The following is a 113563-nucleotide window of genomic DNA, read 5'->3' on the forward strand; positions in this document are numbered from 1 at the left end:
AGCTCGGCAGGAAGGAGTGGTGGATGTTGATGATCCGGCCGCTCAGTTCCTTGCACAGGTCGTCCGAGAGGACCTGCATGTAGCGGGCGAGGACGACGAGTTCGACGTCGCTCTCCCGCACGATCTCCAGCACCCGCGCCTCCGCCTCCGCCTTGGTGTCCCTGGTGACGGGCACGTGGTGGAAGGGGATGCCGTACGTGCCGACGAGTTCGGCGAAGTCGGTGTGGTTGGAGACCACCGCCGCGATCTCCACCGGCAGCGCGCCGGTCCGGGCGCGGAACAGCAGGTCGTTGAGGCAGTGCCCGAACTTGCTGACCATGAGGACGACGCGCATCCGCTCCTCGGCGCGGTGGATCTGCCAGTCCATGTGGAAGGCGTCGCCGATCGCCGCGAAGCTCGCCCGCAGCTTGTCGACCGTCACCGGCTCCTCCGCCGCGAAGTGCACGCGCATGAAGAAGAGGCCGGTGTCACGGTCGCCGAACTGCTGGCTGTCCTCGATGTTGCAGCCGGTCATGAAGAGGTAGCTCGACACGGCGTGGACGATCCCCTGCTTGTCCGGGCAGGACAGCGTGAGGACGTAACTGTCGACGAGGGCCGTGCTGGTGCCGGCGGGCTGCTCACTCATGCAGGACAGGTTCGCACACCGGGGCGCCCGGCGGGCGGGCGTCCACCAGGCAGAACACCGCCCGCCCGGCGGCCGCGCCGGGTCAGGCCGAGCGGGTCACGATGTGGAGGACTTCGAGGGTCCGCGGCGGCACGTCCGGGTCCTCCCCGTCGCTCGTCGCCATCCGCACGTGCGCGTCCCGGGCCGCCCGCACCGCGTCGGGCCACCCCTCGTGGTCGACGTACGCGGTCACGGGGGCGTCCGGGCCGACCTGGTGCATGATCCGCAGGACCCGCAGCACGGCGCCGTCGACGAGGGCCGCCTCCTGCGAGTCGCGGAAGATCGTGCCCACGTACTTCTCGGCGGACCAGTTGTCGAGCCAGGTGTCCTCGACCAGGCGGTACACGGCGTCGGTGACGTCCCCGTAGCCGTCGACGCCCGCCAGCCAGACGTTCTGCTGGAAGACCGGGTCGGAAAGCATGTGCAGCGCGGAACGCACGTTGCTGCGCCAGCGCCACCAGGGCATGTCGTTCAGTGGCATGACGCCCATGGTGGAGGAGCGACGGCCGCGACGGGAAGAGTTCTCCGAACCTTGCACGGTCATCGATCGTACGTTCCGCGCCCCACCGGCCTCATCCACCCCTGTTGTTCACCCTAGCGTCACCACACATCGACCATGGGTCACTCGAAGGTTGGCCCAGTACCGGAATGGTGCGTGTCCATGACCGGCAGGCGACGCATCCGCAGCACCTTCCTCCCCTCCCGCTCCCGGCGCGTCACCCGCGGTGCCCTGTCCTCGGGGGCGGCACTGCTGTGCGCCTCGCTCGCGGCGGGCTGCGGCGTGATCCCCGGTTCGAGCGCCGCCGCGGACGACTCCGCGGTCACCGTGATGACCTGGGCCCCGCAGAGCACCGACGCCACCAACAAGCCGGGCATGCCCGCCATGGCGCGCGCCTACGCGCGCTGGGTCAACGACCGCGGCGGCATCGGCGGGCACCGGCTGCACGTCCTCACCTGCAACGAGCGCAACGACAGCGTGGGGGCCGCGAAGTGTGCCCGGCGCGCGGTCGACGAGGGCGCCGTCGCGGTCGTCGGCTCGTACAGCCAGTACGGGGACTCCTTCCTCGCGCCCCTCGAAGGCGCCGGCATCCCCTACATAGGCGGCTACGGCGTCACCTCCTCCGAGTTCACCAGCCCGCTCTCCTACCCGGTGAACGGCGGGCAGCCCACCCTCCTCGCCGGGCTCGGCAAGGCACTGGCGCCGGGCTGCGGCACGGTCGCGCTGATACGTCCCGACACCATCGCGGGCGACGAACTGCCCGACCTGCTGAACGCCGGGCTGAAGGCGGGGGGCCACGCCGCGGCCGTCGACCAGCGGGCCGCCGAGGACGCCACGGAGTACTCCGGGCAGTCCGGCACGGCGCTCAAGGAGGCGACGAGCGGCTCGGCGGAGGGCTGCGTGGTGCCCGCCCTCGGCGACCGCACCAGCACCTTCATGGACTCCTTCCGCCGGGTGCGCGACGGTTACGCGAAGGTCCGCACCGCCACCCCGCTCGGCAGCATCGACCAGACGGTGATCGACGCGTCCGGCGGCGGCTCGGGCCCGTACGAGGGCGCCTACGTGGCGGGCTGGTACCCGGTGGCGAGCGACCCGCGCTGGGACACCATGAAGAAGGTGATCAACAAGGAGGCGTTCGGCGACAACACCCTCGACCCGGCCGACTCCGGCGTGCAGACCACGTGGATCGCCTACACCGTGCTGTCGGCGGTGCTGACGAAGATCGGCGACGGGCCGGTGACCGCGGACAGCGTGCACCAGACCCTGGACGACGGCCTGTCCGTCGGGACCGGCGGTCTGACGCCGACGCTGAAGTGGCGCTTCGCGGAGACCCTTTCGTCGGTCGGCTTCCCGCGCCTGGCCAACCCCGACGTGACGCTCCAGGTGGTGCGCGGCGGCAGGCTGGTCGCGGCGGGCAAGGGCTTCGTCGACATGACCGGGACCCTGGAGAGTGCCGACCTGTCCTGAGCCGCCCCCGGGACCACGGACCGTACGGACACGGGGAGGGGCCGCCGGACGACCGGCGGCCCCTCCCCGTGCGCGCGGCGCTCAGAGCTGGGTCGGCTGGCGCTCGGTGAGCCCGTACGTCTTCGCGATGGCGTTCCACAGCTCGGCCGCCCTGGCCTTCTGGCTGCTGGCGGTGCCACTGGCCACGGCGCCCGCCTGGGACTGGCCGGTGTTGCGCGCCTGGCCCTTCTTGCAGCCGTTCTTCCCGGCGGTCTGGTCGGCCCACGCCGCGTAGTGGCTGTCGGCGGAGGCGGACGCCTGCCAGGCGTTGTTGAGGGCGGTGGTGAGCGCGGCGTGCTGGGGCAGCCGGTCCACGGAGAGCTGGGCCAGCTTGGTCACCAGGTCCTTGCGCTGCTGCGAGGCGTCCCGCAGGTCGCTCGCCGCGTCCCCGAGACTGCTGCACGCCTTCACGTTCGACACGGCCTTGATGACGGAGGCACGGCTGTCGCCGCTCTCGGAGAGCAGCTTGTCGAGGGCCACCGCCTGCGCCTTGGCCTGGTCGGTCGACGCGGAGGCCGAACCGTCCGACGCGGGCGCGGTCGCCGACGCCGTCGGACCGGCGGCCTTGTCGTCGCCGCCGCCCCCGCTGAGCAGGGCGCCCGCGCCGACACCGAGGACGACGATGCCGATGCCGATCGCGGCGATCAGGGGGACGCGCGAACCGGACCGGCGGCGCGGTGCCTGCCCGGGGCCGGGGGTGCCCCACTGGTCGCCGCCGTTGCCGTCCTGCGGACCGCCGGGACCGCCGGGACCGCCCGCGTACGGGGCACCGGCCGCCGGGTTCTGCTGGTAGCGGGGGAACTGCTGGGTGGAGCCCTGGGGTTCGGCACCGGAGTCGGTGCGGAAGAGGTTGTCGAACTCGGCGGGCGGGGTGCGGTCCTCGGGTCCGCCCTGCGGTCCGAGACCGTGGCCGCCCTGCGGGGCGTTGCCCTGCTGACCGCCGTACGCGTGGGGGTCGTGCGCCTCGACGGGGGCCATGAACCGGGTGGCCTCGGCGTCCGGATCCGCCGCCTGTCCGGGCGCGCCGCCGTACTGCTGTCCGGCCTGGCCCTGCGGCGCCCGGCCGAGGTACTGCGTCGACTCGTGGGACAGCTCGGGCGGCAGCGCGCCCGATCCCACGGGGGGTATGTACTGGGTCGCCGCCTCGTCGGGGCCGGCCGGGACCGGCGGGAGGTACTGGGTGGCGCCCTCGTCGGCACCGCCGTGCGCGGGCGGGGACTGCTGCGGGTCGTAGCCGCCGTAGCCGCCGTGCGCGCCCTGGTTGCCGTAGGCGTCGTACTGCTGCTGGTACCCGTCGTACGAGCCGCCGGGGGCGGGCGCGTTCTCGGGGGGCAGCGGGCCCGCGCCGCCCGAGGGGTGCGCGCCTCCCGAGGAGTGCGCGGCGCCGTTCCAGCCTCCGGCGTGGGAGGGCTGCGACGGCTCGGGGTCGTGCCACGCCTGGGCGGGTGCCTCGGGCCAGACCTGGCCGTCGGCCGGTATGCCCCGGGCGTCCTGGTCCCAGCCGCCGTCGCCCCAGGCCTGGCCGCCCGGCGGGTTCACGGCCGGGGCGTGCCGGCCGGCCTCCCGCTCCGAGGCGCTCGCGCCCGTCCTGCCCGGCAGCAGCGGCTCGCCGCCGTCGGAGGGCAGCACGATGCCTTCGCGCGCGGGCCGCGCCGAGGGCTCATCGCCCTGTCCACTCTGCGTCACCGGGACTCCTACTAATGGGGGACCTGCGGGATCGTCGGCTCACGCTACCGGGTCCCCCGAACCCGGTGCCACGCAGCACCTGGCTCCACGGCCACCGCTGTGACGTCAATAACACAACTGTGCGGGGGCCTGTGTTGACGCTGTGACCGGTGATGCCTTCTGGGCGTCAACTGCCGCTTCCCGTACGTTCACACGGCGGCACCGGGACCGTTCGCGGCGCGCGTGGCGCCCGGCCGGGCGGGCGCGGGCGGGAAGAGGCGCACCGCGCGCGGAGCGGGCACGCACGCGGTGCGCGGTCCGAGGGGAGGCGCACGGACCGTGCGCCCCCCGATGGCCGTCAACTCGACCGCACCACTGGGCGGTTCGGCGGCGTCCGGTCACGGACGCCGCGTCAGGCCGCTGCGGCCCGCACGTCGAGCCGCGCCCCGAACTCCCGGACCACCGGCTCGTCCCGGTACGGCTCCAGGCGGGCCTGGAAGTCCTCCAGGTACTCGGCGCCGCGGTTGGAGCGCAGGGTCGCGAGGAGTTCCACCGCCTTGGTGCCGGTGGCCACGGCCTGTTCCACCTCGCGCTGCTGGACCTGTGCGCTCGCCAGCAGGACGTAGCCGATGGCGCGCCTGCGGGTACGGGACTCCGGGTGCCCGGCGAGGGACCGCTCGGCGGCACGGGCCGCCGCGTCGGCCTGGCCCAGGTCGCGGTGGCAGTGCGCCAACTCGTCGGCCAGATAGGCCTCGTCGAAGTGGCGGATCCACACCGGGTCGTCGCCCGAGGCCGCGTCGGCGCCCTCCAGCGCGGTCTCCGCCCGCCCGGCCGCGTCCTCCGCCGCCCGCGCGTCGCCCAGCAGGGCGTGCCCGCGCGCCTCCGCCGCGTGGAACATCGCCTCCGCCCGCGGCGTCACGCAGCCGCGCGCCCCCTCCTGTGCCGCGCGCGCCAACTGGGCGATCTCGCGCGGGTTTCCGAGCTGCGCGGCGAGATGGCTCATGGACGCGGCGAGCACGTAGCCGCCGTAGCCGCGGTCGCCCGCCGCCTGCGCGAGGCGCAGCGCCTGGATGTAGTAGCGCTGGGCGAGCCCGGGTTGGCCGGTGTCGACCGCCATGTAGCCGGCCAGTTCCGTCAACCGGGCCACGGCGGCGAAGAGTTCACGGCCGACCGTCTCGCGGTAGGACCCGGCGAGGAGGCCGGAGACCACGCTGTTGAGGTAGTGCACGACGACCGGGCGCACGTGCCCGCTGCCGTACTGGTGGTCCAGGTCGACGAGGGCCTGCGTCATCGCGCGCACCGCGGCCACGTCGGAGCGGCCGACGCGCGGTCCCGCCGAGCGGGCCACCTGGGAGTCGGGCGCGGAGATCAGCCAGTCGCGGCTGGGCTCGACGAGCGCGGACGAGGCGACGGAGGAGCCGGACAGGAAGTCCCGGCGGCCCACGTCGCTGCGCCACAGCTCGCAGACCTGCTCGATCGCGCCGAGGACCGTCGGGGAGAACTGGAGGCCCACGCCGGACGCCAGGTTCTTGCCGTTGGCCATGCCGATCTCGTCGATGGTGACCGTCCGGCCGAGCTTGCGGCCGAGCGCCTCGGCGATGATGGCCGGCGCCCGCCCCCGCGGCTGCTGTCCCCGCAGCCAGCGTGCCACGGACGTCTTGTCGTACCGCAGGTCGAGCCCGTGCTCCGTGCCGCACATGTTGACGCGGCGGGCGAGCCCGGCGTTGGAACAGCCGGCCTCCTGGATGAGTGCCTGCAGCCGTTCGTTCGGCTGTCGCGCGACGAGAGGCCTTGCGGCCATGACACAACCCCCTGTGGCGGCGGTGCCCGACCGCGCACCGCGTTGACGTGGACTTCCCTTCCACGGCCGGAGCGCCCCGGGCGCCGCCCGCGCGCGGAGGAGATCCAACCCTGAAGATCAATGCCCAACGGGCATACCGACAATGCGGGACATGTGAGGTTTGCCGTGCCGGGCGGACGGGCATCGCGCACCCCTCGCCCGGTTCCCCGGCCCGCTGCTCCCCCGGTCCCGGTCCCCGCCGGCCCTCCCCCGGCGCTCCCCGTTCCGTCCCGCGCCGGTCCGGTCCGGGCCGCCGCGGTTCGCTTTCAGCCTCCCTACCCGGCTCGTGGCGGCGTTCCTCCCACGCGCCCCCGCACGTGCATCCGTGCGCCCCGCGCGGGGGTCCGGTGCTCCTCCCCCGCGCGCGGCCGTCGGGGGCGCGCGTGCGGCGCCGCGGAACAGGTGCCGCCGGGAGCACATGGCCCGGCCGTAACCCGAGGTGGACCGGGGAGTTGAGCTGGACGTGGAAGAGACGACCGCGGGCACCGACACCGCTCAGATTCCGAAGCAGCGCGGGGAATCACCGCTGGAGACCGCCGTTCGCTACACCGAGGAGCGCCACTGGGACGTGGTCCCGGGCACCTGGCTGGAAGTCGTCGACGGGGTGCAGCGCTGCTCCTGCGACGACGTCCGCTGCCCCGCGCCCGGCGCCCACCCGGCGCGCCCCGACTGGACGACGCAGGCGACGGGCAGCGCCACCGTCGCGCGCGGCCTGTGGCAGAAGCAGCCGAACGCCTCGATCCTGCTCCCGACGGGGCGCACGTTCGACGCCATCGACGTCCCCGAGTCCGCCGGGTTCCTGGCGCTGGCGCGGATGGAGCGGCTGGAGGTGACCCTCGGCCCGGTGACCGTCTCGCCGGACCGGCGCATGCGGTTCTTCGTGCTGCCCGGCGCCTCCGCGAAGGTGCCCGACCTGCTGCGCCGGCTCGGCTGGACGCCCTCCGCGCTGGACCTGGCCGCGCTGGGCGAGGGCGCGTACGTGGCCGCGCCGCCCACCCGGTTCGGGTCGAGCGGCGCCGTGCAGTGGGCCTGCCGGCCGACCGCCGCGAACCGCTGGCTGCCGGACGCCGAGGAGTTGATCCCGCCCCTGTCGTACGCCTGCGGCCGGGACCGCTGAACCACCGCCCCAACTCCCGCCCCGGTACCCGCCGTGCCCGTCTCTCCCCACCGCCCGCGCCGTCCGGCCCCGCCCCGCCGGACGCCGCGGACGTACGGTCACGCCTCCCCCCGGCCCGCGCACCGTACGGCCCGCCGCCTCCCCGCCGCGGCCGTCCGGGCGCGGGCCGGCTCCGTACGATCTCCCGCCGGTCCGCGCGGCACGCGCCGTAGGGTGCTGGTATGACGGAGGGAGCAACGGTGGACGCAGCGGCCGTAAGGGTGCGGGGACTGTGGAAACGGTTCGGGCAGCAGATCGCCGTCGCGGGGGTGGATCTGGAGCTGCCGGCGGGCCGGTTCATCGGGCTCGTCGGGCCGAACGGCGCCGGAAAGACCACCACGCTCTCGATGGTCACCGGACTGCTCCGGCCCGACCAGGGCACGGTCGAGGTGGTCGGCCACGACGTGTGGCGCGACCCGGCCGAGGTGAAGGCCCGGATCGGCGTGCTGCCGGAGGGACTTCGCCTCTTCGAGCGACTGTCGGGACGTGAACTGCTCGCCTACAACGGCCGGTTGAGGGGGATGCCCGGCGCCGAGGTCGACCGACGGGCCACCCAGCTCCTCGACGTCCTCGACCTGGCGGGCGCCCAGCACAAGCTCGTCGTCGACTACTCGACCGGCATGCGCAAGAAGATCGGGCTGGCGGCCGCGCTGCTGCACAACCCCGAGATCGTGTTCCTGGACGAGCCGTTCGAGGGCGTCGACCCGGTCTCCGCGCAGATCATCCGCGGGGTGCTGGAGCGGTACACCGCCTCCGGCGCGACCGTCGTCTTCTCCTCCCACGTGATGGAACTGGTCGAGTCGCTGTGCGACTGGGTCGCGGTGATGGCCGCCGGGCGCATCCGCGCGCACGGTCCGCTCGCCGAGGTGCGCGGCGACGCGCCCTCGCTCCAGCAGGCGTTCCTCGAACTCGTCGGCGCGAGCGGCCGCGACGCCGCCTCCGACCTCGACTGGCTGGGCGGCGGCGCCCGATGAGCGCCGCCGCACCGGACGCGCCGGGCACCGCCCCGCTGCCCGGCCCGGCCCCGGCGACGGACCGGTCGGTGCCCGGCGCGTCCCTCACCCCGGTCTTCGTACGGCTGAAGGTGTCGCTGCTGCGCAACGGCCTGCGGCAGTCGGCGGGCCGGCGGGCGGCGTACGTGGCGACCGCGGTCGTCGTGCTGCTGTTCGCGGCGCTGCAACTGCTCGGCCTGATCGCGCTGCGCGGCCACGCCCACGTCGAGTCGCTCGCGGTGCTGCTCGCCGCGGTCGTGGGGCTCGGCTGGGCCGTGATGCCGCTGTTCTTCCCCGGCGGCGACGAGACCCTCGACCCGACCCGCCTGGTGATGCTCCCGCTGCGCCCGCGCCCGCTGGTGCGCGCCCTGCTCGTGGCGTCGCTGGTGGGCATCGGTCCGCTGTTCACCCTGTGCCTGTACGCGGGTTCGGTGATCGCGGTGGCGCACGGCGGGGCCGCGTACGCGACCGCGGTCGTGGCCGTCGTGCTGGGGCTGCTGGTCTGCGTGGCGCTCGCCCGTACCGTGGCCGCCGCCAACATCCGCCTGCTGAGCAGCCGCAAGGGCCGCGACCTCGCGGTGCTCAGCGGCCTCGTCGTCGCGATCGGCGCGCAGCTCGTCAACTTCGGTGCGCAGCGCCTCGGTTCGAGCGGGCTGTCCCAGCTCGACCCGGTCGGCGACGTGGTGCGCTGGGTGCCCCCGGCCTCGGCCGTCGGCGCCGTGCACGCCGTGAGCGAGGGCGATTACGCCACCGGCGTCGCCCAACTCGCCATCAGCGCGACCACGTTGGCGGTGCTCATCGTCCTGTGGGCGCGCAGCCTGACCAAGCTGATGACGGCGCCCGACGGTTCGACGCTCCAGGCCGACGGCCCGGCCGGCCGCGAGCGGTCCTCGTCCCGGCGCCCGCGGCTGCTGCCGTCGGGGCGCACCGGCACGGTCATGGAGCGCACCCTGCGGTACGTGTGGCGCGACCCGAAGACCAAGGCGGCGTGGGTGACCTCGCTGGCCATCGGTGTGCTGGTGCCGGTGTTCAACGCGATCCAGGGCGCCGGCTCGGTGTACTTCTCCTGCTTCGCGGCGGGGATGCTCGGCATCCAGATGTACAACCAGTTCGGGCAGGACACGTCCGCGTTCTGGATGGTCGCGATGACGATCTCCTCGCCGCACGACGCGTACGTCGAACTGCGGGGCAGGGCACTGGCGTTGCTGTCGATCACCCTGCCGTACGCGACGCTCGTCACCGTGCTGACGACGGCGCTGCTCGGTGAGTGGGGGCGGCTGCCGGAGGTGCTGGGCCTGTCCCTCGCGCTGCTCGGCGCGATGCTGGCGACCGGGGCGTGGACGTCGGCCCGCTTCCCGTACTCGATCCCGCAGGAGGGCTACAAGAACGTCGCCCCGGGCCAGTCCGGGCTCGCCTGGATCGCGATCTTCGGCGGGATGGTCTCCTCGGCCCTGCTGTGCGCGCCCGTGATCGCGGCGGTGATCTGGCTGAACGTCAGCGCGGACGGCGACGCGTGGAGCTGGCTGCTGCTGCCCGCGGGCGCCGCGTACGGCGCGGGCGTGACCGTGCTCGGGCTGCGGATGGCCGCGCCGCGCACGGCGGCCAGGCTGCCGGAGATCCTGGCGGCGGTGAGCCGGGGCTGAGCCCCGCCGCCCGCCCGGTCCGGCTACGTGGCGAGCACTCCGTCGAGGAACGGCTCGACCGCCGCGCGCCAGCCGTCCGGCTGGTCGAGGTGCATCAGGTGGCCCGCGTCCTGCACCTCCGCGTACTGGCCGCGGGGCAGCACGCGGACCATCTCCTGCGCCTCGGCCCGGCCGAGCGCGCCGTCGAGGCCGCGCACGACGAGCGTGGGGCACTGGACCTGGGTCAGCTCCTCCCAGTGCGCGTCGTAGACCCAGGTCGCCCGGGAGGCCAGCATCTGCTCGGGTTCGAAGACCGGACGCCAGCCGTCCGCCGCCCGCTGCATCACGTCGGCGTAGAAGGCGCCGCGCGCGGGGCTCGGTCGCTCCACCCAGGGGTCGTCCTCGCCGAACCACTTGCGGACGTCGGCGAGCGTGGCGAACGGGACCGGCCAGGACCGGAACCAGTCCGTCCACTCGCGCTGCGAGGCGGCGCCGAGGGCACTGGCGCGCATGTCGCAGACGACCAGGGCGCGCACCAGGTCGGGCCGCTTGGCGGCGACCTGCCAGGCGGTCAGGGCGCCCATCGCGTGGCCCACGAGCACGGCCGGGGCGAGACCGAGCTGTTCGAGGGCGGCCTCGACGTCGCCGACGTAGGCGTCCCGGGTGAAGGCGGCGTACGGGGGCTTCTCGCTCTGGCCGTGGCCGCGCTGGTCCAGGGCCACCACGCGGTGCCGGGCGGAGAGCCAGCGGGCGGTGGACGCCCAGTGCGAGGCACGGCCCATCAGGCCGTGCAGCAGCAGGACACCGGAGCCGTCCGGGGACGGCCCCGTCCCGCCGGGACCCTCGGGGCCCGGTCGCTCCGGCAGTCCGGCCGCCGCCTCCGGGCCGGGCGGGCCGGTGAACTCCCAGGCGGCCAGGCGTACGCCACCCGCTCCGGTCACGTCGATGCGCCGCGCCATGGTCCTGGCACCCCCAAGCTCCGCTGGGACGGCCTGTCGCGCGGTGCCGGCCGGTCCTGCTCGGACCGCTCCCGCCCGCCTCGCGCCACCGCCGTCCTGCCGTGTGCTGCTGTTGCGTACCGCGTCACGCGCCTCGTGCCGTCGCGCCGGTGCTGCCGCTCCCGTCGGTCGCGCTGCCGTGTGCCACCGTCGGGGCGGCCCACGACCGGCAGATTATCGAATGTGTATTCGAAAATACTGCCTCTGCCGACAACACCCCTCGTTCGAGTGACCGCGTCCGGGGAATGATCGCCGCCGCCACGGGGAGATTTTCAGCGGGAGGCGGGCCGCTCGGGGAAGACGGTCCGCAGGGGACGACCCTGAGAGCTCGGGGCTCCGGGTCGGAACAGGGGAGGACAGGCCCCGGCGCCGCAAGGCGCCGGGGCCCTCCACTTCTCTCCGGCCGTGCGGGCCCGCACGGCCCGCCCGGCCGGCACAGTCGTCACGGCACATCCTCCCGCCCCTCCCCGACCGGATGACATCGCTGTCGGGCGGCCGGAGTTCCTTCGGTCATATGCCTCACGGGACAGCCTGGCACGCGAACGGCCCCGGCGCTGCGATTCCGCACACAGAATCTTCGACGGGCGCACGGCCCCGTCGGCCCCGCGCCAACCCGTGCGCGGACAAAGACATTTGACGGTCCGTCGGATCACCGGACCGTCGGGCCGAGGGGGGCGCGGTCAGCGCTTGGCGACGAACACGTGCGCCGCGACGTCCGAGTCCAGCTCGGCCGCCTCGCCGCTGCTGCCCACGAGCACCCCGCCGGCCGACTCCGTCACGCTGACGACCTCGCCGGGCTGCACGCCGGCCCGCCGCAGGGTGTACATGAGCTGGGCGTCCGTCTGGATGGGCTCGCCGATCCGGCGGACCACGACCGTCTTGCCCTCGGCGCCCGGGTTCAGCTCGGCGAGCGAGACCATGCTGTCGTCGAGGAACGGGTCCGCGCCGTCCTTCTCGCCCAGCTCCTCCAGACCCGGGATCGGGTTGCCGTACGGGGACTCGGTGGGGTGGCGCAGCAGTTCGAGAACGCGGCGCTCGACGGCCTCGCTCATCACGTGCTCCCAGCGGCAGGCCTCGGCGTGCACCTGCTCCCACTCCAGGCCGATCACGTCGACGAGCAGACACTCGGCGAGGCGGTGCTTGCGCATCACGCGCGTGGCCAGGCGGCGGCCCTCGTCCGTGAGCTCCAGATGCCGGTCGCTCGCCACGGACACCAGGCCGTCGCGCTCCATGCGCGCGACCGTCTGGCTCACCGTGGGGCCGCTCTGGTCGAGCCGCTCGGCGATTCGGGCGCGCATGGGGACCACACCTTCCTCTTCCAGCTCAAGGATGGTGCGGAGATACATCTCCGTGGTGTCGATCAGTCCGGACATACGTGCCCCTTGATTACCTCTGCCGGCAGCTTGACGGCTCACCGGCGCGTGTGCTGGCCCTGAACTCAATTCTGACGCATCCCGCCGACAAGCGTGCCTCCTCGGCGCAACGGCTGCGTCGATCCGGTCGCGGGAGCCCGCGACCGGCCCGTACCGGGTGTCCTTGGTGTCCCACGGGCCCCGGCGGACGACGTCCGCCCCCGTACCAACACCGTCCGACCGTATTGACATCCCATTGGTCCGGACCGCACCGTGATCGGCGGCACGAGCGGCCCACCACCGCCGGTCCGCGCTCCACCGACACCTCGAACGACGACACCTCCAAGGGGCTTCGCCGATGAGCGACCGCAAGCTGGCCGAGCAGTTCTTCGACGCCGCGATCGGGCTGTTGCAGCGGGTCCGCGACGAGGAGGACGAGTCTGTCACGGCCGCCGGGACTCTACTCGCCGACACCGTCGCCGAGGGCGGACGCCTGTTCGCCTTCGGGGCCGGCCACTCGTCCCTCGCCGCGCAGGACCTGGTCTACCGGGCCGGCGGGCTCGCCCTGATGAACCTGCTGGCGGTGCCCGGCGCCGTCGGCGTGGACGTCGTCCCCGCCACGCTCGGCTCCGCGCTCGAACGCGTCGACGGGCTCGCCGCCGCCGTCATCGACACCTCGCCGCTGCGCGCGGGCGACGCCCTCGTGATCGTGTCCCTGTCCGGCCGCAACGCCCTGCCCGTCGAGATGGCGATGAACGCCCGCGCCCTCGGCGTGCGGGTGATCGGCGTGACGTCGGTCGTGTACGCGGCGGAGACCAGCTCCCGGCACTCCTCGGGGACGTACCTCAAGGACCACTGCGACGTCGTCCTCGACTCGAAGATCGCGATCGGCGACGCCGAACTCACCCTGGACACCATCCCCGCGCCCTTCGCGCCCGCCTCGACCGTCGTCACCTCGGCGCTGCTCCAGGCGGTCACCGCCACCGCCGCCGGACTCCTCGCCGACCGCGGCATCGAACCGCCACTGCTGCGTTCCGGCAACGTCGACGGCGGCCACGAGTGGAACGGGCGCGTTTTCAAGGAGTACGCGGACCGGATCTTCTACCAGCGCTGACCCGCCGGGGGACCGGCACAGGACCGGGGCACGGGCGCACCGCGGGGCGCGCGCATATCGCTGCAACGCCCGCCGGTGCAACGATTCCCCCAATCTTGCGGGAACCCCGTGTGCGCTGTGTCACGTTCGAGTTGAATGATGGCCAGTGAGCGAGAGCGAACCGACGCGGTGTACGTGCGGCGCGGCCTGCAGGGGGGTCCGGGTGAGTGCTTCCAGGCGTAGCGGGACCACCGACGAGCTGGGGCCGGACGACCCCGGCCCCGGTGGCACGGACCGGGAGGGACCGGTGGATCCGGAGGAACCGGAGGGGCCCGGCAGTTCGGACCTGCTGGCCGCGCTGCTGGACGGGATGGACGCGGCGCTGTGCGCCTTCGACGCGGACGGGGTGGTCACCCACTGGAACCGCGAGGCCGAGCGCATCCTCGGCTGGAGCGCCGAGGACGCCGTCGGGCGCCGGGGGTTCGCCGGGTGGGCGGTGCGCAGCGCCGACGCCGAGGAGATCGAGAGCAGGCTGCTCGCGGCCATGCACGCGCCGGGCCGGCAGGTGCACGAGTTCGCGCTGCTGACCAAGGAGGGCGGCCGGGTCCTGGTGCGGACGCAGTCCGCGGCCGTGCGCGGCCCCGACGGCAAGCCCGCCGGCCTGTACTGCGCCTTCAGCGAGGTGCACGCGCAGATCGACCTGGAGCGGTCCATCGCCCTGAGCGAGGCCCTGTTCGAGGACGCCGCCTGGGGTGTCGTCCTCGTCGACGCGGACCTGCGGCCCGCCGTCGTCAACGCGCACGCGGCCCGCGCCCTGAGCACCGGCCGCACCGCGGTCCTCGGCCGTCCGCTGGGCGAACTGCTGTCCCAGGGCGTCGAGGAACTGGAGAGCGCCCTGACGTACGTCCTCGCCGAGGGCGCGCCGCCCGCTCCGGCCGAGATCTGGGTCGGCGTGCGCACACCGGAGGGCGAGAAGCGCCGGTGCTGGCGCAGCGGCTTCCTGCGGCTGTCCTCCCCGCTCGCCGAGGAACCCGTTCCGCTGGGCGTGGGCTGGCTGTTCCAGGACGTGACGGAGACCAAGCAGAGCGAGCAGGAGGCGGCCCTGCTGCGCTTCCGCTCCAACCAGCTCCACCGCGCCGCCCGTGCCGCCGCGGAGTGCGAGGACCCGCGCGAGGCGGCGGCCGTGCACCTGGACTTCGCGCTCGCCGGGTTCGCCGACCACGCCCTGGTCGACCGGGTCGCCGGCGGCTCGCTGCCCGACGGCGGGGCGTCCGCCGGACCGGTGCGCCTGGTCCGGGTGGCCGCCACTCCCTCCGGTGCCCCGGGGCCGAGCCTGCTGTCCGGCCAGGCGGGACTGCCGCTGCGGTACGGCGAGGAGCACCCGGCGGTGCAGTGCGTGGAGCGCACCGGTTCGGTACGGGTCTCCGCCGGGTCGGTGGCGCCGGAGCAGTCGCGGGCCTGGGCGCTGAGCCGGCAGTGGCCGCCGGACGCGGTGCACGCGCTGTGCGCGGTGCTGCGCAGCCGGGGGCGGACGCTCGGCGTGGTGACGTTCCTGCGCGGCGCGGGCCGCGGCGCCTTCGAGCGGACGGACGCGGCGTACGCCGAGGACGTGGCCGTACGGATCGCGGCGGCCCTGGACCTCGCGACCCCGGCCGGGGAGCAGCGGGGGTAGGCCGCCCGGACTGCTCCGCTCTGTCCGATTTCCATGACTCGTAAAAAGGGGTTGATCGGGGCCCGGCCGGTTCCTAGGGTGTGCGGTACACGGGAAGGGAGGTGGTTCCGGAGATGTATGCAAACCGGACGCGTGAGGTGACTGCGGGCTAGCGGCCCGCCACCACACTCGGTGCGGTGTCGGACCAGCGGGCGCGAGACGTCCGCAGCCAGCCCCAGACCAGAGCAGTCACCCGACCCGCGAGCTCGCCGGTACGTCCGGCCGGCTCCTCCGCACCGCGGAGGGACCCGAGCTCGCGGGTCGTTCCCGTCTCCCGGCCCCCGTTCAGGGGCTGAGCCGCTCCACGAGCCAGGTGCCGTCGGGCCGGGCCGTGTACCGCAGGCGGTCGTGCAGGCGGTTGTCCCTGCCCTGCCAGAACTCCACGGTCTCCGGGACGACGCGGAACCCGCCCCAGTGGGGCGGCACCGGAACCTCGGAGCCCTCGGGGTAGCGAGCACTCAACTCGGCGTAGGCGGTGTCCAGTTGCTCGCGCGAGGGGACCACCGCGGACTGGTCGCTGGCCCACGCGCCGAGCTGCGACCCGTGCGGGCGGCTGCGGAAGTACGCCGCGGTCTCGTCCCGGGGAACCCGGCGCGCGGTGCCCGTGACCAGGACCTGGCGGGCCAGCGGGTGCCAGGGGAAGAGCAGCGCGACGTGCGGGTTGGCCGCGAGTTCGCGCCCCTTGCGGGAGTCGTAGTTGGTGTAGAAGACGAAGCCGTCCGGGTCGTGGCCCTTCATCAGCACGGTGCGTGAACTGGGCCGTCCCGCGGCGTCCGCCGTGGAGACCACCATCGCGTTCGCCTCGTGCAACTGCCCCCGTACGGCGGCCTGCGCGGCCTGCTCGAACCAGCGGGCGAACTGTGCCATCGGGTGCGCGGCCAGCGCGTCCTCGTCGAGTCCCTCGGCCCGGTAGCGCTCGCGCATCGCGGCGGGGTCGGCGGCCACCGGCGGCGCGGGGGCGCGGGCCGCGGCGAGCGCCACGACGGAGTCGGCGGCGGTCTCGGCGGCGGCCGCCGCGGGGGGCACCCGCTCGGGTGCGTGGCCCTCGGGGGAGCCGGGCCGGGGGGCGTGGTCGGGCGTGCGGTCCATCACGCGGTCATCCTGCCGTACGGTCGGCCGGGGGCGCACGGGGACCGGCGTGGCACTGAGTGCCGCGGACTCTCCCCAAAGGTGGCACTCAGGGTTATCGTGCTGATGGCGTTCCGGTTGCGGAGCCGCACCGGGGCGACCGCTCCGGACCCGGAGCAGCATGCCCCCGGAGCCACCGTCCGCCGCACACACCACGTCACGAGGAGCCGCCTGATGTCCGACTTCGTACCCGGACTCGAAGGAGTCGTCGCGTTCGAGACGGAGATCGCCGAACCGGACAAGGAGGGCGGCGCCCTGCGGTACCGGGGCGTCGACATCGAGGACCTGGTCGGCCACGTCTCGTTCGGCCACGTCTGGGGCCTGCTGGTCGACGGCGCGTTCAACCCCGGGCTGCCGCCCGCTGAGCCGTTCCCGATCCCGGTGCACTCCGGCGACATCCGCGTGGACGTGCAGTCCGCCCTCGCGATGCTCGCGCCGGTGTGGGGGCTGAAGCCCCTGCTGGACATCGACGCCGAGCAGGCCCGCAACGACCTGGCCCGCGCCGCCGTCATGGCCCTGTCGTACGTCGCGCAGTCGGCGCGCGGCCAGGGCAGCGCGATGGTGCCGCAGCGCGAGATCGACAAGGCGAACTCGATCACCGAGCGGTTCATGATCCGCTGGCGCGGCGAGCCCGACCCCCGGCACGTGGCCGCGGTCGACGCGTACTGGACCAGCGCCGCCGAGCACGGCATGAACGCCTCCACGTTCACCGCCCGCGTCATCGCCTCGACCGGCGCGGACGTGGCCGCCGCCCTCTCCGGCGCGGTCGGCGCGATGTCCGGCCCGCTGCACGGCGGGGCGCCGTCGCGGGTGCTCGGCATGATCGAGGAGATCGAGCGCACCGGGAACGCCGAGGCCTGGGTCAAGCAGGCGCTGGACCGCGGCGAACGCCTGATGGGCTTCGGCCACCGCGTGTACCGCGCGGAGGACCCGCGGGCCCGCGTCCTGCGCCGCACGGCCCGCGAACTGGGCGCCCCGCGCTACGAGATCGCCGAGGCCCTGGAGAAGGCCGCCCTCGCGGAGCTGCACGCCCGCCGGCCCGACCGGGTGCTCGCCACGAACGTCGAGTTCTGGGCGGCGATCCTGCTGGACTTCGCGGAGGTCCCGGCGCACATGTTCACGTCGATGTTCACCTGCGCCCGGACGGCGGGCTGGTCCGCGCACGTCCTGGAGCAGAAGCGCACCGGGCGCCTGGTGCGGCCGTCCGCCCGCTACGTCGGCCCCGGGCCCCGGGGGCCGCAGGCCGTCGACGGCTACGCGGACATCGCGCACTGAGGAGCGGGCGGCACCGGGCCGGGGGCGCGCGCGTCCCCGGCCCGAGCGGTGTGCCGTCAGTCCAGCGCCGCGTCCAGCAGGCCCGCCCACTGGGCGACCACCCGTTCGCGGCGCGGGCCGTCGTCCGTCAGCAGGTTCGCGAGGCCCAGGCCCCGGGCCATGTCCAGCAGGCCCTGGACCGTTTCGCGCACCCCCGGCCGAGACTCGTCGGCCGCGAGCAGGTCCACCGCGATACGGTGCGTCTCGCGGCCCACCTTGGCCTCCAACTCCGTTACGCGGCCGCCCAGTTGCTCCTCGTTCGAGGCCGCCACCCACAGGTGCAGCGCGGCCCGGAACAGCGGGCCCGTGAAGAGGTCCACGATGGCCGTCACCACCGCGCGGCGGTCACCGGCGCCGTCCGGGAAGAGGTCGCGCAGCATCGTGGAGCGCTCCTCCGCGACGTACTCGACGGCCGCCGTGAACAGGTCCTCGCGGGTGGGGAAGTGGTGCTGGGCCGCGCCCCGCGAGACGCCCGCCCGTTCCGCCACGACCTGGACCGTCGACCCCGCCCAGCCGTGCTCGGCGAGGCAGGCGACCGCCGCCGCCAGCAGCCGCTGCCGGGTGGCGCGGCTGCGGTCCTGCTTGGGCACCCGGTCGGTCGCACCCGCCGTCCGGCCGCCCACGCGTTCCTCCGCGTTCACACCACCCATGCCGCGTCCCGTCTCTCCAGGAAGGCCGTCATCCCCTCGCGTGCCGGTGCCGAGGCGAACAGCCGGGCGGAGAGCGCGGTCAGGTCGTCCGCGTCGCGGTCGAAGGTCTCCAGAACCCTAGCCGTGAGGAGTCGCTTGGTGGCCGCCAGCCCCTCGGGGGCCGAGCGGCGCAGGCCGTCGAGCACGGGGGCCAGTACCGCGTCGGCGTCGTCCCCGGTGTCGGTCGCGAGCCCCGCGCGGACCGCCTCGGCCGGGCCGAAGCGCTCGCCGGTGAGGTAGTAGCGGCCCAGGGCGCGCGGATCGGCGCGGGGCAGCAGCGGCAGGGAGATGACGGCGGGCGCGACGCCGATGCGCACCTCCGTGAAGGCGAACGTCGCCCCGGCCGAGACGATCGCGATGTCGCAGGCGCCCAACAGGCCCAGGCCGCCCGCGCGCACGTGTCCCGTCACCCGTGCCACCACCGGCTTCGGCAGCTCGACCACCTGCCTCAGCAGGGCGACCAGGGACGGGGGCGCGGGCGGGTCGCGCAGGTCCGCGCCCGCGCAGAACGTGTTGCCGGTGTGGGTCAGGACCACCGCGCGGACGTCGTCGTCCTTCGCGCAGTCGGCGAGCGCGGCTGAGAGGGCGTCGACCAGCGTGGCGGACAGGGCGTTGCGGGTCCCGGGCGAGTCGAGGCTCAGGGTCTCGATCCCCCGTTCGTGGCTGCGGCCGACCGTGCTCATGCCTGCTCCGCCTCCCGGGTCAGCCGCTCGCGGAGTTCGCGGCGCAGGATCTTGCCGGAGGCCGCGCGCGGCACGGCGTCGACGAAGGTGACCGCGCGGACCCGCTTGTACGGGGCGACGCGTTCGGCGACGTACAGCATGACCTCCGTCGCACCGAGGGCGTCCGCGGTGGGCCGGCGGACCACGAAGGCGTGCGGGACCTCGTTGTTGTCCTCGTTGTAGACGCCCACGACGGCGGCGTCGGCGACCGACGGATGGGTGAGCAGCAGTGCTTCGAGTTCGGCCGGTGCGACCTGGAAGCCCTTGTACTTGATGAGCTCCTTGACCCGGTCGACCACGAACAGCCAGCCGCCGGCGTCGACATGACCGACGTCGCCGGTGTGCAGCCAGCCGTCGGGGTCGATCATCTCCGCGGTCGCCCGCGGGTTGCCGAGGTAGCCCTTCATCACCTGCGGGCCGCGGATGAGGATCTCGCCGGGCTCGCCGGTGCCGAGGTCCTTGCCCGAGCCGTCCAGGGCGGTGATGCGCATCTCGGTGCCGGGCAGGAGCTTGCCCGCGGTTCCGGCGGGCGCGTCCGTGGCGTCCAGCGGGACCATGTGCGTGCCGGGCGACAGTTCCGTCATGCCGTACGCCTGGCCGACGGGCGGCAGCCCGAGCCGTTCGGCGCAGGCTTTCGCGAGCGCCGCGTCCAGCGGGGCGGCGGCGCTGAGCACGTGCCGCAGCGACGAGAGGTCGTGGTCGGCGACCGACGGGTGCTTGGCGAGGGCGAGGACGATCGGCGGCGCCACGTACAGGTCGGTGATGCGGTGCTTCTCGATCGCCGCGAGAAACGTGTCGAGTTCGAAGCGCGGCAGCACGACGACGGTGGAGCCCCGGCGCAGCGGGCCGTTCATCAGCGCGGTCAGCCCGTAGATGTGGAAGAAGGGCAGGACGGCCAGCACCCGGTCGCCGGGGCCCGTGTCGGCGAGCGGTTCGAGCTGGGCGAGGTTGGTGGCGATCTGCCGGTGGGTGAGCATCACGCCCTTGGGGGTGCCGGTGGTGCCGGAGGAGTAGGGCAGCGCGGCGACGTCGGTGGCGGGGTCGATGTCGACGTCGGGCTCGGGCGCGGTCGAGGCGAGCATGTCGATCAGCGAGCGGTGACCGGGCGCGCTGTCGCAGACGAAGATCTCCTGGATGCCGCCCGCGATCTCGGCGGCGCGGCGGGCCGACGTGAGCAGCGGCGAGACGGTGACGATCCACCGGGCCCCGGAGTCGCGGAGCTGCTTGGCGAACTCCTCGGGCGTGGCGAGCGGATGCACCGTGGTGACGGCGGCGCCCGCACGGGTCGCGGCGTAGAACGCGGGCGGGAAGGCGACCGTGTTGGGGCTGTGCAGGGCGAGCACGTCGCCCTTGCGCAGTCCCGCCTCGGCCAGCCCGGCGGCGATCCTCCGGTGGAAGGTGTCCAACTGCGCGTACGTGAGCGTGGTGCCGTCGGTGCCGTCGACGAGCGCCGGGGTGTCGCCGAATTCGGCGGCCCGGCCCAGGACCGCCTCGTGGATGGGCAGTTCGATGGGTGGGACGTCTGCGTACTCGCTGCGGAACACGGTTCCTCCTGGTACGACGCTGTACGAAGGGAACGGGCGGACCCTGCCAACTCAACTACGCCTAGTACGACTTGGGGAGCCCCAGGGTCTGGTGGGAGACGAAGTTCAGGATCATCTCCCGGCTCACCGGCGCGATCCGCGCCACGCGGGCGGCGGTGACCAGCGAGGCGAGGCCGAACTCGCGGGTGAGGCCGTTGCCGCCGAGGGTGTGCACGGCCTGGTCGACCGCGCGCACGCACGCCTCCCCCGCCGCGTACTTGGCCATGTTGGCCGCCTCGCCCGCGCCCATGTCGTCGCCCGCGTCGTAGAGGGCCGCGGCCTTCTGCATCATCAACCTGGCCATCTCCAGGTCGATGTGGGCCTGCGCGAGGGGGTGCGCGATGGCCTGGTGGGCGCCGATCGGGGTCTTCCACACGGTGCGTTCCCGGGCGTACTCGATCGCGCGGGCGAGCGCGAAGCGGCCCATGCCGATGGCGAACGCGGCGGTCATCACGCGTTCGGGGTTGAGGCCGGCGAAAAGTTGCAGCAGCCCCGCGTCCTCGTCGCCGACGAGCGCCTCGGCCGGCAGCCGCACGTCGTCGAGGACCAGCTCGAACTGCTTCTCCGCGCCGTGCAGTTCCATGTCGATCCGGTGGCGGCCGAACCCCTCCGCGTCGCGCGGGACGATGAAGAGGCAGGGCTTGAGCCTGCCGGTGCGGGCGTCCTCGGTCCGGCCCACGATCAGGGTGGCGTCCGCGATGTCCACGCCGGAGACGAACACCTTGCGCCCGGTGAGCAGCCAGTCGGTGCCGTCCCGCCGGGCGGTGGTGGTGATGCGGTGCGAGTTGGACCCGGCGTCGGGCTCGGTGATGCCGAACGCCATGGTGCGGGTGCCGTCGGCGAGGCCGGGCAGCCACTCCCGCTTCTGCGCCTCGGTGCCGAACCGGGCGATGACCGTGCCGCAGATGGCGGGCGAGACCACCAGCATCAGCAGCGGACAGCCGGCCGCGCCCAACTCCTCGAGGACGATGGACAGTTCGGCTATGCCGCCGCCCCCGCCGCCGTACTCCTCGGGCAGGTTCACCCCGAGGTAGCCGAGCTTGCCCGCCTCCGACCAGAGTTCGTCGGGCCGGCCGCCCTCCTCGACGATCCGGGCCAGGTAGGCGCGCCCGTACCGCTTGCCGAGGGCGGCGACCGCGGTGCGCAGGTCCTTGTTCTCCTGGGTTTCCAGCGTGGCGCTCACGGTTCCTGGTCCTCCTGTACGACGGCGAGCAGGGCGCCGACCTCGACCTGGCGGCCGGGTTCGGCGTGCAGGGCCCGGAGGGTCCCCGCGACAGGTGCGGTGATGCGGTGTTCCATCTTCATGGCCTCCAGCCACAGCAGCGGCTGTCCGGCCGCGACCGCCGAGCCGACCGCGAGACCGTCCGCGACGCGGACGACGGTGCCGGGCATCGGGGCGAGCAGTGAGCCCGGGGCGCGCTGGGCGGCCGGGTCGGCGAAGCGCGGCAGGGCGGTGAGCGCGGTGGCGTTCACGTGGACCTGGTCGCCGTACCGGGCGACGGTGAACCTCCGGCGTACGCCCTCGACTTCGAGGACGACGAGACCGGCGTCGGCGTGCACGACGCGGACGCCGTCGGCGGCGGGACCGGTGCGGGTGTGCCTGTAGTGGACCTCGGTCTCCGCGCCGCCGACCGCGTACCGCCTGGTCTGGGGGGCGGAGGGGAGGTTGCGCCAGCCGCCGAACCGCGACCCGCCGCGCGCCGCGTCGGCGAGGGCGGCGGCGAGCGGGGCGTGCGGGTCGGGGACGGTGGCCGTGAGGGCGGCGAGGTGGCGGTCGTAGAAGCCGGTGTCCATGCGGCCGCCGGTGAACTCCTCGTGCCGCAGGGAGCGGACGAGCAGGTCGCGGTTGGTGACCGGGCCGTGCACCGCCGCCCGTTCCAGGGCGCCCGCCAGCGCGCGGACCGCCTCGGCGCGGGTGGGCGCGTGGGCGACGGCCTTGGCCAGCATGGGGTCGTAGTGCACCCCGATCCGGTCGCCGTCGCCGTAGCCGGAGTCCAGGCGGACCCCGGGGACGCGGAGGCGGTGCAGGGTGCCGGTCTGCGGTGCCCAGGCGTGCGCGGGGTCCTCGGCGTAGAGGCGGGCCTCCACCGCGTGCCCGTGCGGGGCCGGGGGCTCCGGGTCGAGGGCCCCGCCCTCGGCGACCCGCAGTTGCAGGGCGACCAGGTCGACGCCGAACACCGCCTCGGTGACCGGGTGTTCGACCTGGAGGCGGGTGTTCATCTCCAGGAAGTGGGCGCGTCCGCCGGCCACCAGGAACTCCACCGTGCCCGCGCCGCGATAGCCGACGGCGGCGGTGGCGCGGCGGGCCGCCGCGTACAGCTCCTCGGTGAGCTCCGGGGACAGGCCGGGCGCCGGGGTCTCCTCGATCACCTTCTGGTGGCGGCGCTGGAGGGAGCAGTCCCGGGTGCCGAGCACCCACACGGTGCCGTGCGCGTCGGCGAGCACCTGCACCTCGACGTGGCGCCCGCCCTCGACGTACGGCTCGACGAACACCTCGCCGTCCCCGAAGGCGCTCGCCGCCTCCGCCCGCGCCATGCTCAACTCGGCTTCCAGCTGGGCGAGTTCGCGCACCACGCGCATGCCGCGTCCGCCGCCGCCCGCCGCCGCCTTCACCAGCACCGGAAGGTCGTCCTCGGTGACCTCGGTGAGCGGTTCGACGCCCATCAGTTCCTTGGCGCGGGTCTTGGAGGCCATCGCCTCGATCGCCTCCGGGGGCGGGCCGACCCAGATCAGCCCGGCGTCCCGGACGGCGCGGGCGAAGTCCGCGTTCTCGGAGAGGAACCCGTAGCCCGGGTGCACCGCGTCGGCGCCCGCCGCGACGGCCGCCTTCACGATCAGGTCGCCGCGCAGGTAGGTCTCCGCGGGCGTGGCCCCGGGCAGCCGGACGGCGACGTCCGACTCCCGTACGTGCAGGGCCTGTTCGTCGGGATCGGAGTGGACGGCGACCGTGCGGATGCCGGCCGCGCGGCAGGTGCGGAACACGCGGCAGGCGATCTCGCCCCGGTTGGCGACCAGCAGGGTCGAAATCATGGGACGGGTACCTCTCTCGGCTGTCGGAGGGCCTGTGCTGCGGTCACCGCGCTCACATCCGGAAGACGCCGAAGCCGCCGCGCGCGCCCTCGTACGGCGCGTTGTGCAGGGCGGACAGGCACAGACCGAGGACGGTGCGGGTGTCGCGCGGGTCGATGACACCGTCGTCGTAGAGCCGCCCGGACAGGAACATCGGCAGCGACTCCGCCTCGATCTGCTGCTCGACCATGGCGCGCAGAGCGGCGTCCGCCTCGTCGTCGTACGGGCGGCCCTTCGCGGCGGCCGACTGGCGGGCGACGATCGACAGGACGCCCGCGAGCTGCTGCGGGCCCATCACCGCCGACTTGGCGCTCGGCCACGCGAACAGGAACCGCGGGTCGTAGGCCCGCCCGCACATCCCGTAGTGGCCGGCCCCGTAGGAGGCGCCCATCAGCACGGACAGGTGCGGGACACGGGAGTTGGAGACCGCGTTGATCATCATCGCGCCGTGCTTGATGATGCCGCCCTGCTCGTACTCCCGGCCGACCATGTAGCCGGTGGTGTTGTGCAGGAACAGCAGCGGGATGTCGCGCTGGTTGGCGAGCTGGATGAACTGCGCGGCCTTCTGCGACTCCTCGCTGAACAGCACGCCCTGCGCGTTCGCGAGGATGCCGACGGGATAGCCGTGCAGGGTGGCCCAGCCGGTCGCGAGGCTCGCCCCGTACAGCGGCTTGAACTCGTCGAAGTCGGAGCCGTCGACGACGCGGGCCACCACCTCGCGCGGGTCGAAGGGGGTGCGCAGGTCGCCGGGGACGATGCCCAGCAGCTCCTCGGGGTCGTACTTGGGCGGCTCGGCGAGCGGTGGATCGGCGTACGCCTTGCGGTGGTTGAGCCGGGCGACGACGCGGCGGGCCTGGCGCAGCGCGTCCTGCTCGTCCACGGCGAAGTGGTCGGCGAGACCGGAGACGCGGGCGTGCATCTCGGCGCCGCCGAGCGACTCGTCGTCGCTCTCCTCACCGGTCGCCATCTTCACCAGCGGCGGACCGCCGAGGAACACCTTCGCCCGCTCCTTGACCATGATCACGTGGTCGGACATACCGGGCACGTACGCGCCGCCCGCCGTGGAGTTGCCGAAGACGACGGCGACGGTCGGGATGCCGGCCGCGGACAGCCGGGTGAGGTCCCGGAAGATCGCGCCGCCGGGGATGAAGATCTCCTTCTGCGACGGCAGGTCGGCGCCGCCGGACTCGACGAGGCTGATGCAGGGCAGCCGGTTGGCGAGCGCGATGTCGTTGGCGCGCAGGGCCTTCTTCAGGCTCCACGGGTTGCTCGCGCCGCCGCGCACGGTCGGGTCGTTGGCGGTGATCAGGCACTCGACGCCCTCGACGACCCCGATGCCGGTGACGAGCGAGGCACCCACCGTGTACTCGCTGCCGTAGCCGGCCAGCGGGGACAGTTCGAGGAACGGGGTGTCGGGGTCGAGCAGCAGCTCGACGCGCTCGCGGGCGAGCAGCTTGCCGCGCCCGCGGTGCCGTTCGACGTACTTCTCGCCGCCGCCCGCGAGGGCCTTGGCGTGCTCGGTGTCGAGGTCGGCGAGCCGGGCGAGCATGGTGTCGCGGTTGGCCCGGTACTCGGGGGCGGCCGCGTCGAGCGCGGTGGGCAGGACGGTCACAGCAGGGCCTCCGGGATGTCCAGGTGGCGGGAGCGCAGCCATTCGCCGAGGGCCTTGGCCTGCGGGTCGAACCGGTGCTGGGCGGCGACGCCCTCGCCGAGCAGCCCCTCGACCACGAAGTTGAGCGCGCGCAGGTTCGGCAGTACGTGCCGGGTGACGGACAACCCGGCGGTCTCGGGCAGGAGTTCGCGCAGACGGTCGACGGTCAGGGTGTGCGCGAGCCAGCGCCAGGCGTCGTCGGTGCGCACCCACACCCCGAGGTTGGCGTCGCCGCCCTTGTCCCCGCTGCGGGCCCCGGCGACGAGACCGAGCGGGGCGCGGCGGGCCGGCCCGCCGGCCGGTGGCGGTGCGGGCAGCGGGGGCTCCGGCACGGCGTCGAGGGCGCGCGTCCGCGACGGCGGCGGTACGGGGTGCCGGGTGCCGTCGGGCAGGACGGCGACGTGCCCGACGGCGTCCTGCGGCTCGTACGCGGAGCTGAAGACGCCGTAGGGGGCGCCGCGTCCGGGCGGTGCGAGGACGGTGAAGCCGGGGTAGCTGGCCAGCGCGAGTTCGACGGCCGCACCGCTCAACGCCCGCCCCACCGGCTCCTGTTCGGGGTCGCGGACGACGAGTCGCAGCAGCGCGCTCGCCGTCTCCTCGGTGTCGGCGTCGGGCCGGTCGGTGCGCACGAGGTCCCACCGCACCTCGGCGGGACGGGACGTGGCGGCGTCGAGGGCACCCTCCATCTGGTCCCGCAGCAGGTCGGCCTTGCGCTCGACGTCCAGGCCGGTGAGCACGAACACGACCTCGTTGCGGAAGCCGCCGAGCCTGTTGAGCCCGACCTTGAGCGTGGGCGGCGGTGCCTCGCCGCGCACCCCCTCGATCCGCACCCGGTCGGGCCCGTCCTGGGTGAGCCGCACCGTGTCGAGCCGCGCGGTCACGTCGGGCCCCGGATACCGCACCGGCCCCGTCTCGTAGAGGAGTTGGGCGGTGACGGTGCCGACGTCGACGACGCCTCCGGTGCCGGGGTGCTTGGTGACGACGGCGGTGCCGTCCGCGTGCACCTCGGCGAGCGGGAAGCCGGGGTGCCGCAGCAGGGCGGGGTCGTGCTCGGTGAAGAAGGCGTAGTTGCCGCCGGTGGCCTGCGCGCCGCACTCCAGCACGTGCCCGGCGACGACGGCGCCCGCGAGGGCGTCCAGGTCCCCGGGGCCCCAGCCGAAGTGGGCGGCGGCGGGCCCGGTGACGAGCGCGGCGTCGGTGACCCGCCCGGTGACGACGATGCCGGCGCCCGCGCGCAGCGCCTCGGCGATGCCGAACCCGCCGAGGTAGGCGTGGGCGGTGAGCGCGCCGGGATGCCCGGCGCCCCGGTCGTCCCCCTCGACGTGCGCGACCCGGGCGGGTATCCCGAGCCGCTGCGCCAACTCCCGTACGGCGTCCGCCAGTCCGGCCGGGTTGAGGCCGCCCGCGTTGGTGACGATCCGCACGCCCCGCTCGTGGGCGAGACCGAGGCATTCCTCCAACTGCCGCAGGAACGTGCGGGCGTAACCGTGCTCCGGGTTCTTCAGCCGGTCGCGGCCGAGGATGAGCATGGTCAGCTCGGCGAGGTAGTCGCCGGTGAGGACGTCGAGTTCGCCGCCGGTGAGCATCTCGCGCATCGCGTCGAAGCGGTCGCCGTAGAAGCCGGAGGCGTTGCCCACCCGCAGCGGGCGGGGGCCGTTCACCTGGCGCCGCCCTTCGGCGGGCGGCCCGCGCCGGGCGGGCCCGCGAACGCCTGGGCGATGCCGAGCCAGCGGTCGGCGTCCGGGCCCTCGGCGCGCACGGCGAGGTCGTCGCGGTGGGCGCGCTGGGTCACCAGGAGACAGAAGTCGAGCGCGGGCCCGGTCACCCGCTGCGCGGCGTCCTCGGGTCCGTACGTCCACAGTTCACCGTCCGGGCCGGTGACCTCGACCCTGAACTCCTGGGCGGGCGGGGTGAGTCCGTGCGCGGCGTAGGCGAACGGCAGGGCCCGCACACCGATCCGCACCACCTGCCGCAGCCGTCCGGTCGGGGTGCGCACGGCACCGAGCGCGTCGGCCACGTCCTGCCCGTGCGCCCAGGTCTCCATCAGCCGCCCGGTGGCCATGGAGGCGGCCGACATGGGCGGTCCGAACCACGGGAAGCGCCCGCCCGGCGGCAGCGACCGCAGCGCCTTGTCCAGTGCCGCCCGCCCGGCCCGCCACTGCGCGAGCAGCACGGCCGGGGGCTGCGCGGCACCCTCGGCGGCGGCCTCGTCGACGTTGGCGCCGAGGCTCGCGATCGCCCTGTCGACCTCCGCCGCGAAGGCGTCCGGGTCGGTGGCGGCGAGCAGCGCCTGCCGGTCGGTCCAGGCGAGGTGCGCGATCTGGTGCGCGACGCTCCAGCCGGGCGCGGGGGTGGCGAGGGCCCACTGCTCCTCGTCCAACCCGGCGACGAGCCGGTCGAGTTCCTCGCCTTCCTCGTGCAGGTCGTCGATGACGGGCGTCGGGTCGGACACGGAGACTCCCCCTCGGGCACGACGGTGTGCGGGGCGGTGCGTGAGGGAGCATGGCAGCGGGGCAGGAAACAAGCAAGCGTGCTTGCATGAATTTCCTCCCGGGACGGGGCGCGCGAGGAGTCGCAGTCATCCACAGGGAGCAGTCCATGGCGAGAACGGTCATCGACCTCGACTTCGACATGATCGCGTCCCTGACGGGTCAGCCCGCGGAGTGGGTCGCCCCTCCGGGCAGCGGCGAGCGCTGACGTCCGACCCGCCCCTCAGCCGTCCAGGGGTGGCAGTTTCGAGCGGGCGACCTGGGTGCGGACCGCACCCATGCTTGCCGCGATGACGAGGACCATCGCCACAACCTCCGTCGCCGACAGCGCCTGGCCGAGGACCAGCAGGCCGGCCGTCGCCGCGATCGCCGGTTCCAGGCTCATCATGATCGCGAACGTGGACGCCGGCATGCGGCGCAGTGCCAGGAGTTCGAGCGTGTACGGGAGGACGGACGAGAGCACCGCGACCGCCGCGCCCAGGCCCAGCGTCGAGGGGACGACCAGCTTCGAGCCCGACTCGGCGATCCCCAGCGGCAGGAACACCACCGCGCCCACCGCCATCGCGAGGGCGAGACCGTCCGCCTGCGGGAAGCGTCTGCCGGTACGCGCGCTGAAGACGATGTACAGCGCCCACATCGCGCCCGCGCCCAGCGCGAACGCGGCGCCCACGCGGTCCAGGGAGCCGAAGCCCCCGCCGCCCAGCAGGAACACGCCGCACAGCGCGAGTCCCGCCCACACCAGGTTGACCGCGCGGCGCGAGGCGATGACGGAGAGGGCCAGTGGGCCCAGGACCTCCAGGGTGACGGCGGCGCCCAGCGGGATGCGGGCGACCGCCTGGTAGTAGAGGCCGTTCATGCCTGCCATCGCGACGCCGAACGCGACGATCGTTCCCCAGTCGGCGCGCGAGTGCCCGCGCAGCCGGGGACGGCAGACCGCCAGCAGGACGACCGCGGCGACCGTGAGCCGCAGGCTCACCACGCCGAGCGCGCCCGCCCGCGGAATCAGCTTCACGGCGAGCGCCGCGCCGAACTGCACCGAGATCCCGCCCGCGAGCACCAGGCCCACGGGCCCGAGCGGGCCCAGCCGCGAGCCGCCGTGCGCGGTGGACGGGCCGGTCGCGCCGCCGGCGTCCGGCACGGGCGGCGCCGAGGAGGACGCGGTGGCGCGGGGCGTGTTCACGGGGCCTTCCACAAGGGGCTCGTCTCAGGGTCGGTCGGGCTGGCGGCAACGAGGGTATCCGTACAGCGTGATGCACTTTCCGGTCTAGGGTAATGGACCGCGTCAGGGGTGTGAACCGGTTATGCGCCTGACCTCGCGGCAGGGCGGTGTGCTCCCGCTCACTCCTCCTCCGGCGCCTGCCCCAGCCCCTCCGCCAGCACCTCCGCGAGGTGCCGCCCGCGCACCCCCGCGAGCTGGCTCAACTGGGTACGGCAGGAGAAGCCGTCCGCCAGGACCACCGCGTCGTGCGGCGCCTCCCGCACCGACGGCAGCAGCCGCTCCTCCGCGCACGCCGCCGACACCTCCTCGTGGCCCCGCTCGAAGCCGAAGTTGCCCGCCAGGCCGCAGCAGCCGCCGCTGAGGTCGCCGGTCAGACCGGCCGCGGCGCGCAGCCCGCGGTCGGCGCCGTCGCCGAGGACGGCGTGCTGGTGGCAGTGGGTCTGACCGGCCACCGGGCGGTCCAGGCGCGGAGGCGTCCAGTCCGGGGCGTACCGCTCCAGTGCCTCGGCGAACGTGACGACGGCCCCGGCGAGACGTGCCGCGCGCGGGTCGTCGTGCAGCAGCTCGGGCAGGTCGGCGCGCAGGGCCGCCGCGCAGCTCGGCTCCAGGACGACGACCGGCGGGACGGGTCCGCCGCCGGGCGGCCCGAGGACGGGGCCGAGCAGGTCGAGCGTGCGGCGCAGCACCGCGCGGGCCCGGTCGAGCTGGCCGGTGGAGACGTACGTCAGGCCGCAGCAGACCCGGCCGCCGCGCCCCGCGAGGGGGTTCAGGAACCGCGACCGGCCGTCCCCCACCCGGGCGGGCCCGGTGCGCAGGACCGGCGGCGGGACCGGGTCGAGACCGGCGGCCTCCAGGACCCGTACGGCGGCCCGGCCCACGGACGGCGACAGGTGCTCGGTGAAGGTGTCGGGCCACAGGACGACCACGGGGCGCCCGGACCCTCCGGGCCGCACTCCGGCCGCGCCCCGCGCGGCGATCCGCCGCCCCCACCACCCGGTGAACGTCTCGCGCGCGAGACGGGGCACGTCGCGTCCCGGCGCGATCCCGCCGAGCCGCTTGGCCGCGCGCGCCAACGGACCCACGCGCGCGAGGGCGTTGAACAGCGCCGCCGTGCGGGTGCGGGCGGTCCAGCGCAGCCAGAACGGCAGCCGGCCCATGGTGTAGTGGGCGGCGGGGCGGCGCCGGCCCGCGTAGTGGTGGTGCAGGAACTCCGCCTTGTACGTGGCCATGTCGACGGCGACCGGGCAGTCCGTGCGGCAGCCCTTGCAGGACAGGCACAGGTCGAGCGCGTCCCGCACCTCCGTGGAGCGCCAGCCGTCGGTGACGATCTCCCCGGCGAGCATCTCGTGCAGCAGCCGTGCCCGGCCGCGCGTGGAGTGCTCCTCGGCGCCGGTGGCCCGGAAGGACGGGCACATCACGGACGTCTCGCCGCTCCGGTCCGAACCGTCGCCCGTCGTACGGCACTTGGCGACGCCGACGCAGCGGCGGACCGCCGCCGAGAAGTCGCCCCCGTCGGCCGGGTAGCCGAAGACGACGTCGACCGGGCGGGACGGGAGCACGGCGAACCGCAGGTTGGAGTCCAGCGGGGCGGGGCGGACCAGCATGCCGGGGTTGAGCAGGTCGTCGGGGTCCCAGAGGGCCTTGGCGCGCTCGAACAGGGCGACCGTGCAAGGCCCGTACATGCGCGGCAGCAGTTCCGCGCGGGCCTGCCCGTCGCCGTGCTCGCCGGAGAGGGAGCCGCCGTGCGCGACGACCAGGTCGGCCAGTTCCTCGGAGAAGCGGCGGAAGCGCGCGACGCCCGGGGCCGTCAACAGGTCGAAGTCGATGCGGACATGGATGCAGCCGTCCCCGAAGTGCCCGTACGGGGTGCCCCGCAGGCCGTGCGCGGTGAGCAGCGACCTGAACTCCCGCAGGTAGGGCCCGAGTCGGGCGGGCGGCACCGCGCAGTCCTCCCAGCCGGGCCACGCCTCCGAGCCGTCGGGCATCCGGGTGGCCGTGCCGCTCGCGTCCTCGCGCACCCGCCACAGGGCCCGCTGCCCGGCCCGGTCCGTGACGACGGCGGCGTCGAGCACGTCGGCGGCGCGGACCACGGCGTCGGCGCGAGCACGGGCCTCGGCGGCGGTGGCACCGCCGGTCTCCACGAACAGCCACGCGCCGCCCCGGGGGAGCCCGGCCGGCGACGGCACCAGGTCGGCCGCCATGCCCTCCACGGTGAGCGGCCCGTACGGCAGCAGTCCGGCGGCGGCCTCGGCGGCGGCGCTCTCGTCGGGGTAGCCGAGCACGGCCAGCGCCCGTGCCCGGGGCGCCTCGACGAGCCGCACGACGGCCTCGGTGAGGACGCCGAGGGTGCCTTCGGAACCGCAGAACGAGCGGGCGACGTCCGCGCCGCGCTCGGGCAGCAGGGCGTCCAGGGCGTAACCCGAGATACGGCGCGGAAGTTCGGGGAAGCCGGTGCGCAGCGCCGCCAACTCACCGTCCACCAGGGCCCGCAGACCGTCCGGAGCCCCCGACCAGTCCTGTCCGCACCGGAGTTGTTCACCGCGCGCGGTCAGCACCGACAGGGTGGCGACGTTGTCCGCCGTGGTCCCCCACGCCACCGAGTGGGAGCCGCAGGAGTTGTTGCCGATCATGCCGCCGAGGGTGCAGCGGCTGTGCGTCGAGGGGTCGGGGCCGAAGCGCAGGCCGTGGGGCGCGGCGGCCTCCTGGAGCCGGTCCAGGACCAGGCCGGGCTGGACCACGGCGGTGCGCGTCTCCGGGTCGAGGGACAGCAGCCGGTTCATGTGCCGGGTGAGGTCGAGGACGACGCCGGTGCCGGTGGCCTGCCCGGCGATGGAGGTGCCGCCGCCGCGCGGCACCACCGGCACGCCGTGCTCGCGGCACACGGCGAGGACGGCGGCCACGTCGTCGGCGTCGCGCGGGGCGACCGAACCGAGCGGCACCCGGCGGTAGTTGGACGCGTCCATGGTGGTCAGTGCGCGCGAGGTGGCGTCGAAGCCGACCTCGCCCCGCACGGCCCGCCGCAGGGCCGCCGCGAGGGCCGCCGGGTCCGGCCGGCCGGACCCGGGGGGCCGCGGTCGCGTCCGGTCGCTGGTGGAGTGCGGCTGGTTCGTCGCGGGGTCCGGCAGTCCGTCCGTCATGCGTCCCAGGATGCCCCCGGCCGCCCGCGCGGGGCCCGCGCCCACGCCCGCCACCGTGCCGGACCTGCGAAGACGCCTCCGCCGCCGCCCCTCCGGCCGCGCGTCCCGCCCTGGCGGAAACCGGCCGGATCACTAAAACGGAACCGGAACCTTCCCAAGCCGATCTCCAACTCTCATATAGTGGCGCACTGTTGAGCATCCGGTGTCACTTCCCGCCCAGCATCACCACTGTCGAGGCACCACCCAGTACCCACCAAGGACCGACCGAGGGCCGCCGCCGTCACGACCGCGCGACCGAGGACCCGACCGAGGACCCCCACTGATGACCGTGCCCACTTCCCCCGGCGGCCGGCCCGCCCCGCGCACCGTGGCTCCCGCCCCGCTGACAACCGCCGTCCTGTGCGCGGCGGTCGCCGTCGCCGCCGTCGTGGCGGCACCCGCCTCCGTGCGGGCCCCGCTGGCCTGGGGCTGCGCCGCCGGCTCGGTCCTGCTGTGCGTGGCGGTCGCCGTCGCGGCGCACGCCCGGCAGAGCAACCGGCTGCTGCGCCGCCGTCTCGAAACCGCCACTCTCGACACCACCCGGCTGCTCCAGGAGCGGGCCCGCGCCGAGGAGGACCACCGCCGCGAGCACGAGCGCCTGACCGGCGAACTCACCCGTTCCCGTGCCCGCGCCGCCGCCGAACTCGACCGCGAGCGGGCCCGGTTGGCCCACGAGCACGCCGTCGAGCAGGACCGGCTGACCCACGAGAGCGTCACCGGGCAGGCCCGCCTGGTCCGCGAGAACGGACGGCTCACCGACGAACTGCGCCGCGCCGCGAGCGACCGCGCCGCCGCGCTGTCCGCGACCGCCAACGCCGCCGGCCGCATGCAGGCGCTGGCCACCGGCATGCTCGCCGACCTGCGGTCGATGGAGGAACGGCACAGCGACGAGGACGTCCTCGCCGACCTGCTGCACCTCGACCACCGCACCGCGCAGGCCGGCCGCCTGGCCGACTCCGTGGCCGTGCTCACCGGCGCCCGCTCCGGCCGCCGCTGGGCCCGCCCGATCGGCATGGAGTCGATCCTGCGCGGCGCGATGGGCCGCATCAACGGCTACCAGCGGGTGCGCGTCCACTCCGCGAGCGAGGCCGCCGTCGCCGGCCACGCCGCCGAGGGCGTGATGCACGCACTGGCCGAACTCCTGGACAACGCCGCCAACTTCTCGCCGCCGACCGCCGAGGTCCACGTCTACGTGGAGGAGGTGCCGGCCGGCGTCATCGTGTCCGTGGAGGACAGCGGGCTGGTCATGGGCGACGTGCAGCTGCGCCGCGCCGAACAGGCCGTCGCCGGGGACAGCGCCGAACTCGGCGGCCTCACCGGCACCCGGCTCGGGCTCGCGGTCGTGGGCCGGCTGGCCCGCAAGTACGGGCTGAAGGTGTCCTACCGGCCGTCCGCGCGCGGCGGCACCGGCGTGCTCATGCTCGTCCCGCAGGACATCCTGACCAGCCCGGCCGCCGACGCCGCGCCCGCCGCGGCACCGGCCGCCGCCCCGGCCACCGCGACGGCCGCGCGCACCACCGCCCCGGCGGCCGCCGCGCCCACCGCCCCGTCGGCCTCCGACACCCAGCACTCCCACCCCGCCGACTCCGACGCCGGGCCCGTACCGGCGCACGGGTCCGCCGCCCGGGAGACGGACGCGGGCGAGGCCGCCGCCGGTGAGCGCCGCGAGGAGCGCCCCGCGGGGCTCCCCAAGCGCAGCCGGGGCCGCACCCTCGCCGAGGCCGAGCGCTCGCGCGGCACCGCCCGCGCCGCCGCCGTGCCCCGTCCGGCGCCCGCCGCCGAGGAGGTACGCACCCGTACCGCCCGGTTCAGCAGCTTCCGCCAGGCCGTCCGCGCGGCCGGCCGCGACGACACCCCGGCGCGCGGCATCCCCGTGGTCCGCCTCCCGCAGGACACCGCCGACGACGGCACCGGCCGCGAGCAGGCCGCGCCGGCCGCCACCAGTACCTCCTCGACCCCGCACGCGTACCCGGAAGGCGACACCACCTCATGACCGGCACGACCACCGCCGACGAGAAGCTCACCTGGCTCATCGAGGGCCTCCTGGAGCGCACCCCGGGCGCGCGGCACGCGCTCGTGCTCTCCCGGGACGGCCTGAAGCTGTGCCGCACCCCGGAGCTGACCGTCGACCAGGCAGACCAGCTCGCCGCGATAGCCGCGGGCATCCAGTCCCTGTCGCACGGCGCGTCCGTCGAGTTCGGCGACGGCACCGGCGGCGTGCGCTCCGCCATGACCGAGTTCTACGGCGGCGTGCTGTTCATCGTCGAGGCGGGCCAGGGCGCCCACCTCGCGGTCGTCACCGCCGAGGACGCGGACGCCGGCCTCGTCGGCCACAACATGAGCGAACTCGTGGAGCAACTAGGTGAGCATCTGACCGCGCAGCCCCGCGAGTCATGAGCCGCCCCGGCAGGGACGACGCCCCGGACCGGCTCTACACCCTCACCGGTGGACGCAGCCGGTCCGGACCCGACAGTCCCTTCGACCTGGTGACGCTCGTCGTGGCCGAGAGCGGTCCCGCGCCCGGCATGCAGTCGGAGTCCGCCGAGATCCTCCGGCTGGCCGAACGGCCCACGGCGGTGGTGGAGATCGCCGCCGAGCTGAAGCTGCCCGTCAGCATCACCAAGGTCCTGCTCTCCGACCTCCTCGCGGCGGGCCGCATCAGCGCCCGGCACCCCCGCGCGGCGGCCGTTCCCGATCCCGACATCCTGGAGCAGGTGCTCGTTGGACTCCGCAACCTCTGAAACGCGCACCCCACTCGGTGCATCGGCCGACAACGGCCTGAAGATCGTGGTCGTGGGCGGCTTCGGCGTCGGCAAGACCACCCTGGTCCGCTCGGTCAGCGAGATACGTCCCCTCAACACCGAGGAGACGATGACCCGCGCGGGCGAGGGCGTCGACGACACCAGCGAGGTGCGCGGCAAGACCGCCACCACCGTCGCCTTCGACTTCGGCCGGATCACGCTCGACGCGCACAACGTGCTGTACCTGTTCGGCGCGCCGGGCCAGGAGCGGTTCTGGTTCCTGTGGGACCGGCTGTTCTCCGGCACGCTCGGCGCGGTCGTCCTCGTCGACACCCGCCGCATCGACGACTCCTGGTACGCCATCGACCGCCTGGAGCACCACGGCACGCCGTTCATCGTGGCCTGCAACGACTTCGGCGGCCCCGCCTTCGCCCCCGCGGACGTGCGCGAGGCCCTCGACCTCGACCCGCACGTGCCGCTGGTGCACTGCGACGCCCGGTCCCGCGGGTCCAGCAAGCAGGTACTGATCGCGCTGGTCCAGCACATCAAGGACCGGTACGCCGGACAGGCGGCGCAGGCCGCCCTGCCCCGACAGGAGCTCGTGTGACCACCGACGCCGTCCCGCTCGGCGGACCCCGGTTCCAGACCGACCCCGCCACGCTCTACCGGGAGATGCGCCGCGACCACGGAGCGGTGACCCCCGTGCTGCTCGACGGGGACGTCCCCGCCTGGCTGGTCCTCGGCTACCGCGAACTGCACCAGGTGACCGGGGACCCGGCCCTGTTCAGCCGCGACTCCGACCTGTGGAGCCAGTGGGACAACATCCCCGACGACTGGCCGCTGCTGCCGATGATCGGCCACAAGCAGCCCTCGATCCTCTACACCGTCGGCGAACGGCACCGCGAGCGCGCCGCCATGATCAGCGGCGCCCTGGAGGCCGTCGACCCGTTCGAACTGCGGGGCCACGCCGAGCGGTTCGCGGACGAACTCATCGACGCGGTGTGCGTGAAGGGCGAGACCGACCTCGTCGGCGACTACGCCATGCTGCTGCCGGTGCGCGTCCTGGCCCGCCTGTACGGCTTCTCCGACGAGCAGGGCCCCGGGCTCGTCACCGCGCTCAACGACATGATCGACGGCCGCGAACGCGCGATCGCCGGCCAGATCCATCTGGGCACCTCCATGGGCGAGTTGCTCGCCGCCCGCAAGGCCGCGCCGGCCGACGACGTCGCCTCCCGGATGCTCGCCGACACCGGCGGCTTCACCGAGGAGGAGGTCGCGCAGGACCTCATGGTGATGATGGCCGCCGGCCACCAGCCCACCGCCGACTGGATCGGCAACTCGCTGCGCCTGATGCTGACCGACGAACGCTTCGCCGCGTCCCTGTTCGGCGGCCGCAACAGCGTCGCCGAGGCGATGAACGAGGTGCTGTGGGAGGACACGCCCACCCAGAACGTGGCCGGGCGCTGGGCCTCGCGCGACACCCAGCTCGGCGGACGCCGCATCCGCGCGGGCGACCTGCTGCTGCTCGGCCTCCAGGGCGCCAACTCGGACCCCCAGGTCCGCATGGACGGCGCCCTCACCGGCGGCAACAACGCCCACTTCTCCTTCGGCCACGGGGAGCACCGCTGCCCGTTCCCGGCGCAGGAGGTGGCCGAGGTCATCGCCCGGACCGGCATCGAGGTCGTCCTCGACCGGCTGCCCGACATCGACCTGGCGGTCCCCGCCGAGTCCCTCACCCGTCGCCCCTCGCCCTGGCTGCGGGGGCTGACCGAGTTGCCTGTGCGGTTCACCCCGACCCCTGCCCTGGGAGGCACGTCCTGATGACGACCGACATAGCGTCCACGCGCATCGCCCTCGACCCGTTCGTGACGGACCTGGACGGCGAGAGCGAGCGGCTGCGCGCGGCCGGACCGCTCGCCGCGGTGGAGCTGCCCGGCGGCGTCCCGGTGTGGGCCGTCACCCGGCACGCCGAGGCGAAGGCGCTGCTGACGGACCCCCGGCTGGTCAAGGACATCGACGTGTGGTCCGCGTGGCGGCGCGGCGAGATCCCCGCCGACTGGCCGCTGATCGGCCTGGCCAACCCCGGCCGCTCCATGCTGACCGTGGACGGCGCCGACCACCGGCGGCTGCGCACCCTGGTCGCGCAGGCGCTCACCCCGCGCCGGGTGGAGCAGATGCGCGAGCGCATCACCGAGCTGACCGAGGGCCTGCTCGACGACCTGCCGGCCGACGCGTCCGAGGTCGACCTGAAGGCCGCCTTCGCCTACCCGCTGCCGATGTTCGTGGTCGCCGACCTCATGGGCATCGACGAGGACCGGCTGCCGCGCCTGAAGGTGCTGTTCGAGAAGTTCTTCTCCACCCAGACCCCGCCCGAGGAGGTCATCGCGACCCTGGTCGAACTGGCCGGGATCATGGGCGAGACGGTCGCGGCCAAGCGCGCCGAGCCGGGCGACGACCTCACCAGCGCGCTGATCCTGGCGTCCGCGGACGGCGACCACCTCACCGACGCGGAGATCGTCTCCACCCTCCAGCTCATGGTGGCCGCCGGCCACGAGACGACGATCTCGCTGATCGTCAACTCGGTCGTCAACCTGTCCGCCCACCCCGAGCAGCGCGAACGGGTGCTCTCCGGCGAGGTGGACTGGTCGGCCGTGGTGGAGGAGACCCTGCGGTTCTCCACCCCGACCTCGCACGTGCTGATCCGCTTCGCGACGGAGGACGTCCCCGTCGGCGACCAGGTCATCCCGGCCGGCGACGCCCTGATCGTGTCGTACGGCGCGATCGGCCGCGACGAGCGGGCGCACGGCCCGACGGCCGGCGAGTTCGACGTGGACCGCGAGACGAAGAACCGGCACATCTCCTTCGGGCACGGCCCGCACGTCTGCCCCGGCGCGGCCCTGTCCCGCCTGGAGGCCGGCGTCGCCCTCCCCGCCCTGTACGCCCGCTTCCCGGACCTCGACCTGGCGGTCGCCCCCTCCGAACTGCGCAACAAGCCGGTCGTGACCCAGAACGACCTGTTCGAACTGCCGGTGAAGCTGAAACCGTAGCGGTGCTGGTGGGCCCCGGACCTCGTCCGGGGCCCACACGTGTCAGGACTCGCCGGCCGCGGTGTGCACCAACGCCGTGAGCACGACTCCCACCGCCCACAGCCCGACCCCCGTCAGGACCGCCGTCCACCAGGCAAAGTGCAGGTGGACGGCGAACAACGCGACCCCCAGGGTGCCGAATCCGATGCTGACGAGCATCGCGTCGGTGCCCTGCACACCAGTGAACGACCACGCGACGAACGCCACGAAGGCCAGGGCGAGCAGGCCGACCGCCAGACCGAGCCCGATCAGGAAGTCGTAGTACCAGGGGAATCCGCCCCGGGCCGCCACCAGCCACACCCCGCCGACCACCGCGGCCAGCGCCGCCGGCAGGCCGAGGCAGCCCATCGCGATGCCGGCGCCTTCCTCGGACGGTGCCGTGAGTGCCACCGACAGGCCGCTCACGAAGGCGAGCAGCGCCGCGCAGCCACCCCAGAAGGCGGCCACGCCCACCCCCGCGCCGCCGGCCCCGAGCAGCAGGCCGAACGTGCCCAGCCCGCCCAGCAGTCCGGTGCCCACACGGCCCCCCACGCGCCAGTCGGGCAACGGGACAGGGGGCCTCGCATCGCGGACGGGCGGCGCATCGGCTCGCAATTCCTGCTCGGCGGCGATGGTCGCGGCGTTCGGCGCGCCGGGCGTTCCGTCGGTGCCGCCCTCGGGCGCCGGCTCCCGCGGGGCGGACCGGGCCTCCTCCGCCCGGGGGGCGGAGGAGAGACTGTCCGCCAGCAGCCTCCGGCTGGTGCCGGCGTCGGCGGGGCGCTGTTGCGGGTGTTTCTCCAGCAGGTCCATCACCAGGTCGTTCAGTCGCCGGGGCACGTCGGAGCGGCGGACACGCGGCTCAACCGGCACCCCGAAGCGGTGCTGGGACACCAGGTCGCCCTCCAGGAACGGCGGCCGGCCGGTCAGCATTGCGTACAACAGACATCCGAACGAGTACAGATCCGACGCCGGTCCCACGTCCCCGCCACGGGTCTGCTCCGGCGACATGTACTCCCGGGTCCCCACCACGAACCCGGCCGGTGTGATCCGGGTGTTGCCGTACTCGTCCTCCTGGAAGCACGCGATGCCGAAGTCCAGCAGAACGGCTCTGTCCCGCCCGGTGATCTGCACGTTGGCGGGCTTGAGGTCCCGGTGGACCAGGCCCGCCTCGTGGGCGGCGTCCAACGCGTCGCAGATCTGACCGCCCCAGTCGATCACCTGTGCCAGCGTCAGCCTTCCGGGTGCGGCCTGCTGCATCCGCCGGCGCAGCGACGTCCCGTCCAACCGCTCCATGACCAGGTACATCCCGCCCTCGTCCCAGCCGCAGTCGTACGCGCGGACGACGTTCTCGTGCGCAAGCCGCCCCACGCTGTGCCACTCCCGGAGGAAGCGGTTCCGTGTCTCCGCCCTGTCCGCGTCCTCGGGGTGCAGCAGCTTGACGGCGACCGGTCTGCGCATCTTCTCGTCGCGCGCGGACCAGACCACCCCCATGCCGCCCTCGCCCAGTCGCTCCCCCAACGTGTAACGGCCTTCGCCCACACTGCGCACAGCCATCGGCGTCCTCCAGCCCCCCGGACATCCGAGTGTGACCCGGAAGAGGCGATTCCGGGAGAGGGAAGCCGCCGCACCCTCCGTCTCACCGGCCGGACCACGTTTCACCCGGGTTTCCCCCAACCGTTACGCTCCCTCCCGTGGCTGAGATCCAGATTCCTGCTGACATCAAGCCCGCGGACGGTCGTTTCGGCGCGGGCCCCTCCAAGGTGCGGACGGAAGCGCTGGACGCGCTGGCCGCAACCGGTACGTCCCTCATGGGCACCTCCCACCGCCAGGCTCCGGTGAAGAACCTGGTCGGCAAGGTCCGTGACGGCGTACGTGACCTGTTCTCCCTGCCCGACGGCTACGAGGTCGTCCTCGGCAACGGCGGCTCCACCGCGTTCTGGGACGTGGCGACCCACGGCCTGATCGACGCGAAGTCGCAGCACCTGACCTTCGGCGAGTTCAGCTCCAAGTTCGCCAAGGCCGCGCGCCTCGCCCCGTGGCTCGCCGACCCGACCGTGATCGCCGCCGACCCGGGCACCCACCCGGTGCCGGTCGCCGAACCCGGCGTCGACGTCTACGCGTTCACGCACAACGAGACGTCCACCGGTGTCGCCGCCCCGATCAGGCGGGTCGACGGCGCCGACGACAGCGCGCTCGTCCTCGTGGACGCCACCTCCGGCGCGGGCGGCCTCCCGGTCGACATCGCCGAGACCGACGTCTACTACTTCGCCCCGCAGAAGTCCTTCGCCTCCGACGGCGGCCTGTGGATCGGCATCTTCTCCCCCGCGGCGATCGAGCGCGCCGAGCGCGTCCACGCCTCGGGCCGGCACGTCCCGGAGTTCTTCTCGCTGCCCACCGCGATCGACAACTCCCGCAAGAACCAGACGTACAACACCCCCGCGCTCGCCACCCTGTTCCTGCTGAACGACCAGCTCGAATGGATCAACGGGCAGGGCGGCCTCGCCTGGTCGACCGCGCGCACCAAGGACTCCTCGACGCGCCTGTACACCTGGGCCGAGGACTCCAAGTACGCGACGCCGTTCGTCACCGACCCGACCAAGCGCTCGCAGGTCATCGGCACGATCGACTTCGCCGACGAGATCGACGCCGCCGCGGTCGCCAAGGCGCTGCGCGCCAACGGCATCGTCGACACCGAGCCGTACCGCAAGCTCGGCCGCAACCAGCTGCGCGTCGCCATGTTCCCGGCGATCGACCCGGCCGACGTCGAGGCGCTGACCCGCTGCGTCGACTACGTCATCGAGAAGCTCTGACCGATCACGTTCTCAACACCGCAGGGGCGCCCGGCCGTTGACCGGGCGCCCCTGCGGCACATCGGGCCATGCGGGGCGGACCGGAAGCAAGGCCGAGTCGGGGCGGGTCTGCCGTCAGCCGCGCTGAATGCCGTCGGTGTGCCGCAGGATTCCGCGACGGCCGTCCATGGTCTGCGCCACCAGATCCGTGCCGCGCTCGTCCACGGCCAAGTACCACTTGCCTGGCGCCAGTTCGGCCACCGGCGGGGATGTGCCGTCCTCGGCGAAGAGCGCTCGGCTCACCGGCACCGCGAACCAGAACGGCGCGAAGGCGTCCGCTGGTTCGGCGTCCTCGTCAGCCATCCCGATGTTCCGATCCGACAACCGGGCCCCGCCGCCCGGCACCCCCACGTTCCAACCGGGCGGCCAATCAGCACGCCCAACGGCTCCCTCGTCCAAAGATGCGTCATGATTCTGGGCGTCCGCTGCGATGCCCTCGACGACCTGTTCCGCGTCGCGCAGACTCGCCGCGATTCGCTCCCTCGCGCTCTGCCATCTACTCCGCTTCGCCGCACCAAGGGCCTCCCGATCGCTCAGATTCGCGGCAGTGTGGGCCCCCCACTGGATGTTGTCGGTATCGAGCAGCAGGCCATGGCTGCCGTCGCTGGTCTGCACCACCAACGCGATCCCGCGACGACTCACGGCCAAGTTCCAGACGCCCGGCTCCAATTCGCCCTTCACGACAGATGTGCGGTCGTCCGCGAAGAGAGGACGCCGCGCCGGGACAGCGAACCAGGCCGGACTGAAGTCCGAGTCTCCGTCCGGCTCCACAACGATGGGTCCTGCCTCCGCCAGCCCCTCCTCCCTGCGCAGGATGCCGAGAATGCGCTCCAGGGCACTGAGGTCGACGCGGTGTTGGACATTCTCGGCGGAATCCTCGACGATCGCTGGCTCGCCGCGTTGGATGTCGTCGACGTCGAGCAGGATGCCCCCCGCCCCGTCGCCACCATGCACCACCAGCGCTGTGTCCAGCCGCTCCACGGCCAAGTGCCATTGTCCGGAGTCGATTTCGCCGCAGGGTGTCAGCGAGCCTTCCTTGCCGTAGAGGGGGCGCGGCACCGGCACCCCGAACCAGAAGGGCGCGAAGTCATCGGCTGGCCGGGCGACGATGGCTCTCGCGAGCCTTTGCGCCGTCTCCACCGTCCGCCGAGCACGCTGCTCAGCCTCGCGCAAGGTCATTCGGGCGTACTGCGACGCCGTCTCGTCGCTCCTCGCGGGGCCCTGGTCGGACGAAGCAGTCTGCTCTCCGGCCGGTCGGGAACGGGCCACGTTGCGGGCGATCGCGATGGCGCCGCCGGTATTGCGGTTGCGCTGCTGAGGCAGGGGGCGCGACCGACTCGCGAGCCGCCGGTGCAGGTGCTGGTAAAGGGTGTCCATGTCCAGCGGATCCGGCTTGCCCTCGGCCCCCTTGGTCAGCACGCCGAGGAGTTCGCCCGTGAAGGCCGTGTACAACTCGCCGGGCGGCGACAGGGCGGCTCGGGTCTCCGCGGACGCGGTGATGACGCAGCTCCCCTCGACCACTGTCTGCTCGGCGACGTGCTCCGACGATCCCATCCGCCCCAACAGGGCGCGTCCGCTGTAGCAGCAGTCAAGGATCACGACGGTACGCAGGGCACGAGCCTGCGAATCCAGGACGGCGCGACGCAGGTACTCGTACGGAAGCGAGGTGTACTCGCGCTCCGGGTCCGACCCGGGCAGCGCAAGGTACAGCTCGTCCGTGTACGGATCGGTCAGCCCGTGGCCCGCGTAGTAGACGACGAGGGTGTCCTCGGTGCGACGCGCAGCGCTTCGCACCGTGTCCAGCACCTGGCCGACACCGGCAGGCTGCTCGATCACCGTGCACGCCTCGTCGGGCAGACCCCACACCGCGGGGTCGGTCAAGGCATCACGCAGGCCCGTGAGGTTCGCGGCGACGGCGGGCAGGTCCTTCAGCACGCTGTAACTGTGGACGCCCACCAGTACCGCGCCCGACCGGGCCGGGTCGGAGAGTTCGGCCACGGCTACACATCGTCCCCGGACGTGTCCGGGGACGGGGCAGGCAGCGGTCCCCTTGTCGCTGCGCTCTCCCACAGGCGCAGGATGCGTTCGATCTCCTCGGCCGAGCCGTCCCGGAGAGTGACGACCGTTCCGTCGTGCTCCAGCGTGACCTGCGGCGGGCGGGGGCGTGTACCGCGCCAGGTGAGCACCGCGACGACCAGGGACCCCAACGCGATGCCCTGGGTCAGCACGACGTTTACGACTTCAAGGGCGCCGCCCATGGCTCCCGGCTCGGCTCCGACCGGTGCCTTCAGCGTCACGACGGCGTTCCGCCGCACCTGCGGCTCCTCGACCAGCCAGCGTCTCAGCGAGGCCGGCTCCGCGGCCCCCGCTCCGCCGCACGTGATGTCGATCTCCACTCTTCCCGGCCCTCCCCGTGTGAGCAGTGAGTGACTTCTCATCGTAGAGGCCGTGGGGGCCGGAAAGGTGGGCCGTCCGGAGTCCGTGCACCGCGCAGGCAACCGTGACAAGCCCCGACCCCGGTGCATGTATGGATGCATGACAACCGTGAGCACGCATCCCGAGCTCCAGCCGTTCGTCAAGCAGTACACGGCCCGCCTCACGACGTACAAGCGGGACGGCACGGGCGTGCCCACCCCCGTGAACGTCGCCGTCGAGGGCGACCACGCGTATTTCCGCACCCCGGGCACCACGTGGAAGGTCAAGCGGCTGCGCAACAACCCCGAGGTGGACCTGGAGCCGTCCACGTTCCGCGGGGTGGCGACCGGGCCGGCCGTGCACGCGCGGGCCCGGCTGCTCGACCCGGGCAGCGACGAGGACCGCCGTGCGGCCCGGCTGCTGCGGCGCAAGCACCCGGTGGTGCAGGGGCTGTTGGTACCGCTGTCCCACAAGGTGATGCGCGCGCGGACGCTGCACTACGAGATCAGCCCGCAGCCCGGCACGCTCGTCGCCCCGCCCACCGAACCGCCGGGCGAGCCCGAGCCGTTGGCCCCGCCCACGGCGCGCCCCGCCACGACCGCCGAGGCGCCCGGCCCCGAGGCGCCCGCATCCGCGGCGCCCGCACCGGACCCCGAACCGGCGCCGCCCAAGGGCGACTTGGGGCAGGAGCCGGAACGGCCCAAGGAGTAGCCGCGCCGACGGCGGCCCTCACCCCCGCCGCATCAGCCGCCGCAGGCCGAACACGGCCGCCAGGACGGCCGCGACGACGAGCAGTCCCTTCTGCCAGCCGCCGCCCGAGCCGCCCGAGCCGTCGCCGCCCGACGCGTCCGTCGAACTGCCGCTCGCCGAAGGTGACTTGGTGGCGGCGCCGGCGGGCGCGTCCTCCGCCTGCACCGAACTGCCCGTGCCCTCCGACCCGTACAGCAGCTTCGTACCGTCGAGGGAGTAGGTGACGGACTCGCCCTGCCCCTGCAACGGCACGTTCAGCCGTTCCTTGCGCTTGATGGCGCCGCCGTTCCAGTCGTACAGGATGCCGCCGAAGTAGCCGCGCACGGCGAGCTGCCGGCCGTTGGGCGAGAACGCCGCGTCGGTGGCCCACAGGTCGACGGCGGCCACCGGCCGGAAGACGTTCTTGCCGGAGGCGGACAGCGTGGCCGGGCCCTCGTAGAGGTGGCCCCCGTCCTCGTTCTTGTCGACGATGTAGACCCGCCCCGTCCTCGGCTGCACGGCGAGCGACTCGGCGTTGCGCGGCCCGTCCGAGTACGTGACGACGTACTGCGTCGCGCGGACCGTCTGGTCCTTGAGCACCTTCGGCTCGGGCAGCTTGTAGATCCACACGTACGGCCAGCTCCCGCCGAGGTTGTCGCCGATGTCGCCGACGTAGATCTCGTCGTGCGGGCCGATGGAGATCGCCTCGACGTCGCGCGGCGAACCGATGCCGCTCAGCGTGACCCTGGCGACCGTCTTCCCCGTCGCGCTGTCGACCGCGTAGATGTACGGGCCGTCGTCGCTGTCGTTGTGCGTCCAGTAGACGCCCGGATGCAGGGGGGAGGCGGCCAGGCCGCTGGACTCGGTGATCCTCGGGTCCTTGATCGTGAACCCCTCGTCGCCGGGGGCGGAGCCGGCGGCGAGGGCCGGGACACTCAGCGCCCCCGTGAACAGGAACGCGGCGAGAAGGACGAACAGTCGGCGCATGCGCACAGCCTGCCATCCCCCGCGCCCGCTCTCGCGCGTGGCCGGTCTCACACCCCGTCACACGGGCGGATCGGCCATGATGACCGGATGCTCAGGATCATGCCCGTCGGGGACTCCATGACGATCGGCAGCGCGGGCGAACACACCTGGCGCTACCGGATGTGGCAGCACCTGCGGGACACGCTGGGCGCCCCGTTCACGTTCGTGGGCCCGCGCGAGACGCTGCACGACCCGGCCACCGGCCTCGCCTCCTCCCACGAGTACGCCGAACCCGCCTTCCCCCGCGCCCACCTGGCCGGCTGGGGCGAGGGCTGGACGCACATGGCACCGCTCGTCGGCGAGGCGGTGCGCACCCACCGGGCGGACCTGCTGCTGGTCTCGCTGGGCCTGATAGACCTCGGCTTCTACACCAACGCCGACCAGACCCAGGAGAACGTGACGCGTTTCGTGCGGGAGGTGCGCGCCGCGAACAGCCGCGCCTCGATCGCCGTGATGCCGGTGATACCGAACGTCCGCGCGCAGGACGACGCGGACTTCGCCGCCCAGGTCACCCGCTTCAACACCCTCCTCGTGGGCACCCTCGACGCCCTGGCCGACCCGCAGGCGCGGCTGCTCCTGGTCCCGCCGCCGCCCGACTACGACATCGCCCTCGACACCTACGACGGCACCCACCCCAACGCCCGCGGCGAGCACGCCGTCGCGTCCGCCTTCGCCGGGTCCCTGGCCCGGGAGTGGAACCTGGGCGAGCCCTACGTCCCGGCGGTCCGCGGCGCCTGACGCCCCGCCGCGCGGGCCCCGTCCGGCACGCCCCCGACGCCCTTGCTTCGAGCGGGCTTCAAGGCGTTGGGTGGTGAGCATGGAGTACACGCAGCTCGGACGTACGGGTCTCAAGGTCAGCCGTCTGGTGCTCGGCACCATGAACTTCGGACCGCAGACCGACGAGCCCGACAGTCACGCGATCATGGACGCCGCCCTCGACGCCGGCGTCAACTTCTTCGACACCGCCAACGTGTACGGCTTCGGCGAGAACAAGGGCCGCACCGAGGAGATCATCGGCAACTGGTTCGCCAAGGGCGGTGAGCGCCGCGACAAGGTCGTGCTCGCCACCAAGGTGTACGGGAACATGGGCCTGGGCGACGGCCCCGCCTGGCCGAACCACGACAAGCTCTCGGCGCTGAACATCCGCCGTGCCGTCGACGCCAGCCTGAAGCGGCTGCGGACGGACCACATCGACCTCTACCAGTTCCACCACGTCGACCGGGACACGTCCTTCGACGAGATCTGGCAGGCGGTCGACGTCCTCGTCCAGCAGGGCAAGATCCTGTACGCGGGGTCCTCGAACTTCCCCGGCTACAAGATCGCCCAGGCCAACGAGACCGCCGCGCGCCGCGGCGGCACCATCGGCCTGGTCAGCGAGCAGTGCCTCTACAACCTGGCCGAACGCCGGGCCGAGATGGAGGTCATCCCCGCCGCCCGTGAGTACGGCCTCGGGGTCATCCCCTGGTCGCCGCTGAACGGCGGTCTGCTGGGCGGCGTCCTGAAGAAGGAGGCCACCGAGGGCCGCAGGGCCGCCGGGCGCACCGCGCAGGCACTCGCGGACGAGACGGTCCGGGGCCGTGTGCAGCGTTACGAGGACCTGCTCGACAAGGAGGGTCTGGAGCCCGGCGAGGCCGCGCTGGCGTGGCTGCTGACGCGGCCCGGCGTGACCGGCCCGATCGTCGGCCCGCGCACCGCCGAGCAGCTCGCGTCGGCGCTGCGGGCGGTCGAACTGGAGCTGTCCGAGGACGTGCTGGCGAACCTGGACGAGATCTTCCCGGGCACCGGACCCTCCCCGGAGGCGTTCGCCTGGTGACGGGTGCCTGACGGCACGCGGGTGCGCGGGAGCGGCGGCGGTCTACTTTCCGGCTGCCGCCGCGAACGCCACCACTACGAACAACAGCACGAGCACACCGGCCATGATCCGGTTGCGGGTCTTCGGGTCCACGTCCCCGAGCCTAACGGGCGCCGCCGAGCGGCATGCGGGCGACCGTCGTGTACCGGGGACGGCCGCCCGGTGTCCCGCGTCCCGGCAGGGGCAGGTCACTGCGGACGAGTGCCACCCGGGTGGCGACCCACGGAACGACGTCGTAGCCGTGCAGCGCCGACAGGTACGGGTGAAGGCCGACCGTGCCCGTGCCGCGCGCCAGGGTCAGATGGGGCGTGAACGGGAGGAGCCCGTCCGGCTCCCGCGTCGCGCCCGCCCGGAGCCCCGCGTCGACGCACCGTCCGGACAGCTTCCGCAGGGCCTCGCGGTCGCCGCGCACCCGCGCCCACAGGACACGGTCGCGGCCGAAGGTCCCGCCGCTGTGCAGCGCCACGGCGAAGGGCTCGGTCCGGGCGGCGGCCTCGGTCAGCTGCCCGGTGAGCCGGGGGACGGCGTCGTCGTCCACCTCCCCGTAGAAGGCGAGCGTGATGTGCCAGCCGCCCCGGTCGGTCCAGCGCAGCTCCTCGGCCCCGGGGAGCGCGCGGAGCCCGTCGACGGCCGCGGCGAGCGGGCGCGACGCCCCCGGCGGCGGGAGCAGTGCGGCGAAGAGTCTCATGGCACCACCCTTCCAGCGAGCCGCCCCGGCGGGCCGGCGATGGCCGAAAACGGCCCGCCCGCCGCCCGCGCCCCGGGATCATGCGACGTATGGACCTACGGATTCGTGAAGGCGGCAGCGACGACGTCCCCGCGATACTCGCCCTCCTCGACGGCGCCGTCGAGTGGCTGGTGGCGGAGGGCCGTACCCGGCAGTGGGGCACCCGGCCGTGGTCGGCGAGCGAGAACGCGGTGCGGACGGTCACCGGGTACGCCGCCACCGGCACCCCGTACCTCGCGGAGCTGGACGGTGTCCCCGTCGGCACGCTCACGCTGACCGACGGCCCCGGCCCGTACCTGGCGGCGGCGGCCGAGCCCGAGCGGTACGTGCACCTGCTCGCCGCCGACCACCGGCACGCGGGGCGGGGCATCGGCGCGGCGCTGCTCGCGCACGCGGCGCGGGAGACGCGGCGGGCGGGGGTCGGCCTGCTGCGGGTGGACTGCTACGCGGGCGACGACGGCAAGCTGGTCGCGTTCTACGAGCGCAACGGCTTCGAGCGCACCGAGGCGTTCACGGTCGGCGAGGACCGCTGGCCGGGCCAGGTGCTGGCGCGCAGGGTCTGGGGGACGGGCGGGGCGCCGGCACCCGGGGGCATGCCCAGGGCCCCGGGCACGGGCTGTGCCTCGGGGCCCTTGGACGTCGTACGGCGCGGGCGGCGGTCCGTCCGCCCGGGGACCGGGCTCCGCTCAGGCGGCCGTCGCGAGCTCGCGCGGGACGAACCGCACGTGCGGGTGGCCGGAGTTCCAGCCGACCGACAGGCGCAGCCCGCCGAGCCGGCCGAGGACCAGGCCGATGGTGACGGCGGCGGCCGTCGCCACGACACCGCCGGCGAGGAAGCCGACCCGCGGTCCGTAGGTGTCGGTGACCCAGCCGACGATGGGCGCGCCGACCGGCGTGCCGCCCATGAAGACCATCATGAACAGGGCCATGACCCGGCCGCGCATGGCGGGGTCGGTGGACATCTGCACCGAGGTGTTGGCCGTGACGTTGATCGTCAGGCCGCAGACGCCGATGGGCACCATCAGCAGGGCGAACAGCCAGTACTGCGGGACCTGCGAGGCCACGATCTCCAGCACGCCGAAGGCGGTCGCGGCGACGATCAGCAGACGCAGCCGGGCCGTGCCGCGCCGGGCGGCGAGCAGGGCGCCGGCCAGGGAGCCGGCCGCCATCAGGGTGTTGAGGAGGCTGTAGCCGCCGGCGCCGGTGTGGAAGACGTCGTCGGCGTAGGCGGAGAGCCACACCGGGAAGTTGAAGCCGAAGGTGCCGATGAAGCCGACCAGGACGATCGACCAGATGAGGTTCGGCCGCCCGGCCACGTAGTGCAGGCCCTCGCGGAGCTGGCCCTTGCCGCGGGAGCTGATGCGGCCGGGGTGCAGTTCGCCGGAGCGCATGAGCATCAGTCCGGCGAGCGGTGCGACGAAGGACAGGCCGTTGATGAGGAAGGCCCAGCCGGTGCCCACGCCGGTGATCAGCAGGCCGCCGACGGCGGGGCCGACCAGGCGGGCGGACTGGAAGTTCGCCGAGTTGAGGCTGACGGCGTTCTGGAGCTGGCCGGGGCCGACCATCTCGGAGACGAAGGACTGGCGGGCCGGGTTGTCGAGGACGGTCGCGAGACCGACGAAGAACGCGGCGAGGTAGACGTGCCAGACCTGGACGTGACCGGTCATCGTCAGCGCGGCGAGCGCCAGGCCGGACAGGGCCATGGCGGACTGGGTGACGAGCAGGGTGGGCCGCTTCGGCAGCCGGTCGACGAGGACGCCGCCGTAGAGGCCGAACAGCAGCATCGGCAGGAACTGGAGCGCCGTGGTGAATCCGACCGCCGTGGAGGAGCCGGTGAGGCTGAGCACCAGCCAGTCCTGGGCGATGCGCTGCATCCAGGTACCGGTGTTGGAGACGACCTGGCCGGCGAAGAACAGGCGGTAGTTCCTGATCCGCAGCGAGCTGAACATGGAGGACTTGCGTGGTTCCGGGAGGTCCCGGGGGTCGTAGCGGTGGGGTGCGGGGGCGGAGTCTGCTCCGGATCCCGAACTCAAAAGGGTCGCCTCCTTGGTGCACGTGCACGTGCTTCTACAGATGCGCGAGTTTCTCCAGGACGGGGGCGGCCTCGCGCAGCTTCGCCCACTCGTCCTCGCCGAGTCCGTCGACCAGTCCGGCCAGGAAGGCGTTCCGCCTGCGGCGGCTCTCCTCCAGCATGGCCTCGGCGGTCTCGGTCTGGGTGACGACCTTCTGTCGCCGGTCGTCGGGGTGCGGTTCCAGCCGGACCAGTCCCTTGGCCTCCAGCAGCGCGACGATGCGGGTCATCGACGGCGGCTGGACGTGCTCCTTGCGGGCGAGCTCGCCCGGCGTGGCCTGGCCGCAGTTGGCGAGGGTGCCCAGTACCGACATCTCGGTCGGGCTGAGCGACTCGTCGACCCGCTGGTGCTTGAGTCGGCGGGACAACCGCATGACCGCGGAGCGCAGGGAGTTCACGGCGGCGGCATCGTCGCCATGGGTAAGGTCCGGCATGTTCTTTAGCGTAACTCATTACTCTCGCTAAGGAACGCTGGTGACCCGGATCGTGCCCGTGACACCGGTCACTCAACCCGAACGTCACCCGTACGAGTGAGGAGAGCGCGGAAAGCGGCCCGGTGGACGGGCGGGTGCCACGACTCTCGTAGCCATGGGGACCAGCGTGCTCAGCCTGCGGATAGACGGGGAGCTGCTCGACCGGCTCCGGGATCATGCGGCCAAAAGGGGAATGAGCGTCCAGGACTACGTGGTCCGGACGCTCATGCGCGACGACTTCGACGAGCGCTTCCAGTCGGCCGTGGAGGAGACGGAAAAGTTCTACGGCGTCACGTGAGCACGTGACGCCGCAGGACTTCGGTACCGCCGCCGCCCCGCGGGGCCGGGCGCGGCCGGATCAGGTCAGGCCGAGGGCCGGCATCAGGTAGTAGAAGGCGAAGACCGCCGACACCGCGTACATGGCCACCGGGACCTCGCGGCCCCGGCCCGTGGCCAGGCGCAGCACCACGAAGAGGATGAAGCCCGTCCCGATGCCGTTGGTGATCGAGTAGGTGAACGGCATCAGCAGCATCGTCACGAACGCCGGGATCGCGATCGTGTAGTCCGCCCAGTCGATCTCCTTGATCGAACCGGCCAGGATCATGAACCCGACCGCGAGCAGCGCGGGCGTGGCCGCCTGGGACGGCACCATCGTGGCGATCGGCGTCAGGAACAGGGCGACGACGAAGAGTCCGCCGGTGACGATGTTCGCGAAGCCGGTGCGCGCGCCCTCGCCGACGCCCGCCGTGGACTCGACGAAGCAGGTGGTGGCCGACGAGGAGCTGGCACCGCCCGCGGCGACCGCGATGCCGTCGACGAACAGCACCTTGTTCATGCCGGGCATCTGGCCCCGGGCGTCCGTCAGCTTGGCCTCGTCGCCGATGCCCATGATCGTGCCCATCGCGTCGAAGAAGCACGACAGCAGCACGGTGAAGACGAACAGGATGCCGGTGAGCACGCCGACCTTGCCGAAGCCGCCGAACAGGCTCACCTTGCCGATGAGGCCGAAGTCGGGCGTGGAGACCGGGTTGCCGGGCCACTTCGGGGTGGTCAGGCCCCACGACGACACGTCGCCGACGGCGTTGATGATCACCGCGACGACCGTCATGGCGACGATGGAGATCAGGATCGCGCCGGACACCTTGCGCACGATCAGTACGAACGTGAGCAGCGCGCCCAGGATGAAGACGAGAACCGGCCAGCCGTTGAGGTGGCCGTCGCCGCCGAGCTGGAGCGGGACGGTGGTCTGCGCGGCGTCGGGGACGCGGGTGACGAACCCGGAGTCGACGAGGCCGACCAGCATCACGAACAGGCCGATACCGATGGAGATGGCCTTGCGCAGCCCGTAGGGGACGGCGTTCATGACCCGCTCGCGCAGGCCGGTGGCGACGAGCAGCATCACCACGATGCCGGCCAGGACCACCATGCCCATGGCGTCGGGCCACGACATGCGGGGCGCGAGCTGGAGCGCGACGACGGTGTTGACGCCGAGACCGGCGGCGAGCGCGATGGGCACGTTGCCGATGACGCCCATCAGCAGCGTGGTGAACGCGGCGGTCACGGCGGTGGCGGTGACGAGCTGGCCGTTGTCGAGGTGGTGCCCGTACATGTCCTTCGCGCTGCCCAGGATGATCGGGTTCAGCACGATGATGTACGCCATCGCGAAGAAGGTGGCGAAGCCGCCGCGGATCTCGCGGGCGAAGGTGCTGCCTCGCTCGGAGATCTTGAAATAGCGGTCGAGGCCGCCGTTGGCGGGCGCGGGGCCCGGCTGTTCGGGCGCGGGGACCTTGGCGGTGGCCGAGGTGGACATGCGGGACCTCAGGGGTGCAGTGGGGACCGGAACATGATCGAGTCTCGCGGCGAACGTGTTTCCCGTGGCTCTCTTCCGCGGGTTCCCACGTGACTCTTTTGGTGATTCCTACGAACAGAAGCAGCCACTCGCGAGCTGTTTCAGTATGAACATATGAAGGCGAAATGACCATCTCCGCGCGTAGACCGTTGGCGGACAAGGGGTGCGCGGGCGCCAACGGGGGCGCGCGCGACGCCTCGTAAGCTGTGCGCATGGCCAAGTGGACCCCTGAGCACGAGGCGCCGGAGCCCCTGGAGGGGCCCGTGGTCGCCACAGTCACCGGTCTCACGATCGTGTGGTTCGTCCTCTTTCTCGTACAGATTCCTTTTTACGGCTGGTTCGACGACCACGGCCACCTGTGGTGGGTCTGGACGTGCCTGGCCGGCGGCGGGCTCGGCCTGATCGGGATCTGGTACGTCCGCGGACGCGACGCGGCGATCAAGCGGCACGCGGCGGCGCGGGCGGCCGGCACGGACGGCACGGACGGCGGCCCCGGCACCGGCGCCGCGACCGGGACGCCCGCGGGGCCGTAGGCACCCGAACGGCCCCCGCCCGCCCGGCCCCCCGGCGGGTGCAGGCGCACCCGCGCACGTACCGTCGTCGGTATGACGCACATCGACGCGGGCGCCGGACTCGACCCCGTGCACCCCGCGCCCGTCCCGTCACGGCCCGGCGGGCTGACCGCGGCCGAGGTGGCCGAACGGGTGGCGCGCGGTGACGTCAACGACGTACCGGTGCGCTCCAGCCGCTCCCTCGGCGAGATCGTCCGGGCGAACGTCTTCACCCGGTTCAACGCGATCATCGGCGTGCTGTGGGTGATCATGCTGTGCGTCGCGCCGATCCAGGACAGCCTCTTCGGCTTCGTGATCATCGCGAACACCGGCATCGGCATCGTCCAGGAGTGGCGCGCCAAGAAGACCCTCGACTCCCTCGCCGTGATCGGCGAGTCCCGGCCCACCGTGCGGCGCGACGGCACCGCCGGCGAGGTGCGCACCTCCGAGATCGTGCTCGACGACCTCATCGAGATCGGGCCGGGCGACAAGGCCGTGGTGGACGGGCTGTGCGCCGAGGCCGACGGTCTGGAGATCGACGAGTCGCTGCTCACCGGCGAGGCGGACCCCGTCGTCAAGCGGGTGGGCGACCAGATCCTGTCCGGCAGCTTCGTCGTCGCGGGCGGCGGCGCGTTCCGGGCGACCAAGGTCGGCCGCGAGGCCTACGCCGCCCAGCTCGCCGAGGAGGCGTCCCGCTTCACCCTCGTCGAGTCCGAGCTGCGCAGCGGCATCTCCACCATCCTCAAGTACGTCACCTGGATGATGATCCCGACCGCGATCGGGCTCACCGTCAGCCAGTTCGTCGACGAGGACAACGGCTTCCGGGAGTCCATCGCCCGTGCCGCCGGCGGAATCGTGCCGATGGTCCCCGAGGGCCTGGTGCTGCTGACCTCCGTCGCCTTCGCCATCGGTGTCGTGCGCCTGGGCAGGAAGCAGTGCCTGGTGCAGGAGCTGCCCGCGATCGAGGGGCTGGCCCGCGTCGACACGGTCTGCCTCGACAAGACGGGCACCCTCACCGAGGGCGGCATGGACGTCACCGAGGCGCGCCCGCTGGGCGGTGCCGACGAAGCGTACGTGCGCCAGGTGCTCGGGGCGCTCGGCGGCTCCGACCCGCGGCCCAACGCCTCCCTCCAGGCCGTCGTCACCGCGTTCCCCGACACCGCCGGGTGGCGCTGCACCGATTCGCTGCCGTTCTCCTCGGCCCGCAAGTACAGCGGCGCCGCCTTCGCGGAGGGGGACGGCGAGGACTCCGGGACCAGCACCTGGCTGCTCGGTGCGCCCGACGTCCTGCTCGCCGAGGACGACCCCGCGCTCGCCGAGACGGAACGGCTGAACCGGCAGGGGCTGCGCGTCCTGCTGCTCGCCCGCACCGAGCACGGCCTCCAGGACCGGAAGGTGGCCGACGGCGCCGTGCCGACCGCCCTCGTGGTCCTGGAGCAGCGGCTGCGCCCGGACGCGGCGGAGACACTGCGCTACTTCGCCGACCAGAACGTCGGGGTCAAGGTCATCTCCGGCGACAACGCCGTCTCGGTGGGCGCGGTCGCCGCCAAGCTCGGGCTCGACGGGAGCGCCGTCGACGCGCGGAAGCTGCCCGCCGACCGGGCCGGCATGGCGGACGCCCTCGACGAGGGCACGGTGTTCGGGCGGGTCACCCCGCAGCAGAAGCGGGAGATGGTCGCCGCCCTCCAGGCGCACGGGCACGCGGTGGCGATGACGGGCGACGGCGTGAACGACGTCCTGGCCCTCAAGGACGCCGACATCGGTGTGTCCATGGGGTCGGGCTCGGAGGCCACCCGGGCCGTCGCGCAGATCGTGCTCCTCGACAACAGCTTCGCGAGCCTGCCGTCGGTGGTCGCCGAGGGCCGCCGCGTCATCGGCAACATCACGCGCGTGGCGACCCTGTTCCTGGTCAAGACGGTCTACTCGGTGCTGCTGGCACTGCTGGTGGTGTGCTGGCAGGTCGAATACCCCTTCCTGCCCCGGCACTTGACCCTGCTGTCGACGCTGACCATCGGGGTCCCGGCGTTCTTCCTCGCCCTCGCGCCCAACAAGGAGCGCGCGCATCCGCACTTCGTCCGGCGGGTGATGCGGTACGCGATCCCCGGCGGTGTCGTCTCCGGGGTGGCCACCTTCGTGACGTACATGGTGGCCCGGGGCCAGTACAGCGGGCCGGGCGCGCTGGACGCGGAGACGAGCGCGGCGACGCTCACGCTGTTCCTGATCTCGATGTGGATCCTGGCGATCGTCGCCCGCCCCTACACCTGGTGGCGGATCCTGCTGGTCGCGGCGATGGGGGTCGCGTTCCTCGTGGTGCTGGCCGTGCCGTGGCTCCAGGACTTCTTCGCGCTGAAGCTCGTCGGCGTGACGATGCCGTGGACGGCGGTGGGCGTCGGCGTGGCGGGGTCGGCCGTCATGGAAGCGGTGTGGCGCTGGGTGGGGCGGCGCTTCCCGGCGTGAACCGGTGGCACGAGAACGCCCGTTGTTCCGGAGGACGGAACAACGGGCGCCTCGGTTCGTTCGGTCGGTGCCGTTTACTTCACGTCGACGTAGTCACCGGCGGCGCTGACGGCCGGGGTGGTCGTGGTGCCCGCGAAGCTGAAGCGGTAGTAACCGTCCGCCGTCGCCTTGACCGTGGTCTTCAGCGTGCCGGTGGTGCTGGTCTTGATGGTCTTCAGGGTGGTGTAGGTGGTGGAGCTCTTCTTGCGGTACTGGAGCTTCACCGACTGGGTCGAGTAGCCCGCGTACTTGTTGGTCTCCCAGTTGGCGCGGGAGAGCTTGCCGGTGACCGTGACGGTCTTGCCCTTGACGACCGGCTCGGGGGCGGCGTTGACGGTGAGCTGCGAGTAGCGCTGGACGTTGGTGGCCGCCAGGCCGCCCTGGTCGGCGTAGCCGAGCAGTTCCGTGCCGTCGGCGGAGATGGACTCCGCGAGGGCGCCCACGTGCCAGGCGCCGGCGTCCGAGTTCAACAGCTCCCCGTAGGCGGGGTAGATGTCGATGTCGCCCTTGCAGGTGGCGACGGTCGCCGAGGTGTTCGTGCAGGTCGCCGGTTCGTCGCCGAACAACATGTTGACCGGCTCGTCGTACGAGCCCTTGTAGATGTAGGCGCCCGTCAGCAGGGTGTCCGACGTGAAGTCGAGGTCCGCGGCGTGGGTCACCTTGTACGTGACGGTGGTCGCGACGTGGTTCGTCGTGCCGACCTTGACCGCGGAGGCGATCTTCAGGCCGGAGAAGGTGGCGTCGAGGACGACCGGGTCCGCGGTCTCGGCGGCGAACGTGCTGGCGGCGGAGCGGTTCGCAGCGGCCGGGGTGCTCTCGGCCTGCTTGACCTTCGCGACCTGGTCGGCCCAGGACGGACCGGAGCCGCCGGCGGCCTGGGCCGCCGGTACAACGAGGGCGGACAGAGCCAGGGCGCCCGAAACGGCGGCCACGGTGGCGCGTACGCGCATGGATCCCCCAGTGGAGAAAGGGCCCCGGCGGCGGTCGTACCTGACGGCTCGTGCGGCCGCGGGGGCTCAAGTGATCACAGAGTCTGTCTGACTCGAATGATCAGATGCGTTTTCGCGGCCATTGGTTGTACTGAACGTGTCACTTTCGTGCACGAAATATGGATGTCTCGTACACGAAAGAGTCACCTTCAGTCGAACCAGCGGTCCCGGCCCAGTTCCTCCGTGCGCGACGGGTCCTCCAGGAGGGCCGCCACCTCGAAGCGGCGCGGCCACTGCCGGGCGGCCCACGCCAGTCCCGCCGCGACGCCCTCCAGGGTCGACGCGTGCAGCACGCCGTCGCGGGTGCGGCGCCAGTCGAGTTCCACGCCGTCGACGACCAGTTCGTCGTGCTCGACGTACGTCGCCGGTGTGCCGGGGCCGAGCAGCAGCCGCACCGGCTCCGGCACCTCGTGCTCGGTGCCCCGCGAGGTGACCTCGCCGGTGACGGACTCGCTCAGCCGCCGCACCTGGAACAGCTCGGCCAGCTCGGCCGCCCGCGCGGGCCGTACGGGCAGCAGCGGGACGCCCGCCGTGAACGGCAGCAGGTCCGGGGAGTCGACGACGACCGCGTCCGCCGCGTCCACCACCTCGACCCGGCCGTCCACGACCGCCCGCAACTCGTCCGGCAGGGTGACCTGTTCGGGGTCGAGGTCGGCCAGCGCGCCGTACAGGGCGTGCAGTTGGGCGGACGTCACCTCGCGGTCGGGGTCGGCGAGGCGGTCCAGGAGTTCGGCCGCGCCGCCGGGCTCGTCGAGCAGGGCGGCCACCGACGTGCGCACCCCCAGCGCCCGCAGGACCTGCTCGTCGTCGAAACCGGTGGCGTCGGCCTCGTCGTACAGACCGCGCAGCAGCGGGTCGCCGCCCGCGGCGAGCAGGCCGGCCGGGCGGCGGCCGTCGAGCACCGGGTGGCCGCGCAGCCACCACGCGGTGTAGGGGCGGACGGTCTCGTGGGTGCCGTCGGGCAGCAGCACCCGCACCGGCTGCGTGATCGCGTCCCGCAGCGGCGGCCGCGCGAGGAGCGCGAGCGCCTCCGGCCAGCGGTCGTCGTCGACCAGGTCCAGGTCGCGCACGGCGACCAGCTCGGTGGCGACGGGCGGCACCGGCGACTCGGGGAAGCGGTCGAGGACGTCCTCGCTCCACACGTCGACCGCGTCCAGCAGGCCCGGGTCGTCCGGCTCGGGGAAGTCGCTCTCGCGGGGCTCCAGTTCGTCCGGGTCGAGGACCACGTCGGCGGCCCGGACCAGGGCGAAGCCCGCGAGCACGCCGCAGGCGGCCAGCGGCTGCTCGCCCCACCTCTCGGCCAACTCGTCGTCCACGTAGGGCAGTTCCCCGTCGCGCAGGACGGCCGCGAAGGCGCTGCCCGGCAGGACGAGTTCACCGGCGGGAGCGAGCTCGCCGTCCTCGTCGGTCAGCGCGAGGGCGCCGAGCCAGGGCTCGTCACCGGGTTCCAGACCGGCGTCGCGCACCAACGCCAGTACGGTGTCCGCCAGTTCCTCCGCGTCGGGCGCGTCCTCGTCCCAGACCGCGCCGCCCTCGTCGTCGAGGGACGCGGCGACGGCCGCGCGCACCTGCGGGGTGGTCAGCACCGCGCGCGGGGTGGCGGGCAGCGCGCCGAGCTTTTCGAGCAGCGGGTGCACGGCGTCCGGGTGGGCGACCTTCAGCCCGAGCCGGGCCAGCACCTCGGGAGCCACCCGGGTGGTGTCCGCCGTGGGCAGCAGCACCTGGCGGGGCCCGATCGTCGTGCGGCCACCGGCACCCGGGCCCTGCCCGTCACCGCCGGCCAGCGGCACCGGAAGGCCGGACAGCCGGTCGGGGTCGACCCCGGCGAGACTGTCGTAGAGCCGCCACCACCAGCCGGGGTCCTTGTCCAGGCCGGCCAGCCGGTCGATCGCGTCGGTCAGCGGGACGCGCGCGACGCCCACCGCGCGCAGTTCCGCGCGCCGTTCGAGCCCGGCGGGCAGCAGTGTGGGCAGCACCTCCGCGAGGACCCGCACGGTCGCGGCGCCCGCGCCCTCGACCACCTCGGCGTCGCGCGGGCGCAGCGTCTCGGGGAACTCGGCCCCGGCGAGGCCGTGTTCGTCGGGGGCGTCCGCCGCGGTGCCGGCCGCTGCGGCCCCCGCCGGGGCGGGTTCGGCCGCGGGCGGCAGGAACGCGGTGCGCGGCAGCCGCTCCAGGACGGCGTGGCGCAGCGCCCCGTCGAGGGCGCCGCCGCCGAGCGGCCCCGGCACCAGGTCGATGATGCCGGTGCCCACCGGCCGCCAGGCGGCGAGGAGTTCGGCGTACGTGTCGGCGGCGCGCTCCACCAGGAAGTCGGTGAGCGGGCCGGGCGCCACGTGGCGGCGGGTGCTGTCCAGCGGGAACGAGGCGATGAGCAGGGCGGGCAGGCCCAGCGGTTCGTCGCTGGGCGTCGGCGCGTGCACGACGGGTTCGGTGCGCGGCCGTTCCGGGGCACCGTCGGCGGCGGCCACGGGCACGGCCCACGTCACCGACCAGTGGGGGCGCAGGCGTTCCTCGACCGGGCGGTCGGCGAGCAGACCGGCGGTGAGCGCTCCGGCCGCGGTCGCGGTGCGCCAACGGGTCGTGCCGTCACGGGAGTCGGTGACGACGGTCAGTCCGTCCGCGTGCTCGCGGCGCAGCGTGCGCTCGCCGGCGTCGGTCTCCACCACGACCTCGTCGAGGCCGGGCAGCGCGAGCAGCAGGTCGTCGCCCACCGACTCCAGCAGGGCGGCGGCGAGTTCACCGGCCGCCGCGTCCCGCAGCGGCAGGATCACGGCGGTGTCGTATCCGTCGGGGGCGGTGCCCTCCGCCGCGAACGGGAGCCGCAGCAGCGGGACATGACCGTCCCGGCGGCGGATCTCCTCCCCCAGGCCCTCGCTCCCGTCCGCCGCCCGTGCGGCCAGGTCGCGGGCCTCGGCGAGGGACCACCGCACGCCACCGTGCCGGCCGACCACGGCGGGTTCGTCGGTCACCGCGAGGACGGCCGCGAACCCGACACCGAAGCGGCCGACCGAGGGGGCGTCGGCCTGCGCGGTGTCCCGTTTGGCGGACGCCCGGAGGGTGGACAGCGACTCGGCGCCCGCGGCGTCCAGCGGGGCACCCGTGTTGGCGGCGACGAGGACGCCCTCGCGCAGCGTGAGCCGGAACCGTCCGGGCACGGCGGCGCGGGCGGCCGCGTCGGCGGCGTTCTGCGCGAGCTCCACGACGAGCCGGTCGCGGTAGCCGCCGAGAACCAGCTCCTCCTCGGCGTTGGCGTCCTCGCGGAAGCGGGCGGGGCTGGTGGCCCAGGCGTCCAGGACACCGCGGCGCAGGCGTCGCGTCCCGAACGGGTCCGCGTCCCCGGCGGCCGGCCGCACGAACTTGCTCACGTTGACTCTCCCTCTCGGCGTGACGACGAAGGTACCGCGCCCCTGAGGGGTCAAAACTCCGGGAACGGGCGGGGCCCCGGGCGGGCAGCCGGGCGCGACCGCGCCACCGCGCGGGGCGTCGTGGCCGTACGGGGACGGGAGGGAGGACCCTCCCGGGGGGAGAGCGCGGGCACGGCCCGCCGACCGGAGCAACCGGCGCGGCCCCGGCGGGAACCGGAGGCCCCGGAGAGCCCAGGCCGGCAGCCGCCCGGCGCGCGACCGCGACCGCCGTGCGACCGCCGTGCGACCGCCGTCGCGCTACGGGCGCCGCGGCTCCGCGGCCGGGTCGTCCGCCGCCGTCCGCGGGTCGGAACCGGAGTCCGCGACCGGGCCCAGCGGGAACGGGTCCACCAGCGTCTCGTCGATCACCGGCGCCGACGGCTGCGGCGGCCTCGGCATCACGGCCGCCTCCGAGTGCCCGCCGCAGCCGTACGCGACGGACACGACCCGGCCGTCGGCCGGTGAGAACTCGTTCGCGCAGACGCCGAAGGCCTGGCCGAGCGAGCCGCCGATCGGCATGAGGAACCCACAGCTCACGCAGGGCGCGGGCGCGGCCTGCGCCATGGGTGTCTTCGGTCCGAACGCCTCTTCCCAGCGGTCGGCGGCGACGTGCAGCCCGTAGCGGGACAGAACGCGGGCGCGCCGCATGCCCAGTTCGTCCGCGACCGAGGCGATGGAACCGCGGGCGGGCACGGTGGTCAGGCTCGCCGGCGTCCCGGCGGCCAGCTCGGCGTCCTCCACGTCGGCCAGCTCGGTGAGCTCGCCGGTGATCGCGGAGTTCGGCGGCGGCTCGTCCTCGCCGGACCACCCGGGCTCCAGGCGCAGGTCCTCGGCGTCGGTGGGCAGCAGGTCGCCGGGGCCCATGTCGCCGGGGCGCAGCCGCTCGCTCCACGGCACCCACTCGGGCGCCAGCACGGCGTCCGGTCCGGGCAGCAGGACCGCCTCGTCCAGGGTGACGTTCTTCGCGCGGGAGGCGCGGGCGACGGTGACGGCCCAGCGCCAGCCGCGGTACCCGAGTTCCCGGCACTCGAAGTAGTGCGTGACAACCCGGTCGCCCTCGGAGACCAGCCCCGTGTGGTCGCCGACGACGCCGGGCGCCGCCACCTCGTCGGCTGCGGCACGGGCGAGGTCGACCGCCTCGGCGCACAGGCGGTCGGGGGTGCGGCTTCGCGTTGTCGCTGCGCTCACAGGTATCGCTTCTCTCCTACGCCGTCCACGGGTGCGCCGGCTTCCGGCGGGGGTGCGGACGGAGCGGCTCTGGATACCGCCGTGCCCTGCGGGGCACGGGGTGGGGCCGCGTCGACGTCCGCGCCCGATCGCGCTCGGGCGCACCTACGTCATCCATTCTGCGGGATGACCGTCAGGCGCGCGGCCGAGAACGTTCGCCACGGCGCGCTACGCACGCTACCTTCTCCCGCCGCCCGGTCCCACACCGACGGCCGGTTCCGCACCGCGCGGCGGATCACGGAACGGTCGCGCCGAGGCCCCGCGGCGGCCCCGGGACCGGGCTCCGCGGCGTCGCGGCAGGTGCGCGCAAACAGTTTCGAAAACCTCACGCGGCCCGTCGCGCCCCGCCGGTTTCACCGCCGGACGCGCCCTCCGGTCCACGGACGGACCGCCCCCGGCCGCCCGGCACGGCCCTCCCGCTGACCGGATTCCGACGGTCCAGGACAGGCGCACGGACCACCGCGCCCCGGCCGCGCCCGCCGCCGGACCCCGCCCGCGCGGCCCCGGCCCGCACTCCCCCTGCCCGTGCCCCGTGCCCGTGTCTCCCGCCCCGTCCGGCACGCGCCCGCGTGCGACGCGCCCGCCGGGCCGCCGCGTTCGCACCGGAGCGCCCGCACGCCCTCCGTCCGCGCCCGGCCGCCCCGGGCCGCTCCTGCCCCGTTCCGGTGCCCCGTGCGGCCCGTCCGGGCCCGTACGGCGGCATTCCGCGGGGAATACCGGATCCATCCCGGCGCAGTACGAGCGTTGCCGGCACTACGTACGCCCGAGTCGGGGCACTATGACGTAATGGCAACCGCACGGAGCCCCGAGGGTGCCACCGGAATCGGTGGGGCCAAAGGGACCAAGGGGAGCAGCGGGACCAGTGGTTCGGGCCGTGTCCGCGGGCCCGTCCGCTCGATCGGCCATGCCCTCGGGCTGCCCGTGACCGGCGCGGGCCGCGGGATCCGCAAGGTGACCGGCGCGCACGGCGCGGGCGAGTCCGGCCTCGGCAAGCTGATCGAGCTGCACGCCGTGAACGGCGCGGGCGACGTCATGATCACCGTAGCGCTCGCGTCCACCGTCTTCTTCTCCGTGCCGACCGACGAGGCCCGGGGCCGCGTCGCGCTCTACCTGGCCATCACCATGGCCCCGTTCACGGTCCTCGCCCCCGTCATCGGCCCCCTGCTGGACCGCCTCCCGCACGGCCGCCGCGCCGCGATGTCCGGGGCGATGCTCGCCCGCGCGCTGCTCGCGCTGCTGCTCGCCGGGGCGGTCGCCGACGGCAGCCTGGAGCTGTACCCGGCGGCGCTCTGCGTCCTCGTGGCGTCGAAGGCGTACGGCGTGGTCAGAAGCGCCGTGGTGCCGCGGCTGCTGCCACCGGGCTTCTCCCTGGTGAAGGCCAACTCCCGGGTCACCCTGGGCGGGCTGCTCGCCACGGGTGTGGCCGCACCGATCGGCGCGGGGCTCCAGTGGATCGGCCCGCGCTGGCCGCTGTACGGCGCCTTCGTGATCTTCATCGCGGGCACCTTCCTGTCGTTCTCGCTGCCGCGCAAGGTCGACTCCGCCAAGGGCGAGGACACCGCGCTGCTCGCCTCCGACGAGGCGCACCTGCACGGCCCGCACCTCAAGCCGCCCCGGCGGCCCGGCCTGCGCACGGTCGGCACGGCCGTCACGCACGCGCTGGGCGCGAACGCGGCGCTGCGCTGCCTGTCCGGGTTCCTGACCTTCTTCCTCGCCTTCCTGCTGCGCGAGCACCCCCTCACCGGCGAGAGCGCCGCCCTCTCGCTGGGCATCGTGGCCGTCTCGGCGGGCGTGGGCAACGCGCTGGGCACCGCGATGGGGGCCTGGCTGAAGTCCCGGGCGCCGGAGCTGATCATCGTCACCGTGGTGGCGGTGGTGCTGGCCGCGGCGATCGTCTCGGCGGTGTTCTTCGGCGCGCTCCTCGTGGCGTGCCTGACGGCGGTGGCGGGCTGTTCGCAGGCGCTCGCCAAGCTGTCGCTCGACGCGCTGATCCAGCGGGACGTGCCCGAGCAGGTCCGCACGTCGGCGTTCGCGCGCTCCGAGACGATGCTCCAGATGTCGTGGGTGCTGGGCGGCGCGGTCGGGATCGTGCTGCCGCTCAACGGCGTGCTCGGCCTCTCCATCGGCGCGGCGATCGTCGCGATCGGCTGGCTGAGCACCGTCCGCGGTCTGCTCGGCACCGCGCACCACGGCGGCGGCTCGCGCGGGCGGGTGGCCTGATCCGGCCGCCTGCGGGGACACCCCGCGACCGTGCGCGGACGGCGCGCGCACGGCCCCCGCGCCGCACCCCGGGCCACGCCCGGCGCACGCGAACGCCCGTGTCCCCGCCCCCTCGCCGCACGGACGAGTGGCCCCATCCGGCCCACTTCGCCCCCGATCCGGCCGCACCGGACGTGATCACGACGAATCGGCCCAACCGCGCGGCACGTCGCACCCCCACATGGGGAGAGGACCCGACGTGCCCGATAGCCTTCGCCCATGACCACGATGCAATCCGTTGTGCGACGCCGCCGCGCCGTCGCCGCCGCCGGCGCCGTTTCCGCCGGACTGCTCGTTCTGACGTCCTGCGACAAGCCGACCCCGCTCGCCACGATCACCGTCGGCGACCGCTCGGTCAGCTCCGAAGCCTCCTGCTACAACGACAACGGCGACGCCCTGACCACCGCCGCGCTGACGGCGTGCCTCCGGGACACGGACATCAAGTCGATCACGGTCGACACGGACGACACCGTGCGCTTCGGCGTCGACCCCGACATCGCCGACAAGAGCTGGACGATCCTGATGAACGGTCAGCAGCTCACCGACGTCAGCACGAAGACCTACCGCACGGTTCCGGGCAGCGTGTTCTTCAACGCCCAGTACGGCGCCACCGGCAACTCCACGACCGTCTCCATCAAGGAGGGTGACAAGACCGTCACGGGTCTGTGGAACTTCAAGCTGAAGAAGGACTCCTGATCGCTTGACCTCCGACACCGCCGCCGGGCCCCGCGTACTGCTGGTCACCGCCGTCCCCGCCGAACGGGACGCGGTGGCAAGGGCGTTCGCGGGCCCGGCGTCGTCGTCGGCAGGGGCACCGGGTCCGTCCCCGCGTGAGGTGCGCCTGCCCGGCGGAACGCTCCTGCACCGCCTCGCGCCCTCCGCGCCGGGCGCGCCCGCCGCGGACCTGCTCGCCACCGGCGTCGGGCCCGCCCTCGCCGCCGCGTCCACCGCGACCGCGCTGACGGCCGCCGCCCTCGAAGGCGCCCCCTACGGTCTCGTCGTCTGCGCGGGCATCGCCGGCGGTTTCGTCCCGCACGCGCCCGTGGGCAGCCTCGTCGTCGCCGACGAGATCACCGTCGCCGATCTCGGCGCCGACACTCCGGACGGATTCGTCCCGGTGACCGGACTCGGCTTCGGCACCGTCACGCACCGTCCGCCGGACGCGCTCGTGCGCGCGGCCACCGCCGCCACCGGGGCGCCCGCGGGCACGGTCCTCACCGTGTCCACCGTCACCGGCGGCGCCGACCGCGCCGCCGAGCTGCGCGCCCGTCACCCCCGCGCCCTGGCCGAGGCCATGGAGGGGTTCGGCGTCGCCGAGGCCGCCGCCGCGCACGGGGTACCCGTGCTGGAGATCCGCGCGGTCTCCAACGCCGTCGGCCCGCGCGACCGCGCCGCGTGGCGCATCGGCGACGCTCTCGCGGCCCTGACCGAGGGCTTCGGGAAGCTCGCGCCCGTACTGGAGAGTTGGAAAGAAGCATGAGCCCCCACCACACCCCCGAGACCTCGACGAGCACCGCCGCCGGCACGCTGCGCATCGCGTACTCGCCGTGCCCCAACGACACGTTCGTCTTCGACGCCCTCGCCCACGGCCGCGTCGACGGCGCCCCCGCGCTCGACGTCACCTTCGCGGACATCGACATCACCAACGGCATGGCGCAGCGCGGCGAACTGGACGTGCTGAAGGTGTCGTACGCCGTCCTCCCGCACGTCCTCGACGAGTACGCGCTGCTGCCCTGCGGCGGCGCGCTGGGCCGGGGCTGCGGGCCGCTGGTGCTGACCCGCGACGCGGACGCCGCCGGCCTGACCGGCCGCACGGTCGCCGTGCCGAGCGAACTGTCCACCGCTTACCTGCTGTTCCGGCTGTGGGCCGCGGACGAGGTGCCGGGCGGGGTCGGCGAGATCGTCGTCATGCCGTTCCACGAGATCATGCCCGCCGTACGGGACGGGAAGGTCGACGCCGGGCTCGTCATCCACGAGGCGCGCTTCACGTACCAGAACTACGGCCTGCACAAGCTGGCCGACATGGGCGAGTACTGGGAGCGCACCACCGGACTGCCCATCCCGCTCGGCGCGATCGTCGCCAAGCGGTCGCTGGGCACCGCCACGCTGGAACTGCTCGCCGACTCCGTGCGCCGCTCGGTGCGCGCCGCGTGGGACGAGCCCGAGCTGTCCCGCCCGTACGTCATGGAGCACGCCCAGGAGATGGACCCGTCCGTCGCCGACCAGCACATCGGGCTCTACGTCAACGAGTTCACCGCCGACCTCGGCGAGGACGGCCATGCCGCGATCCGGGGCCTGCTGACCCGCGCCGCGGCCGAGGGCCTCGTCCCCGCCCTGGCGCCGGAGGCACTCGCCTTCCCCTGAGCCCGCTTCCGCCGGGCCCGGTCGGCTCGTCCTTCCGGGCCCGTCAGACGTCGAGCTGGTCCGCGACCGCGCGCAGCAGTCCGGCGATCTGCTTGCCGGCGGCCTTGTCCGGGTAGCGCCCCTTTTCGAGGACCGGGGTGATGTTCTCCAGGACGGTCGTCAAGTCCTGGACGATGGACGCGAGTTCGTCCGGCTTCCGCCGTTGGGCCGCCGCGACCGACGGCGCCGGTTCCAGCAGCGTCACCGAGAGTGCCTGGTCTCCGCGCTGTCCGGCGACGACGCCGAACTCCACGCGCTGACCGGGTTTGAGCACGTCGACTCCGTCGGGCAGGACCGAGGAATGGACGAAGACGTCGTCGCCGTCGTCACGAGAGAGGAAGCCGAAGCCCTTCTCAGCGTTGAACCACTTCACCTTGCCGGTTGGCACGTGTGTCCTCGTCCTCGTACTCGTCGGGATAACTGCGGCATGAACCGCGGCACTTCAGCACCGCGGGACTTCGGCACTTCGGAACTCCAGTACTCCGGGAAGTCCTTGAGAGCACTGGGGCGGGCCGTCAGGACCCGCCGGTGTCCAGGCTAATGGTCACCCGGCGCGTGACAAGACGTCGCCGGGTTGTTCCTCCGGGCAGGGAACTACCCTGGTGGAGTGCGTGACAAAACCCAAACGAATTCCGCCGCCGCCGGTGACAGCCTGATCCGCGCCGGGGCCATTGTCTTCTTCGTCGGCGCCCTGGCCACACTCGTCACCGTGGCCCCGCTCTTCTTCGACACGAGGCCTTTTCCCACCTACGCCTACGGCCTCTGCATGCTGATGGGTGTCGGCTTCCTCGTCGCCGCCGCCGGTGTCCTGCGCTCGGTCGCCGCCGGCCGCCGCGAGGCCCGCGCGGCGATGCGGGGGACCGCGTCCTAGCGCGGCGCGTCAGGGCCGCGTGACGGACGGCGGCGCGGAGGGGGAGGCCGCCGGCCCCGGGCAGCCCTGCTCGACGTGGCGCGCGAGCCACTGCGGGAACGCGGTCAGGTCGGGGAGGACCACGTCCGCGCCCGCCGCCCGCAGCTCCTCGGCGTCGCACGGGCCGGTGGTCAGCGCCACCGACACGGCACCGGCAGCCAGCGCGCCCCGCACGTCGCCCACGTGGTCGCCGACGTACACGCCCGCGCCGTGCTCCCGCAGCGCCCGCGCCTTGCCCTCGGCCCACAGGTCGCCGACGACCGCGTCCGGCTCGATGCCGAGGTGCTCCAGGTGCAGCTTCGCGTTGGGTTCGTACTTCGCGGTGACGACGACGGTCCGCCCGCCCGCGGCACGCACCGCGGCGACCGCCTCACGGGCGCCGGCCATCGCCGGGGTCGCGGCGACGGCGAACTCCGGGTACATCGCGCGGTACAGCACGGCCACCTCGTCCACCTGGTCCGCCGGGAACCAGTTGACCAGCTCCTCCGTGAGCGGCGGCCCGAGCCGGGTGACCGCGAGATCGGCGTCCACGTACACGCCCGTCCGCTCGGACAGCGCCAGGTAGCAGGCGCGGATGCCGGGGCGGGAGTCGATGAGGGTCATGTCGAGGTCGAAACCGACGGTCGGGGCTCCGGAGGAACCGTGTGCCGTCGTGGAGGCCGCAGAAGTCATATGAACCATTGTGCCGACCGGGGGCGGGAAGCCGGGGGCCGGGGAGCCGGGGGCGGGCCGGGCCGCGCGCCCCTTTGCGGGCCCGCCCGCCGCTACCGCGTGCGCTGCGAGCGCCAGACCACGTACAGCGCCGACAGGACGGCGGCCGCGCGGACCACCCACGGCCACGTCTCCGAGACGGCGTCCCCCATCTGGCCCTGCGCGACGAGCGTGCCCCAGCGGCCCTCGCTGCGGCCCCACAGCCACACGATCCCGCCCGCGACCGCGAGCCCCGGCATGCCGACGACCGCCCACTTCGACTCGGTCGCCGTCAGCCGCCGCGAGCCGTACGCGACGAGCCAGCCGAGCGCCAGGACGAACCAGTTGCCGAGCACCGCGCCCACGACGAGCGCCCCCGCGGCGAGCAGCAGGAGCGGGTTGCTCCAGCCGGTCCCGGTACCGGCACCGGCGGCGCGCACGGGCAGCAGCCGGCGCACGAGGCGGCGCTTCACGGGGGCCGCCTCGACGGGACCGGGCGCCGCCGCCTTCGCGGCCGGGTCCGTCCCCGTGCCCTGCGCGGGGACGGCGGGCCGCTCGGGCTCCTTGGGGGGCGGGGGCTTGAGGAGTTCGGGGATCTCGATCCCGCCGACGAACCCCGGCACCTGGTCCCCGAGACCGAACGGCGAGCTGTCGACCCGCCACCAGTCGGGCTGCGCGGCCGGGTCGCCCATCTCGTGCTCGGCCGCGAGGTGCGGCGGCGACGGGGCGTCGGGCACCGCCGGAGCGGCGGGTTCGGTGCGCGGCCTCGGGCGCGGGACGACCCGGCGCAGCCCCTTCGGCCGGCCGCCGTCGTCGTCCTCGTCGCCCCGGTCGCGCTGCAACGGCACGGACGCGGTGGACTCCCGCCGGACGTCCCCGGTGGCGCCCGCCGCGGTGACGACGTCGTCGGGGCTGCCCAACCGGTCGAGGATGCGGCGCACGGCGGCCGGGGTGTCGGCGGTCCCGCCGGCGCGACGCCGGTCGATCTCCTCGCGCAACCCGGCCACCAGACGCATCCGGGCGCCCGACGGCAACTGCCGCTGGTGCGCCACGTCGCCGACGCGGCTCAGATACTCGTAGACGACCTGGTCGCTCTCGATACCCACGAAGTCCCCTCCGGGGCGGCCCTGTTGACGTCCCCGCGGAACGACCGTACCGCGTATCCGACATCTCCCGTGTTCACCCCGGACGCCCGCCGCACGACGGCGCTCCCGCGCCGGGGACCGAGGACGGGCACCGGTACGGGGAACCGGGCGCCGCCTCGGGGCCCGTACGGGTACGGACGTGCCGGACACCGGGGCGCACGCGCGGACCCGTGCCGCCCGTCGCCGGCGGAGCGCCCGCCTCCGCGCCTCGGGCGGACACCCGGCCGCACTCCCGCGTGTTCGGTACCGCGCCGGCGCGCACGGCGTGCGAACCGCCCGGCTCCGCGGCGGCGAACAGCGCCCCGGCACGGGCGGGAGCCCGGGAAGCGGGCCGACCCGGGGCCCCCGGGGGCTGTGGCGGCGGCCCGGCTGTCGGGCCCACCCGCTACCGTGGGCCGGATGAGCAGCGATGAGCAACCGGCGGCACCCCGTTCTCTCGCGGAGGCGCTGCGCGCACAGGACGACGCCTTCCTCGCGGCGCTCCTGCGCGGCCGCCCCGACCTCATCACCCCCTTGCCGGGCGACCTCACGCAACTCGCCACGCGCGCGGGCACCCGCGCCTCGGTGGTGCGGGCCCTGGAACGCCTCGACCGGTTCGCGCTGCAGACCGCGGAGGCCCTGGCCGTCGCCGGGGAACCGGCCACCTACGCCGAACTCCTCGTCCTGATGGCCGGCGACGAGCGCGACCCGGCGGTCGTCGACGCGCTGCCCCGCGCCGTGGCGACCCTGCGCGCGCAGGCGCTGGTCTGGGGCGGCGACAGCCGGCTGCGCCTGGTGCGCACCGCGCGCGAACTGCTGTCCCCGTCGCCGCAGCACCCCTCCCCGACGGGGCTCGGACCGACGGTCCAGGAGGCCGCCGCGGGCATGTCGCCGGGCCGCATCCAGACGATCGTGGCGACCGCGGGCCTGCGGTCGACACCGGACGGCGTGTCGGCGGTGGCCGCCCTCACCGCCCTGTTCTCGGACCGCGAGCGGATGTCCGAGCTGCTGGCGGGGCTGCCGTACGACTCCCTGGACGTGCTGGACCGCCTGGTGTGGGGCCCGCCGTACGGCCAGGTCACCCACGACCCCGCCCCGCGGCTGCGGCTGCTCCTGGACCGCGGGCTGCTGCTGCCGACGGCGCCCGGCACCGTCGTACTGCCCCGCGAGGTCGCCCTGCACCTGCGCGGCGGCCGGGCGCACCGCACGCCCGAGCCGGTGCCGCCGCCGGTGGAGGCGGCCGGGGTGCACGCGCCGCAGACCGCCGACGCGACGGCGGCCGGGCAGGCGTACCTCGCGCTGGCGACCGTGGAGGAACTGCTCCAGCACTGGGACGAGGGCGGCCCCGCGGTCCTGCGGGCCGGCGGGCTGAGCGTGCGGGACCTCAAGCGCACCGCGAACGCACTGGACGTGCCGGAGCCGGAAGCCGCCTTCTGGATCGAACTCGCCTACGCCGCAGGACTGCTGGCGTCCGACGGCGAGGCGGACGAACGGTACGCGGCGACCCCGGAGTACGACGTCTGGCGCGAACTGCCCGCCCCGCAGCGGTGGGCGCAGCTCGCCGAGGCATGGCTGACCGGCACCCGCACGCCCGGTCTGATCGGCGGCCGGGACGCCAAGGACCGCGCGCTGACCGCGCTGGGGCCGGGGCTCGACCGCTCGTCGGCGGCCGAGGTCCGCCACCGCGTGCTCACGCTGCTGGCCCGGCTGCCCGCGGGCGTCGCGCCGGCCGTGGAGTCGCTGCTCGCCCGGCTGCGCTGGGAGCGCTCCTCGCGCGGCCCGCAGCAGGAGGGCGACCTGCGCGAACGGCTCGCCCGCTGGACCCTCGCCGAGGCCGAACGGCTCGGCGTCACCGGCCGGGGCGCGCTCGGCGCACCCGGCCGCGCCCTGATCGGCGAGCCGCTCGGGCCGCCCGCCCCGGAGGAGCCCGCCGCAGACGCGGACGGCGTCCCCGCAGGTCCCGGCGACAAACTGCCCGTGCGTCACCGGCCGCCCGCCGAGGCGCAGCCGCTGACCCCGGCCGAACAGGCCGCCGCCGCCGAGGAGGCGGCCCGCGTCCTCGCCCCGCTGATGCCCGAGCCGGTGGACCACGTCCTGCTCCAGGCCGACCTGACCGCCGTGGCCCCCGGCCCGCTGGAGCGACCGCTCGCGGACCTGCTGGGCGTGCTCGCCGACGTCGAGTCGAAGGGCGGCGCGACGGTGTACCGGTTCACACCGGGCTCGGTGCGCCGCGCCCTGGACTCCGGCCGCACCGCGTCCGACCTCCAGTCGCTGCTGGCCGCCCACTCCCGCACCCCGGTGCCGCAGCCGCTGGCCTACCTGATCGACGACGTCGCCCGCAAGCACGGCCATCTGCGGATCGGTACGGCGACCGCGTACGTGCGCAGCGACGACGACGCGCTGCTGGACGAGATCCTCGCCGACCGCCGCTCCGAGGGTCTGCGCCTGCGCCGCCTCGCCCCGACGGTCGCCGCCACCCAGGTCACCCCGGCCGTCCTGCTGGAGGGACTGCGGGCGATGGGGCACGCACCGGCGGCCGAGTCCCCGGACGGCGACGTCCTGATCGCCCGCACCGACTCCCACCGCACTCCCCCGCGCACCCCGCCGGAGCCCGTCCCCGAGGGCCCGCCGCTGCCCGACGCCACGTTGCTCGGGGCGGCGGTCCGCGCCATCCGCGCGGGCGACGAGGCGGCCACCACGCCGCGTCCCCCGGCCCCGCAGCCCCAGGCGGAGGGCGACCTGCCGCGCACCAGCCCGGCGGAGACCCTGGCCTCGGTCCAGGCCGCGGTCCTGACCGGGGAGTCGCTGTGGCTGGGTTACGTCAACGCCGAGGGCACCGCGAGCCGACGCGTCGTCGCGCCCATCCGCGTCGAGGGCGGCTACGTGACGGCGTACGACCACACGGCGGACGAGGTGCGCAAGTTCTCGCTGCACCGGGTGACCGGGGTCGCGGACCTGCCGGAGGAGTGACGCGGCGCCGAACGCCGCGAGGGGGCGGGGCCTTGACGGCCCCGCCCCCCTCGCGTGAGGTGGTCGGTGGTGCGGTGGACGGCGGTCCGGCGAGCGGCGGCCCGGCGGTCAGGCCCGGGTGTCGCCGCTGCGCCGGGCGGCGAGCCAGGCACCGGGGCCCCGCCGGGCGGTGGGCTCGGTGTCCGCGGTCGCGCCGGTCGTGGCCCGCGTTTCCTTGGTGCGCGTCTCCGTGGCGGTGGTGCCGGTCCCGGCGGCGCTCCCGCCCCCGGTGGCGCGGCGCCACAGCGGGGCACGGGTGGCGGTGTCCGCGGGAGTGTCCGCCGCGGCCTTCCTGGTCGACGTGGTGGTCGTCGTGGTCGTGGCGGTGTCGGCGGCCCCGGTGCGCGAGCCGCGCCGCAGCGCGCCCGGCAGGCGGCGTCCGCCGTCCGTCCCCTCGACGTCCCTCCCGTCCGCGTCCGTCGCGTCGTCGGCCACGGCGGGCGGCGCGGTCCGGGCGGCGCGCCGGGCCCGCGGCTCGTGGCGCACGTGGGCGAACTTGCGGCCCAGCAGCACGTATCCGATGAACGCGCCGGCCACGTTCATGATCACGTCGTCGATGTCGAAGGCGCGGCCCTCGATCACGGCGCCCTGCGCCAGTTCGATGACGACCATGACGAACGTCGCGATGGCGAGCACCCGCAGCATCCGCATCCGGCGCGGCACGAGCACCGGCATCAGCACGCCGAACGGCACACCGATCAGCAGGTTCCCGCCGACCTGCTTGCAGGCGCCGAGGAACGTGTAGTCCTCGGCGTACTGCCGCAGCGACCTGCCGGGATGCATGTTGGAGTGCGCGATGCCCGCGGACGCCTCCGACGGGGTCAGCGTCAGCTTGGCGAGCACCACCGAGAACGCCACCAGCGCGACGAACGCCGCTGTGACCGCTATCCACTTGACGAGCGTGCGTCCCCAGGAGGGCCGGCCCGCCTCCACCTCTGATGTCATGCCGTGCCGATACCCCGTTCAACGCCCTTCACCGCGGCGGTTGTTGTGCGCCGGCTTTTCGAGCCGGCCCGAACAGGGCCCGCCGGGCGGGAAACGGCCTGCGCCAACACGCCCCGCCCGCCCGGAGGACGGCACCCCGACGTGCGGTTACCGGATGGGACGGCGGCCGGTCCGCCGGGTCCAGCGCACCGCGACGATGGCCAGCGCCGCGACGAAGACCACGATCCCGATGACCAACAGGTAGCCCAACCCGTTCGCGGTCACGCCGATGAGTCCCAGCACGACGGCAATCAGGACGAGGAACAGGAAGAGAGCCATGGCACGAACACCTCCTTCAGGTCGAGCGACGATGTTCAGCGACGGGCGAGCTTGCGCTCACCGTTGGCGCCGGGCTGGTACTCCAGCTCGTAGTACTTGAAGATCTCCGCCTCCGCCTCCGCGGGCAGGACGTCGTCCAGGCCCACCGAAGGGGCCTTCTTCACAAGGGACTTGGCGAAGGGGACCTTGACGTAGTCGGGGCCGAGAATCGCCTCGGCGATGGGAACGAAGGTGAGTTGCTGGCGGGTGGGAAGTCCGTTGCGGACCGTCGCCATGGCCGGTTCGTCGGTGACGGTGTCCACGTAGACGGCTTCGAGAACACCGATCTTGTGACCGTCCGCGTCGACGACATTGCAGTTGCGCCACTCGCGGACGTTGGCTGCGCGGATCATGCTCTGCCTCCTGAGCCGTATGTCCAGGTCGGGTTCCCCTGCCTGCGCCCCTGACACCGCCGGGGGCCGACGACAGGAACACGGTCTCCGCTTCGCCCCGTTCGCCACCACAACACCCCATGTGCACCAGTGGTGTTCCGGCCGAGGCGCCGAAGGGGCCGGGCACGACACGGCCGCCACTTGCTAACTTCTTCACCGGAGCGAACACCGGGCAGGACAACACCGGGCAGGACAGCGGCGGGAACGGGGAGCGGTCACCCATGGCATGGGACGAGTGGGAACAGCTCAAGACGCAGGCGCAGGCGCAGGCGGGCACGGGGACGCCGGCCGGAACACAGATCGACCAGCTCGCCCCGGACCCGGGAGGCGGCGCACCCCTGCCGTCGTCCACTGGCGACCTCAAGGTCAGCCAGCACGACCTGACGGAGATCGGCAGCCGCGCCCACACCCTCTACGACCACCTCTGGGACCGCGCCCGCCTCGACAACACGAGCATCGACTCCGCCGCGAACGACCTGACCGCACAGGGCTTCGCGCTCGGGGCGGGGCTCACCCACGTGTCGGTCCGCTGGGACCAGCAGCTCAAGTCCCTGCTCGACGCGTGCGCGCAGATCTCGAACCACATGCAGGTCACCAAGAAGATCCACGCCGGTGACGAGGCCTACATCCAGCGGGAGATGAGCAGCATCGCGACGCTGGACGACGGCTTCGACGAACGGGTGGGCGCGCCGGGCGGGAAGAACCCCGTCTACTACCCGGACAAGAACAAGAAGAAGACCGGGTAGGCCGCGCCGGCCGACGCGAGAACAGAAGAACCGACCGCACGCACCAGCGGCCCGACGACACCACCGGGCGCACGACGGGGACGCTCACATGGATCTGGACACACTGCGCTTCGCCAACTTCTCCCTCCTCGACGACGCGGTGGAGGACTGGTCGAGGATCGTCACGCACCTCAAGACCCTCTCCGACGACGCCGAGAAGGGTCTGCACCAGGCGGCGAACAAGGCGAACTGGGCGGGCGAGAACCAGAAGGTGACCAAGGAGTTCATCGGCAAGACGGCCGGGGAGTTCACAGACGCGCACACCCAGGCGTCGTCCGTCCACGGGATCCTCAGCGACACGGCCGGCGAACTCAAGAGCTACCGCACGCAGCTCAACGACGCGATCGAGCGCGGCCTGAAGAAGAACCTGACGGTGCTGGACACGGGCAACGGCACGTTCACGGTGACGATGAACGTCCACCCGGACCGGGCGGCGGCCGGGCACACCCCGCCCGAGCACGACGAGAGCGACGTCACGGCGCTGCGCGACGAGGTGCAGGGCATCCTCAAGAAGGCGACGACGAGCGACACTTCGGCCAAGACGGTCCTCACGGCCCTCGCGGACCGCTCCAAGTACGGTTTCTCGGACGCGAGTTACGCGAACCGCGACGAGGCGGCGGACGCCCTGAAGGAGGCCGACGAACTCGCGGCGCTGGCGAAGAAGAGGCCGGAGGACCTGACCCCGGCGGACTTCGACAAGATCAACGCGGGCCTGAAGAAGTACGCGAACGACCCCCTGTTCGCCGAACGGTTCGCGACGGTCCTGGGCCCCGAGGGCGTCCTGGAGTTCTGGTCGGGCATCAACGACCCCCACGCGGCCGCCAGGCTGGGCCAGGCACGCCTCGACGACTACGACGACCTGCAACGCAACCTGGGCCTCACCCTGGCCGACGCCACGCAGAGCGACTCCGCCGCGATGACGTCGTGGAAGGGCAGGATGATCGCGCTGGGCGACCGGCGGATCGGCGGCGAGACGGGCCCCATGGGCTTCCAGGTGATGAGCAACCTGATGCGCACGGGTGACTACGACGACCAGTTCCTCAAGAGCTACGGCACCGCCCTGATGACCACGGAACGCAAACTCACCGGCAACGGCGAACACGCCAACCTGGCCTGGCAGCACATGGGCATGGACACCTACCTGAACCGCATCGGCGACGACAGCGGCGACGACCCCCTCACGGGCTACCTGAAGGGCCTCTCCAACAGCCCGGACGCGGCTACGGACTTCATGAACGAGCCCTTCGTCACGAAGGACGACAGTCCTTTCGAGGAGGACACGGACGGCAACGGCAAGAAGGGGAGGATCCCCCTCTCCAACTTCCAGTACCTCTTCGAGAAACGCGAATGGCCGGCGGAGACGAACATCCACGGCGACGCCCTCCACACGGGCCAGAACAACCTGGCCCTGGCCCTGGAAGCGGCGACCACGGGCCACCCGGCGGGCGAGATCCCGACCCTGGACACCCCGGCCCACAACGCGGGCCAGACGAGGCTGATGGAAAGCCTGGTCTCATCGATCAGCGACGACCCGGAACGCCTGACGAAGAACAGCTACATGTCGGACAGCATCGGCCAGATCGCATCGGAGTACCTGCCGGACATCAACAGGGCGACGACAAACGTGAGTCCGAACCCGAATTCCTACAGCTGGCAGCAGATCGAGCACCTTTTCCCGGTCTCCGGCTCCTCCGCCCAACTGGGTCACATGGACGTGACGCGCTTCCTGGTAGCTGTCGGACAGAATCCGGAAGCATACGCAGCCGTGGACGTGGGACAGAAGAAATACATGACCAACCTGATGGATTACCACCTGAATCCCGACCTGCCGGACGACCTGCGATACCACGGGAGCATGGAAAGCACCGTCACGGAGATCGCTCATCGCTCGGGGGTCGTGTCGGGAGAACTCGCCATCGGCCGGCAGGAAGCCGTCCTGGGACCCGCCAAGGAGAAGGACGGGGACTACGACCACGCGGTCTCCCAGTGGCAGAACGTCATCAACGGCGCCGTCGGCACGGGTATCGGCGTCGGCACGAGCTTCATCGCGTCGCCGGCGGTCGGCGCGGTCGCGGGTGGCGCCGCCGGCACAGTGAGCAGCGTCGTCATGGGCGAACTGTTCCAGGACGTCGAGGGTGACAACCTCTCCGGAGCCGGTCAGGATGCCGGATCCATCTGGGACACCAGCGCCCGCAAGGGCCAGGAGCTTGCTCAGACAGCGGCGACCGAAGCGGCACGCGCCCATCACGCGCCGTACCTGGACGACGTCAGCGAATGGGCCCGTCAGGGCTATTCCGCCGGAAGCTCCGAGGCCGACACCAGCGTGAACCGCATGGCCGACGACCTCACAACAGAAATTTCCTGACGGGACTATTGAAATGCTCGATGGAAAACTCCGTCCGTCGCTCCTGGGGACGGCCGTCCTGCTCTCGTTCGGCCTCATCACGACGGCGTGCTCGTCGAACTCCGACAAGGCTGAGAAGGAGTACACGGTCCCGTCCGCATGGTGCGGCTACCGCGTTCCCGCGAAGACGATGGAGCCGCTGCTGCCCGGGGGAAAGAAGATCACCACCAAAACGGACGACGCTCAGGGTCTTCTCCGGTGCGATGTCCTTGTCGACGGTGAAAAGGTCCTCTACCTGGGAGCGGAACGCCGCGCCGCTTCCACGGCACTCTCGGCGGGGAACGCCATGCTGGGTCCCGTCTCCAAGCTCACGGCCTCCGACGACCACTACGCCGGATCGGACAAGGCCGCGGTACAGCTTGTTCCCTGCCCCGTCGAAAGGAAGGACGGCCAGGAGGTCTTCGCCATCGTCAACGCGTGGGAAGGTTCCGGGGACGAGGCGGACGTGAAGAAGGCGGTCACGACGTACGCCAGGGCGGCGGCCGACTCCACGATCTGCACGGAGTTCGACTCGTGACGCGCCGGTGCGTGAACGCTTCCCGGTGAACCACGTGACCGTCCTCACCCCCGCCCCGCCTCCCGATGCGGGACACTGGACGTTTGGTCCCCGCCGCTCGTAGCCGGGGGCCCGTGCAATGCCGGAGTGAACCGGAGACAGGGGACGCAGGTGAATGGACCGCTCATCGTCCAGTCCGACAAGACCTTGCTGTTGGAGGTCGACCACGAGCAGGCCGACGCCTGCCGCCGTGCCATCGCCCCGTTCGCCGAGCTGGAACGGGCGCCGGAGCACATCCACACCTATCGGCTGACCCCGCTGGGCCTGTGGAACGCGCGGGCGGCCGGGCACGACGCCGAGCAGGTCGTCGACGCGCTCGTTCAGTACAGCCGCTACCCCGTGCCGCACGCGCTGCTCGTCGACATCGCCGAGACCATGGACCGCTACGGCCGGCTCTCCCTCGTCAAGCACCCCGCGCACGGTCTCGTGCTGTCCAGCACCGACCGCCCCGTCCTGGAGGAGGTGCTGCGCTCCAAGCGCGTCGCCCCCCTCGTCGGCGCGCGCCTCGACCCCGACACGGTCGCCGTGCACCCCTCGGAGCGCGGCCAGATCAAGCAGGTACTGCTCAAGCTCGGCTGGCCCGCCGAGGACCTCGCGGGCTACGTCGACGGCGAGGCGCACCCCATCGAGCTGCGCGAGGACGACTGGTCGCTGCGCCCGTACCAGAAGCAGGCCGTGGAGAACTTCTGGCACGGCGGCTCCGGCGTCGTCGTCCTGCCCTGCGGGGCCGGCAAGACGCTGGTCGGCGCGGGCGCCATGGCGCAGGCCGCGTCGACCACGCTGATCCTGGTCACCAACACCGTCTCCGCCCGCCAGTGGAAGCACGAGCTGATCAGGCGCACTTCACTCACCGAGGAGGAGATCGGCGAGTACAGCGGCACGAAGAAGGAGATCCGGCCGGTCACCATCGCCACGTACCAAGTGCTGACGACGCGCCGCAAGGGCGTGTACCCGCACCTGGAGCTGTTCGACTCCCGCGACTGGGGCCTGATCCTCTACGACGAGGTGCACCTGCTGCCCGCGCCCGTCTTCAAGTTCACCGCCGACCTCCAGGCCCGCCGCCGCCTCGGCCTGACCGCCACGCTGGTGCGCGAGGACGGCCGTGAGTCGGACGTCTTCTCCCTCATCGGCCCCAAGCGGTTCGACGCGCCCTGGAAGGAGATCGAGGCGCAGGGCTACATCGCGCCCGCCGACTGCGTCGAGGTCCGCGTCAACCTCACCGACTCCGAGCGCCTCGCCTACGCGACCGCCGAGGCCGAGGAGAAGTACCGCTTCTGCGCGACGACGGCCACCAAGCGCAAGGTGACCGAGGCACTGGTGCGACGGTTCGCCGGGCAGCAGATCCTCGTCATCGGCCAGTACATCGACCAGCTCGACGAGCTCGGCGAGCACCTCGACGCCCCGGTCATCAAGGGCGAGACGAGCAACGCGCAGCGCGAGAAGCTGTTCGACGCGTTCCGCCAGGGCGAGATCAACGTCCTGGTCGTGTCGAAGGTCGCGAACTTCTCCATCGACCTGCCGGAGGCCACCGTCGCCATCCAGGTCTCCGGGACGTTCGGGTCGCGGCAGGAAGAGGCCCAGCGTCTGGGCCGCGTGCTGCGCCCGAAGGCCGACGGCCACAAGGCGCACTTCTACTCCGTCGTCGCCCGCGACACGCTCGACCAGGACTTCGCGGCCCACCGCCAGCGCTTCCTGGCCGAGCAGGGGTACGCGTACCGCATCCTCGACGCGGACGACATCCTGACCGCCGAGAGCTGAGGCTCAGGACCGAGGGGCCGAGGGCCGCGAACCCGCCGTGCCGCCGCCGTGCCGCCGTCCCGGCACGGCGGCCCGCGGCCTCCGGTGCCCCGGCCCCGAATAACCGGTTGGCCTCCCCTCCGGCCACCGCCTAGACTCTCCGCTCTTGCCCGCCTCCCCCCGCGGAGTGCCGCCGTCCGGACGGAAACCGGTCGGCTCCGGAGGACCTCCGGCGTACCCACCCACGCCGTGCCAGCCACTCCGGCCGCATCCACCCCGTGCAGCATCACGCAGCAGGTCACCGGAGGCACCGCCTTGTCCACGCCGTCCGCCGATCCCACGTCCGCGCCCGGCGCGGCCCCCTCGTCCGCCGGCGCCGAGCCGCCGGACAACCCCCTTCTCCGCGAGCGCGCGCACCTCGCCTCGTCCCGGTCCGCGCTGCGGGCCATGCGCGAGGACGCGGAGTCCCTCAACATCCGTGACGTCACGGCGAACTGGGTCAACGCCGAGGTTCTCGCCCGGCAGATCGGGGAACGCATCAAGTCGCTCGCCGACCTCAGCGACACCCCGCTGTTCTTCGGCCGGCTCGACTACCTGCACGCACCCGGCGCACCCGCGGCGCACGAGCGGGGTGCGGCCCCCGAGCAGGGGTGGGAGACCGACGGCCGCTTCTACATCGGGCGGCGGCACGTGCACGACGCCGACGGCGACCCCATGGTCGTCGACTGGCGCGCGCCCGTGTCGCAGCCGTTCTACCGGGCGTCCAAGAAGGACCCGATGGACGTCGGGCTGCGCCGCCGTTTCGGCTACACCGGTGGCGACCTCACGGCGTACGAGGACGAGCACCTGTCCGACCCGGCCGAGGCGGCCACCACCAGCAAGCTGCTCCAGCGGGAGATCGAACGGCCCCGCGTCGGCCCCATGCGCGACATCGTGGCGACCATCCAGCCCGAGCAGGACGAGATCGTGCGCGGGGACCTGTCCGGCACGGTCTGCGTGCAGGGCGGTCCCGGCACCGGGAAGACGGCCGTCGGTCTGCACCGTGTCGCGTACCTGCTCTACGCGCACCGCGAGCGGCTCGCCCGTACCGGCACCCTGGTGATCGGGCCGAACCGTTCCTTCCTGCATTACATCGAGCAAGTGCTGCCCGCCCTGGGTGAGTTGGCGGTGCAGCAGGCGACCGTCGACGACCTGGTCGGCCACGTGGAGGTGCGCGGCAGGGACGACGCGGCGGCGGCGATCGTCAAGGGCGACGCCCGGATGGCGGAGGTGCTGCGGCGTGCGCTGCGCTCGCACGTCACGATGCCGACGGAACCGGTCGTCGTGGTCCGCGGTTCACGCCGCTGGCGGGTACCGGCGTACGAACTCGAAGTGCTGGTGCGGGAGTTGCTGGACCGCGACATCCGGTACGGGGCCGCCCGCGACGCCCTGCCGCAGCGCATCGCGCACGCCGTGCTGGTGCAGATGGAGCGGTCGGGCGAGGCGCCGGACGACCGCGTGCAGGACGCCGTGGCCCGCAACACCGCCGTGAAGGCCGCCGTGAAGGCCGTGTGGCCGCCGGTGGACCCGGCGAAGCTGGTCCTGCGGCTGCTCGGTGACGCCGACTTCCTCGCCGCCCACGCCGAGGGCCTGCTGACCGAGGACGAGCAGAAGACGATCCTCTGGGAGCGTCCGGCGCGCAGCGCGAAGTCCGCCAAGTGGTCCTCCGCGGACGCGGTGTTGATCGACGAGGCGACCGACCTGGTGCTCCGCACGCACTCCCTCGGTCATGTGGTGCTGGACGAGGCGCAGGACCTCTCCCCCATGCAGTACCGGGCGGTCGGCCGCCGCTGCACCACCGGTTCCGCGACCGTGCTCGGTGACCTCGCGCAGGGCACCACGCCCTGGGCGACCCGGAGTTGGGCCGAGGCGTTGGGCCATCTCGGGAAGGCGGACGGTGTCGTCGAGGAGCTGACGGCCGGTTTCCGTGTGCCGACGGACGTCATCACGTACGCGTCCAGGCTGCTGCCGTACATCGCCCCCGGGCTGGCGCCGGTGGCGTCCGTCCGCGAGAATCCCGGCTTCTTCGACGTGCGCGCCACGGCCGACGACGCCGCGGGGGATGCCGAAGTGGTGGCCGCCTGCGAGGAGTTGCTGCGCAACGAGGGCTCGACGGGGCTGATCGCCGCCGACGCCCGGGTCCCGGCGCTCGCCGAGGCCCTCGACGCGGCCGGGATCGGGTACCTCGCGCCGGGCGAGGAGACGACGCGGGAGACCCGTCTGACGCTGGTCCCCGCGTCCCTCGCCAAGGGCCTGGAGTACGACTACGTGGTACTGGACGAACCGCAGGCCGTGGTCGACGGCGAACCCGACGAGCGCACCGGTCTGCGCCGCCTGTACGTGGCGCTGACCCGAGCGGTCTCGGGCCTGATCGTCACGCACACGGCGCCGTTGCCGCCCCAACTCGGCTAGGCAGTAACGCTGTTGACGGGGACGGGGACGGGGACGACGAGAGGTCCGGGGTGCCGCGGCACCCCGGACCTCACGCTCCGTCCAGCACCGTCCGCCACTCGGCGACGGCCGTCTCCGTGACCGGGCCGGCCCAGCCCTCCGGGCGGGCCGCGCCGCCGATGTGGAAGGCGTCGATGCCGGCGTCGCGCAGGGCCCGCACGTGGTCGAGGCGCAGGCCGCCGCCGACCATGATCCGCTGCTCGTAGCCCGGTTCGCCGTTCCGGGCGGCCTCGGCCACCAGGACCGGTACGCCGCCGTCGACCCCGTCGGCCGAACCGGCGGTCAAGTAGGTGTCCAGGCCGGGCAGTTCGGCGACCTGCTTGCGCAGGGCGTCCCGGTCGGCGGCGCGGTCGATGGCCCGGTGGAACGTCCAGTGGCAGCCGTCCAGTTCGGCGACGACGCGCTCGACCGCGCACAGGTCGACACCGCCCACGGTGTCGAGGAAGCCGAGGACGAACTCGTCGGCGCCGGCCGAGCGCATGTCCCCGGCGGCCCGCACCAGGCGGTCGACGTCTCCGGCGGCGAACCCGTCGGCGAGGCGCAGCATCACGCGCAGCGGGATGTCGACGGCGGCGCGGATCCCGGCGAAGGTCCGGACCGGCGGGGTGAGCCCGTCGGCGTCCATGTCGCAGACGAGCTCAAGCCGGTCCGCGCCTCCCGCCTGGGCGGCGACCGCGTCCTGCGCGTCGAGCGCGATCACCTCCAGGACTGCACGCTTGCTCATGGGACCCCATTCAACGGCGGCTACAGGTCTAGTCCAATTTAGACTACGCGGGCCCGCCACGCCTCCATGGCTCGTCCCTCGGTCACACCCCCGAAACATCCGCGGCGACACACGGCGACATTCCCGGCAACCTCCGCGCCACCATCGACGACGCCACCGGGGCCGGCACCCGCAACCCACCGCCCCGGCACGGAAGAATGCCCCCATGGCCGAAGCCGAACCCACCGCCCGATCCGCCGCCCCGCACGCCGCCGAACCCGATCTCGCCGCCCTGCGGGCCCGCTGGACCCGGGCCCTCGACGCGAGCCGGGAGCCCGAGGGCCCCGACCCGGTCCCGTACGCCGACGACCTGCTCGCCCGCTGGCGCGAGCCGCAGCGGCACTACCACACGCTGACGCACCTCACCGCGGTCCTCGACCGCGTCGACGTCCTCCAGGCCCACGCGGCGGACCCGGACGCCGTCCGCCTCGCCGCCTGGTTCCACGACGCCGTCTACCGCCCGGACCGCTCCGAGAACGAGGAGCGCTCCGCCCGGCTCGCCGAACGTGCCCTGACCGAGGCCGGCGTGCCCGCCGCCACCACCGCCGAGGTCGCGCGGCTGGTGCGGCTGACCGTCACGCACGATCCGGCGGACGACGACCGCGACGGGCAGGTGCTGTGCGACGCCGACCTCGCGGTCCTCGCCGAACACCCCGCCGCCTACGCCGCGTACACGGCCGCCGTCCGCGAGGAGTACGCGTTCGTCCCCAACGACGCGTTCCGGGAAGGTCGTTCGGCGGTGCTGCGCCAACTCCTGGACCAGCCCGCCCTGTTCAGGACCCCGTACGGCCGGGAGCACTGGGAGGCGACCGCCCGCCACAACCTCGCCGCCGAACTGGACCTCCTGGCGGGCTGATCCCGTCGCGTCCCGGCGGACCGGCCGTCCCCCGCCGCAAATCCCCTCGCCTCCCCGTCGGTCCGACCCCTAGGGTGCGCACCATGCGTGAGATGGGGAGCGAGCAGGTACGGGCCGCCGTCGCGGAGGCCGTGGCGGTGCTGCGGACCGCGGTGGACCGGGACTGGGAGACGCCCCGGGCCGGGCGGCTGGAGTGGAACGTGCGGTACACCGCCGAGCACGTCGCCGGTGATCTCATCGCGTACGCAGGGCAGTTGACGAGCGGCGCCCAGCACGCCTACGTGCCCTTCGAGCTCACCCTCGACGAGGGCACCGGCAACGCGGACGTCCTCGACGTCGTCGAGGCCACCGGCGGACTGCTCGCCGCCGCCGTCGCGACCACACCGCCCGGGGTGCGGGCGTTCCACCCGTACCCGTTCCGCGCCGCCGACCGGGAGGGCTTCGCCGCGACCGGCGTCGCCGAAGTCCTCCTGCACACCCACGACATGGCCGTCGGTCTGGGCATCGCCTACGAACCGCCCGCCGAGCTGTGCGAGGACCTGCTCACCCGGATCTTCCCCCACGTCCGTCCCGGCCCCGCCCCCTGGCCGACCCTGCTGTGGGCCACCGGCCGCGGCGACCTGCCCGGCCGCGCGCCCGTCAGCGGGTGGCGCTGGTGCAACAACCCGGCCGTCCCCGCCGAACGCCTGACCCTCACCGGCGTCACCCCCGCCGCCGCCTACGACCTGCGGGCCGGCGGCGACGGCGGGTTCCGGTGGATCGAGGGCGGCCCCTTCGAGGGCACCCGGGAGGCCGCCGGGATGGTCGTCAAGGCGTACGAGAGCGGGGTGCACCGTCCGGAGTGGGGCATGTTCGTGCTCGTGCGGAACGACGACGGCCGCGCGCTCGGCGGCATCGGCTTCCACGGTGCCCCGGACGACGAGGGCCGCGCGGAGGTCGGCTACGACCTGGCGGTGAACGCCCGCGGCCACGGCTACGCCACGGAGGCGCTGCGCACCCTGGCCGCCTGGACGTTCGCCCGAGCCGCGGCCGCCGCCGACGCCGACACGCGCGTCACCGAACTGTTCGCCGTCATCGACCGGACCAACGTCGCGTCGCAGGGCGTGATCACCCGCGCGGGCTTCACGCCCGCCGGTGCGGAGGGCGCGGGCGGAACGGACGGCGGCGGGGAGACGACCACCGCGTACGTGCTGCGGCCGGACGGCGACCTGGTGTGAGGCGGGACACGGGCCGCGCCCGTCCTCATGTCCCGGCGGCCCCGGGCTCCCGCCCCGCCGGCGCCCCCTTGCGGCGGCGCAGCCCCGCCTCGTGCAGCAGGCGCACCACCTCGCGGCTGCGGACCTCGACCGCGCCCGCGCGGACCGCGTCCGCGTATCGGTGGGAGGGCACGTCGTAGTGGTCGCGCTCGAAGGCGCGGCGCGGGACGCCCAGGCCCTCGGCGAAGGTGTGCAGTTCGGCGTACGAGACGTCGCTGACCAGGTGGGACCAGAGGCGGCCGTGGCCCGGCCAGGACGGCGGGTCGATGTACACCGTCACGACGGTTCCGCCCCGCCCGGCGCCGTGCCGCCCGTCGCGCCCGCCAGCGAGCCCACGGCGGCGACCTTCACACCCGCCTTGTGGCAGACCCAGTAGGGGTCGGCGCCGAGTTCGGGTTCGACCTCCAGGGCGTGCGGCTCACCGACACCGCACACCGGGCACAGCGGCCAGCGCCCGTACCGCTCCAGCAGGGCGTCCTGCACGTCCTGCGCGACCAGACCGGCCACGTACTCCCGGCCCTCCGGCCACTGCTCGACCCACCAGCGGCGCTCGACGACGGAGTCCTCGACGAGCGAGACCACGTCCGGGTCGGCGACCTGCCCGGCGACCAGGTCGGCGAGCACGAGCGCGCGGGCCGCGTGGAGCGTCTGCTCCAGCGGGCTGATCGGGCTGATCGGGCCGCCCCGGTCCAGGGGGTCTCCCTGGGGTTCGTCCTCGGGCTCGCCCTGCGAGTCGTTCGCGTCCATGACCCCATTGTGCGCACTCTTGACCCCGGTACCGGTCCGAAAATATCTTTCAGAGGTGACCCAGGACGTGAAGGAAATTTTCCGCGGCGCGGGCCTCACCGGCGGGACGCCACCCGTTCCCGCCGCCCTCGCGGCCAAGGTGCGCACCCTGGCACCGTCCATGACCCGTTCCATGCAGCGCGTCGCCGAGGCGGTGGCCGCCGACCCGGCCGGCTGCGCCGCCCTCACCGTCACCGGGCTCGCGGAGCTGACCGGCACCAGCGAGGCGACCGTCGTGCGCACCGCCCGCCTCCTCGGCTACCCCGGCTACCGCGACCTGCGCCTGGCGCTCGCCGGCCTCGCTGCCCACCAGCAGTCCGGCCGCGCGCCCGCCATCACGACGGACATCGCGGTCGACGACCCGATCGCGGACGTCGTCGCCAAGCTCGCCTACGACGAGCAGCAGACCCTCGCCGACACCGCGGCGGGCCTGGACACCGTGCAGCTCGGCGCGGCCGTCGCCGCGCTCGCCGCGGCCCGGCGCACCGACGTGTACGGCATCGGCGCCTCCGGGCTGGTCGCCCAGGACCTCGTGCAGAAGCTGCTGCGCATCGGGCTGATAGCCCACGCGCCCAGCGACCCGCACCTGGCCGTCACCAACGCCGTGCAGCTGCGCGCGGGGGACGTGGCGATCGCGATCACCCACGGCGGTTCGACCGGCGACGTCATCGAACCGCTGCGGGTCGCCTTCGAACGCGGGGCCACGACGATCGCGGTGACCGGGCGCCCCGACGGGCCCGTCAGCCAGTACGCGGACCACGTCCTGACCACCTCCACGGCCCGCGAGAGCGAGCTGCGCCCCGCCGCGATGTCGTCCCGCACGAGTCAACTGCTCGTGGTGGACTGCCTGTTCGTCGGCGTGGCCCAGCGGACGTACGAGACGGCGGCACCCGCGCTGTCCGACTCCTACGAGGCGCTCGCGCACCGCCACACCCCCCGCGGCGGCCAGCGCCGCTGACCGCCCCGCCCGCTTCCCGACCACCACCGCACCCGCGTCCACCGGCGCGCCGCCGCACCACCCTCGTCCACCACCGCCCGAGCCACTTCGCGTTCACGTCCGCCGCCGGGGAATCCGCGGCCCGTCCGGGGGCCGGCCGCACGGTTCCGCGCGCCCGGACCGGGACGCGAGACCACTCCGCACGGAAAAGAGCCGCGTCCGCATGACCTCGACGTCCAACCACCGTGATCTGCGTACAGAGTTGGAGACCCTGACGACCGAGGCGTTCCGCCCCGAGCTCGCGGAGATCGACCGACTGCCCACCCTGGAGATCGCCCGGCTGATGAACGGCGAGGACACCACCGTCCCCGCCGCCGTCGCCGGGGAACTGCCGCGGATCGCCGCCGCGATCGACGCGGTCGCCGACCGCATGGCCCGCGGTGGCAGGCTCGTCTACGCGGGTGCCGGGACCGCCGGGCGCCTCGGCGTCCTCGACGCCTCCGAGTGCCCGCCCACCTTCAACACCGACCCGGCGCGGGTCGTCGGCCTCATCGCGGGCGGCCCCGGCGCGATGGTGACCTCGGTCGAGGGCGCCGAGGACTCGCGCGAGCTCGCCCGCGCCGACCTCGACGCGCTGGCCCTGACCGCCGACGACGCGGTGGTCGGCATCTCGGCCTCCGGCCGCACCCCGTACGCGATCGGCGCCGTGGAGCACGCCCGCTCGCTCGGCGCGCTGACCGTCGGCCTCGCGTGCAACCCCCGAAGCGCGCTGGCCGCCGCCGCGGAGCACGGCATCGAGGTCGTCGTGGGGGCCGAACTGGTCACCGGTTCCACCCGGTTGAAGGCCGGCACGGCCCAGAAGCTGGTGCTCAACATGATCTCGACGATCACCATGATCCGGCTGGGCAAGACGTACGGGAACCTGATGGTGGACGTGCGCGCCTCGAACGAGAAGCTGCGCGCCCGCTCCCGCCGCATCGTCGCACTCGCCACCGGCGCGGCGGACGACGAGATCGAACGGGCGCTCACCGCGACCGACGGCGAGGTGAAGAACGCCATCCTGATGATCCTCGCCGAGGTCGACGGGCCCACGGCAGGCCGCCTTCTGGAGGAGTCCGGCGGCCACCTGCGCGCCGCGCTGGCCGCGGCACCCCGCTGACCAGCACGCTCGGGGGGTGCGCAACGACCCCGAACCCCCCGCCCGGCCCGACGACCGAACGGCCGCCGCCCGGACCACCGCCGCCGCGATCCTCCAGCACGTCGGGGGCGCGGCGAACGTCACGTCCGTCGCCCACTGCATGACCCGGCTGCGCCTGGGCCTCGCCGACCGTGACCTGGTCGACGAGGCCGGGCTGCGGGCGCTGCCGGGCGTCCTCGGCACGGTCGACGACGACACGTACCAGATCGTGCTGGGCCCCGGCGCGGTCAACCGCGTGACGCGCGAGGTGGAGGCGCTGCTGCCACCGCCGACGGAGCCCGACACGGCCGCGGAACTGGCCGCCCGCGGGGCGGAGTTGAAGGCGGAGCAGCGCCGCCGCAACGCGACCCCCGGCAAGCTCCTGCTGCGCCGGATCGCGAACATCTTCGTCCCGCTCATCCCGGCCCTGGTCGGCTGCGGCATGCTCGCGGGCCTCAACGGGCTGCTGGGCAACCTGGGTTGGCTGCCGTCCGTGACACCGGCCCTCGCCGCGATCGCGTCGGGGTTCATGGCGCTGATCGCGGTGTTCGTCGGCCTCAACACGGCGAAGGAGTTCGGCGGCACGCCGGTCCTCGGCGGGGCGGTCGCGGCCGTCGTGGTCTACCCGGGCGTCGCGAAGGTCACCGCGTTCGGCGTCGCGCTCGCCCCCGGCCAGGGCGGCGTCCTGGGCGCGCTGGCCGCGGCCCTGCTCGGCACGTACGTCGAACGCTGGTGCCGCACCTGGGTCCCGCCCACCCTGGACGTCCTCCTCACCCCCGCCCTCACCGTCCTGGTGTCCGGCCTGGTCACGCTGTACGGCCTGATGTACGTGGCCGGCGAGGTCTCGGCGGCGATCGGCACGGCGGCGAACTGGCTGCTGACGACGACGGGCGCGCTGGCCGGCCTGATCCTGGGCGGCCTGTTCCTCCCCCTGGTGATGCTGGGCCTGCACCAGGCCCTGATCCCCATCCACACCACCCTCATCGAGCAGAACGGCTACACGGTCCTGCTGCCCGTCCTCGCGATGGCGGGCGCGGGCCAGGTCGGCGCGGCACTCGCGGTGTACGTCCGCATGCGCCACGACGCGACCCTGCGCACGACCATCAAGTCGGCACTCCCGGCGGGCCTGTTGGGCGTCGGCGAACCACTCATCTACGGCGTCTCCCTCCCCCTGGGCCGCCCGTTCCTCACGGCGTGCGTGGGCGGGGCGGCGGGCGGCGCGTTCGTCGGCTTCTTCTCGATGCTCGGCGACACGGTCGGCTCGACGGCGATCGGCCCGTCGGGCTGGGCCCTGTTCCCGCTCCTCGCGGGCAGCGGCGGCCTCGGGGTGACGGCGGCGGTCTACGCGGGCGGACTGCTGACGGGGTACGGGGTGGGGTTCGGGGCGACGTACTTCTTCGGCCTGACGGGCGTCGTCCCCGAACCGGCCGCGGCAGCGACGGCCCCGGCTCCCCCACCGGAACCGGACGCGGAGGGAACGGCGACCCCCGCCGGGTGACGGGATCATGGCCGAAGCCACGTCACGGCAGCCGCGGCTCCCGGTTGAGTCGGCGCACCCGCTCCCGGAGCACGTCCCCCGGCGGGGCAGGTGCCGCCTCGCCGGGCGGGCAGTCCCACTCGCGGCCCCCGCCGACCGGCCGCAACTGCACCCGGCCGCCCTCCCTGCCCATCACCTCACCGATCCGCCCGTCCCGCGCGTCCACGGCGTAGCGGCCCAACTCGGAAGCTTCGAAGCCCTCGTTCACTCCCGTTCCTCCCGCGCGGCACGAGCGCCCAGCGCGGCCACCAGCCGGTCCGCCGTGCCCACGTTGCAGCTGCCGAGGTCGACCAGGGTGTAGCCGGGGCCGCGCACGGCCGTCACCGGATCGACCCGGAGGGACGGCAGCACGATGCCCACTTCCGCGAGTGCCGTCCGCAGCCGCGCCACGGCGCCCTCCGCGTCCGGCACCCGCTCCGGCGCCCGCTCACTCTCCGTCTGCCTCATCCGCGTCTCCTTCCACTGTGCGTATCACTGTTCCTCACACAGCGTGGCGAAAACCCCTCTAACCTGGCCAGGGAGGAAGACCCAACAACAGCACCTGTGTAACGGGGAGTTGTCGTGCCAGGACCGAAGAACCTCGACCCGTCCTCGTCGCCGCGCGCCCTCCTCGGCGCGGAGTTGCGGCACGCACGCGAAAAGGCGGGCCTGAGCCAGGAGGAGTTGGGCGTACGGCTGTTCGTCAGCGGTTCGTTCATCGGGCAGTTGGAGGCGGGGACGCGGCGCATACAGCCGGAGCTGGCCAGGATGCTGGACGAAGTCCTGGGCACGGAGACGTTCTTCACCCGGAACTGCGACGCGGTGGGGAGGTCGAAGTACCCGGACCACTTCGCGGAAGCAGCCGAGGCGGAGGCCCGAGCGAGTGAGATTCGCCAGTACGCGACCCTTCTGATCCCTGGGCTGCTCCAGACCGAGGCATACGCGGAGGCCGTGTTCCGCGCCTATCGGCCGGCCGCGCCGGCCATCGACGTCCCGAGCCTGGTGGCGGCGCGCATGGAAAGGACCCGGCTGCTCGACGATCCAACGACGCCGTTGTTGTGGGCCGTTCTGGACGAGGCGGTGGTGCGCCGCCCCGTCGGCGGACCGGCAGTGATGTCGGCGGCTCTGTCACACGTGGCGGAGCTCGCCCGGCGTGGCCGGATCGTCCTGCACGTGCTGCCGTTCAGCCTGGGAGGCCATGCCGCGATGGACGGGCCCCTGAAACTGATGGAGTTCACCGACGCGCCGCCGCTGTCCTTCGTCGAAACCCCACACGTGGGAGCCCTTCTGGACGACCCGGCAACCGTGCGCCAACAAACCCGCATGTTCAACCTGCTTCTTGGTGAGGCTCTGCCTTCATCGGCCTCTCTGGCCTTGATCGAGTCGTTGGCGCAGAATTATCGGCATGGAGACCCGCAACTCGGCTCTGACTGAGATCTCGTGGCGCAAGTCCACCTACAGCGGTGGCCAGGGTGGCGACTGCCTCGAAGTCGCCGACCACCACCCCGGCACCGTCCCCGTCCGGGACTCCAAGGTCCCCGACGGCCCCAACCTCGCCTTCCGGCACAGCACTTGGACCGCCTTCGTCGACGGAGTCAAGCGCAGCTGAGCGGACGTCAGCCCGCTCCCCCCGGCCCGAACCGCTCCACCACCCGCCGGGAAGCCTCCACGTCCAGTTCGTAGACCACCTCGTGCGCCCTCGGGTCCGGTGCGTGGAAGGTGTGGAACATCGGGCTCGACGGGCCGCCCAGGTCGACCAGCGTCGCCGACGCGCCCCGTACCGCGCGTTCCGCGCCCGGGACCGTCGTCAGGTCGATGCGGTTGACGACGCCCGGGGTCACCCACACCGGGGTTCCCTCCAGCAGGCCGAAGAGCTGGAGGTGGAAGTGGCCGGTCAGGACCACCCGCACGTCCGTGCCGCGGATCGCGTCCGCCAGGTCGGCCGGGTTCCACAGGCCGAACGCCTTCTGCGACGGCACGTCCAGCGTCACCGGCGGGTGGTGGAATGCCAGCACCGTGCCGTTGACCGACGGGGTGGCCAACACCGCGCGCAGCCAGTCCAGTTGGAGCGGGGTCAGCACGCCGTGGACATGGCCCGGCACCAGCGAGTCCAGGGTGACGAAGCGGTACCCGTCGATCGTGCTCACCGCCGCGCGTTCGCCCTCCGGCGAGTCGAGGACCGACTCCGCGCGGTCGGTGCCGTCCACCGCGAGGTGCCCGCTGCCCAGCACCTTGGCGAACGCCTGCCGTTCGTCGTGGTTGCCGGTGGTCAGCAGCAGCGGCACGTCCCGCTCGCGCGCGAACGCGCCGACCAGGTCGCGGACGACCGTGTACGCCTCCGCCGAACCGTCGTCGGCCACGTCCCCCGTGACCAGCACCGCGTCCACGTCCCGCCGGTGCTCCAGCGCGTCGAGCATCAGGCGCAGGGACGCCGTCGGGTCGACGCCGTGGCGGTTCGGGCCCGGGGCTCGCTGGATGTGCGTGTCCGAGAGCTGGAGTATCCGCATTCCCGGCACGCTAGCGGGAGTTGGGGCGCGGACGACAGAGGGCCGGGAGCGGGTGACCCTGCTCCCGGCCCTCAACTGCCCACTCAGCTCAGCGACTTCAGCGAGGCCGCGTCGTAGGGGGCCAGCTCGTCGAAGCGGCCCGCGAGGACCTTCGCCGCCCACTCGGGGTCCTGGAGCAGCGCCCGGCCCACCGCGACCATGTCGAACTCGTCGCGCTCCAGGCGGTCGAGGAGGTCGTCGATGCCCCGCGTCGAGGCGCCCTCGCCCTGGAACGCCTTCTGGAAGTCGCCGTCCAGGCCGACCGAGCCGACCGTGATGACGGGCCGGCCCGTCAGCTTCTTCGTCCAGCCGGCGAGGTTGAGGTCGGAGCCGTCGAACTCCGGCTGCCAGTACCGGCGGGTGGACGCGTGGAAGGCGTCGACTCCGGCCGCGGCGATCGGGGCGAGGATCGCCTCCAGCTCCTGCGGGGTCTGGGCGAGGCGGGCGTCGTACTTCGTCTGCTTCCACTGCGAGAAGCGGAACAGGATCGGGAAGTCGGGGGACACGGTGGCACGGATCGCGGCGACGATCTCCGCCGCGAACTTCGTGCGGGCCACCGGGTCGCCGCCGTACGCGTCCGTGCGGCGGTTGGTGCCCTCCCACAGGAACTGGTCGAGCAGGTAGCCGTGGGCGCCGTGCACCTCGACGCCGTCGAAGCCGATCCGCTCGGCCGCCGCCGCGGCCTCGGCGAACGCGCCGATCACGTCGTCCACGTCGCGCTGCGTCATCGTCTCGCCGACGGTCTTCGCACCGTCCGCGCTCAGGCCCGACGGGCCGACGGACGGGGCGTCCGCGAACGGCGGGCTGCCCGCCCGGCGCACGGTGCCGATGTGCCAGAGCTGCGGGACGATCCGCCCGCCCGCGGCGTGCACGCCCTCGGCGACCTTCGCCCAGCCGGCGAGCTGGTCCGCGCCGTGGAACCGCGGCACGCTGTCGCTCTCCCCCGCCGAATCGTGACCGACGTACGTGCCCTCGGTGACGATCAGGCCCACCCCGGCCGCGGCACGGCGGGAGTAGTACGAGACGACGTCCTCGCCCGGGACGCCGCCCGGCGAGAACTGACGGGTCATCGGCGCCATGGCGATGCGGTTGCGGACGGTCAGGCCGCCCAGGGACAGCGGACGGGACAGGATCCCGGCCGCCCTGGAGGCGGACTCGGCGGGGGCGGAGACGGTCATGTGGGGACTCCTGGGAAAACTCGGTCGACCGGTACGGGCGTGCGCCGCGGTCGCGGGTGCACGGGACACGGTGGGACCGCCCGGTATGTGCACACGCATGGACCGCGTAGGGGCGACAACCGGTGCGGTCGCCGCCTCATTCCGGCGTCCTCCGAGAAACACCTCACAGCCGGCCGCGGAAAACGCCCGAGGGCGGCACCCCTGTCGCCAGGGGTGCCGCCCTCGGAACCGCACGTGCTGCGGATGTACCGCCGAACCGAACCGGGCTCCGCGGAGCCCGGGTTCAGGCTCAGAAGTCCATGTCACCGCCCGGCATGCCGCCCGGAGCGGCCGCGGCGGCCTTCTCCGGCTTGTCGGCGATGACGGCCTCGGTGGTCAGGAAGAGCGCGGCGATGGAGGCGGCGTTCTGCAGCGCAGAGCGGGTCACCTTCGCCGGGTCGATGATGCCTTCCTTGACCAGGTCGACGTACTCGCCGGTCGCGGCGTTCAGGCCGTGGCCCGGGGTCAGGTTGCGCACCTTCTCCACCACGACACCGCCTTCGAGGCCGGCGTTGACGGCGATCTGCTTCAGCGGGGCCTCAAGGGCGAGCTTGACCGCCTGAGCGCCGGTCGCCTCGTCACCCTCCAGCTCCAGCTTCTCGAAGACCGCGGAGGCCTGGAGCAGGGCCACGCCGCCACCGGCGACGATGCCCTCCTCGACGGCCGCCTTCGCGTTGCGAACGGCGTCCTCGATGCGGTGCTTGCGCTCCTTGAGCTCGACCTCGGTGGCGGCACCGGCCTTGATGACGGCCACGCCGCCGGCCAGCTTCGCCAGGCGCTCCTGGAGCTTCTCGCGGTCGTAGTCCGAGTCGCTGTTCTCGATCTCGGCACGGATCTGGTTGACCCGGCCGGCGACCTGGTCGGCGGAGCCGGCACCGTCGACGATGGTGGTCTCGTCCTTGGTGATGACGACCTTGCGAGCGCGGCCCAGGAGGTCCAGGGTCGCGTTCTCCAGCTTGAGGCCGACCTCCTCGGAGATGACCTCGCCGCCCGTGAGGATGGCGATGTCGCCGAGCATGGCCTTGCGACGGTCACCGAAGCCCGGGGCCTTGACGGCGACGGACTTGAAGGTGCCGCGAATCTTGTTGACGACCAGGGTCGACAGGGCCTCGCCCTCGACGTCCTCGGCGATGATCAGCAGGGGCTTGCCCGACTGCATGACCTTCTCCAGCAGCGGGAGCAGGTCCTTGACCGAGGAGATCTTGGAGTTCGCGATCAGGATGTAGGGGTCCTCCAGGGAGGACTCCATGCGCTCCATGTCGGTCGCGAAGTACGCCGAGATGTAGCCCTTGTCGAAGCGCATGCCCTCGGTGAGTTCCAGCTCCAGACCGAAGGTCTGGGACTCCTCGACGGTGATGACGCCTTCCTTGCCGACCTTGTCCATCGCCTCGGCGATGAGCTCGCCGATCTGCGTGTCGGCGGCGGAGATGGAGGCGGTGGAGGCGATCTGCTCCTTGGTCTCGACCTCCTTGGCCTGGTCGAGCAGCGCGGCGGAGACGGCCTCGACGGCCTTCTCGATACCGCGCTTGAGGGCCATGGGGTTGGCGCCGGCGGCTACGTTCCGCAGGCCTTCCTTGACCAGGGCCTGCGCCAGAACGGTCGCGGTGGTCGTACCGTCACCGGCGACGTCGTCCGTCTTCTTGGCGACTTCCTTGACCAGCTCGGCGCCGATCTTCTCGTACGGGTCCTCGAGTTCGATCTCCTTGGCGATGGAGACACCATCGTTGGTGATCGTGGGGGCGCCCCACTTCTTCTCGAGGACGACGTTGCGGCCCTTGGGGCCGAGCGTCACCTTCACGGCGTCCGCGAGCTGGTTCATGCCGCGCTCGAGGCCGCGCCGTGCCTCCTCGTCGAACGCGATGATCTTGGCCATGTGAAGTGGTCCTCCCAGGACTGGGGTGGATTGCTCCGGACCGCGCCCGCGCCCGCGACGGACGGCCTCGGCATGTGGTTCCTTGCCCCACCTGCCGCAGCCTCACCGACTCGGTCCTCGTTGTCACTCTCACCCTCAGAGTGCTAACGCCAATGATTAGCACTCGACCCCCGAGAGTGCAAGCGACCCCGGGATGCGGAGGCAGTCCCTCCGGTGTCCGGCGGTGCCGCGCGGACGGGGCGAGGGGGGCGGAGGGGGCGCCGCGCACGCCGAAGGGCCCGTCCCCCACGTATGGGATACGGGCCCCTCGAATTAAAGAAGAAGAACGTCGCCTGCGATTGGCCGCGCGTTTCAGGCGCTGACGCGAACCATGTCGGCCTGCGGGCCCTTCTGACCCTGCGAGATCTCGAACTCGACTCGCTGGCCTTCTTCCAGGGTGCGGTAGCCGTCCATCTGAATCGCGCTGTAGTGGACGAATACATCCGCACCACCGTCGACCGCGATGAAGCCGTACCCCTTCTCCGCGTTGAACCACTTGACGGTGCCCTGAGCCATGCCTAACTCCCCTATTACTGGCCCTTGCACAGATCCGCACTTCGCGAATCCGGGTCAGACCTCACCCCCCACGCTGGGGGCGTGCGCCGGAACGCGTCGACCGCGGCTGAATGTATCCGCACCACTGCCGTCTGCAACAGGTCAATCGGACGAGAATTCTGGGCACGACCGGTCGGGAATATACCCAGAAGTCGACGAAATTCAGGGCAAGTCGGGCCCTATAAAAGGAATAGAAGGCGCAAAAGAACCACACAGTTTGGCTACTTCTCGTCGCCCCGCGAGCGCGAATTCAAGGGCGCCTGTCCGAGCAAGCCGCAACTGGTTCCCCAACTGTACCGCGCTCAACCAAGCAGAATCGCCCCCTCCGTTTCCTGGCCGGAGAGGGCGATTCGTTGAACGCTCGGTAATCGACGCTACCGAAGGTAATTGCCGGGGCGGTCAGCCGCCCGCGACGGCCGGGATGATCGAGACGCCGGCGCCCTCGGGCGTCGCGGTGTCGAGGCCCTGCTCGAAGCGGACGTCGTCGTCGTTCACGTACACGTTGACGAAGCGGCGCAGCTTGCCCTGGTCGTCCAGGACGCGGGCGGCGATGCCGGCGTGGTTCTTCTCCAGGTCCGCGATGACCTCGCCGAGGCTGGCGCCCTCGGCCGGGACCTCGGCCTTGCCGCCCGTGTAGGTACGCAGAATGGTCGGGATGCGAACGGTCACGCTCATGCGAGGCCAGCCTCTCGGAAGGAGTCCAGGTTGGGACGGATCGTCGCGGTGAGGCCGGTGCCGGCGACCGCGTCGAGCGTCTTGAGGCCGTCGCCGGTGTTCAGCACGACGGTGGTCAGGGTGGGGTCGAGCGCGCCGCTCTCGATGAGCTTGCGGGTGACGCCGACGGTCACGCCGCCCGCGGTCTCCGCGAAGATGCCCTCGGTACGGGCGAGCAGCTTGATGGCGTCCACGATCTGCGGGTCGGTCACGTCCTCCACGGCGCCGCCGGTGCGGCGGGCGATGTCGAGGACGTAGGGGCCGTCGGCGGGGTTGCCGATGGCGAGCGACTTGGCGATGGTGTCGGGCTTCTGCGGGCGCACCACGTCGTGGCCCGCCTTGTACGCGGCGGACACCGGCGAGCAGCCCTCGGCCTGGGCGCCGAAGATCTTGTACGGACGGTCCTCGACGAGGCCGAGCTCGATCAGCTCCCGCAGCCCCTTGTCGATCTTCGTGAGCTGCGAGCCCGAGGCGATCGGGACGACGAGCTGGTCCGGCAGCCGCCAGCCGAGCTGCTCGCAGATCTCGTACGCGAGGGTCTTGGAGCCCTCCGCGTAGTACGGGCGGAGGTTGACGTTGACGAAGCCCCAGCCCTCGCCGGCCGGGTCGCCGATCAGCTCGGAGCAGAAGCGGTTCACGTCGTCGTAGTTGCCCTCGATGCCGACGAGCTCGCCGCCGTAGACGGCGGCCATGACGACCTTGCCCTGCTCCAGGTCGTGCGGGATGAACACGCAGCTGCGCAGTCCGGCGCGCGCGGCGGCGGCGCCGACCGCGCCCGCCAGGTTGCCGGTGGAGGAGCAGGAGAGGGTGGTGAAGCCGAAGGCGCGGGCCGCTTCGAGGGCCTGGGCGACGACGCGGTCCTTGAAGGAGTGCGTCGGGTTGCCGGAGTCGTCCTTGACGAACAGGCCGCCGGTGATGCCCAGTTCGGCGGCGAGGCGGTCGGCCTTGACCAGCTTGGTCCAGCCGGGGTTGATGTTGGGCTTGTCGGCCACGTCGGCGGGGACGGGCAGCAGCGGCGCGTAGCGCCAGATGTTCGCGGGGCCCGCTTCGATGCGCTTGCGCAGTTCCTCGGTGTCGTACGCCGAGAAGTCGTAGGCGATCTCCAGCGGGCCGAAACACTCCTCGCAGGCGAAGACCGGACCGAGCGGGACGCGGTGGCCGCACTCGCGGCAGGACAGCGCGGCGGCGGGGCCGAGATCGACCGATCCGGCGGCTTGGGAGGTGTTTGCGGCGGTCTGCACAGCCATGGAGGGGAGGCCCTTTCTCCTCATCTTCCTCACGGCGCACTTCGCCGTGAGACGGATTTGGCACCTTCCCGAGCCGGGAGCCTCGCCGCGCGTACGCACGAGAACCGACTGGAGGGTTGCCGGGGCTTCAACGGGCCGTGTCCCTCTGCCCCTCTGGATGAGCGGTATTCGGTTGTGGGTGCGGGCGGCCTACGACATGCGATGGTCATCCGCGTTGTTCAAGACTGTAACCGAAGGCCAGGACAGTTGAGATAGCCGTCCGCACCGCGAGATGGATCACACCCGGAGACGGGGCGGGCGGTCCGGTCCGAACGAGCCGGATCCACGAAGATCCAGTAGGGACATTCCGGAGGGTTCTCCCGACCGCGTCCCGTGTCCCGCATCCCGCGCCTGTCGCACTTACGTGAGGAGCCGCCGTGCTGGAAGAAACCGAGCGCTGGCTGAGCACACGCTCCTGGTCCGTGACCGATCGCCCGCTCCACAAGATCCTCGCCGCGAAACGCGCCTCGGGTTCGACGGTCAGCGTCGTGCTGCCCGCGCTGAACGAGGAGGCGACGGTCGGTGACATCGTCGCCGTGATCCGTCACGACCTCATGCAGCAGGTCCCGCTGGTCGACGAGATAGTCGTCGTCGACTCCGGGTCCACCGACCGCACCTCCGAGGTGGCCGCCGCGGCCGGCGCCCGGGTCGTGCACCGCGACGACATCCTGCCGCGCATCCCGACCGTGCCGGGCAAGGGCGAGGTGCTGTGGCGCTCGCTGCTCGCCACCGGCGGCGACATCGTGTGCTTCGTCGACGCCGACCTCAAGGAGTTCTCCAGCGACTTCGTCACGGGCATCGTGGGCCCCCTGCTCACCGACCCGGACGTGGACCTGGTGAAGGCGATGTACGACCGTCCGCTGGGCGGTGCGGCCGGCCAGGGCGGCCGGGTCACCGAGCTGATGGCGCGCCCGCTGCTGAACATGCACTGGCCGCAGCTCGCCGGGTTCGTGCAGCCGCTCGGCGGCGAGTACGCGGCCCGCCGCTCGCTGCTCGAACAGCTCCCGTTCCCGGTCGGGTACGGCGTGGAGCTGGGCATGCTGGTCGACGCGCTGCACCTGGTGGGCCTCGACGCCCTCGCCCAGGTCGACGTCGGGGTGCGCAAGCACCGGCACCAGGACGGGCAGGCGCTGGGCCGCATGGCCGCCGCGATCTACCGCACCGCGCAGCTCCGGCTGGCCCGCGGGCACCTGATCCGGCCCGCCCTCACGCAGTTCGAGCGGGGGGCGGGCGGTTTCGAGCCGCGGACGTACTCCGTGGACACCGAGGAGCGCCCGCCGATGGCCGAGATCGCCGAATACACCGCCCGCAAGGTCGCGTGACGTCCGTACGCCGCGGGGACCGACCCCCGCGGCGTACGGACGTCGACGGCCGGGCGGGCCCCGACGGGAAACCTCGGCGTGGCCGCCGGTGCGCGGTACGCGCGGGCCGCCGGCGTCCGGTGCGCGCGCACCGGACGCCGCCTCCCGTCCGGCCGCGCGGCCCGGTACGCGCGTACCGGCCGGAAACCTGCGGGCGGTCACGGTGACACGCCCGACCCGTGCGGAAATCCGGCCGAAAGCAGTCGGAAAGCGGCACGAAAGCGGACAGGGAGTGACCGACTCCGCCGGTTGTATACGGACTGGCCGCTTCCATCACGGCATGTCCGTACGTTTGAGCGGTTGGGGGCCGGGCTAAGTTGAGGCGTATGGCTTCCTCAGCTTCCTCCCCCGGCGCTGCCCAGGTGCTGGTCGCGTCCAACCGCGGTCCGGTCTCGTACGACGTGCGGGAGGACGGCTCCCTGCAAGCCCGCAGGGGCGGCGGTGGACTGGTCTCCGGCCTCTCCGCCATCGGCCCCGACGCCGGGGCCCTGTGGGTCTGCTCGGCGCTCGGCGACGGTGACCGCGAGGCGGTGCGCCGGGGTGTCGGCGAGGACGGCGTGCGGATGCTGGACATCCCCGCCGACGTGCACGAGGACGCGTACCACGGCATCGCCAACTCGGTGCTCTGGTTCGTCCACCACATGCTGTACCAGACGCCCCTGGAGCCCGTCTTCGACGCGGAGTTCCGCCGCCAGTGGGCCAACTACGTCGCCTACAACCGGGCGTTCGCCGAGGCGCTGGCCGAGGAGGCCGCCGAGGGCGCGGTCGCCATGGTGCAGGACTACCACCTCACGCTGGTGCCCGGCATGCTCCGCGAACTGCGGCCCGACCTGCGCATCGGCCACTTCTCGCACACCCCGTGGGCGCCGCCGGAGTACTTCCGGATGCTGCCCGACGACATCGCGCGCCAGGTCCTCGACGGCATGCTCGGCGCCGACCGGCTCGGCTTCCTCACCCACCGCTGGGCGGACGCCTTCACCGCCTGCGCCGAGCAGTTCGCCGACGGGCTCGGCGGCACCCGCGTCGGCGTGCACGGCCTCGGCGCGGACGCCGACTTCCTGCGCCGCAGGGCGCACGAGGACGACGTCGAGCAGCGGATGGCCGCCCTGCGCGAGGAGATCGGCACGGCACCCGACGGCTCCGCCCGCCGCACCGTCGTCCGCGTGGACCGCACCGAGCTGTCGAAGAACATCGTGCGCGGGCTGCTCGCCTACCGGCAGCTCCTGGAGGACGAGCCGTCGTGGCGCGAGCGCGTCACGCACGTCGCCTTCGCCTACCCCTCGCGCCAGGACCTCGCCGTCTACCGCGACTACACCGCCGAGGTCCAGCGGGTCGCGGACGAGATCAACGAGCAGTACGGGACGGCCACTTGGAAGCCCGTCGTCCTGCACGTGAAGGACGACTTCGCGCGCTCGCTCGCCGCGTACCGGCTCGCCGACGTGGCCCTCGTGAACCCGATCCGCGACGGCATGAACCTGGTCGCCAAGGAGGTGCCGGTCGTCTCCGACGAGGGCTGCGCCCTGGTGCTGTCGCGGGAGGCCGGCGCGTACGAGGAACTGGGCGACGACTCCCTCACCGTGAACCCGTACGACGTGAGCGCGACCGCGCGGGCCCTGCACGAGGCGCTCACCATGGCGCCGGGCGAACGCGCGGAGCGCACGAAGCGGCTGTCCGCGGCGGCGACGGCGCTGCCGCCGGCGCAGTGGTTCCTCCAGCAGCTGGACGAGCTGAAGGGCTGACCCCGCGCGACGCGGAGGGGCCCGGACCGGCGCACGGTCCGGGCCCCTCCGCGTCGCGCGGCCCGCGCGGTCAGCCCAGCCGGGACGCCAGCGCCGACAGCAGGGCGACGACCCCCGCCGGGCCGTCCACCACCAGGTCGGCGCGCTCGGCGAGTTCGGCGACCTCCGACGTGCCGCTGCACACCAGCAGGCCGGGCACCCCCTCGGAGCGCAGCTTCTCGACGGCGGCGAAGGCCGGCAGGTCGCCCAGGTCGTCCCCCGCGTAGAGCACCGCCCGCGCGCCCGTCTCCCGTGCGTACTCGGTGAGCGCGACGCCCTTGTCCATGCCGGGCGGGCGCAGCTCCAGGACCATCCGGCCCGGCTCGACGATCAGGCCGTGGCGGGCGGCCAGTGCGCCGAGCGGGCCGCGCAGCGCCTCGAAGGCGGCCTGCGGGTCCGGCGCGCGGCGGGTGTGCACCGCGACCGCCCGGCCGCCCTTCTCCTCCACCCAGGCGCCCTCGGCGGCGCCCGCCGCCTCCAGGAGGGCGGGCAGCTCCGCGCGGACGGCCGCGACCCCGGGGTGCGGCTCGGGCGCGGTGACGGTGTTGGTGACGGCGTCCCAGCGCTCGGCGCCGTAGTGGCCGAGGACCACGAGGTGCTCCAGGCCGGGCACCTCCGCGAAGCCGCCGTGCCGCACGGCGACGTCGGCGGGGCGGCCGGTGACCACCGCGACGGAGGCCAGCTTCGGGGCGAGGGCGGCGAGGGCGGGCACGGCGTCCGGGTGCGCGCGGGCCTGCTCGGGGTCCGGCACGATCGGCGCGAGGGTGCCGTCGAAGTCGAGCGCCACGACCGCCCCGGCGGGGTGCGCGAGAACGGCGGCGAGGCCGTCGCGCCCGGCCCGCGTCGCGGGCTCCGGGAGGGGGTGCGGCGGGTGCTGGGGGTTCGTCGAGTCCGTGGGGGTGCCCATACAGCGACCCTATCCGCGAGGTGCGGGAGGTACGCCTGACGCACCCGCGCGGAACGGGACGGCGCCGCCACCGGGACGACGCCGGGGCGGGGCGCCCGCTCCGGTCCGGTGCCCCCGGGCGGCGCGTACCGGGACGGCGCACTCGGCCGCCCCGAACCCCGGCCGCACCGACACCAACGTCCGGCGGGCGCGTCCGGCTCGACCCCGCCGTGCGGCCGTGCGGCGAGGGGCGGATTCGCGCCACGAGCGCCTCAGCGTTCCGAGCGGCGCGCCTCTCGTATCCGCCGCAGGCGGTTCACCGTCACCGGGTCGTGGGCGAGGGCGCGCGGGTCGTCCAGGAGGGCGTTGAGGAGTTGGTAGTAGCGCACCGGCGCCAGGCCCAGTTCCTCGCGGATGGCGCGTTCCTTCGCGCCCGCGCCGGTGAAGCCCCGCCGTTCGAGGGCGAGGACGTTCCGCTCGCGCGGGCTGAGCTGCTCCTGGTCCATGCCCGCACGGTAGCCCGGCCCGCGGACACGGACCCGGCCACGCCCCCGGCCACCGCGTGCCGGTGCGCGCGCGTCCGGTCGCGGTGCCGGGAATCGGCCACGGCCCCGACTCCCGTAGCATCAACCACCCCAAGTGGACTAGACCTTTCGTGTGTCTACGCGCAACACTGTCTCCGTGAGACATGTCATCGCCCTGGACGTGGGCGGCACGGGAATGAAGGCCGCGCTCGTCGGCCCCGGGGGCGAGCTGCTGCACGAGGACCGCCGCGCCACCGGTCGCGAACGGGGTCCGGACGCCGTCGTCGAGGCCATCCTCGGCTTCGCCGTCGAACTGCGGGCCCACGGGCGGCGGGAGTTCGGCGAGGCCGCGTCCGCCGCGGGGGTCGCGGTGCCCGGCATCGTGGACGCCGAGCGCGGGGTGGCCGCCTACTCGGCCAACCTCGGCTGGCGCGACGTACCGCTGCGCGACCTGCTCGGCGCCCGGCTCGACGGCGTCCCGGTCGCCCTCGGCCACGACGTGCGGTCCGGCGGTCTCGCCGAGGGCCGGATCGGCGCGGGAGACGGCGCCGACCGCTTCCTGTTCGTGCCGCTCGGCACCGGCATCGCGGGCGCCATCGGCATCGACGGCCGGGTCGAGGCGGGCGCCCACGGTTTCGCGGGCGAGATCGGCCACATCGTCGTACGGCCCGGCGGCTCGCCCTGTCCGTGCGGGCAGAACGGCTGCCTCGAACGGTTCGCGTCCGCGTCGGCCGTGGGCCGGGCCTGGGCCGAGGCCAGCGACGACCCGACGGCGGACGCGGCGGACTGCGCCAAGGCCGTCGCCTCGGGCGACCCGGTCGCGCGGGCCGTGTGGCAGAGCGCGGTCGACGCCCTCGCCGACGGCCTGGTCACCGCGATCACCCTGCTGGACCCGCGCCTGGTGATCATCGGTGGCGGACTCGCGGAGGCCGGGGAAACCTTGTTCACACCGCTGCGGGACGCCGTCCGGCAGCGGGTCACGTTCCAGAAACTGCCGTCCATCGTCCCCGCCGCCCTGGGGGACACCGCCGGCTGCCTGGGCGCGGGGCTCCTCGCGTGGGACCTCCTCGCCACCACCAACGCCTCGGAGGTAACCGCCTGATGGCCCCCAGCAAGGTTCTGACCGGCGCCCGGGTGGTGCTGCCCACCGGAGTCGTGGACGACGGACGTGTGATCGTCGAGGGTTCGCGGATCGCCGGGAGCGCTCCCACCGACGCCCCGACCGTCGACCTCACCGGACACTGGGTCGTCCCCGGCTTCGTGGACATCCACAATCACGGCGGCGGCGGTGCCTCCTTCACCTCCGGCACGGTCGAGGACGTCCTGCGCGGCATCCACACCCACCGCCTGCACGGCACGACCACCCTGGTCGCCTCGACCGTCACCGGCGAGATGGACTTCCTCGCGCAGCGGGCCGGCGAACTCAGCGAACTCGCCGAGCAGGGCGACCTGGCCGGCATCCACTTCGAGGGGCCGTTCATCTCGCCGTGCCGCAAGGGCGCGCACTCCGAGGCGCTGCTGCGCGACCCCGACCCGGCGGACGTGCGCAAGCTGGTCGACGCGGCGCGCGGCCACGCCAAGATGGTCACGCTCGCGACCGAACTCCCCGGCGGTCTCGACTCCGTGCGGCTGCTCGTCGAGCACGGGGTGATCGCGGCGGTCGGGCACACCGACGCGACGTACGAGCAGACGGTCGCCGCGATCGACGCGGGCGCGACCGTGGCGACCCACCTCTTCAACGCGATGCCGACGCTCGGCCACCGCGCGCCCGGCCCGATCGCCGCCCTCCTGGAGGACGAGCGGGTCACGGTAGAGCTGATCAACGACGGAACGCACCTGCACCCGGCGGCACTTGAGCTGGCGTTCCACCACGCGGGCGCCTCCCGCGTCGCGTTCATCACCGACGCGATGGACGCCGCGGGGTTCGGCGACGGCCGCTACATGCTCGGCCCGCTGGAGGTCGAGGTCACCGACGGCGTGGCCCGGCTGGTCGAGGGCGGTTCCATCGCGGGGTCCACGCTCACCCTGGACCGCGCGTTCAAGCGGGCGGTGACCGTCGACGGGCTGTCCGTCGAGGACGCCGTGGCCGCGCTTTCCGCCAACCCCGCACGGCTGTTGGGGCTCGCCGACCGGGTGGGCTCGCTGGAGCCGGGCCGGGACGCGGACCTGGTGGTCCTGGACGCCGCGTTCGACGTCAAGGGCGTCATGCGGCGCGGCGAGTGGGTCGTCGAGCCGGACCTCGGCTGAACCCGGGCCGCTCCCCCGGCGGGCGATCGGTCCCCAACTGCGGTGATCCGTCCGCCCGTCGACACGGGACGGCCGGATCAGGGGCTGGGCCGACCGCCGCGCGTTTGGCATGATCGGATGCCGCGACGGGACAACTCCGCACGACAGGGCGGGTGTCGGCCGTCGCGGCACCGGCGCGCACGCGCCGGCGGGCACGCGGACGCGAGGGAGGTCGGCCCGGTGATCCTCACGGTCACACTCAACACCGCTCTCGACGTCACGTATCGCGTCGGGGCGCTCGTCCCGCACGCCTCGCACCGGGTGTCCGAGGTCGGCGAACGGCCCGGCGGCAAGGGCCTGAACGTGGCCCGCGTGCTCGCCGCGCTCGGTCACCCGGTCACCGCGACCGGCTTCGCCGGGGGCGCCACCGGCCGCACCGTGCGGGACGGGCTGAGCACCGTGCCCGGTGTGACGGACGCGCTCGTCCCGGTCGCTGGAGCGACCCGGCGCACGGTGGCCGTCGTCGACGAACGCACCGGCGACACCACGCAGTTCAACGAACCCGGCCCGGTCGTGGACCCCGCCGAGTGGTCGGCGTTCCAGGAGACCTACCGGGACCTGCTGGCCTCCGCGGCCGCCGTGGCCCTGTGCGGCAGCCTGCCCCCGGGGCTGCCGGTGGGCGCGTACGCGGGACTGGTGCGCACCGCGCGGGCGGCGGGCGTGCCCGTGCTGCTCGACACGAGCGGCGAACCGCTGCGCCGGGCCGTCGCGGCACGCCCCGACATCGTCAAGCCGAACGCCGACGAACTGGCCGAACTGACCGGCTCCCACGAACCGTTGAAGGCCGCCCAGGACACCCGGCGGCGCGGCGCGCACGCGGTCGTGGCCTCCCTGGGCGCGGCCGGCCTGTTCGCGCACACCCCCGAGGGCCGCTGGCGCGCGGCACCGCCCGCCGTCCTGCGCGGCAACCCGACCGGCGCGGGCGACTCGGCGGTCGCCGGGCTGCTGTCCGGCCTGGTGGAACACCTTCCGTGGCCCGAACGCCTGGCCCGCGCAACGGCGTTGGCGGCGGCGACGGTCGCGTCCCCGGTGGCGGGCGAGTTCGACCGGCGCACGTACGAGGACCTGCTCGCGCGGGTGTCGGTCACCGGCGGGGCGACGGCGGCGTAGCGGCCCGGCGGCCGGACGCACGAAAAAGGGGCACCCGGGGGTGCCCCTTGCGCCGACGGCCGCGACCTAGCCGACGTGTCCCTTGACCAGCCAGAGCTGGTCGAGGTTGGCGTCGCACTGGTTGCCGGTCTCGCACGAGATCTTGATCGTGTTGGTGCCCTTGTTGAGCGTGACCCAGTTGTACGTCTGCGTCCAGCCCTTCGCGTAGTCGCCCGCGGCGGCCTTCGCGTAGTTCTTCATGGACACTCCCGAGCCGGACACGTTGCCGTTGACCGTGAGGGTCGCCGTGGCGTCCTTGCCGGGGACGCCGTAGCCGACGTACAGGGTGTAGTCGCCGTCCTTCGGGATGCTGTTGACGTTCCACGTGACGGAGGCGCCGACCTGGTTGAAGCCCGTGACGTACACGCCGCCGTCGGACTTCGCGCCGGTGACGTCCGACGCGGTGGCCGTGCCGCCGGCGAGCTGGAGGGCCTTCGCGTCCGTCTTCGGGAGGTCCTCGGTCGTCGTCGACGTGCTGTCGCCCGAGTCGCTCGGCTGCGCGCTCGGCGTGGCGGCGGGCGCGGAGGCGGCGGTGTCGCCGTTCTTGGAGCTGTCGTCCGAGTCGCCGCTGAGCATCGCGACGCTGATGCCGATCACGACGGCCGCGACCACCGCGACCGCGCCGATCAGCAGCCCCTTGGAGTTCGGTCCGCGCCGGCCGCCCGTGCCGCCGCCGCGCGAGGACTGCCGGCCGGCGGGCGGGCCGCCGGGCAGGGTCTCGGGCGCGGCGTAGTGCGCGTTCGGGCTGTTGTAGTCGTTCTGCGGCGCGCCGTAACCGGCGGTCTGCTGGGTGCCGTAACCGTTCTGCTGCGGCGGGACCGCCGGACCGAACTGGCCGCTCTGGCCCTGGGGACCGTTCGGCGCCGCCGGTGCCTGCTGCTGCCCGTAGCGTCGCTCGCCGACCGTGCGGACACGGCTGACCGAGTTCGGGTAGCCGTAACCACCACCGGTCGGCGGCTGAGCCCCGTTGGCCTGACCGTCGGCGTAGAGATAGCCGAACGGGTCGTCGTCCTCGGGTGTGCTCGCGCCGTTGTTGCCGGGCGTCATCCCTTGGTCTCCTCAGCAGGTGCGGTTCGGATGCGTGGAAGTAGAGGGTGAGAAGGGCGAGCCTACCTCCCCCGGCTCACCCCTTTTCCCGAACGGGGGTGCGCCCGCAACCGGGCACCGGGCCGCCCTCGGGACCCCACCACCGCGCCGGCCTGCGGTTATCCCGCGCGTCTGTGCGCCTTGGGCCGCGATCGTTTCTCGACGTACATCCGCTCGTCAGCGGATTTCAACACTTCGTCCGCCGTCATGCCGCAGTGCGCCCAGCCGATGCCGAAGCTGGCGCCCACCCGCATGGCCCGTCCGTCGACCCGGATGGGCTGGACGATCTCGTTGCGCAGGCGGACCGCCAGGTCCTGGGCGTCCGCGCGGCCGAGGCCGTCGGCGAGGACCACGAACTCGTCGCCGCCGAGCCGGGCCACGGTGTCGCCGTCGCGCACCCCGCCGCCGAGCCGCCGGGCGACCTCGATGAGAACCGCGTCACCCGCGTTGTGCCCGAACCGGTCGTTGATCGACTTGAAGCCGTCGAGGTCGCAGAAGAGGACCGCGAGGCCCTTGGCGCCGTCGTCGTGGTCGCCGTCGGGGGCGATCGTGTGCTCGTGGTGGTCGTAGCCGTCGTACGCGCCGACACCGGCGGTGAAGTCGTAGCCGCCCGTGTCGGACACCGGCTCGACGGCGCCGTGCCCGTAGGCGGCGTCCAGGGACTCGACCGCGCCCACGGGGGCCGCCTGCGGCCGCTGGCAGAGGCGGGAGGCGAGGCGGGCGCGCAGCTCGGCCGAGTTCGGCAGGCCGGTCAGCGAGTCGTGGGAGGCGCGGTGCGCGAGCTGGAGCTCACGGCGCTTGCGCTCCTCTATGTCCTCGACGTGGGTGAGCAGGAAGCGCGGGCCGTCGGCCGCGTCCGCGACCACCGAGTTGCGCAGGCTGACCCAGACGTAGGTGCCGTCCCGGCGGCACAGCCGCAGCTCGGCCCGGCCGCCCTCGGCGGAGGTGCGCAGCAGGGTGCCGATGTCCTCGGGGTGCACGAGGTCGGAGAAGGAGTAGCGGCGCATCGCGGACGCCGGGCGGCCCAGCAGGCGGCACAGGGCGTCGTTGGTGCGCAGCACGCGGCCGTGCTGGTCGCCGCCCATCTCGGCGATGGCCATCCCGGAGGGCGCGTACTCGAAGGCCTGGCGGAACGACTCCTCGCTGGCCCGCAGCGCCTGCTGCTCGCGTTCGAGCCGGACCAGGGCGCGCTGCATGTTGGCGCGCAGCCGGGCGTTGCTGATCGCTATGGCGGCCTGGAACGCGTACATCTGGAGCGCCTCGCGGCCCCAGGCGCCGGGCCTGCGGCCGTTGCGCGGGCGGTCGACGGATATGACGCCGAGGAGTTCGCCGTAGCCGCCGCCCTGGGCGCCGGAGGCGTACATGGGGGCGAAGAGGCGGTCGGCGGGGTGCCACTCGTCCTCGAAGCGGGGTTCGGGGCCGTCGGTGTACCACTGCGGGACGTCGTCCTCGTCGAGGACCCAGCCCTCGGTGTGCGGTATGAACTGAAGGTCGCCCCAGGACTCGCCCATGGCCAGGCGCCGCTCCCAGGAGTCACGGGAGCCGACCCGTCCGGTGATGAGCGCCTCGGCGGCGGAGTTGCCCGCCAGCGCGGCGACGACGAGGTCGCCGTCCGGGCGGACGAGGTTCACGCACGCCAGCTCGTAGCCGAGTCCGTTGACCACTCCGTCGGCGACGGTCTGCAGTGTGTCCGCCAGACTCCGCGCGGTGTTCATGTCCGCCATGACCCGGTGCAGTTGCCGCAAGGTCGCAAGGCGGACATAGGGTTCCGACTCGGTCTCCATGCTCGCCCTCCCCCCGAGACCTCGCAGCGAATCAAGGGTGTTGATCGGCGTACCGTTCCGTCAGCTTCTCTCAGCCTCTCTCAGCTTTCTCCGCCACTGAATCACAGTGCGCTGCCCACTCGGTACACAGGGTCAACAATTCCTGGCCCTTGTGACTCAAGTCACAGCCAAACATGAGCAATTGAGAGGTGTTTCTGCTTTTCCCGCGTTTCCCCTGTGCGTTTCCTGAACGCTCCCTTTGGATCGGTGTGAACAACTTGTCCACGTGGCCGTCGAGTTGTGAGCGCCGCACGCGACCGCACGGGGTGCGCGTGTGCGACGGAGCCTACGGTGCCGGTGAGTCGGGCGGGGCACCGATGATCCCCGAAGCGGGCCGCGCGGTCGAGAGGGCCTCGTCCGCGCGGGGCGCCCCGGGGGCCCGGGGGACGGTCCCGGGACGCCGGGCGGGAGGCCGCCCGGGTCCGCTACTGCGCAGGTCCTAGGTCCGGGCTCGGTCCGCCGCCCGATGCGGGCGGCGCGGACTCCGGACTAGCGTGCGGGTGTGCTGAACACTTCCTCCGTCCCGTCCTCACCGTCCGGCTCCATAGCGGGCTCCGCCCCCGGCGCCGGGGATCTTCGGCATGCTGAGGGGGTGAGCAACGACGAGTTCCGCGCGGTGATGTCCCGGCTGGCGGCCGGCGTGGTCCTGGTGACCGCGCACGAGGCCGCACTCGACCCGGACGGACCCGGCGGGGAGGACGTCGGCATGACGGCGACGTCGTTCATGTCGGTGTCCCTGGACCCGCCGCTGGTCCTGGTGAGCCTGCGCGAGGGGTCCCGGATGGACGACCTGCTCGCCGAGCAGCCGGTGTGGGCGGTGTCCGTCCTCGCGGACGGCCAGCGCCAGATCGCCGGCCGCTTCGCCATGAAGGGCCGCATCAGCGACCGCCTCCTCTTCGCCGACGTGCCGTACACCCGGGGCGAGGTCTCCGGCGCCCCGCTGATCGGCGGCGCGCTGGCCACCCTGGAGTGCCGTACCGAGCAGCGCGTCGCGGCCGGGGACCACACCCTCGTCGTCGGGCGGGTGCTGACGGCCACGACGTCGGCGCCGGGCGCGGAGGCGGGCCCGCTGGCGTACTTCCGCGGCCGCTACCGGCACCTGGGCTGAACCCGCCGCGTCCCGCGCGCCCCGGGCGGAAAACGCGTGGCGGCCGGACGCGGGCGCTGCCTACGGTGGGCGCGTGACGACCGCCTCCGGCCCCGCCCTCGAAGAGATCACCGCGCGCAACCTCGACGCCGCGCTCGGTGTCCGCGTACGCCCGGACCAGGACCACGCGGTGGAATCCGTCGAGCGCTCGCTGGCCGAGGCGTACGTGCACCCCGGGGTCGCGTGGCCCCGGCTGATCGTCGACGGCGGCCGGGCCGTCGGCTTCCTGATGGCCTTCCTCGACATCGACTGGACCGGCGACGGCAGCCGCGCGGACGTCCGCTCCGGGCTCTGGCGGCTGAACATCGCGGCGGGCGAGCAGGGCCGGGGCTACGGGCGCTTCGCGGTGGAGGCCGTGGCGGCGGAGATCCGCGCGCGCGGCGGCGACCGGCTGGTGGTCACCTGGCACCCGGGCCCGGACGGCCCCGGCGGCTTCTACGCGCGACTCGGGTTCGAACCGACCGGCGAGACGAGCGGCGGGCAGACGGTCGGGGCCCTGGCGCTCTGAGCGGCCGTCGCGGCCGGGGCGGGGCCGGGCCCGGCGTCCGCGCGGGCTTCCCCCGCGGGCGGAGCGTCCGCAGGCAGGCGTCCGCGGGCTGACGTCCGCGCCCGGCTACCAGTCGCGGCCGGTGCGGCCCCGCTTGGTCTGGGAGCGGGCCTTCTTCTCCCGCAGCCGCCGTTCGTTGATGCCGCGCGGGACGCGGGACTTGGCGCGCGGCCGGGGCGGCGGCGCGGTGGCCTCCGCGAGCAGCGCGGTCAGCCGCACGGCCGCGGCCTCACGGTTGCGCCACTGCGAGCGGTGCTCGGAGGAGCGGACGCTCACGACACCGTCGACGAGGCGGCCGGCCAGCCGCTCCAGCGCGCGTTCCTTCCAGACCTCGGGAAGCGCCTTGGTGCGCGCCAGGTCGAACCGGAGCTCCACCTGCGAGTCCGTGGTGTTGACGTGCTGGCCGCCGGGCCCGGACGAACGCGAGAAACGCCACATGAGCTCGGCCTCGGGAAGCGAGACGGAGCCGCGGATCGTGTGCCGGGCGGAGGACGTGCCTCCCGGACCCCGTGCTGCACCCCGTGCTGATTCGGCCATGACACCCATGTTCCCGGCTCGCGCCCCACCACGTCACACGGTTTTACGCGGGTCCGCCACGCACCGCCCGGTTCGGGTAAAGAAAGTAAAGACATGCGGAACTGTCGGGACCCCCCTCGACGTTCATACGGGTGACGCTAGCTTCGTGCCCGTGCGAAGCACGCATGGACGCATGTACGCAACGAGGGAAGGGACTCCCAACAATGGCTGTAAGCCTGTCCAAGGGCGGCAACGTCTCGCTCACCAAGGAAGCACCGGGCCTGACCGCCGTCACCGTGGGCCTCGGCTGGGACGTCCGCACCACCACCGGCACGGACTTCGACCTGGACGCCTCGGCGATCGCGGTCAACCCGCAGGGCAAGGTCTACTCCGACCAGCACTTCATCTTCTTCAACAACAAGCAGACGCCGGACAGCTCCATCGTCCACACCGGCGACAACCGCACGGGTGAGGGCGCGGGCGACGACGAGGCCATCAACGTCAACCTGGCGGCGCTCCCGGCCGACGTCGAGAAGATCGTCTTCCCGGTCTCGATCTACGACGCCGAGAACCGCAACCAGAACTTCGGCCAGGTCCGCAACGCGTACATCCGCATCGTGAACCAGGCCGGCGGCCAGGAGATCGCGCGCTACGACCTGTCGGAGGACGCGGCCACCGAGACGGCCATGGTCTTCGGCGAGCTGTACCGCAACGGCGCGGAGTGGAAGTTCCGCGCGGTCGGCCAGGGCTACGCCTCGGGTCTCGTGGGCATCGCCCAGGACTTCGGCGTCAACGTCTGACCCGCGTTCCGAGTACGTCGCCGCCGCGCGGCGGGCCGGGGCGCGAGAGCCCGGCCTCGCCCGCCGGCACCCGTACCCGGCCTCCGTGCCCCCGTCGGCGGTCCGCCGCGACGGGGGCACGCGCGCGTCGCGGCCCACCGGCCGCGCCCGCCGCCGCGCGATAGGTTGCGCCGCGTGATCCTCGAACCCCTGCCGCTCACCCCGGACCACGACATCCCGGCCGCGCTGCTCACCGAGCTCACCGCTCTCTACGCGTCCCAGCACGCCTTCCACGCCCTCACCGGCGACTTCCCCGACCCCGGCGACATCCGGCCGGAGCAGGTCGCGGCGGCGCTGGCGGACGAGCTGGCCGAGCCGGGCTCCGAGGTCCTGCTCGCCCGCAGCGAGGGACGGCTCGCGGCGGTCGTGATCACCCTGGCCCACCACCCCGACCCCGCCGACCCGGACCCGTGGATCGGCCTGCTGATGGTCGACGCCGGCCTGGGGCGCCGGGGCCTGGGCCGCCAAGCCGCCGCCCTGACGGAGGACCGCCTCCGCGCCCGGGGCCGCACCGCCGTACGCCTCGCCGTGCTCGACGGCAACGCGGCGGGCCTCGCCTTCTGGCGCGCCCTCGGCTACGAACCCGTCGGCCACCGCCCCGACCTCCGGCACGGCCGTCCCTGCACGGTGCTGCGCAAGCTCCTGCGCACCCCGCGCCGCGCGGCCCGCGTCGCGGTGGTGGACCCGGAGGGCGCGGTCCTCCTCTTCCGTTACGACAACTCCGAGGTCGGCGTGCACTGGGCGCTGCCCGGCGGCGGCCTGGAGGCGGACGAGACGCCGCGCGAGGGCGCGCGGCGCGAGGTGCGCGAGGAGACGGGCTGGACCGACGTCGAGCCGGGCCCGCTGCTGTGCACGTGGGAGCACGACTTCACCCACACGGGCACCCCCGTCCACCAGCACGAGACCGTCTACCTGGCCCACGGCCCGCACCGCGAGCTCGTCGACCCCGCCCTGCTCGCGTCGCATCCCGCCGACGGCATCCTGGCCTGGCGCTGGTGGTCCCGCGAGGAACTCGCCGCCGAGCGGGAACCGGTGTGGCCTCCCGGCCTGGCGGCCCTCCTGGACGAGGCGGAGGCGGCCGGGACGGCGGACCCCGCACCGGACGGGCCCCGGGGGCCCGAACCGGCTTAGCCGCGGCTCCTGTTGGGCAGGCAGGTGCCGTGGTGGGGACACAGTGGACGGCTCTGGCGGGCACCGGGCTCGGCGCGGTGGTCGGCGTCGGCTCGACGCTGCTCGTCGACGGGCGCGCCGGCTCCACGACCACGCGGAGCGCTCGCGGCAGGAGCGCAAGGAGATCTACGTGACCTGCCTGGCCCGCTACCGGCTCGCCTACGAGGCGATGCACGACGCCGCCTCGGCCGCGGAGCCCGGCGCCCCGGGCCCGGCGGCGGCCGTCCGCGAGACGTTCCGGGCCTCGGGCTGCGACGAGATCCGCGAGACGGCGCTGATCTGCGCGCCCCAGGAGATGTCGGACACGATCGAGGCCGTGTACGCGAGCCTGCGGGAACTGGCGGACGTGTTCGCCGCGGGCACCCCGGCGCTCGGCTCTCCCGCGTTCCAGGAGGTCCGGCTCCGGCACGCCGAGGCGGTGTGGGCGGCGCGTGCGGCCATGCGCGCGGACCTGGCGCCGCGTGCCCGCGCCCGGCGGTGAGCGCGCTCATCCGCCCTTCGGCTTCCCCTCCCCGTAGAGCCAGTCGGCCCAGACGGCGCCGAAGTCCGTTCCGGGCGCGGCCCGTTCGACGTACCGGGTGAAGTCGGCCGTGTCCGCGTTGCCGTGGCGGTGGGCGGTGGCCCAGCCGCGCAGGATCGCCCGGAAGCGGGTGTCGCCGACCGCCCGGCGGACGCGGTGCAGGACCATCGCGCCCCGCTCGTAGACGGGGCTGTCGGAGATGTGGGCCGCGTCGCTCGGGCGGGCCGGCGGGAACGCCCACAGGCCGGCATCCGCGCCGGTTCGGTACAGGGCGTCGAACGTCTCCTGCGCGCTGTCGCCGCCGTGCTCCTCCGCCCACAGCCATTCCGCGTAGGTCGCGAACCCCTCGTTGAGCCACATGTCCCGCCAGGTGCGCGGGGTCACGGAGTCCCCGTACCACTGGTGGGCGAGTTCGTGGACGAGGGTCGTGGTGTCGGGGGCGCCCGGGAACACCGGGCGGTTCTGGGTCTCCAGGGCGTAGCCGACGAGCCCCCGTCGGGCGACGACCGCCCCGGTGGAGGAGAAGGGGTAGGGCCCGAACAGGCCCTCCTCCCACCGCAGTACCGCCGGGATCCGGGCGAGCACCGGGCGGGCGGCCGGCACCTCCGACGGGACGACCGCGACGTACGAGGGCAGTCCGGGGCGGTCCCGGAGACCGGTCACCGTGGAGCGGGTCACCGTGAAGCGGCCGACGGCGACGGTGACGACGTACGGGGCGACCGGTTCCCGGGCCCGCCAGGTGAGGACGGTGCGGTCGCCCGCGGTGCGCTCGCTCGTCAACTCCCCGTTGGACACAGCCTGGTGGCCCTTCGGCACGGTCACCTCGATGTCGTACGCCGCCTTGTCGGACGGATGGTGGCTGCCGGGGAACCAGGTGGCCGAGCCGGTGGGTTCGCCCAGCGCCACCGCCCCGTCCGGCGTGCGCAGCCAGCCCTCCTCGGAGCCGTCCGGATCGGTGAGGGTGCGCGGTACGCCCGCGTACGCCACGGTCGTCCGGAACACGGCCCCGCGCGCGAGCGGCCGGGCCGGGCGGACGGTCAGCTCCTGGCCCACCCGCCGCCAGCGGGCCGCGCGGCCGTCGACGCTCACCTCCCCGACGGTCAGGCCGACGAGGTCCAGGTCGAACGCGGTCAGGTCCCGCGTCGCGCGGGCGGTGATCACCGCGGTGCCGGTGAGGCGCGGGCGGCCGGGGTCGTAGGCGAGGGTGAGGCCGTAGTGGCCGACGTCGTAGCCGCCGTTGCCCGCCTCCGGGAAGTACGGGTCGCCCACCCCCGCCGCGCCCTCGGCACCGCCGTCCCCTGCGCCGCAGGCGCCGAGCGCCGCGAGGGCGGGCGCGAGGAGGGCCGCCGCGGTGAGCCTGGTCACAACTCCCGCCCGCCGACGGCGACGAACGGGACCTACGGAACGTACGGGACGAGTGCGGCGCACCGCGCGGATCAGAACAAACGTCACGGGACGGGACACGGCGCCGATACTACGGGCGGCGTGACACCATCTCCTACGTGCTCGACATCGGCTATGCCCTCTCCAACCGCTTCCCGGACCCCCCGCAGACGGACTACCGCCGCGCTGACGTCCACGCGCTGCGCCACGACCTGTTCTGCGGCGACGTCTACCTCGCGGACACGAAGGCCGACCGCGAACTGTCCACAGCCTGGGGATGGGTGCCGGTGCTCGACTTCGCGTGGGCGCTGTGCGACATCGTCGAGCGGATAGACCGGGACGCGGCCGGTTCGCGCGCCGCCCG

At 73.4% G+C, this 113563-nt stretch carries 99 protein-coding genes, 3 pseudogenes and 1 riboswitch (2 of these 103 only partly in view); of the genes and pseudogenes, 50 read left to right on the forward strand and 52 right to left on the reverse strand.

Annotated elements, in window-relative coordinates:
- Together purU and ACFZA0_RS13005 are read right to left on the reverse strand one after the other, a co-directional pair.
- A protein-coding gene (gene purU, locus ACFZA0_RS13000) for a formyltetrahydrofolate deformylase (RefSeq protein ID WP_391014870.1) crosses the window boundary here: on the reverse strand, positions 1–625 show its 5' portion. 260 nt of this gene lie to the left of the window's left edge; 625 of the gene's 885 nt are visible here — the first part of the coding sequence; the start codon lies at positions 623–625; its stop codon lies off the left edge, out of view.
- A gap of 82 nt (positions 626–707) precedes the next feature.
- Positions 708–1208 carry a hypothetical protein gene (locus ACFZA0_RS13005; protein ID WP_391014872.1) on the reverse strand — a complete coding sequence of 167 codons (501 nt, stop codon included), beginning with the start codon at positions 1206–1208 and terminating at the stop codon, positions 708–710.
- Positions 1209–1325: 117 nt separating this feature from the next.
- Between ACFZA0_RS13005 and ACFZA0_RS13010 the strand changes: the two genes are divergently transcribed.
- Positions 1326–2630: an ABC transporter substrate-binding protein gene (locus ACFZA0_RS13010; protein ID WP_391014874.1), complete on the forward strand. Its 1305-nt coding sequence runs from the start codon at positions 1326–1328 to the stop codon at positions 2628–2630.
- An 81-nt stretch (positions 2631–2711) separates the two neighbouring features.
- On the opposite strand, the gene ACFZA0_RS13015 is transcribed toward ACFZA0_RS13010, so the two are convergent.
- Together ACFZA0_RS13015 and ACFZA0_RS13020 are read right to left on the reverse strand one after the other, a co-directional pair.
- The gene (locus ACFZA0_RS13015) at positions 2712–4355 is read right to left on the reverse strand and encodes a hypothetical protein (protein ID WP_391014876.1); all 1644 of its coding nucleotides are present in this window, start codon (positions 4353–4355) and stop codon (positions 2712–2714) included.
- Between the two features lie 391 nt (positions 4356–4746).
- On the reverse strand, positions 4747–6135 hold the full coding sequence (locus tag ACFZA0_RS13020) for a transcriptional regulator (RefSeq protein ID WP_391014878.1): 1389 nt from the start codon (positions 6133–6135) through the stop codon (positions 4747–4749).
- A 502-nt stretch (positions 6136–6637) separates the two neighbouring features.
- On the opposite strand from ACFZA0_RS13020, the gene ACFZA0_RS13025 reads away from it, so the two are divergent.
- The 3 genes from ACFZA0_RS13025 to ACFZA0_RS13035 all read left to right on the forward strand — a co-directional run bounded on the left by ACFZA0_RS13025 (position 6638) and on the right by ACFZA0_RS13035 (position 9965).
- On the forward strand, positions 6638–7291 hold the full coding sequence (locus ACFZA0_RS13025; RefSeq protein WP_391014880.1) for a bifunctional DNA primase/polymerase: 654 nt from the start codon (positions 6638–6640) through the stop codon (positions 7289–7291).
- A gap of 221 nt (positions 7292–7512) precedes the next feature.
- Positions 7513–8304 carry an ATP-binding cassette domain-containing protein gene (locus ACFZA0_RS13030; RefSeq protein ID WP_391014882.1) on the forward strand — a complete coding sequence of 264 codons (792 nt, stop codon included), beginning with the start codon at positions 7513–7515 and terminating at the stop codon, positions 8302–8304.
- A complete protein-coding gene (locus tag ACFZA0_RS13035; RefSeq protein WP_391014884.1) occupies positions 8301–9965 on the forward strand; it encodes a transporter in 1665 nt (554 codons plus the stop codon). The genes ACFZA0_RS13030 and ACFZA0_RS13035 overlap by 4 nt, the downstream gene beginning before the upstream one ends.
- 23 nt (positions 9966–9988) lie before the next feature.
- On the opposite strand, the gene ACFZA0_RS13040 is transcribed toward ACFZA0_RS13035, so the two are convergent.
- Positions 9989–10903, reverse strand: coding sequence for an alpha/beta fold hydrolase (locus ACFZA0_RS13040; RefSeq protein ID WP_391014886.1), 915 nt, complete (start codon positions 10901–10903; stop codon positions 9989–9991).
- Between the two features lie 719 nt (positions 10904–11622).
- On the reverse strand, positions 11623–12315 hold the full coding sequence (locus tag ACFZA0_RS13045) for an iron dependent repressor, metal binding and dimerization domain protein (RefSeq protein WP_391014887.1): 693 nt from the start codon (positions 12313–12315) through the stop codon (positions 11623–11625).
- 337 nt (positions 12316–12652) lie between these two features.
- Between ACFZA0_RS13045 and ACFZA0_RS13050 the strand changes: the two genes are divergently transcribed.
- Together ACFZA0_RS13050 and ACFZA0_RS13055 are read left to right on the forward strand one after the other, a co-directional pair.
- Positions 12653–13408, forward strand: a complete 756-nt coding sequence (locus tag ACFZA0_RS13050) for a sugar isomerase domain-containing protein (protein WP_391014889.1) — start codon at positions 12653–12655, stop codon at positions 13406–13408.
- A gap of 202 nt (positions 13409–13610) precedes the next feature.
- Complete coding sequence (locus ACFZA0_RS13055; protein WP_391014891.1) at positions 13611–15059, forward strand: PAS domain-containing protein; 1449 nt, start codon at positions 13611–13613, stop codon at positions 15057–15059.
- Positions 15060–15383: 324 nt separating this feature from the next.
- On the opposite strand, the gene pdxH is transcribed toward ACFZA0_RS13055, so the two are convergent.
- On the reverse strand, positions 15384–16022 hold the full coding sequence (gene pdxH, locus ACFZA0_RS13060; RefSeq protein WP_391015363.1) for a pyridoxamine 5'-phosphate oxidase: 639 nt from the start codon (positions 16020–16022) through the stop codon (positions 15384–15386).
- A 378-nt stretch (positions 16023–16400) separates the two neighbouring features.
- Here pdxH and ACFZA0_RS13065 point away from each other — a divergent pair, with 378 nt between their 5' ends.
- Entirely contained in the window at positions 16401–17501 is a 1101-nt protein-coding gene (locus tag ACFZA0_RS13065) for a citrate synthase (protein ID WP_391014893.1), read from the forward strand.
- Between the two features lie 56 nt (positions 17502–17557).
- Here ACFZA0_RS13065 and ACFZA0_RS13070 read toward each other — a convergent pair whose 3' ends face one another.
- The 10 genes from ACFZA0_RS13070 to ACFZA0_RS13115 form a co-directional block, all read right to left on the reverse strand.
- On the reverse strand, positions 17558–18190 hold the full coding sequence (locus tag ACFZA0_RS13070) for a TetR family transcriptional regulator (protein WP_391014894.1): 633 nt from the start codon (positions 18188–18190) through the stop codon (positions 17558–17560).
- On the reverse strand, positions 18178–18912 hold the full coding sequence (locus ACFZA0_RS13075) for an enoyl-CoA hydratase family protein (RefSeq protein WP_391014896.1): 735 nt from the start codon (positions 18910–18912) through the stop codon (positions 18178–18180). The genes ACFZA0_RS13070 and ACFZA0_RS13075 overlap by 13 nt, the downstream gene beginning before the upstream one ends.
- Positions 18909–20495: an AMP-binding protein gene (locus tag ACFZA0_RS13080; RefSeq protein WP_391014898.1), complete on the reverse strand. Its 1587-nt coding sequence runs from the start codon at positions 20493–20495 to the stop codon at positions 18909–18911. Before ACFZA0_RS13080 ends, ACFZA0_RS13075 begins: the two co-directional genes overlap by 4 nt.
- A gap of 61 nt (positions 20496–20556) precedes the next feature.
- The gene (locus ACFZA0_RS13085) at positions 20557–21717 is read right to left on the reverse strand and encodes an acyl-CoA dehydrogenase family protein (RefSeq protein WP_391014900.1); all 1161 of its coding nucleotides are present in this window, start codon (positions 21715–21717) and stop codon (positions 20557–20559) included.
- Positions 21714–23564, reverse strand: a complete 1851-nt coding sequence (locus tag ACFZA0_RS13090; RefSeq protein ID WP_391014902.1) for a biotin carboxylase N-terminal domain-containing protein — start codon at positions 23562–23564, stop codon at positions 21714–21716. The genes ACFZA0_RS13085 and ACFZA0_RS13090 overlap by 4 nt, the downstream gene beginning before the upstream one ends.
- A gap of 52 nt (positions 23565–23616) precedes the next feature.
- Positions 23617–25215, reverse strand: a complete 1599-nt coding sequence (locus ACFZA0_RS13095; RefSeq protein ID WP_391014904.1) for a carboxyl transferase domain-containing protein — start codon at positions 25213–25215, stop codon at positions 23617–23619.
- Positions 25212–26849, reverse strand: a complete 1638-nt coding sequence (locus tag ACFZA0_RS13100) for an acyclic terpene utilization AtuA family protein (protein WP_391015366.1) — start codon at positions 26847–26849, stop codon at positions 25212–25214. The genes ACFZA0_RS13095 and ACFZA0_RS13100 overlap by 4 nt, the downstream gene beginning before the upstream one ends.
- Positions 26850–26911: 62 nt before the next feature.
- Positions 26912–27706 (reverse strand): TIGR03084 family metal-binding protein, encoded by a 795-nt coding sequence (locus tag ACFZA0_RS13105; RefSeq protein ID WP_391014906.1) that lies wholly within the window; start codon positions 27704–27706, stop codon positions 26912–26914.
- 260 nt (positions 27707–27966) lie between these two features.
- Positions 27967–28923 (reverse strand): EamA family transporter, encoded by a 957-nt coding sequence (locus ACFZA0_RS13110; protein WP_391014908.1) that lies wholly within the window; start codon positions 28921–28923, stop codon positions 27967–27969.
- A 158-nt stretch (positions 28924–29081) separates the two neighbouring features.
- Positions 29082–32099 (reverse strand): FAD-linked oxidase C-terminal domain-containing protein, encoded by a 3018-nt coding sequence (locus tag ACFZA0_RS13115; RefSeq protein ID WP_391014910.1) that lies wholly within the window; start codon positions 32097–32099, stop codon positions 29082–29084.
- Positions 32100–32421: 322 nt separating this feature from the next.
- Between ACFZA0_RS13115 and ACFZA0_RS13120 the strand changes: the two genes are divergently transcribed.
- The 6 genes from ACFZA0_RS13120 to ACFZA0_RS13145 are packed head-to-tail and all read left to right on the forward strand — an operon-like array spanning position 32422 to position 37926.
- A complete protein-coding gene (locus tag ACFZA0_RS13120; protein ID WP_391014912.1) occupies positions 32422–34131 on the forward strand; it encodes an ATP-binding protein in 1710 nt (569 codons plus the stop codon).
- Positions 34128–34535, forward strand: coding sequence for a roadblock/LC7 domain-containing protein (locus ACFZA0_RS13125; protein WP_391014914.1), 408 nt, complete (start codon positions 34128–34130; stop codon positions 34533–34535). Before ACFZA0_RS13120 ends, ACFZA0_RS13125 begins: the two co-directional genes overlap by 4 nt.
- On the forward strand, positions 34532–34879 hold the full coding sequence (locus ACFZA0_RS13130) for a DUF742 domain-containing protein (protein ID WP_391014916.1): 348 nt from the start codon (positions 34532–34534) through the stop codon (positions 34877–34879). Before ACFZA0_RS13125 ends, ACFZA0_RS13130 begins: the two co-directional genes overlap by 4 nt.
- A complete protein-coding gene (locus ACFZA0_RS13135) occupies positions 34860–35486 on the forward strand; it encodes an ATP/GTP-binding protein (RefSeq protein ID WP_391014917.1) in 627 nt (208 codons plus the stop codon). Before ACFZA0_RS13130 ends, ACFZA0_RS13135 begins: the two co-directional genes overlap by 20 nt.
- Entirely contained in the window at positions 35483–36700 is a 1218-nt protein-coding gene (locus tag ACFZA0_RS13140) for a cytochrome P450 (RefSeq protein ID WP_391014919.1), read from the forward strand. Before ACFZA0_RS13135 ends, ACFZA0_RS13140 begins: the two co-directional genes overlap by 4 nt.
- Complete coding sequence (locus ACFZA0_RS13145; RefSeq protein WP_391014921.1) at positions 36700–37926, forward strand: cytochrome P450; 1227 nt, start codon at positions 36700–36702, stop codon at positions 37924–37926. Before ACFZA0_RS13140 ends, ACFZA0_RS13145 begins: the two co-directional genes overlap by 1 nt.
- Positions 37927–37968: 42 nt before the next feature.
- Here ACFZA0_RS13145 and ACFZA0_RS13150 read toward each other — a convergent pair whose 3' ends face one another.
- Positions 37969–39498: a protein kinase gene (locus tag ACFZA0_RS13150; RefSeq protein ID WP_391014923.1), complete on the reverse strand. Its 1530-nt coding sequence runs from the start codon at positions 39496–39498 to the stop codon at positions 37969–37971.
- A 137-nt stretch (positions 39499–39635) separates the two neighbouring features.
- On the opposite strand from ACFZA0_RS13150, the gene serC reads away from it, so the two are divergent.
- Entirely contained in the window at positions 39636–40754 is a 1119-nt protein-coding gene (serC, locus tag ACFZA0_RS13155) for a phosphoserine transaminase (protein ID WP_391014925.1), read from the forward strand.
- Between the two features lie 114 nt (positions 40755–40868).
- On the opposite strand, the pseudogene ACFZA0_RS13160 reads toward serC, so the two are convergent.
- The 3 genes and pseudogenes from ACFZA0_RS13160 to ACFZA0_RS13170 all read right to left on the reverse strand — a co-directional run.
- Positions 40869–41075 (reverse strand): annotated as a pseudogene (locus ACFZA0_RS13160) (hypothetical protein); the annotation flags it as partial.
- Between the two features lie 1053 nt (positions 41076–42128).
- Positions 42129–42863, reverse strand: a pseudogene (locus ACFZA0_RS13165) (caspase domain-containing protein); the annotation flags it as partial.
- Positions 42794–43189: a hypothetical protein gene (locus ACFZA0_RS13170; RefSeq protein WP_391014927.1), complete on the reverse strand. Its 396-nt coding sequence runs from the start codon at positions 43187–43189 to the stop codon at positions 42794–42796. The gene ACFZA0_RS13170 and the pseudogene ACFZA0_RS13165, both read right to left, overlap by 70 nt.
- A gap of 148 nt (positions 43190–43337) precedes the next feature.
- On the opposite strand from ACFZA0_RS13170, the gene ACFZA0_RS13175 reads away from it, so the two are divergent.
- Positions 43338–43919 (forward strand): PPOX class F420-dependent oxidoreductase, encoded by a 582-nt coding sequence (locus tag ACFZA0_RS13175; protein WP_391014929.1) that lies wholly within the window; start codon positions 43338–43340, stop codon positions 43917–43919.
- Positions 43920–43937: 18 nt separating this feature from the next.
- On the opposite strand, the gene ACFZA0_RS13180 is transcribed toward ACFZA0_RS13175, so the two are convergent.
- Positions 43938–44924, reverse strand: coding sequence for a WD40 repeat domain-containing protein (locus tag ACFZA0_RS13180; RefSeq protein WP_391014930.1), 987 nt, complete (start codon positions 44922–44924; stop codon positions 43938–43940).
- An 87-nt stretch (positions 44925–45011) separates the two neighbouring features.
- Here ACFZA0_RS13180 and ACFZA0_RS13185 point away from each other — a divergent pair, with 87 nt between their 5' ends.
- Positions 45012–45701 carry a GDSL-type esterase/lipase family protein gene (locus ACFZA0_RS13185; RefSeq protein ID WP_391014932.1) on the forward strand — a complete coding sequence of 230 codons (690 nt, stop codon included), beginning with the start codon at positions 45012–45014 and terminating at the stop codon, positions 45699–45701.
- A gap of 79 nt (positions 45702–45780) precedes the next feature.
- Positions 45781–46776, forward strand: a complete 996-nt coding sequence (locus tag ACFZA0_RS13190) for an aldo/keto reductase (protein ID WP_391014934.1) — start codon at positions 45781–45783, stop codon at positions 46774–46776.
- Between the two features lie 142 nt (positions 46777–46918).
- Here the strand turns inward: ACFZA0_RS13190 and thpR are convergent, their stop codons facing one another.
- Positions 46919–47503, reverse strand: coding sequence for an RNA 2',3'-cyclic phosphodiesterase (thpR, locus tag ACFZA0_RS13195; RefSeq protein WP_391014936.1), 585 nt, complete (start codon positions 47501–47503; stop codon positions 46919–46921).
- Positions 47504–47592: 89 nt separating this feature from the next.
- On the opposite strand from thpR, the pseudogene ACFZA0_RS13200 reads away from it, so the two are divergent.
- Positions 47593–48102 (forward strand): annotated as a pseudogene (locus tag ACFZA0_RS13200) (GNAT family N-acetyltransferase); the annotation flags it as partial.
- 126 nt (positions 48103–48228) lie between these two features.
- Here ACFZA0_RS13200 and ACFZA0_RS13205 read toward each other — a convergent pair.
- Positions 48229–49575 carry an MFS transporter gene (locus ACFZA0_RS13205; RefSeq protein WP_391014938.1) on the reverse strand — a complete coding sequence of 449 codons (1347 nt, stop codon included), beginning with the start codon at positions 49573–49575 and terminating at the stop codon, positions 48229–48231.
- 34 nt (positions 49576–49609) lie between these two features.
- On the reverse strand, positions 49610–50047 hold the full coding sequence (locus ACFZA0_RS13210; RefSeq protein WP_391014940.1) for a MarR family transcriptional regulator: 438 nt from the start codon (positions 50045–50047) through the stop codon (positions 49610–49612).
- Positions 50048–50201: 154 nt separating this feature from the next.
- Between ACFZA0_RS13210 and ACFZA0_RS13215 the strand changes: the two genes are divergently transcribed.
- On the forward strand, positions 50202–50384 hold the full coding sequence (locus ACFZA0_RS13215; RefSeq protein ID WP_391014942.1) for a ribbon-helix-helix protein, CopG family: 183 nt from the start codon (positions 50202–50204) through the stop codon (positions 50382–50384).
- 60 nt (positions 50385–50444) lie between these two features.
- Here ACFZA0_RS13215 and ACFZA0_RS13220 read toward each other — a convergent pair whose 3' ends face one another.
- Positions 50445–51896 carry a solute carrier family 23 protein gene (locus tag ACFZA0_RS13220; RefSeq protein ID WP_391014943.1) on the reverse strand — a complete coding sequence of 484 codons (1452 nt, stop codon included), beginning with the start codon at positions 51894–51896 and terminating at the stop codon, positions 50445–50447.
- A gap of 251 nt (positions 51897–52147) precedes the next feature.
- Here ACFZA0_RS13220 and ACFZA0_RS13225 point away from each other — a divergent pair, with 251 nt between their 5' ends.
- Both ACFZA0_RS13225 and ACFZA0_RS13230 read left to right on the forward strand, forming a co-directional pair.
- Entirely contained in the window at positions 52148–52468 is a 321-nt protein-coding gene (locus tag ACFZA0_RS13225) for a DUF2530 domain-containing protein (protein ID WP_391014945.1), read from the forward strand.
- A gap of 72 nt (positions 52469–52540) precedes the next feature.
- Positions 52541–54943, forward strand: a complete 2403-nt coding sequence (locus ACFZA0_RS13230) for an HAD-IC family P-type ATPase (RefSeq protein WP_391014947.1) — start codon at positions 52541–52543, stop codon at positions 54941–54943.
- A gap of 74 nt (positions 54944–55017) precedes the next feature.
- Here the strand turns inward: ACFZA0_RS13230 and ACFZA0_RS13235 are convergent, their stop codons facing one another.
- The 3 genes from ACFZA0_RS13235 to ACFZA0_RS13245 all read right to left on the reverse strand — a co-directional run bounded on the left by ACFZA0_RS13235 (position 55018) and on the right by ACFZA0_RS13245 (position 60563).
- Positions 55018–55932 carry a hypothetical protein gene (locus tag ACFZA0_RS13235; RefSeq protein WP_391014949.1) on the reverse strand — a complete coding sequence of 305 codons (915 nt, stop codon included), beginning with the start codon at positions 55930–55932 and terminating at the stop codon, positions 55018–55020.
- A 188-nt stretch (positions 55933–56120) separates the two neighbouring features.
- Positions 56121–59336, reverse strand: coding sequence for a sacsin N-terminal ATP-binding-like domain-containing protein (locus tag ACFZA0_RS13240; RefSeq protein ID WP_391014951.1), 3216 nt, complete (start codon positions 59334–59336; stop codon positions 56121–56123).
- A 297-nt stretch (positions 59337–59633) separates the two neighbouring features.
- Positions 59634–60563, reverse strand: coding sequence for a DUF3027 domain-containing protein (locus ACFZA0_RS13245; protein ID WP_391014953.1), 930 nt, complete (start codon positions 60561–60563; stop codon positions 59634–59636).
- 825 nt (positions 60564–61388) lie between these two features.
- On the opposite strand from ACFZA0_RS13245, the gene ACFZA0_RS13250 reads away from it, so the two are divergent.
- The 4 genes from ACFZA0_RS13250 to ACFZA0_RS13265 all read left to right on the forward strand — a co-directional run bounded on the left by ACFZA0_RS13250 (position 61389) and on the right by ACFZA0_RS13265 (position 65225).
- The gene (locus ACFZA0_RS13250) at positions 61389–62822 is read left to right on the forward strand and encodes an MFS transporter (protein WP_391014954.1); all 1434 of its coding nucleotides are present in this window, start codon (positions 61389–61391) and stop codon (positions 62820–62822) included.
- 258 nt (positions 62823–63080) lie between these two features.
- Entirely contained in the window at positions 63081–63557 is a 477-nt protein-coding gene (locus ACFZA0_RS13255; RefSeq protein ID WP_391014955.1) for a DUF2771 domain-containing protein, read from the forward strand.
- A 40-nt stretch (positions 63558–63597) separates the two neighbouring features.
- On the forward strand, positions 63598–64341 hold the full coding sequence (locus tag ACFZA0_RS13260) for a futalosine hydrolase (protein WP_391015369.1): 744 nt from the start codon (positions 63598–63600) through the stop codon (positions 64339–64341).
- The gene (locus ACFZA0_RS13265; RefSeq protein WP_391014957.1) at positions 64338–65225 is read left to right on the forward strand and encodes an MqnA/MqnD/SBP family protein; all 888 of its coding nucleotides are present in this window, start codon (positions 64338–64340) and stop codon (positions 65223–65225) included. The genes ACFZA0_RS13260 and ACFZA0_RS13265 overlap by 4 nt, the downstream gene beginning before the upstream one ends.
- A 43-nt stretch (positions 65226–65268) precedes the next feature.
- Here ACFZA0_RS13265 and ACFZA0_RS13270 read toward each other — a convergent pair whose 3' ends face one another.
- Entirely contained in the window at positions 65269–65652 is a 384-nt protein-coding gene (locus tag ACFZA0_RS13270; RefSeq protein WP_391014960.1) for a cold shock domain-containing protein, read from the reverse strand.
- Between the two features lie 219 nt (positions 65653–65871).
- Here ACFZA0_RS13270 and ACFZA0_RS13275 point away from each other — a divergent pair, with 219 nt between their 5' ends.
- Positions 65872–66135: a hypothetical protein gene (locus ACFZA0_RS13275; protein ID WP_391014962.1), complete on the forward strand. Its 264-nt coding sequence runs from the start codon at positions 65872–65874 to the stop codon at positions 66133–66135.
- Between the two features lie 9 nt (positions 66136–66144).
- Here the strand turns inward: ACFZA0_RS13275 and ACFZA0_RS13280 are convergent, their stop codons facing one another.
- Together ACFZA0_RS13280 and ACFZA0_RS13285 are read right to left on the reverse strand one after the other, a co-directional pair.
- Complete coding sequence (locus ACFZA0_RS13280; protein WP_391014965.1) at positions 66145–66846, reverse strand: haloacid dehalogenase-like hydrolase; 702 nt, start codon at positions 66844–66846, stop codon at positions 66145–66147.
- Positions 66847–66938: 92 nt separating this feature from the next.
- Positions 66939–67970 (reverse strand): HAAS signaling domain-containing protein, encoded by a 1032-nt coding sequence (locus tag ACFZA0_RS13285; RefSeq protein ID WP_391014968.1) that lies wholly within the window; start codon positions 67968–67970, stop codon positions 66939–66941.
- Positions 67971–68408: 438 nt separating this feature from the next.
- Between ACFZA0_RS13285 and ACFZA0_RS13290 the strand changes: the two genes are divergently transcribed.
- Positions 68409–70958: a helicase-associated domain-containing protein gene (locus ACFZA0_RS13290; protein WP_391014971.1), complete on the forward strand. Its 2550-nt coding sequence runs from the start codon at positions 68409–68411 to the stop codon at positions 70956–70958.
- A 108-nt stretch (positions 70959–71066) separates the two neighbouring features.
- Here ACFZA0_RS13290 and ACFZA0_RS13295 read toward each other — a convergent pair whose 3' ends face one another.
- From ACFZA0_RS13295 to ACFZA0_RS13305, 3 genes are all read right to left on the reverse strand, one after another.
- A complete protein-coding gene (locus ACFZA0_RS13295) occupies positions 71067–71942 on the reverse strand; it encodes a VanZ family protein (protein ID WP_391014972.1) in 876 nt (291 codons plus the stop codon).
- Positions 71943–72089: 147 nt separating this feature from the next.
- Positions 72090–72260, reverse strand: coding sequence for a hypothetical protein (locus tag ACFZA0_RS13300; RefSeq protein WP_391014975.1), 171 nt, complete (start codon positions 72258–72260; stop codon positions 72090–72092).
- Between the two features lie 35 nt (positions 72261–72295).
- The gene (locus tag ACFZA0_RS13305) at positions 72296–72652 is read right to left on the reverse strand and encodes a PRC-barrel domain-containing protein (protein ID WP_391014978.1); all 357 of its coding nucleotides are present in this window, start codon (positions 72650–72652) and stop codon (positions 72296–72298) included.
- A 260-nt stretch (positions 72653–72912) separates the two neighbouring features.
- Between ACFZA0_RS13305 and ACFZA0_RS13310 the strand changes: the two genes are divergently transcribed.
- From ACFZA0_RS13310 to ACFZA0_RS13330, 5 genes are all read left to right on the forward strand, one after another.
- Positions 72913–73437, forward strand: coding sequence for a hypothetical protein (locus tag ACFZA0_RS13310; RefSeq protein WP_391014981.1), 525 nt, complete (start codon positions 72913–72915; stop codon positions 73435–73437).
- Positions 73438–73525: 88 nt separating this feature from the next.
- Positions 73526–75841, forward strand: a complete 2316-nt coding sequence (locus ACFZA0_RS13315) for a hypothetical protein (protein WP_391014984.1) — start codon at positions 73526–73528, stop codon at positions 75839–75841.
- Positions 75842–75854: 13 nt separating this feature from the next.
- Positions 75855–76397: a hypothetical protein gene (locus ACFZA0_RS13320; RefSeq protein ID WP_391014986.1), complete on the forward strand. Its 543-nt coding sequence runs from the start codon at positions 75855–75857 to the stop codon at positions 76395–76397.
- A 150-nt stretch (positions 76398–76547) separates the two neighbouring features.
- Positions 76548–78194 carry a DNA repair helicase XPB gene (locus tag ACFZA0_RS13325; RefSeq protein ID WP_391014989.1) on the forward strand — a complete coding sequence of 549 codons (1647 nt, stop codon included), beginning with the start codon at positions 76548–76550 and terminating at the stop codon, positions 78192–78194.
- Between the two features lie 294 nt (positions 78195–78488).
- The gene (locus ACFZA0_RS13330; RefSeq protein ID WP_391015371.1) at positions 78489–80624 is read left to right on the forward strand and encodes an ATP-binding domain-containing protein; all 2136 of its coding nucleotides are present in this window, start codon (positions 78489–78491) and stop codon (positions 80622–80624) included.
- Positions 80625–80694: 70 nt separating this feature from the next.
- On the opposite strand, the gene ACFZA0_RS13335 is transcribed toward ACFZA0_RS13330, so the two are convergent.
- Positions 80695–81387: a copper homeostasis protein CutC gene (locus ACFZA0_RS13335; protein WP_391014992.1), complete on the reverse strand. Its 693-nt coding sequence runs from the start codon at positions 81385–81387 to the stop codon at positions 80695–80697.
- A 205-nt stretch (positions 81388–81592) separates the two neighbouring features.
- Between ACFZA0_RS13335 and ACFZA0_RS13340 the strand changes: the two genes are divergently transcribed.
- Both ACFZA0_RS13340 and ACFZA0_RS13345 read left to right on the forward strand, forming a co-directional pair.
- On the forward strand, positions 81593–82282 hold the full coding sequence (locus ACFZA0_RS13340) for a hypothetical protein (protein WP_391014995.1): 690 nt from the start codon (positions 81593–81595) through the stop codon (positions 82280–82282).
- Positions 82283–82365: 83 nt separating this feature from the next.
- Positions 82366–83499, forward strand: coding sequence for a GNAT family N-acetyltransferase (locus tag ACFZA0_RS13345; protein ID WP_391014997.1), 1134 nt, complete (start codon positions 82366–82368; stop codon positions 83497–83499).
- A gap of 25 nt (positions 83500–83524) precedes the next feature.
- Here the strand turns inward: ACFZA0_RS13345 and ACFZA0_RS13350 are convergent, their stop codons facing one another.
- Together ACFZA0_RS13350 and ACFZA0_RS13355 are read right to left on the reverse strand one after the other, a co-directional pair.
- The gene (locus ACFZA0_RS13350) at positions 83525–83818 is read right to left on the reverse strand and encodes a DUF4031 domain-containing protein (protein ID WP_391015000.1); all 294 of its coding nucleotides are present in this window, start codon (positions 83816–83818) and stop codon (positions 83525–83527) included.
- Positions 83815–84213 (reverse strand): hypothetical protein, encoded by a 399-nt coding sequence (locus ACFZA0_RS13355; RefSeq protein WP_391015374.1) that lies wholly within the window; start codon positions 84211–84213, stop codon positions 83815–83817. Before ACFZA0_RS13355 ends, ACFZA0_RS13350 begins: the two co-directional genes overlap by 4 nt.
- Before the next feature lie 127 nt (positions 84214–84340).
- Here ACFZA0_RS13355 and ACFZA0_RS13360 point away from each other — a divergent pair, with 127 nt between their 5' ends.
- The 3 genes from ACFZA0_RS13360 (at position 84341) to ACFZA0_RS13370 (ending at position 87936) form a co-directional block, all read left to right on the forward strand.
- Complete coding sequence (locus ACFZA0_RS13360) at positions 84341–85282, forward strand: SIS domain-containing protein (RefSeq protein ID WP_391015002.1); 942 nt, start codon at positions 84341–84343, stop codon at positions 85280–85282.
- Positions 85283–85484: 202 nt separating this feature from the next.
- Positions 85485–86420 carry an N-acetylmuramic acid 6-phosphate etherase gene (gene murQ / locus ACFZA0_RS13365; protein ID WP_391015005.1) on the forward strand — a complete coding sequence of 312 codons (936 nt, stop codon included), beginning with the start codon at positions 85485–85487 and terminating at the stop codon, positions 86418–86420.
- A 16-nt stretch (positions 86421–86436) separates the two neighbouring features.
- Positions 86437–87936, forward strand: a complete 1500-nt coding sequence (locus ACFZA0_RS13370) for a PTS transporter subunit EIIC (protein ID WP_391015008.1) — start codon at positions 86437–86439, stop codon at positions 87934–87936.
- Between the two features lie 22 nt (positions 87937–87958).
- Here ACFZA0_RS13370 and ACFZA0_RS13375 read toward each other — a convergent pair whose 3' ends face one another.
- Positions 87959–88183, reverse strand: a complete 225-nt coding sequence (locus ACFZA0_RS13375; RefSeq protein ID WP_391015011.1) for a hypothetical protein — start codon at positions 88181–88183, stop codon at positions 87959–87961.
- Entirely contained in the window at positions 88180–88422 is a 243-nt protein-coding gene (locus ACFZA0_RS13380) for a hypothetical protein (protein ID WP_391015013.1), read from the reverse strand. Before ACFZA0_RS13380 ends, ACFZA0_RS13375 begins: the two co-directional genes overlap by 4 nt.
- 114 nt (positions 88423–88536) lie before the next feature.
- On the opposite strand from ACFZA0_RS13380, the gene ACFZA0_RS13385 reads away from it, so the two are divergent.
- Both ACFZA0_RS13385 and ACFZA0_RS13390 read left to right on the forward strand, forming a co-directional pair.
- The gene (locus tag ACFZA0_RS13385; protein ID WP_391015016.1) at positions 88537–89388 is read left to right on the forward strand and encodes a Scr1 family TA system antitoxin-like transcriptional regulator; all 852 of its coding nucleotides are present in this window, start codon (positions 88537–88539) and stop codon (positions 89386–89388) included.
- A complete protein-coding gene (locus ACFZA0_RS13390; protein ID WP_391015019.1) occupies positions 89360–89563 on the forward strand; it encodes a DUF397 domain-containing protein in 204 nt (67 codons plus the stop codon). The genes ACFZA0_RS13385 and ACFZA0_RS13390 overlap by 29 nt, the downstream gene beginning before the upstream one ends.
- Before the next feature lie 7 nt (positions 89564–89570).
- Here ACFZA0_RS13390 and ACFZA0_RS13395 read toward each other — a convergent pair whose 3' ends face one another.
- The 6 genes from ACFZA0_RS13395 to thrC all read right to left on the reverse strand — a co-directional run bounded on the left by ACFZA0_RS13395 (position 89571) and on the right by thrC (position 96145).
- Complete coding sequence (locus ACFZA0_RS13395) at positions 89571–90461, reverse strand: metallophosphoesterase (RefSeq protein WP_391015022.1); 891 nt, start codon at positions 90459–90461, stop codon at positions 89571–89573.
- Between the two features lie 83 nt (positions 90462–90544).
- Positions 90545–91678, reverse strand: coding sequence for an NADH:flavin oxidoreductase (locus ACFZA0_RS13400; RefSeq protein ID WP_391015024.1), 1134 nt, complete (start codon positions 91676–91678; stop codon positions 90545–90547).
- A gap of 289 nt (positions 91679–91967) precedes the next feature.
- A complete protein-coding gene (gene groL, locus ACFZA0_RS13405) occupies positions 91968–93590 on the reverse strand; it encodes a chaperonin GroEL (protein WP_391015026.1) in 1623 nt (540 codons plus the stop codon).
- Between the two features lie 351 nt (positions 93591–93941).
- Complete coding sequence (locus ACFZA0_RS13410) at positions 93942–94145, reverse strand: cold-shock protein (RefSeq protein ID WP_010035953.1); 204 nt, start codon at positions 94143–94145, stop codon at positions 93942–93944.
- Positions 94146–94583: 438 nt separating this feature from the next.
- Entirely contained in the window at positions 94584–94859 is a 276-nt protein-coding gene (locus ACFZA0_RS13415; protein WP_391015029.1) for a MoaD/ThiS family protein, read from the reverse strand.
- Complete coding sequence (thrC, locus tag ACFZA0_RS13420) at positions 94856–96145, reverse strand: threonine synthase (protein WP_391015032.1); 1290 nt, start codon at positions 96143–96145, stop codon at positions 94856–94858. The genes ACFZA0_RS13415 and thrC overlap by 4 nt, the downstream gene beginning before the upstream one ends.
- A gap of 17 nt (positions 96146–96162) precedes the next feature.
- Positions 96163–96309: riboswitch (SAM riboswitch) on the reverse strand.
- A 252-nt stretch (positions 96310–96561) separates the two neighbouring features.
- Here thrC and ACFZA0_RS13425 point away from each other — a divergent pair.
- Together ACFZA0_RS13425 and ACFZA0_RS13430 are read left to right on the forward strand one after the other, a co-directional pair.
- Positions 96562–97506, forward strand: a complete 945-nt coding sequence (locus ACFZA0_RS13425; protein ID WP_391015035.1) for a glucosyl-3-phosphoglycerate synthase — start codon at positions 96562–96564, stop codon at positions 97504–97506.
- A 365-nt stretch (positions 97507–97871) separates the two neighbouring features.
- Complete coding sequence (locus ACFZA0_RS13430) at positions 97872–99284, forward strand: trehalose-6-phosphate synthase (RefSeq protein WP_391015037.1); 1413 nt, start codon at positions 97872–97874, stop codon at positions 99282–99284.
- Positions 99285–99354: 70 nt separating this feature from the next.
- Here ACFZA0_RS13430 and otsB read toward each other — a convergent pair whose 3' ends face one another.
- Both otsB and ACFZA0_RS13440 read right to left on the reverse strand, forming a co-directional pair.
- Positions 99355–100230, reverse strand: coding sequence for a trehalose-phosphatase (otsB, locus tag ACFZA0_RS13435; RefSeq protein WP_391015039.1), 876 nt, complete (start codon positions 100228–100230; stop codon positions 99355–99357).
- Positions 100231–100481: 251 nt separating this feature from the next.
- Positions 100482–100715 (reverse strand): DUF3263 domain-containing protein, encoded by a 234-nt coding sequence (locus ACFZA0_RS13440; protein ID WP_391015041.1) that lies wholly within the window; start codon positions 100713–100715, stop codon positions 100482–100484.
- Between the two features lie 175 nt (positions 100716–100890).
- Here ACFZA0_RS13440 and ACFZA0_RS13445 point away from each other — a divergent pair, with 175 nt between their 5' ends.
- The 3 genes from ACFZA0_RS13445 (at position 100891) to ACFZA0_RS13455 (ending at position 104129) form a co-directional block, all read left to right on the forward strand.
- On the forward strand, positions 100891–101835 hold the full coding sequence (locus tag ACFZA0_RS13445) for an ROK family protein (RefSeq protein ID WP_391015044.1): 945 nt from the start codon (positions 100891–100893) through the stop codon (positions 101833–101835).
- Positions 101835–102980 (forward strand): N-acetylglucosamine-6-phosphate deacetylase, encoded by a 1146-nt coding sequence (nagA, locus tag ACFZA0_RS13450; RefSeq protein WP_391015046.1) that lies wholly within the window; start codon positions 101835–101837, stop codon positions 102978–102980. The genes ACFZA0_RS13445 and nagA overlap by 1 nt, the downstream gene beginning before the upstream one ends.
- A gap of 219 nt (positions 102981–103199) precedes the next feature.
- A complete protein-coding gene (locus tag ACFZA0_RS13455; RefSeq protein WP_391015049.1) occupies positions 103200–104129 on the forward strand; it encodes a hexose kinase in 930 nt (309 codons plus the stop codon).
- 66 nt (positions 104130–104195) lie between these two features.
- Here the strand turns inward: ACFZA0_RS13455 and ACFZA0_RS13460 are convergent, their stop codons facing one another.
- Together ACFZA0_RS13460 and cdgB are read right to left on the reverse strand one after the other, a co-directional pair.
- On the reverse strand, positions 104196–105215 hold the full coding sequence (locus ACFZA0_RS13460) for a CBM35 domain-containing protein (protein WP_391015051.1): 1020 nt from the start codon (positions 105213–105215) through the stop codon (positions 104196–104198).
- A gap of 158 nt (positions 105216–105373) precedes the next feature.
- Entirely contained in the window at positions 105374–107038 is a 1665-nt protein-coding gene (gene cdgB, locus ACFZA0_RS13465) for a diguanylate cyclase CdgB (protein ID WP_391015054.1), read from the reverse strand.
- A gap of 541 nt (positions 107039–107579) precedes the next feature.
- Between cdgB and ACFZA0_RS13470 the strand changes: the two genes are divergently transcribed.
- Together ACFZA0_RS13470 and ACFZA0_RS13475 are read left to right on the forward strand one after the other, a co-directional pair.
- The gene (locus ACFZA0_RS13470; RefSeq protein WP_391015056.1) at positions 107580–108185 is read left to right on the forward strand and encodes a flavin reductase; all 606 of its coding nucleotides are present in this window, start codon (positions 107580–107582) and stop codon (positions 108183–108185) included.
- A 73-nt stretch (positions 108186–108258) separates the two neighbouring features.
- On the forward strand, positions 108259–108732 hold the full coding sequence (locus ACFZA0_RS13475) for a GNAT family N-acetyltransferase (protein WP_391015059.1): 474 nt from the start codon (positions 108259–108261) through the stop codon (positions 108730–108732).
- Positions 108733–108837: 105 nt separating this feature from the next.
- On the opposite strand, the gene arfB is transcribed toward ACFZA0_RS13475, so the two are convergent.
- The gene (arfB, locus tag ACFZA0_RS13480) at positions 108838–109308 is read right to left on the reverse strand and encodes an alternative ribosome rescue aminoacyl-tRNA hydrolase ArfB (protein WP_391015062.1); all 471 of its coding nucleotides are present in this window, start codon (positions 109306–109308) and stop codon (positions 108838–108840) included.
- Positions 109309–109511: 203 nt separating this feature from the next.
- On the opposite strand from arfB, the gene ACFZA0_RS13485 reads away from it, so the two are divergent.
- From ACFZA0_RS13485 to ACFZA0_RS13495, 3 genes are all read left to right on the forward strand, one after another.
- Positions 109512–110087 carry a TerD family protein gene (locus ACFZA0_RS13485; RefSeq protein ID WP_391015065.1) on the forward strand — a complete coding sequence of 192 codons (576 nt, stop codon included), beginning with the start codon at positions 109512–109514 and terminating at the stop codon, positions 110085–110087.
- 174 nt (positions 110088–110261) lie between these two features.
- Positions 110262–111257 (forward strand): GNAT family N-acetyltransferase, encoded by a 996-nt coding sequence (locus tag ACFZA0_RS13490; protein WP_391015068.1) that lies wholly within the window; start codon positions 110262–110264, stop codon positions 111255–111257.
- A 169-nt stretch (positions 111258–111426) separates the two neighbouring features.
- Positions 111427–111777, forward strand: a complete 351-nt coding sequence (locus ACFZA0_RS13495; RefSeq protein ID WP_391015071.1) for a hypothetical protein — start codon at positions 111427–111429, stop codon at positions 111775–111777.
- 6 nt (positions 111778–111783) lie between these two features.
- Here ACFZA0_RS13495 and ACFZA0_RS13500 read toward each other — a convergent pair whose 3' ends face one another.
- Positions 111784–113181 (reverse strand): M1 family aminopeptidase, encoded by a 1398-nt coding sequence (locus ACFZA0_RS13500; RefSeq protein WP_391015073.1) that lies wholly within the window; start codon positions 113179–113181, stop codon positions 111784–111786.
- A 137-nt stretch (positions 113182–113318) separates the two neighbouring features.
- Between ACFZA0_RS13500 and ACFZA0_RS13505 the strand changes: the two genes are divergently transcribed.
- On the forward strand, positions 113319–113563 hold the 5' end (the start) of the coding sequence (locus tag ACFZA0_RS13505) for a hypothetical protein (protein WP_391015076.1). Its footprint extends 256 nt past the window's final position; only the first 245 of its 501 coding nucleotides appear in the window; its start codon is at positions 113319–113321; the stop codon falls past the right edge of the window.

This window comes from Streptomyces sp. NPDC008150 (assembly GCF_042956945.1).
Taxonomy (GTDB): Bacteria; Actinomycetota; Actinomycetes; order Streptomycetales; family Streptomycetaceae; genus Streptomyces.

What these genes read in the sequence shown, in the direction of transcription:
- ACFZA0_RS13005 (WP_391014872.1), bottom strand. Translation starts at nt 1,208, where the DNA reads ATGACCGTGCAAGGTTCGGAGAACTCTTCCCGTCGCGGCCGTCGCTCC.
- ACFZA0_RS13010 (WP_391014874.1), top strand. Translation starts at nt 1,326, where the DNA reads ATGACCGGCAGGCGACGCATCCGCAGCACCTTCCTCCCCTCCCGCTCC.
- ACFZA0_RS13020 (WP_391014878.1), bottom strand. Translation starts at nt 6,135, where the DNA reads ATGGCCGCAAGGCCTCTCGTCGCGCGACAGCCGAACGAACGGCTGCAG.
- ACFZA0_RS13030 (WP_391014882.1), top strand. Translation starts at nt 7,513, where the DNA reads ATGACGGAGGGAGCAACGGTGGACGCAGCGGCCGTAAGGGTGCGGGGA.
- ACFZA0_RS13035 (WP_391014884.1), top strand. Translation starts at nt 8,301, where the DNA reads ATGAGCGCCGCCGCACCGGACGCGCCGGGCACCGCCCCGCTGCCCGGC.
- ACFZA0_RS13040 (WP_391014886.1), bottom strand. Translation starts at nt 10,903, where the DNA reads ATGGCGCGGCGCATCGACGTGACCGGAGCGGGTGGCGTACGCCTGGCC.
- ACFZA0_RS13045 (WP_391014887.1), bottom strand. Translation starts at nt 12,315, where the DNA reads ATGTCCGGACTGATCGACACCACGGAGATGTATCTCCGCACCATCCTT.
- ACFZA0_RS13050 (WP_391014889.1), top strand. Translation starts at nt 12,653, where the DNA reads ATGAGCGACCGCAAGCTGGCCGAGCAGTTCTTCGACGCCGCGATCGGG.
- pdxH (WP_391015363.1), bottom strand. Translation starts at nt 16,022, where the DNA reads ATGCGCGAGCGCTACCGGGCCGAGGGACTCGACGAGGACGCGCTGGCC.
- ACFZA0_RS13065 (WP_391014893.1), top strand. Translation starts at nt 16,401, where the DNA reads ATGTCCGACTTCGTACCCGGACTCGAAGGAGTCGTCGCGTTCGAGACG.
- ACFZA0_RS13070 (WP_391014894.1), bottom strand. Translation starts at nt 18,190, where the DNA reads ATGGGTGGTGTGAACGCGGAGGAACGCGTGGGCGGCCGGACGGCGGGT.
- ACFZA0_RS13075 (WP_391014896.1), bottom strand. Translation starts at nt 18,912, where the DNA reads ATGAGCACGGTCGGCCGCAGCCACGAACGGGGGATCGAGACCCTGAGC.
- ACFZA0_RS13090 (WP_391014902.1), bottom strand. Translation starts at nt 23,564, where the DNA reads ATGATTTCGACCCTGCTGGTCGCCAACCGGGGCGAGATCGCCTGCCGC.
- ACFZA0_RS13100 (WP_391015366.1), bottom strand. Translation starts at nt 26,849, where the DNA reads ATGCGCGAGATGCTCACCGGCGGCGAACTCGACGTCCTCACCGGCGAC.
- ACFZA0_RS13115 (WP_391014910.1), bottom strand. Translation starts at nt 32,099, where the DNA reads ATGACGGACGGACTGCCGGACCCCGCGACGAACCAGCCGCACTCCACC.
- ACFZA0_RS13120 (WP_391014912.1), top strand. Translation starts at nt 32,422, where the DNA reads ATGACCGTGCCCACTTCCCCCGGCGGCCGGCCCGCCCCGCGCACCGTG.
- ACFZA0_RS13125 (WP_391014914.1), top strand. Translation starts at nt 34,128, where the DNA reads ATGACCGGCACGACCACCGCCGACGAGAAGCTCACCTGGCTCATCGAG.
- ACFZA0_RS13130 (WP_391014916.1), top strand. Translation starts at nt 34,532, where the DNA reads ATGAGCCGCCCCGGCAGGGACGACGCCCCGGACCGGCTCTACACCCTC.
- ACFZA0_RS13145 (WP_391014921.1), top strand. Translation starts at nt 36,700, where the DNA reads ATGACGACCGACATAGCGTCCACGCGCATCGCCCTCGACCCGTTCGTG.
- ACFZA0_RS13150 (WP_391014923.1), bottom strand. Translation starts at nt 39,498, where the DNA reads ATGGCTGTGCGCAGTGTGGGCGAAGGCCGTTACACGTTGGGGGAGCGA.
- ACFZA0_RS13180 (WP_391014930.1), bottom strand. Translation starts at nt 44,924, where the DNA reads ATGCGCCGACTGTTCGTCCTTCTCGCCGCGTTCCTGTTCACGGGGGCG.
- ACFZA0_RS13185 (WP_391014932.1), top strand. Translation starts at nt 45,012, where the DNA reads ATGCTCAGGATCATGCCCGTCGGGGACTCCATGACGATCGGCAGCGCG.
- ACFZA0_RS13190 (WP_391014934.1), top strand. Translation starts at nt 45,781, where the DNA reads ATGGAGTACACGCAGCTCGGACGTACGGGTCTCAAGGTCAGCCGTCTG.
- thpR (WP_391014936.1), bottom strand. Translation starts at nt 47,503, where the DNA reads ATGAGACTCTTCGCCGCACTGCTCCCGCCGCCGGGGGCGTCGCGCCCG.
- ACFZA0_RS13210 (WP_391014940.1), bottom strand. Translation starts at nt 50,047, where the DNA reads ATGCCGGACCTTACCCATGGCGACGATGCCGCCGCCGTGAACTCCCTG.
- ACFZA0_RS13215 (WP_391014942.1), top strand. Translation starts at nt 50,202, where the DNA reads ATGGGGACCAGCGTGCTCAGCCTGCGGATAGACGGGGAGCTGCTCGAC.
- ACFZA0_RS13220 (WP_391014943.1), bottom strand. Translation starts at nt 51,896, where the DNA reads ATGTCCACCTCGGCCACCGCCAAGGTCCCCGCGCCCGAACAGCCGGGC.
- ACFZA0_RS13225 (WP_391014945.1), top strand. Translation starts at nt 52,148, where the DNA reads ATGGCCAAGTGGACCCCTGAGCACGAGGCGCCGGAGCCCCTGGAGGGG.
- ACFZA0_RS13230 (WP_391014947.1), top strand. Translation starts at nt 52,541, where the DNA reads ATGACGCACATCGACGCGGGCGCCGGACTCGACCCCGTGCACCCCGCG.
- ACFZA0_RS13235 (WP_391014949.1), bottom strand. Translation starts at nt 55,932, where the DNA reads ATGCGCGTACGCGCCACCGTGGCCGCCGTTTCGGGCGCCCTGGCTCTG.
- ACFZA0_RS13250 (WP_391014954.1), top strand. Translation starts at nt 61,389, where the DNA reads ATGGCAACCGCACGGAGCCCCGAGGGTGCCACCGGAATCGGTGGGGCC.
- ACFZA0_RS13255 (WP_391014955.1), top strand. Translation starts at nt 63,081, where the DNA reads ATGACCACGATGCAATCCGTTGTGCGACGCCGCCGCGCCGTCGCCGCC.
- ACFZA0_RS13265 (WP_391014957.1), top strand. Translation starts at nt 64,338, where the DNA reads ATGAGCCCCCACCACACCCCCGAGACCTCGACGAGCACCGCCGCCGGC.
- ACFZA0_RS13280 (WP_391014965.1), bottom strand. Translation starts at nt 66,846, where the DNA reads ATGACTTCTGCGGCCTCCACGACGGCACACGGTTCCTCCGGAGCCCCG.
- ACFZA0_RS13290 (WP_391014971.1), top strand. Translation starts at nt 68,409, where the DNA reads ATGAGCAGCGATGAGCAACCGGCGGCACCCCGTTCTCTCGCGGAGGCG.
- ACFZA0_RS13295 (WP_391014972.1), bottom strand. Translation starts at nt 71,942, where the DNA reads ATGACATCAGAGGTGGAGGCGGGCCGGCCCTCCTGGGGACGCACGCTC.
- ACFZA0_RS13300 (WP_391014975.1), bottom strand. Translation starts at nt 72,260, where the DNA reads ATGGCTCTCTTCCTGTTCCTCGTCCTGATTGCCGTCGTGCTGGGACTC.
- ACFZA0_RS13305 (WP_391014978.1), bottom strand. Translation starts at nt 72,652, where the DNA reads ATGATCCGCGCAGCCAACGTCCGCGAGTGGCGCAACTGCAATGTCGTC.
- ACFZA0_RS13310 (WP_391014981.1), top strand. Translation starts at nt 72,913, where the DNA reads ATGGCATGGGACGAGTGGGAACAGCTCAAGACGCAGGCGCAGGCGCAG.
- ACFZA0_RS13315 (WP_391014984.1), top strand. Translation starts at nt 73,526, where the DNA reads ATGGATCTGGACACACTGCGCTTCGCCAACTTCTCCCTCCTCGACGAC.
- ACFZA0_RS13320 (WP_391014986.1), top strand. Translation starts at nt 75,855, where the DNA reads ATGCTCGATGGAAAACTCCGTCCGTCGCTCCTGGGGACGGCCGTCCTG.
- ACFZA0_RS13335 (WP_391014992.1), bottom strand. Translation starts at nt 81,387, where the DNA reads ATGAGCAAGCGTGCAGTCCTGGAGGTGATCGCGCTCGACGCGCAGGAC.
- ACFZA0_RS13340 (WP_391014995.1), top strand. Translation starts at nt 81,593, where the DNA reads ATGGCCGAAGCCGAACCCACCGCCCGATCCGCCGCCCCGCACGCCGCC.
- ACFZA0_RS13345 (WP_391014997.1), top strand. Translation starts at nt 82,366, where the DNA reads ATGCGTGAGATGGGGAGCGAGCAGGTACGGGCCGCCGTCGCGGAGGCC.
- murQ (WP_391015005.1), top strand. Translation starts at nt 85,485, where the DNA reads ATGACCTCGACGTCCAACCACCGTGATCTGCGTACAGAGTTGGAGACC.
- ACFZA0_RS13380 (WP_391015013.1), bottom strand. Translation starts at nt 88,422, where the DNA reads ATGAGGCAGACGGAGAGTGAGCGGGCGCCGGAGCGGGTGCCGGACGCG.
- ACFZA0_RS13390 (WP_391015019.1), top strand. Translation starts at nt 89,360, where the DNA reads ATGGAGACCCGCAACTCGGCTCTGACTGAGATCTCGTGGCGCAAGTCC.
- ACFZA0_RS13395 (WP_391015022.1), bottom strand. Translation starts at nt 90,461, where the DNA reads ATGCGGATACTCCAGCTCTCGGACACGCACATCCAGCGAGCCCCGGGC.
- ACFZA0_RS13400 (WP_391015024.1), bottom strand. Translation starts at nt 91,678, where the DNA reads ATGACCGTCTCCGCCCCCGCCGAGTCCGCCTCCAGGGCGGCCGGGATC.
- groL (WP_391015026.1), bottom strand. Translation starts at nt 93,590, where the DNA reads ATGGCCAAGATCATCGCGTTCGACGAGGAGGCACGGCGCGGCCTCGAG.
- ACFZA0_RS13410 (WP_010035953.1), bottom strand. Translation starts at nt 94,145, where the DNA reads ATGGCTCAGGGCACCGTCAAGTGGTTCAACGCGGAGAAGGGGTACGGC.
- ACFZA0_RS13415 (WP_391015029.1), bottom strand. Translation starts at nt 94,859, where the DNA reads ATGAGCGTGACCGTTCGCATCCCGACCATTCTGCGTACCTACACGGGC.
- thrC (WP_391015032.1), bottom strand. Translation starts at nt 96,145, where the DNA reads ATGGCTGTGCAGACCGCCGCAAACACCTCCCAAGCCGCCGGATCGGTC.
- ACFZA0_RS13430 (WP_391015037.1), top strand. Translation starts at nt 97,872, where the DNA reads ATGGCTTCCTCAGCTTCCTCCCCCGGCGCTGCCCAGGTGCTGGTCGCG.
- otsB (WP_391015039.1), bottom strand. Translation starts at nt 100,230, where the DNA reads ATGGGCACCCCCACGGACTCGACGAACCCCCAGCACCCGCCGCACCCC.
- ACFZA0_RS13440 (WP_391015041.1), bottom strand. Translation starts at nt 100,715, where the DNA reads ATGGACCAGGAGCAGCTCAGCCCGCGCGAGCGGAACGTCCTCGCCCTC.
- nagA (WP_391015046.1), top strand. Translation starts at nt 101,835, where the DNA reads ATGGCCCCCAGCAAGGTTCTGACCGGCGCCCGGGTGGTGCTGCCCACC.
- ACFZA0_RS13460 (WP_391015051.1), bottom strand. Translation starts at nt 105,215, where the DNA reads ATGACGCCCGGCAACAACGGCGCGAGCACACCCGAGGACGACGACCCG.
- cdgB (WP_391015054.1), bottom strand. Translation starts at nt 107,038, where the DNA reads ATGGAGACCGAGTCGGAACCCTATGTCCGCCTTGCGACCTTGCGGCAA.
- arfB (WP_391015062.1), bottom strand. Translation starts at nt 109,308, where the DNA reads ATGGCCGAATCAGCACGGGGTGCAGCACGGGGTCCGGGAGGCACGTCC.
- ACFZA0_RS13485 (WP_391015065.1), top strand. Translation starts at nt 109,512, where the DNA reads ATGGCTGTAAGCCTGTCCAAGGGCGGCAACGTCTCGCTCACCAAGGAA.